At 64.1% G+C, this 114,470-nt stretch carries 105 protein-coding genes and 1 tRNA gene (2 of these 106 cut by a window edge); 52 read left to right on the forward strand and 54 right to left on the reverse strand.

Going from position 1 to position 114,470, the window contains the following annotated elements:
- Positions 1-19, forward strand: partial view of a fatty acid desaturase gene (locus NHH73_07700; protein ID USX28153.1) — the end only. 1,184 nt of this gene lie to the left of the window's left edge; only the last 19 of its 1,203 coding nucleotides appear in the window; its start codon lies beyond the left edge, outside the window; its stop codon occupies positions 17-19.
- 253 nt (positions 20-272) lie between these two features.
- Here the strand turns inward: NHH73_07700 and rpmG are convergent, their stop codons facing one another.
- From rpmG to radC, 3 genes are all read right to left on the reverse strand, one after another.
- Positions 273-440, reverse strand: a complete 168-nt coding sequence (rpmG, locus tag NHH73_07705) for a 50S ribosomal protein L33 (GenBank protein USX28154.1) — start codon at positions 438-440, stop codon at positions 273-275.
- Positions 441-452: 12 nt separating this feature from the next.
- A complete protein-coding gene (gene rpmB, locus NHH73_07710) occupies positions 453-689 on the reverse strand; it encodes a 50S ribosomal protein L28 (GenBank protein USX28155.1) in 237 nt (78 codons plus the stop codon).
- 182 nt (positions 690-871) lie between these two features.
- The gene (gene radC / locus NHH73_07715; GenBank protein USX28156.1) at positions 872-1,546 is read right to left on the reverse strand and encodes a DNA repair protein RadC; all 675 of its coding nucleotides are present in this window, start codon (positions 1,544-1,546) and stop codon (positions 872-874) included.
- Positions 1,547-1,635: 89 nt separating this feature from the next.
- On the opposite strand from radC, the gene NHH73_07720 reads away from it, so the two are divergent.
- The 6 genes from NHH73_07720 (at position 1,636) to NHH73_07745 (ending at position 7,014) form a co-directional block, all read left to right on the forward strand.
- Positions 1,636-2,088, forward strand: a complete 453-nt coding sequence (locus NHH73_07720) for an FKBP-type peptidyl-prolyl cis-trans isomerase (protein ID USX28157.1) — start codon at positions 1,636-1,638, stop codon at positions 2,086-2,088.
- A 7-nt stretch (positions 2,089-2,095) separates the two neighbouring features.
- A complete protein-coding gene (gene ispH, locus NHH73_07725; protein ID USX28158.1) occupies positions 2,096-3,058 on the forward strand; it encodes a 4-hydroxy-3-methylbut-2-enyl diphosphate reductase in 963 nt (320 codons plus the stop codon).
- A gap of 281 nt (positions 3,059-3,339) precedes the next feature.
- Positions 3,340-4,269, forward strand: a complete 930-nt coding sequence (locus NHH73_07730; GenBank protein USX28159.1) for a branched-chain amino acid ABC transporter permease — start codon at positions 3,340-3,342, stop codon at positions 4,267-4,269.
- Positions 4,270-4,281: 12 nt separating this feature from the next.
- A complete protein-coding gene (locus NHH73_07735; GenBank protein ID USX28160.1) occupies positions 4,282-5,499 on the forward strand; it encodes an ABC transporter ATP-binding protein in 1,218 nt (405 codons plus the stop codon).
- 10 nt (positions 5,500-5,509) lie between these two features.
- Positions 5,510-6,280 (forward strand): ABC transporter ATP-binding protein, encoded by a 771-nt coding sequence (locus NHH73_07740; GenBank protein ID USX28161.1) that lies wholly within the window; start codon positions 5,510-5,512, stop codon positions 6,278-6,280.
- Positions 6,280-7,014, forward strand: coding sequence for an ABC transporter ATP-binding protein (locus NHH73_07745; protein ID USX28162.1), 735 nt, complete (start codon positions 6,280-6,282; stop codon positions 7,012-7,014). The genes NHH73_07740 and NHH73_07745 overlap by 1 nt, the downstream gene beginning before the upstream one ends.
- 150 nt (positions 7,015-7,164) lie before the next feature.
- On the opposite strand, the gene NHH73_07750 is transcribed toward NHH73_07745, so the two are convergent.
- On the reverse strand, positions 7,165-7,725 hold the full coding sequence (locus NHH73_07750; protein ID USX28163.1) for a phasin family protein: 561 nt from the start codon (positions 7,723-7,725) through the stop codon (positions 7,165-7,167).
- A gap of 348 nt (positions 7,726-8,073) precedes the next feature.
- On the opposite strand from NHH73_07750, the gene NHH73_07755 reads away from it, so the two are divergent.
- The 3 genes from NHH73_07755 (at position 8,074) to pbpG (ending at position 10,933) form a co-directional block, all read left to right on the forward strand.
- Complete coding sequence (locus NHH73_07755; GenBank protein USX28164.1) at positions 8,074-9,000, forward strand: DMT family transporter; 927 nt, start codon at positions 8,074-8,076, stop codon at positions 8,998-9,000.
- Between the two features lie 9 nt (positions 9,001-9,009).
- Positions 9,010-9,711 carry a nitroreductase gene (locus NHH73_07760; protein ID USX28165.1) on the forward strand — a complete coding sequence of 234 codons (702 nt, stop codon included), beginning with the start codon at positions 9,010-9,012 and terminating at the stop codon, positions 9,709-9,711.
- Positions 9,712-9,856: 145 nt separating this feature from the next.
- A complete protein-coding gene (gene pbpG, locus NHH73_07765) occupies positions 9,857-10,933 on the forward strand; it encodes a D-alanyl-D-alanine endopeptidase (protein ID USX28166.1) in 1,077 nt (358 codons plus the stop codon).
- Here the strand turns inward: pbpG and NHH73_07770 are convergent.
- Positions 10,915-11,694, reverse strand: a complete 780-nt coding sequence (locus tag NHH73_07770) for an IclR family transcriptional regulator (protein ID USX28167.1) — start codon at positions 11,692-11,694, stop codon at positions 10,915-10,917. The two genes, pbpG and NHH73_07770, sit on opposite strands and share 19 nt — an antisense overlap.
- 104 nt (positions 11,695-11,798) lie before the next feature.
- On the opposite strand from NHH73_07770, the gene NHH73_07775 reads away from it, so the two are divergent.
- From NHH73_07775 to NHH73_07815, 9 genes are all read left to right on the forward strand, one after another.
- Positions 11,799-12,182, forward strand: a complete 384-nt coding sequence (locus NHH73_07775) for a diacylglycerol kinase (GenBank protein USX28168.1) — start codon at positions 11,799-11,801, stop codon at positions 12,180-12,182.
- Between the two features lie 164 nt (positions 12,183-12,346).
- Complete coding sequence (locus tag NHH73_07780; protein USX28169.1) at positions 12,347-13,357, forward strand: sulfate ABC transporter substrate-binding protein; 1,011 nt, start codon at positions 12,347-12,349, stop codon at positions 13,355-13,357.
- A 5-nt stretch (positions 13,358-13,362) separates the two neighbouring features.
- Positions 13,363-13,932, forward strand: a complete 570-nt coding sequence (locus NHH73_07785) for an alpha/beta hydrolase (protein USX28170.1) — start codon at positions 13,363-13,365, stop codon at positions 13,930-13,932.
- Between the two features lie 43 nt (positions 13,933-13,975).
- A complete protein-coding gene (locus NHH73_07790; protein ID USX28171.1) occupies positions 13,976-14,614 on the forward strand; it encodes a peroxiredoxin in 639 nt (212 codons plus the stop codon).
- 91 nt (positions 14,615-14,705) lie between these two features.
- Positions 14,706-15,479: a sulfite exporter TauE/SafE family protein gene (locus tag NHH73_07795; GenBank protein ID USX28172.1), complete on the forward strand. Its 774-nt coding sequence runs from the start codon at positions 14,706-14,708 to the stop codon at positions 15,477-15,479.
- Positions 15,480-15,590: 111 nt separating this feature from the next.
- Positions 15,591-16,463: a sulfate ABC transporter permease subunit CysT gene (cysT, locus tag NHH73_07800; protein ID USX28173.1), complete on the forward strand. Its 873-nt coding sequence runs from the start codon at positions 15,591-15,593 to the stop codon at positions 16,461-16,463.
- Between the two features lies 1 nt (position 16,464).
- The gene (gene cysW / locus NHH73_07805; protein USX28174.1) at positions 16,465-17,358 is read left to right on the forward strand and encodes a sulfate ABC transporter permease subunit CysW; all 894 of its coding nucleotides are present in this window, start codon (positions 16,465-16,467) and stop codon (positions 17,356-17,358) included.
- A gap of 1 nt (position 17,359) precedes the next feature.
- Positions 17,360-18,430, forward strand: coding sequence for a sulfate ABC transporter ATP-binding protein (locus NHH73_07810; protein ID USX28175.1), 1,071 nt, complete (start codon positions 17,360-17,362; stop codon positions 18,428-18,430).
- Positions 18,427-19,359 (forward strand): CysB family HTH-type transcriptional regulator, encoded by a 933-nt coding sequence (locus tag NHH73_07815; protein ID USX28176.1) that lies wholly within the window; start codon positions 18,427-18,429, stop codon positions 19,357-19,359. The genes NHH73_07810 and NHH73_07815 overlap by 4 nt, the downstream gene beginning before the upstream one ends.
- A gap of 199 nt (positions 19,360-19,558) precedes the next feature.
- Here the strand turns inward: NHH73_07815 and NHH73_07820 are convergent, their stop codons facing one another.
- From NHH73_07820 to NHH73_07845, 6 genes are all read right to left on the reverse strand, one after another.
- A complete protein-coding gene (locus NHH73_07820) occupies positions 19,559-21,916 on the reverse strand; it encodes a TonB-dependent receptor (GenBank protein ID USX28177.1) in 2,358 nt (785 codons plus the stop codon).
- A 211-nt stretch (positions 21,917-22,127) separates the two neighbouring features.
- The gene (locus NHH73_07825; protein USX28178.1) at positions 22,128-23,174 is read right to left on the reverse strand and encodes an aldo/keto reductase; all 1,047 of its coding nucleotides are present in this window, start codon (positions 23,172-23,174) and stop codon (positions 22,128-22,130) included.
- Positions 23,175-23,183: 9 nt separating this feature from the next.
- Positions 23,184-24,224 carry a quinone-dependent dihydroorotate dehydrogenase gene (locus NHH73_07830; protein USX28179.1) on the reverse strand — a complete coding sequence of 347 codons (1,041 nt, stop codon included), beginning with the start codon at positions 24,222-24,224 and terminating at the stop codon, positions 23,184-23,186.
- A gap of 43 nt (positions 24,225-24,267) precedes the next feature.
- On the reverse strand, positions 24,268-24,996 hold the full coding sequence (locus NHH73_07835; protein USX28180.1) for an arginyltransferase: 729 nt from the start codon (positions 24,994-24,996) through the stop codon (positions 24,268-24,270).
- 74 nt (positions 24,997-25,070) lie between these two features.
- The gene (gene aat, locus NHH73_07840; protein USX28181.1) at positions 25,071-25,799 is read right to left on the reverse strand and encodes a leucyl/phenylalanyl-tRNA--protein transferase; all 729 of its coding nucleotides are present in this window, start codon (positions 25,797-25,799) and stop codon (positions 25,071-25,073) included.
- Positions 25,796-26,383: an NUDIX hydrolase gene (locus NHH73_07845; GenBank protein USX28182.1), complete on the reverse strand. Its 588-nt coding sequence runs from the start codon at positions 26,381-26,383 to the stop codon at positions 25,796-25,798. Before NHH73_07845 ends, aat begins: the two co-directional genes overlap by 4 nt.
- Before the next feature lie 174 nt (positions 26,384-26,557).
- Between NHH73_07845 and NHH73_07850 the strand changes: the two genes are divergently transcribed.
- A tRNA-Met gene (locus NHH73_07850) sits at positions 26,558-26,634 on the forward strand.
- Between the two features lie 60 nt (positions 26,635-26,694).
- Here the strand turns inward: NHH73_07850 and NHH73_07855 are convergent.
- The 7 genes from NHH73_07855 to NHH73_07885 form a co-directional block, all read right to left on the reverse strand.
- A complete protein-coding gene (locus NHH73_07855) occupies positions 26,695-27,135 on the reverse strand; it encodes a DUF29 domain-containing protein (GenBank protein ID USX28183.1) in 441 nt (146 codons plus the stop codon).
- A 13-nt stretch (positions 27,136-27,148) separates the two neighbouring features.
- Positions 27,149-27,589 carry a DUF29 domain-containing protein gene (locus tag NHH73_07860; GenBank protein ID USX28184.1) on the reverse strand — a complete coding sequence of 147 codons (441 nt, stop codon included), beginning with the start codon at positions 27,587-27,589 and terminating at the stop codon, positions 27,149-27,151.
- Between the two features lie 69 nt (positions 27,590-27,658).
- Positions 27,659-28,678 (reverse strand): MerR family transcriptional regulator, encoded by a 1,020-nt coding sequence (locus NHH73_07865; protein ID USX28185.1) that lies wholly within the window; start codon positions 28,676-28,678, stop codon positions 27,659-27,661.
- Positions 28,679-28,733: 55 nt separating this feature from the next.
- Positions 28,734-29,606, reverse strand: a complete 873-nt coding sequence (gene accD, locus NHH73_07870) for an acetyl-CoA carboxylase, carboxyltransferase subunit beta (protein ID USX28186.1) — start codon at positions 29,604-29,606, stop codon at positions 28,734-28,736.
- 57 nt (positions 29,607-29,663) lie between these two features.
- Positions 29,664-30,587, reverse strand: coding sequence for a DNA-3-methyladenine glycosylase 2 (locus tag NHH73_07875; protein USX28187.1), 924 nt, complete (start codon positions 30,585-30,587; stop codon positions 29,664-29,666).
- On the reverse strand, positions 30,584-31,474 hold the full coding sequence (locus NHH73_07880) for a DMT family transporter (GenBank protein ID USX28188.1): 891 nt from the start codon (positions 31,472-31,474) through the stop codon (positions 30,584-30,586). Before NHH73_07880 ends, NHH73_07875 begins: the two co-directional genes overlap by 4 nt.
- 164 nt (positions 31,475-31,638) lie before the next feature.
- Positions 31,639-32,661 carry an XdhC family protein gene (locus NHH73_07885; protein ID USX28189.1) on the reverse strand — a complete coding sequence of 341 codons (1,023 nt, stop codon included), beginning with the start codon at positions 32,659-32,661 and terminating at the stop codon, positions 31,639-31,641.
- Positions 32,662-32,704: 43 nt separating this feature from the next.
- On the opposite strand from NHH73_07885, the gene NHH73_07890 reads away from it, so the two are divergent.
- Positions 32,705-32,842, forward strand: coding sequence for a hypothetical protein (locus tag NHH73_07890; GenBank protein ID USX28190.1), 138 nt, complete (start codon positions 32,705-32,707; stop codon positions 32,840-32,842).
- Positions 32,843-32,855: 13 nt separating this feature from the next.
- Here NHH73_07890 and NHH73_07895 read toward each other — a convergent pair whose 3' ends face one another.
- The 15 genes from NHH73_07895 to NHH73_07965 all read right to left on the reverse strand — a co-directional run bounded on the left by NHH73_07895 (position 32,856) and on the right by NHH73_07965 (position 50,063).
- Positions 32,856-33,257 carry a hypothetical protein gene (locus NHH73_07895; GenBank protein ID USX28191.1) on the reverse strand — a complete coding sequence of 134 codons (402 nt, stop codon included), beginning with the start codon at positions 33,255-33,257 and terminating at the stop codon, positions 32,856-32,858.
- Between the two features lie 5 nt (positions 33,258-33,262).
- Positions 33,263-34,360, reverse strand: coding sequence for a M48 family metalloprotease (locus NHH73_07900; protein USX28192.1), 1,098 nt, complete (start codon positions 34,358-34,360; stop codon positions 33,263-33,265).
- Positions 34,361-34,379: 19 nt separating this feature from the next.
- Positions 34,380-34,829 carry a dUTP diphosphatase gene (gene dut / locus NHH73_07905; protein USX28193.1) on the reverse strand — a complete coding sequence of 150 codons (450 nt, stop codon included), beginning with the start codon at positions 34,827-34,829 and terminating at the stop codon, positions 34,380-34,382.
- A 25-nt stretch (positions 34,830-34,854) separates the two neighbouring features.
- Positions 34,855-36,078 carry a bifunctional phosphopantothenoylcysteine decarboxylase/phosphopantothenate--cysteine ligase CoaBC gene (gene coaBC / locus NHH73_07910; protein ID USX28194.1) on the reverse strand — a complete coding sequence of 408 codons (1,224 nt, stop codon included), beginning with the start codon at positions 36,076-36,078 and terminating at the stop codon, positions 34,855-34,857.
- Between the two features lie 16 nt (positions 36,079-36,094).
- On the reverse strand, positions 36,095-36,598 hold the full coding sequence (gene lspA, locus NHH73_07915) for a signal peptidase II (protein USX28195.1): 504 nt from the start codon (positions 36,596-36,598) through the stop codon (positions 36,095-36,097).
- A gap of 65 nt (positions 36,599-36,663) precedes the next feature.
- The gene (ileS, locus tag NHH73_07920; GenBank protein ID USX28196.1) at positions 36,664-39,534 is read right to left on the reverse strand and encodes an isoleucine--tRNA ligase; all 2,871 of its coding nucleotides are present in this window, start codon (positions 39,532-39,534) and stop codon (positions 36,664-36,666) included.
- Positions 39,535-39,597: 63 nt separating this feature from the next.
- On the reverse strand, positions 39,598-40,614 hold the full coding sequence (locus NHH73_07925) for a bifunctional riboflavin kinase/FAD synthetase (protein USX28197.1): 1,017 nt from the start codon (positions 40,612-40,614) through the stop codon (positions 39,598-39,600).
- Positions 40,615-40,794: 180 nt separating this feature from the next.
- Positions 40,795-42,018: a tetratricopeptide repeat protein gene (locus NHH73_07930; protein ID USX28198.1), complete on the reverse strand. Its 1,224-nt coding sequence runs from the start codon at positions 42,016-42,018 to the stop codon at positions 40,795-40,797.
- A 72-nt stretch (positions 42,019-42,090) separates the two neighbouring features.
- Positions 42,091-42,522, reverse strand: coding sequence for a biopolymer transporter ExbD (locus tag NHH73_07935; protein USX28199.1), 432 nt, complete (start codon positions 42,520-42,522; stop codon positions 42,091-42,093).
- Positions 42,523-42,579: 57 nt separating this feature from the next.
- The gene (locus NHH73_07940; protein ID USX28200.1) at positions 42,580-43,008 is read right to left on the reverse strand and encodes a biopolymer transporter ExbD; all 429 of its coding nucleotides are present in this window, start codon (positions 43,006-43,008) and stop codon (positions 42,580-42,582) included.
- 6 nt (positions 43,009-43,014) lie between these two features.
- Positions 43,015-43,944 carry a MotA/TolQ/ExbB proton channel family protein gene (locus NHH73_07945; protein USX28201.1) on the reverse strand — a complete coding sequence of 310 codons (930 nt, stop codon included), beginning with the start codon at positions 43,942-43,944 and terminating at the stop codon, positions 43,015-43,017.
- Between the two features lie 86 nt (positions 43,945-44,030).
- Positions 44,031-44,693, reverse strand: coding sequence for an energy transducer TonB (locus NHH73_07950; protein USX28202.1), 663 nt, complete (start codon positions 44,691-44,693; stop codon positions 44,031-44,033).
- A gap of 518 nt (positions 44,694-45,211) precedes the next feature.
- Positions 45,212-46,762, reverse strand: a complete 1,551-nt coding sequence (locus NHH73_07955; GenBank protein USX28203.1) for a SpoVR family protein — start codon at positions 46,760-46,762, stop codon at positions 45,212-45,214.
- Positions 46,763-46,798: 36 nt separating this feature from the next.
- The gene (locus tag NHH73_07960) at positions 46,799-48,067 is read right to left on the reverse strand and encodes a YeaH/YhbH family protein (GenBank protein USX28204.1); all 1,269 of its coding nucleotides are present in this window, start codon (positions 48,065-48,067) and stop codon (positions 46,799-46,801) included.
- 73 nt (positions 48,068-48,140) lie between these two features.
- Positions 48,141-50,063, reverse strand: a complete 1,923-nt coding sequence (locus NHH73_07965; GenBank protein USX28205.1) for a PrkA family serine protein kinase — start codon at positions 50,061-50,063, stop codon at positions 48,141-48,143.
- 543 nt (positions 50,064-50,606) lie between these two features.
- On the opposite strand from NHH73_07965, the gene NHH73_07970 reads away from it, so the two are divergent.
- Together NHH73_07970 and NHH73_07975 are read left to right on the forward strand one after the other, a co-directional pair.
- Positions 50,607-51,620, forward strand: a complete 1,014-nt coding sequence (locus NHH73_07970) for an adenosine deaminase (protein ID USX28206.1) — start codon at positions 50,607-50,609, stop codon at positions 51,618-51,620.
- 134 nt (positions 51,621-51,754) lie between these two features.
- Positions 51,755-54,292: an FtsX-like permease family protein gene (locus NHH73_07975; GenBank protein ID USX28207.1), complete on the forward strand. Its 2,538-nt coding sequence runs from the start codon at positions 51,755-51,757 to the stop codon at positions 54,290-54,292.
- Between the two features lie 33 nt (positions 54,293-54,325).
- Here the strand turns inward: NHH73_07975 and NHH73_07980 are convergent, their stop codons facing one another.
- Together NHH73_07980 and NHH73_07985 are read right to left on the reverse strand one after the other, a co-directional pair.
- Complete coding sequence (locus NHH73_07980; protein ID USX28208.1) at positions 54,326-55,336, reverse strand: hypothetical protein; 1,011 nt, start codon at positions 55,334-55,336, stop codon at positions 54,326-54,328.
- A gap of 5 nt (positions 55,337-55,341) precedes the next feature.
- Positions 55,342-56,643 (reverse strand): HAMP domain-containing histidine kinase, encoded by a 1,302-nt coding sequence (locus tag NHH73_07985; GenBank protein USX28209.1) that lies wholly within the window; start codon positions 56,641-56,643, stop codon positions 55,342-55,344.
- 229 nt (positions 56,644-56,872) lie between these two features.
- On the opposite strand from NHH73_07985, the gene cqsA reads away from it, so the two are divergent.
- From cqsA to NHH73_08005, 4 genes are read left to right on the forward strand one after another with little or no spacing between them, the layout of a single operon-like run.
- Positions 56,873-58,066, forward strand: a complete 1,194-nt coding sequence (gene cqsA / locus NHH73_07990; GenBank protein ID USX29583.1) for a quorum-sensing autoinducer CAI-1 synthase — start codon at positions 56,873-56,875, stop codon at positions 58,064-58,066.
- 54 nt (positions 58,067-58,120) lie between these two features.
- Entirely contained in the window at positions 58,121-58,519 is a 399-nt protein-coding gene (locus tag NHH73_07995) for a group II truncated hemoglobin (protein USX28210.1), read from the forward strand.
- Between the two features lie 4 nt (positions 58,520-58,523).
- Positions 58,524-59,840: a DNA recombination protein RmuC gene (rmuC, locus tag NHH73_08000; protein USX28211.1), complete on the forward strand. Its 1,317-nt coding sequence runs from the start codon at positions 58,524-58,526 to the stop codon at positions 59,838-59,840.
- 27 nt (positions 59,841-59,867) lie between these two features.
- Positions 59,868-61,835 carry an acyl CoA:acetate/3-ketoacid CoA transferase gene (locus NHH73_08005; protein ID USX28212.1) on the forward strand — a complete coding sequence of 656 codons (1,968 nt, stop codon included), beginning with the start codon at positions 59,868-59,870 and terminating at the stop codon, positions 61,833-61,835.
- Between the two features lie 7 nt (positions 61,836-61,842).
- Here the strand turns inward: NHH73_08005 and mobA are convergent, their stop codons facing one another.
- The 3 genes from mobA to NHH73_08020 form a co-directional block, all read right to left on the reverse strand.
- Positions 61,843-63,765, reverse strand: a complete 1,923-nt coding sequence (gene mobA, locus NHH73_08010; GenBank protein USX28213.1) for a molybdenum cofactor guanylyltransferase MobA — start codon at positions 63,763-63,765, stop codon at positions 61,843-61,845.
- The gene (gene moaA, locus NHH73_08015) at positions 63,765-64,886 is read right to left on the reverse strand and encodes a GTP 3',8-cyclase MoaA (protein ID USX28214.1); all 1,122 of its coding nucleotides are present in this window, start codon (positions 64,884-64,886) and stop codon (positions 63,765-63,767) included. Before moaA ends, mobA begins: the two co-directional genes overlap by 1 nt.
- 268 nt (positions 64,887-65,154) lie before the next feature.
- Positions 65,155-68,301 (reverse strand): Rne/Rng family ribonuclease, encoded by a 3,147-nt coding sequence (locus tag NHH73_08020; protein USX28215.1) that lies wholly within the window; start codon positions 68,299-68,301, stop codon positions 65,155-65,157.
- Between the two features lie 714 nt (positions 68,302-69,015).
- On the opposite strand from NHH73_08020, the gene NHH73_08025 reads away from it, so the two are divergent.
- The 4 genes from NHH73_08025 to NHH73_08040 are packed head-to-tail and all read left to right on the forward strand — an operon-like array spanning position 69,016 to position 72,110.
- Positions 69,016-69,999, forward strand: a complete 984-nt coding sequence (locus NHH73_08025) for an RluA family pseudouridine synthase (protein USX28216.1) — start codon at positions 69,016-69,018, stop codon at positions 69,997-69,999.
- A 45-nt stretch (positions 70,000-70,044) separates the two neighbouring features.
- Entirely contained in the window at positions 70,045-70,704 is a 660-nt protein-coding gene (locus NHH73_08030; protein ID USX28217.1) for an HAD-IIIA family hydrolase, read from the forward strand.
- Positions 70,704-71,099, forward strand: coding sequence for a Rieske 2Fe-2S domain-containing protein (locus tag NHH73_08035; protein ID USX28218.1), 396 nt, complete (start codon positions 70,704-70,706; stop codon positions 71,097-71,099). Before NHH73_08030 ends, NHH73_08035 begins: the two co-directional genes overlap by 1 nt.
- Positions 71,100-71,102: 3 nt before the next feature.
- Positions 71,103-72,110 carry a S49 family peptidase gene (locus tag NHH73_08040; GenBank protein USX28219.1) on the forward strand — a complete coding sequence of 336 codons (1,008 nt, stop codon included), beginning with the start codon at positions 71,103-71,105 and terminating at the stop codon, positions 72,108-72,110.
- Positions 72,111-72,346: 236 nt separating this feature from the next.
- Here NHH73_08040 and NHH73_08045 read toward each other — a convergent pair whose 3' ends face one another.
- Entirely contained in the window at positions 72,347-72,682 is a 336-nt protein-coding gene (locus tag NHH73_08045; GenBank protein ID USX28220.1) for a hypothetical protein, read from the reverse strand.
- A 197-nt stretch (positions 72,683-72,879) separates the two neighbouring features.
- Here NHH73_08045 and NHH73_08050 point away from each other — a divergent pair, with 197 nt between their 5' ends.
- The 10 genes from NHH73_08050 to motD all read left to right on the forward strand — a co-directional run bounded on the left by NHH73_08050 (position 72,880) and on the right by motD (position 83,736).
- The gene (locus tag NHH73_08050) at positions 72,880-73,617 is read left to right on the forward strand and encodes a 16S rRNA pseudouridine(516) synthase (protein ID USX28221.1); all 738 of its coding nucleotides are present in this window, start codon (positions 72,880-72,882) and stop codon (positions 73,615-73,617) included.
- On the forward strand, positions 73,614-74,600 hold the full coding sequence (locus tag NHH73_08055) for a fumarylacetoacetate hydrolase family protein (GenBank protein ID USX28222.1): 987 nt from the start codon (positions 73,614-73,616) through the stop codon (positions 74,598-74,600). Before NHH73_08050 ends, NHH73_08055 begins: the two co-directional genes overlap by 4 nt.
- A gap of 126 nt (positions 74,601-74,726) precedes the next feature.
- Positions 74,727-75,917 carry a flagellar biosynthesis protein FlhB gene (gene flhB / locus NHH73_08060; GenBank protein USX28223.1) on the forward strand — a complete coding sequence of 397 codons (1,191 nt, stop codon included), beginning with the start codon at positions 74,727-74,729 and terminating at the stop codon, positions 75,915-75,917.
- A 5-nt stretch (positions 75,918-75,922) separates the two neighbouring features.
- The gene (gene flhA / locus NHH73_08065; protein USX29584.1) at positions 75,923-78,031 is read left to right on the forward strand and encodes a flagellar biosynthesis protein FlhA; all 2,109 of its coding nucleotides are present in this window, start codon (positions 75,923-75,925) and stop codon (positions 78,029-78,031) included.
- A gap of 68 nt (positions 78,032-78,099) precedes the next feature.
- Positions 78,100-78,948, forward strand: coding sequence for a transposase (locus NHH73_08070; protein USX28224.1), 849 nt, complete (start codon positions 78,100-78,102; stop codon positions 78,946-78,948).
- A gap of 199 nt (positions 78,949-79,147) precedes the next feature.
- Positions 79,148-80,575, forward strand: a complete 1,428-nt coding sequence (gene flhF, locus NHH73_08075) for a flagellar biosynthesis protein FlhF (protein USX28225.1) — start codon at positions 79,148-79,150, stop codon at positions 80,573-80,575.
- Positions 80,568-81,374, forward strand: a complete 807-nt coding sequence (locus tag NHH73_08080) for an antiactivator of flagellar biosynthesis FleN protein (protein ID USX28226.1) — start codon at positions 80,568-80,570, stop codon at positions 81,372-81,374. Before flhF ends, NHH73_08080 begins: the two co-directional genes overlap by 8 nt.
- Positions 81,375-81,465: 91 nt before the next feature.
- Complete coding sequence (locus NHH73_08085) at positions 81,466-82,197, forward strand: RNA polymerase sigma factor FliA (protein USX28227.1); 732 nt, start codon at positions 81,466-81,468, stop codon at positions 82,195-82,197.
- Entirely contained in the window at positions 82,179-82,925 is a 747-nt protein-coding gene (locus tag NHH73_08090; GenBank protein ID USX28228.1) for a flagellar motor protein, read from the forward strand. Before NHH73_08085 ends, NHH73_08090 begins: the two co-directional genes overlap by 19 nt.
- 1 nt (position 82,926) lies before the next feature.
- On the forward strand, positions 82,927-83,736 hold the full coding sequence (motD, locus tag NHH73_08095; protein ID USX28229.1) for a flagellar motor protein MotD: 810 nt from the start codon (positions 82,927-82,929) through the stop codon (positions 83,734-83,736).
- A gap of 123 nt (positions 83,737-83,859) precedes the next feature.
- Here the strand turns inward: motD and NHH73_08100 are convergent, their stop codons facing one another.
- The 3 genes from NHH73_08100 to flgA form a co-directional block, all read right to left on the reverse strand.
- Complete coding sequence (locus tag NHH73_08100; GenBank protein ID USX28230.1) at positions 83,860-84,330, reverse strand: flagellar protein FlgN; 471 nt, start codon at positions 84,328-84,330, stop codon at positions 83,860-83,862.
- A 7-nt stretch (positions 84,331-84,337) separates the two neighbouring features.
- Positions 84,338-84,652, reverse strand: coding sequence for a flagellar biosynthesis anti-sigma factor FlgM (gene flgM / locus NHH73_08105; protein USX28231.1), 315 nt, complete (start codon positions 84,650-84,652; stop codon positions 84,338-84,340).
- A 106-nt stretch (positions 84,653-84,758) separates the two neighbouring features.
- Complete coding sequence (gene flgA / locus NHH73_08110; protein ID USX28232.1) at positions 84,759-85,514, reverse strand: flagellar basal body P-ring formation chaperone FlgA; 756 nt, start codon at positions 85,512-85,514, stop codon at positions 84,759-84,761.
- Positions 85,515-85,687: 173 nt separating this feature from the next.
- Here flgA and flgB point away from each other — a divergent pair, with 173 nt between their 5' ends.
- The 11 genes from flgB (at position 85,688) to flgL (ending at position 96,648) form a co-directional block, all read left to right on the forward strand.
- Positions 85,688-86,113 (forward strand): flagellar basal body rod protein FlgB, encoded by a 426-nt coding sequence (gene flgB / locus NHH73_08115; protein USX28233.1) that lies wholly within the window; start codon positions 85,688-85,690, stop codon positions 86,111-86,113.
- 2 nt (positions 86,114-86,115) lie between these two features.
- Positions 86,116-86,523 carry a flagellar basal body rod protein FlgC gene (gene flgC / locus NHH73_08120; protein USX28234.1) on the forward strand — a complete coding sequence of 136 codons (408 nt, stop codon included), beginning with the start codon at positions 86,116-86,118 and terminating at the stop codon, positions 86,521-86,523.
- 18 nt (positions 86,524-86,541) lie between these two features.
- The gene (locus tag NHH73_08125) at positions 86,542-87,255 is read left to right on the forward strand and encodes a flagellar hook assembly protein FlgD (GenBank protein ID USX28235.1); all 714 of its coding nucleotides are present in this window, start codon (positions 86,542-86,544) and stop codon (positions 87,253-87,255) included.
- A gap of 23 nt (positions 87,256-87,278) precedes the next feature.
- Positions 87,279-88,835 carry a flagellar hook-basal body complex protein gene (locus tag NHH73_08130; GenBank protein ID USX28236.1) on the forward strand — a complete coding sequence of 519 codons (1,557 nt, stop codon included), beginning with the start codon at positions 87,279-87,281 and terminating at the stop codon, positions 88,833-88,835.
- Between the two features lie 27 nt (positions 88,836-88,862).
- The gene (gene flgF / locus NHH73_08135) at positions 88,863-89,603 is read left to right on the forward strand and encodes a flagellar basal-body rod protein FlgF (GenBank protein ID USX28237.1); all 741 of its coding nucleotides are present in this window, start codon (positions 88,863-88,865) and stop codon (positions 89,601-89,603) included.
- Positions 89,604-89,684: 81 nt separating this feature from the next.
- Complete coding sequence (gene flgG / locus NHH73_08140) at positions 89,685-90,467, forward strand: flagellar basal-body rod protein FlgG (protein ID USX28238.1); 783 nt, start codon at positions 89,685-89,687, stop codon at positions 90,465-90,467.
- 10 nt (positions 90,468-90,477) lie between these two features.
- Positions 90,478-91,134 carry a flagellar basal body L-ring protein FlgH gene (locus NHH73_08145; protein USX28239.1) on the forward strand — a complete coding sequence of 219 codons (657 nt, stop codon included), beginning with the start codon at positions 90,478-90,480 and terminating at the stop codon, positions 91,132-91,134.
- Between the two features lie 8 nt (positions 91,135-91,142).
- A complete protein-coding gene (locus NHH73_08150) occupies positions 91,143-92,303 on the forward strand; it encodes a flagellar basal body P-ring protein FlgI (GenBank protein ID USX28240.1) in 1,161 nt (386 codons plus the stop codon).
- Positions 92,304-92,315: 12 nt separating this feature from the next.
- Complete coding sequence (gene flgJ, locus NHH73_08155) at positions 92,316-93,311, forward strand: flagellar assembly peptidoglycan hydrolase FlgJ (protein USX28241.1); 996 nt, start codon at positions 92,316-92,318, stop codon at positions 93,309-93,311.
- A gap of 85 nt (positions 93,312-93,396) precedes the next feature.
- A complete protein-coding gene (gene flgK / locus NHH73_08160; protein ID USX28242.1) occupies positions 93,397-95,355 on the forward strand; it encodes a flagellar hook-associated protein FlgK in 1,959 nt (652 codons plus the stop codon).
- 30 nt (positions 95,356-95,385) lie between these two features.
- Positions 95,386-96,648, forward strand: a complete 1,263-nt coding sequence (gene flgL / locus NHH73_08165) for a flagellar hook-associated protein FlgL (GenBank protein USX28243.1) — start codon at positions 95,386-95,388, stop codon at positions 96,646-96,648.
- A gap of 35 nt (positions 96,649-96,683) precedes the next feature.
- Here the strand turns inward: flgL and NHH73_08170 are convergent, their stop codons facing one another.
- The 12 genes from NHH73_08170 to fliI form a co-directional block, all read right to left on the reverse strand.
- The gene (locus NHH73_08170; GenBank protein USX28244.1) at positions 96,684-98,771 is read right to left on the reverse strand and encodes a C1 family peptidase; all 2,088 of its coding nucleotides are present in this window, start codon (positions 98,769-98,771) and stop codon (positions 96,684-96,686) included.
- A gap of 134 nt (positions 98,772-98,905) precedes the next feature.
- Positions 98,906-107,356 carry an iron-regulated protein frpC gene (locus NHH73_08175; protein ID USX28245.1) on the reverse strand — a complete coding sequence of 2,817 codons (8,451 nt, stop codon included), beginning with the start codon at positions 107,354-107,356 and terminating at the stop codon, positions 98,906-98,908.
- Between the two features lie 84 nt (positions 107,357-107,440).
- Positions 107,441-108,283: a flagellar biosynthetic protein FliR gene (fliR, locus tag NHH73_08180; GenBank protein ID USX28246.1), complete on the reverse strand. Its 843-nt coding sequence runs from the start codon at positions 108,281-108,283 to the stop codon at positions 107,441-107,443.
- A gap of 47 nt (positions 108,284-108,330) precedes the next feature.
- On the reverse strand, positions 108,331-108,600 hold the full coding sequence (fliQ, locus tag NHH73_08185) for a flagellar biosynthesis protein FliQ (protein ID USX28247.1): 270 nt from the start codon (positions 108,598-108,600) through the stop codon (positions 108,331-108,333).
- Positions 108,601-108,609: 9 nt separating this feature from the next.
- On the reverse strand, positions 108,610-109,383 hold the full coding sequence (gene fliP, locus NHH73_08190; GenBank protein USX28248.1) for a flagellar type III secretion system pore protein FliP: 774 nt from the start codon (positions 109,381-109,383) through the stop codon (positions 108,610-108,612).
- Positions 109,373-110,017 (reverse strand): flagellar biosynthetic protein FliO, encoded by a 645-nt coding sequence (gene fliO / locus NHH73_08195; protein USX28249.1) that lies wholly within the window; start codon positions 110,015-110,017, stop codon positions 109,373-109,375. The genes fliP and fliO overlap by 11 nt, the downstream gene beginning before the upstream one ends.
- Positions 110,014-110,445, reverse strand: coding sequence for a flagellar motor switch protein FliN (gene fliN / locus NHH73_08200; GenBank protein USX28250.1), 432 nt, complete (start codon positions 110,443-110,445; stop codon positions 110,014-110,016). The genes fliO and fliN overlap by 4 nt, the downstream gene beginning before the upstream one ends.
- A gap of 44 nt (positions 110,446-110,489) precedes the next feature.
- A complete protein-coding gene (gene fliM / locus NHH73_08205; protein ID USX28251.1) occupies positions 110,490-111,470 on the reverse strand; it encodes a flagellar motor switch protein FliM in 981 nt (326 codons plus the stop codon).
- A gap of 28 nt (positions 111,471-111,498) precedes the next feature.
- Positions 111,499-112,014 carry a flagellar basal body-associated protein FliL gene (gene fliL, locus NHH73_08210; GenBank protein USX28252.1) on the reverse strand — a complete coding sequence of 172 codons (516 nt, stop codon included), beginning with the start codon at positions 112,012-112,014 and terminating at the stop codon, positions 111,499-111,501.
- Between the two features lie 203 nt (positions 112,015-112,217).
- Complete coding sequence (locus NHH73_08215; protein USX28253.1) at positions 112,218-113,903, reverse strand: flagellar hook-length control protein FliK; 1,686 nt, start codon at positions 113,901-113,903, stop codon at positions 112,218-112,220.
- Positions 113,904-113,948: 45 nt separating this feature from the next.
- Positions 113,949-114,389 carry a flagellar export protein FliJ gene (fliJ, locus tag NHH73_08220; GenBank protein USX28254.1) on the reverse strand — a complete coding sequence of 147 codons (441 nt, stop codon included), beginning with the start codon at positions 114,387-114,389 and terminating at the stop codon, positions 113,949-113,951.
- A gap of 36 nt (positions 114,390-114,425) precedes the next feature.
- Positions 114,426-114,470, reverse strand: partial view of a flagellar protein export ATPase FliI gene (gene fliI / locus NHH73_08225; protein ID USX28255.1) — the final stretch only. It continues 1,386 nt past the right edge of the window; 45 of the gene's 1,431 nt are visible here — the last part of the coding sequence; its start codon lies off the right edge, out of view; the stop codon is at positions 114,426-114,428.

A 114,470-nucleotide genomic window follows, 5' to 3' on the forward strand; every position in this document is an offset into this window, starting at 1 on the left:
CCTGCGCAGCTACGCATAAGCAAGCTCTGCAGAAGCGACAAAGCCCCGGACGTCAAACTCCGGGGCTTTTTTACATCCAGACTCAACATTCGGGGTCAAGTCTGGCATTCGGACACGGGCCCAACATTGGATGTACGATTTAGCCACAAAATGGCGCCGGGCCGTGTCTTACGGTTGAGAACGTGTCCGAATGTCAGACTTGACCCCCGGAGTAGGGACGTAAAAAAACCGCCGGGCTTGCGCGGGGCGGTTTTTTCGGAAGCGAAGATCGATTACTTGATCTTGGTTTCTTTGAACATGACGTGCTTGCGTGCTTTAGGATCGAACTTCATGATCTCCATTTTAGCAGGCGTGGTGCGCTTGTTCTTGGTGGTGGTGTAGAAGAAACCCGTGCCTGCGGTCGATTCCAGTTTGATTTTGTCGCGGCCAGTTTTTGCCATGGTAGCTCCTAATTAGACTTTTTCGCCACGGGCGCGCATGTCGGTCAGGACGGCATCGATGCCGACCTTGTCGATGACGCGCAGACCAGCGTTGGACAGACGCAGGGAAACCCAGCGGTTTTCAGATTCAACAAAAATACGACGGTTCTGCAGGTTAGGCAGGAAACGACGTTTGGTTTTGTTGTTTGCGTGGGAAACATTGTTGCCGACCATCGGCTTCTTCCCAGTAACTTGGCAAACACGTGCCATAACGCACTCCTTAAAAGACATTCCACAATTGGAAAAACGAGAGTATATCTAAAAAACTCAGCTTTTTCAATGACTTGTGAAAAACAATTGTGTCTTGATAATCTCAATAAATTTAACAATTGTGACTTCGTGGGGCATTTGGGCACTTCTCCTATGAAAACCTCGTGGCGCCGGTGCGAAATTCACATCTGCCCATGCTCGGCAAACGAATGCACCTGATGGCCAGCGACAACAAAGTGGTCGAGAATGCGGATGTCCACCAACCCTAGCGCCTGCACCAGCGCCCGCGTCAGCAGCAGATCGGACTCGCTAGGATCCGGCGTGCCGGAAGGGTGGTTGTGCGCGAGCATAACGCTGGCGGCATTGCGCGCCAGCGCCTCCTTCACCACCTCGCGCGGATAGACGCTGGTGTGGGTCAAGGTGCCGCGAAACAATTCCTTGCTGTCGATCAGGCGGTTTTTGACATCCAGGAACAGCACGTGGAACGATTCGAAGGGTTTGCCGCTAAATAGAAGCAGCAGATATTCCTTCACCGCGCGCGGCGATCCGAGTGCGGTGCCGCATCGCACTTCCTCCAGCATGGCCCGGCGCGCCAGCTCCATCACCGCTTGCAGCTGGGCGAACTTGGCCGGTCCCAGGCCGTGGATCGCCGAGAACTCCTTCAGGCTGGCGCCGAACAGTCGCTGCAGTGATCCAAAATGGTGCACCATGTGCTGGGCCAGTTGTACCGCGTCCTGCCCGGGCACGCCGATGCGCAGGAACACCGCCAGCAATTCCGCATCCGACAGGGCGCTCGCGCCTTCGCGGATCAGTCGCTCGCGCGGACGGCGTTCGGCCGGCCAATCATTGATCGTCATCGATATCCTCCGCAAATCATCACAGCCGGCGGGCGCGAGGGGCAAGGTGGCTTACAATATAGCCTTTGCCAGCTCACCGAACCCCAGTCATGTCTAACGCGCAACCTGTCGTCACCCAATCGGCCTATCTCACCCTGCATTATCGTCTGGCCTCCCTGGACGGTACTGATATCGTCACTACCTTCAGTGGAAATCCCGCGACCCTGATGCTGGGCCAGGGCCAGCTGGCGCCGGTGTTGGAGGAATTGCTGATCGGCCTGCCCGAAGGCACGCACAAGACGTTCGAGCTCGAACCCGGCGTCGGCTTCGGCCCGCGCAACCCGGAACTGGTGCGCGAAGTCACCCGCGCCACCCTGGACGAGAACTCGGTGCCCGGCGCCGACTACAAAGTCGGCGACCTGGTCGATTTCGCCGCGCCTGGCGGTGGCCGCTTCGCCGGCATCCTGCGCGAGCTGGGCGATGACACCTGTCTGTTCGACTTCAACCATCCGCTGGCCGGCCAGCCGCTGAAGTTCGAAGTCAATTTAATTTCCGTTCTGTGAGGCACTGATGAGCGATAAAGAACTCCTGTTGGCCCAGCCGCGCGGCTTTTGCGCCGGCGTCGACCGCGCAATCGAGATCGTCGAACGCGCGCTGCTGCAGTTCGGCGCGCCGATCTATGTGCGCCACGAAATCGTCCACAACGCCTATGTGGTGGAAGACTTGCGCAACAAGGGCGCGATCTTCATCGAAGACCTGGACGACGTCCCGGCCGGCAACACGCTGGTGTTTTCGGCCCACGGCGTCTCGAAGGCGGTGCGCGCCGAGGCGGAATCACGCGGCCTGAGCATCTTCGACGCGACTTGTCCGTTGGTGACCAAGGTGCACGTGGAAGTGGCCAAGATGCGCAAGCAGGGCTGCGAGATCATCATGATCGGCCACGACGGCCACCCGGAGGTCGAGGGCACGATGGGCCAGACCGAAGAGGGCATGTATCTGGTGGAAACCGTCGCCGACGTCGAGCGTCTGGAAGTGAAGAAGCCGGAGCACCTGGCCTATGTCTCACAGACAACGTTGTCGGTTGACGACACCGCCGAGATCATCGAGGCGCTCAAACGCAAGTTCCCGGCCATCATCGAGCCGAAAAAAGGCGACATCTGCTACGCCACCACCAACCGCCAGGAAGCCGTGAAGTTCATGGCGCCGCAGGTGGAGCTGGTGATCGTGGTCGGCAGCCCGAACAGCTCCAACTCCAACCGCCTGCGCGAAGTGGCCGAGAAGATGGGCACGCCCGCCTACATGGTCGACAACGCCACGCAGATCAATCCGGAATGGCTGGAGGGCAAGCTGCGGGTGGGCGTGACCGCCGGCGCGTCGGCCCCCGAGGTGCTGGTGCAGGCCGTCATCGACCGTCTGAAAGAGTGCGGCGTGCGCAGCGTGCGCCCGCTAGACGGCGTGCAGGAGGCGGTGACGTTCCCGCTGCCGAAGGGCCTGGACGGACAAAAAGCGGCGGTGATCGACGGCGCAGCCTGAGCCCCCAAATAGTCGCGCAAAACTTAATTCAGTACTTTCGGCGTTATTCCGCAGTTAGTTTTTCGGGAATCTCGCTATCATTGCCTCGCTCGCAAAAACTTGTCGATTCGGCCCTTAAGTGGATCAATCGACACCCAGCCAGTTCGCAGGGTTTGATGCCGCTCAGGCATGAAACTTGCATGATTATCGTGTAGTCAACCGCGGCACTACGGGGACACCTCACCCCGGGTGCCGTTTTTGTTACTTGGACCGTCTGTGCAATACAAAAGTAAAGGCTCTTAATGGATACTTTTATCCAACAAATCATAAATGGACTGGTGCTGGGCAGCATGTACGCACTGGTCGCACTTGGGTACACCATGGTGTACGGCGTACTCAACCTGATTAACTTCGCCCACGGCGACGTGCTGATGGTCGGCGCCATGACCGGCCTGACCATCCTGAAATACCTCAACGAGTACGCGCCGGACCTGCCCGGCTATGTCAAGCTGGCCATCGCCATCGGCGGCGCCATTCCGGTTTGTATCATCGTCAACGTCATCATCGAACGGGTCGCCTATCGCCGCCTGCGCAACGCGCCGCGTCTGGCGCCCCTGATCACGGCGATCGGCGTGTCGATCCTGCTGCAAACCTTTGCCATGATGATCTGGACCCGCAACCCGCTGCCGTTCCCGCAGTTGCTGTCGTCCGAGCCGGTGGTGATCGGCGGCGCGCTGATTTCGCAGACGCAGATCCTGCTGCTGGTGCTGGCCGCCCTGTCGATGACCGGCCTGGTGCTGTTGGTGGAAAAAACCAAGATGGGCCGCGCCATGCGCGCCACGGCGGAAAATCCACGGGTCGCCGGCCTGATGGGCGTCGACTCGAACAAGGTCATCGTCGCCACGTTCGCGCTCGGCGCGGCGCTGGCCGCCGTCGCCGGCGTGATGTGGGGCGCCAACTACGCCTCGATCCAGTTCGCGATGGGCTTCGTGCCGGGCCTGAAGGCTTTCTCGGCGGCGGTGCTGGGCGGCATCGGCAACATCTACGGCGCGATGATCGGCGGTATCGTGCTCGGTATTATCGAGAGCCTGGGCGCCGGCTACATCGGCGACCTGACCGGCGGCTTCCTCGGTAGCCACTACCAGGACATTTTCGCCTTCGTCGTGCTGATCCTTGTGCTGACGGTGCGTCCGTCCGGCATCATGGGCGAGCGCGTCGCCGACCGCGCGTAACAGGGGGACCTCATGGCTATTCTCAATTTCGACGTTTCCCGCAATCCGCGCAAGGCCTACGGCAGCATGGCCGTAATCTTCATCGGCTTGCTGATCTTCCCGTTCTTTGCCGCGCAGTTCGGCAACTCGTGGGTCCGCATCATCGACATGGCGCTGCTGTACATCATGCTGGCGCTCGGCCTGAACATCGTGGTCGGCTTCGCCGGCCTGCTCGATCTGGGCTACATCGCGTTCTACGCGGTGGGCGCCTACATGACCGGCCTGCTGGCCTCGCCGCAATTCGCGGCGCTGCTCGAATCGGTCATCAACCAGTACCCGGTGCTGGGCGAGTCGCTGGTGTCCATCTTCGGACCTGAGATCCAGCAAAACGGCATCCACCTGTCGGTATGGGTGATCGTGCCGCTGGCGGCCGCCACGGCCGGCCTGTTCGGCGCGCTGCTGGGCGCTCCGACCCTGAAGTTGCGCGGCGACTACCTGGCCATCGTGACCCTGGGCTTCGGCGAGATCATCCGTATCTTCATGAACAACCTGAACGAGCCGATCAACTTCACCAACGGTCCGCAGGGCATCAACCTGATCGACCCGATCCGCGTGTTCGGCGTCAATCTGGCGGGGGAGGCCGGTTCGCGCGCCAACGTCGTTATCGGCGGCTTCTCGATGCCTTCCGTGAACGCCTACTATTTCCTGTTCCTGTTCCTGTGCATCGCCATTGTGTTCGTCACGTCGCGTTTGCAGCACTCGCGCCTGGGCCGCGCCTGGGTCGCGATCCGCGAGGACGAGATCGCCGCCAAGGCGATGGGCATCAACACCCGCAACGTCAAGTTGCTGGCGTTCTCGATGGGCGCCTCGTTCGGCGGCGTCGCCGGCGCGCTGTTCGCCTCGTTCCAGGGCTTCGTGTCGCCGGAATCGTTCTCCCTGACCGAGTCGATCGCCGTGCTGGCGATGGTAGTGCTGGGCGGTATCGGCCATATTCCCGGCGTGATCATGGGCGGCGCGCTGCTGGCGGCGTTGCCGGAGGTATTGCGGCACGTCGTCGAACCGCTGCAGCAAAAGCTGTTCGGCCACATCCTGATCGAAGCCGAAGTGCTGCGCCAGTTGCTGTACGGCCTGGCCATGGTGCTGATCATGCTCAACCGTCCGGCCGGCCTGTGGCCCGCGCCCAAGCATGAAGACCGTCCCGACAGCGATTCGGATACCAAAGATCAATCGTCCGGCACCGTGGCGGCTTGAGGAAACAACTATGAGCGAACAAGTCATTCTCAACATCGCCGGCGTCAACAAGCGCTTCGGCGGCCTGCAGGCGCTGACCGATGTCGGCATCAAGATCCTGAAGGGCCAGATCTACGGCCTGATCGGTCCCAACGGCGCCGGCAAAACCACGTTCTTCAACGTCATCACCGGGCTGTATCAGCCGGACACGGGCACCTTCGAGCTGGCCGGCAAGCCGTATTCGCCGTCCGCGCCGCATGAGGTGGCCAAGGCCGGCATCGCCCGCACCTTCCAGAACATCCGCCTGTTCGGCGAGATGACCGCGCTGGAAAACGTCATGGTCGGGCGCCACGTGCGCTCGCACCAAGGCGTGTTCGGCGCCGTGTTCCGCCACAAGGCGGCGCGCGAGGAGGAGGCGAGCATCCGCAAGCGCGCGCAGGAACTGCTGGACTTCGTCGGCATCGGCCAGTTCGCCAACCGCACGTCGCGCTTCCTGTCGTACGGCGACCAGCGCCGCCTGGAAATCGCCCGCGCGCTGGCCACCGATCCGCAGTTGCTGGCGCTGGATGAACCGGCAGCCGGCATGAACGCGACCGAGAAACTGGCGCTGCGCGAGTTGCTGGTCAAGATCAAGAACGAGGGCAAGACCGTATTGCTGATCGAGCACGACGTCAAAATGATGATGGGCCTGTGCGACCGGCTGATGGTGCTGGAATACGGCAAGCCGATCGCCGAGGGTCTGCCGGCAGAAATACAGAGCAATCAGGCGGTCATCGAAGCCTATCTGGGAGGATCGCACTAATGAGCGGTAACGTAAGCGCAAACGTTCTAAAAGTGTCGGGACTGAAAGTCGCGTACGGCGGCATCAAGGCCGTCAAGGGTATCGACCTGGAAGTGAACAAGGGCGAGCTGGTGGCGCTGATCGGCGCCAACGGCGCCGGCAAGACCACGACCCTGAAAGCCATCACCGGCACCCTGCCGGCCTGCAAGGTGGAAGGCACGATCAGCTACGAGGGCGAGTCGCTGAAAGGCAGCAAGTCCTTCCATCTGGTGCAGAAGAAGCTGGCGATGGTGCCGGAAGGACGCGGCGTGTTCACCCGCATGTCGATCCAGGAAAACCTGATGATGGGCGCCTTCACCCGCAACGACAAGGCCGGCATCGAGGCCGACATCGCCAAGTGGTTCGACGTTTTCCCGCGCCTGAAGGAGCGGGCGGCGCAGATGGCCGGCACCTTGTCGGGCGGCGAGCAGCAGATGCTGGCGATGGCGCGCGCGCTGATGTCGCATCCGAATTTGTTGTTGCTGGACGAGCCGTCGATGGGGCTGTCGCCGATCATGGTCGAGAAGATTTTCGAAGTGATCCGCAATGTCTCGAAAGAGGGAATCACCATCTTGCTGGTCGAACAGAACGCCAAGCTGGCGCTGCAAGCGGCGCATCGCGGCTATGTCATGGATTCGGGCAATATCACGATGACCGGCAACGCCCGCGACATGCTGGACGATCCGCGCGTCAAAGCGGCCTATCTGGGCGAGTAAGTATTCCCATAAGCCGCCAGACCAGCGGCGGCCAAAAAAAAGCCCCGGCACGCGCCGAGGCTTTTAAGGACATCCGTCAGGAGGACACCACGGATGCCGAGGAGACCGCAGAACGGGCACGGGCGCCTTGGCGTCGGCCACTATTCCTGATTACTTGCGTGCCGGAGCGACCTTGGCGGCGGCTGCGGAGAACTGGTTCACGGCTTGGGCAACGTTGCTTTCGATCGACTCGGCAGCTTGCTTGGCGGTCTTGCTGAACTGCTCGTAGCCGGCGTTGGCGTTGCCGATGGCCGATTTGAACATGGCGACGGCGTTTTCGCTGCCGGCCGGGGCGTTCTTGGTCACTTCTTCCACCAGCGAGATGACTTTGCGGTTGGTTTCGGCGATTTGGGTTTCAGCGGCTTTGCTGAACTCGGCGCTGGTGCTCTGGGCGATGTTCGCCAGGTGACGACCGTAAGCGATGGTTTTTTCAGCGGTCGGCTGGGCCTGAGCGGATGCCAGCGAGAAGAATTCTTGCGGATCTTTGGCCGACAGCAGCTGCTTGGTGGTGATCGACGACTCTTCCAGCGACGCCTTGGCGGCGGTCAGGTTCAGGTCGACAAACTTCTCCACGCCTTCAAACGCCTTGTTGGTCAGGGCCGAGAAGATAGCGAACTGTGCTTCAAAGTTGGCTTTGGTCGCATTGGAAAATTGCTCAGGGATTGAAAACATTTAACTCTCCAGAAAAATAGTCATTAATTGGATACTGCCGTTCTACGTCGGCGAGAAACAGAATGCACGTTTCGAACCGATCAAATTGTGCAACGCAACAAAGGCGATTTTACGGCGTTGCGAAATTAAGTCAAGCGATTTTTTGTGCGTTGCATCAAGGCATGAAACATCGGTTTGAGGAAGCATTTCCCAGCTAAAACTTATTGCGGTGCACTGAAAAACATGGCGTGATTGCTTGCTCCGGAGCCCACGCCAATGCCGGAGCGCTCGCCGTGATAGACTCGGCGGGCATCGTGCCGGTGCCGTTTTCTGGTCGCCGGTTTCCTTTCAGCCAGCTAGTCAGTTTTCATGCCCGATACGCCGACCGCCTTTTCCGCTGCAAAACCACCCGCCACGCACGCGACCTTCCTGTCGCCCATGCCGTTGTTTTTTGTACTCTTATGGAGCAGCGGCTTCATCGTGGCGAAGTTCGGATTGCCGTATGCGCCGCCGCTGACCTTCCTGTTGATGCGTTTTGTCGGCGTGCTGGTGGTGCTGGTGCCGTTGGTCCTGCTGCTGCGGGCGCCTTGGCCGCGCGGCAAGATCTGGCAGGTCGCGCTGGCCGGGGTGTTGGTCCAGGCCGGTTATCTGATCGGCGTTTGGTGCGCCATCAAACTGGGCATGCCGGCCGGCTTGTCGGCGCTGATCGTCGGCATGCAACCGATCCTGACCGCCTTTGCCGCGCCGTTGATCGGCGAAAAGGTGTTGCCGCGCCAATGGCTGGGGTTGCTGTTCGGTATCGGCGGCGTCGCCTTGGTGGTGGCCGCCAAGATCAAGTTGACCGGCCTGTCGGTCGAGGCGATCGCGCTGTGCGTGCTGGCGCTGGTGTCCATCACGGTGGGCACCATGTACCAGAAACGTCATTGCCCACAGTTCGACTTGCGCACGGGCACCGTCATCCAGTTCGCCGCGTCCACTGTGGTGGTGTTGCCGCTGGCTATCATATTCGAAGGCTGGACGGCGGAGTTTGCTGCGGTGCAGTGGACGCCGCAGTTCATCGGAGCGTTGTTGTGGTCGGTTTTGGGTCTGTCGATCGGCGCCATCTTCCTGTTGTTCGCGCTGATACGGCGCAGCGACGCCACCCAGGTCACCAGCCTGATGTATCTGACGCCGCCCACCACCGCCGTCATGGCGTGGCTGATGTTCGGCGAAGTGTTTAATCTCCTCGGCGTGGCGGGCATGGCGCTGGCGGTCACCGGGGTGTTTTTCGTGGTCAGCAAGCGCAAACCCACATAGCGAGGACACATGATTACTACTCCGGAACAGCAAGCGGTGGATGCCGCGATCACGTCGCGCCGCTCGATCCGCGCCTATACGCCGCAACCCGTGGCGCGCGAGGATATTTTGCAAATCCTGCAGGTGGCGGGCAGGGCGCCGTCCGGCACCAATACCCAGCCGTGGAAGGTGTATGTGCTGGAAGGCGAGCGCAAGCAGGAGTTGTCTTCGGCGATTCTGGCCATACATAACGATCCGGAGCAAGCCAGGCTGCACACGGAGGAGTACGCGTATTACCCGAGGGAATGGGTCTCGCCGTATATCGATCGCCGCCGCAAGGTCGGCTGGGACTTATATGCGTTGCTCGGGCTCACCCGGGAGAACAAGGCCGGCATGGCGGCCCAGCATGGACGCAACTATGAATTTTTCGGCGCGCCGGTCGGGCTGATCTTTACGATCGACCGCATCATGGAACAGGGCTCCTGGCTCGACTACGGGATGTTTTTGCAGAGCGTGATGGTGGCGGCGCGCGCGCGCGGACTAGATACTTGTCCGCAAGCCGCCTTTACGCAGTATCATCGGGTCATCGGTTCTGTCCTGAACATCCCCGAAAACGAAACCGTGGTGTGCGGCATGGCGCTCGGTTACGCCGATACGACAAAAATTGAAAATTCTTTGATTACCGAGCGCATGCGCCTTGAAGAATTTGTTAAATTTGTCGTTAAGGACTAGCTTGCATAAAAGGGTAGCCAAATGCGTATTGCAGATCCGCAACCAAAGATGCTGCCAAGGATAATTTAGCTTGCGCTCCCTCACCATTTTGCTACACTGCAACAGTCGATTGTGAAATCCGGCTTTTCTTCTTTTGGGGATACGAATGTATAAACTAGCGTTAAGTGCGCTCATTTCGCTGATGTTTGCATCCGCCGGCATGACTGCCGCCCAGGCTGCGACCGCCAACACCGCCGCGCCGAAAAAAGCCGTGGTCAAAAAAGCCAAGGCCCGCCAGACCATGCGCCTCGCCGCGGTCGATTCCGGCGACCGCATGGTCAAGCGCGTGACCAAGGTCAACGGCCGCCGCAAGGTGGTCTACCAGCGCCTCATCACCGCCGCGCCGGCCATGCCGACCATGGGCGACCTGGCCGGTTTGAGTTCCACGCACGATCCGCTGGACCTCAAGTCCAACGTGGCGCTGGTGCTGGACCAGGCCAACTCGGAAGTACTGTTTGAAAAGAATTCCAACGTCGCCTTGCCGATCGCCTCGATCACCAAGATGATGACCGGCCTGGTGGTGGTGGAAGCCAACCAGGACATGGACGAGGTGCTAACCGTGACCGACGAGGACGTCGACCGCGAAAAATTCAGCAGCTCGCGCCTGCGCGTCGGCGCCCAGCTGACCCGCGCCAATATGCTGCACATCGCCCTGATGAGCTCGGAAAACCGCGCCGCGTCGGCACTCGGCCGCAACTACCCGGGTGGCAAGCCGGCGTTTGTCGAGGCGATGAACGCCAAGGCCCGCGAACTGGGCATGACCGACACCCATTATGTCGATTCCAGTGGCCTGTCGAAAATGAATGTGGCCAGCGCCCGCGACCTGGCCAAGCTGGCGATGGCGGCTTACCAGCATCCGATGCTGCGCCAGTTCTCCACCGATTCCAAAGCCATCGTCGAAGCCAACGGCCGTCCGATGCAGTTCGGCACCACCAATCATCTGGTGGCCAGCCCCGACTGGGCGATCGGCCTGCAAAAGACCGGTTTCATCAATGAAGCCGGCCGCTGCCTGCTGATGCAAGCGGTGATCGAAGGCCGTTCGGTGATCATGGTGTTTCTGGATTCCAAGGGCAAGCAGTCGCGTACCGCCGATGCCGGCCGCATGCGCACCTGGCTGCAGGCGCTCAAGCCTGCCGCGCTGACCACCAACAGCAGCTCGCCGGTTTATTCGACCGGCATGTAACCGAGTGTGGCGGAGATCTGGTTGGCGGTTGTGACCAGATCTTCCAGCCAGTCTTCCTGCAGACGGTCGGCCGGCGCCGAGATCGACAGCCCGGCAATCAGCTTGCCGCTGTCGTCGTGGATCCCGGCGGCCATGCAACGCACCCCCAGTTCCAATTCCTCGTTATCGCGCGCGTAGCCGCGCGACTTCACCAGGCCGAGTTCGCGCTCGAGCTTGGACAAATCCGTGATCGAATTCTTGTTGTGCCCGGCCAGTCCGGTGCGCGTGGCGTAGGCGCGGATGGCTTTGGGCTCGTCCACCGACAGGAACAGCTTGCCGGTCGAGGTCAGGTGCAGCGGACCGCGTCCGCCGATTGCGCGCACCACCTGCATGCCCGAGCGTTCCGAGAAGGCGCGGTCGATGTAGACGATCTCGTCGCCCTGGCGCACCGACAGGTTGATGGTCTGCTGGGTCTTCTTGTGCAATGCACGCATGAAATCCAGCGCCGCCTCGCGCACCGACAGCCGGCTCTTGACCACGTTGCCCAGTTCCAGCAGGCGCATGCCGAGGCGATAGGTCCCCGGTTCGATGCGGTCGACAAAGCGCGTGAGCACCATGTCGTTGAGGATGCGGTGCGCGGTGGAAGGGTGGAGCCCGGAAACCTTGGACAATTCCTTCAGGCTCACGGGATCGGGGTATTTGGCGAGAGCGTCTAATAACGCCACCATGCGTTCGATCACCTGGATAGTGGTCTTTTGCTCAGGAACGGTTTCGATTTTCATGATGTGGTTGGTGCGGTGCAGTATTCGGTATCTACGTTATACCATAATGTGAAAAAAATGGGAATTGATGCATAATGCGTCATCTTTATCTCGTCTTATCGTTCATGGAACCTGTCAGCGAATTCAAAAGCAAAAGCGGCCTGAAACGGATCTTCTCCGCCTTTTTCTACTCGATCGACGGCTTGAAGGCCGCCTGGAAGCACGAGCATGCGTTCCGCCAGGAACTGGGACTGTTTGTCGCCGGCACCCTGGTCGCGCTGGTGCTCAAGGTGTCGGCGTTCGAGAAGCTGGTGCTGATCGCGGTGCTGGTCCTGGTGCTGATCGTCGAATTGATTAACTCGGCGATCGAGGCGGTGGTTGACCGGATTTCGCTCGAACGCCACCCGCTGTCGAAAAACGCCAAGGACTTCGGCAGCGCGGCCGTGCTGCTGGCCTGCCTGCTGGCTACGGCGACGTGGGCCGTGGTGCTGTTCAATCGCTTTTACTAGTCCGCCATGCATGCGTTATCGGCGCCTCCATGGCGGATTACGGCTGCGCCTAATCCGCCCTACAATTTCTTTATTTGATTTCTGTATATGGAACTGATAAAAGCTTAGTTCTCATTTATAAGGGACGGCATTACTCTTTGGTCTAACATAACTAGGGGAATCAAATGCTGTCCAAAAAAATCATCGCCGCAGCCATTTTTGCCGCTACGGCCGCAACCTCCGCGTCGTTTGCCCTCGCCGCTGAAATTTCCCTGCTCAACGTGTCCTACGACCCGACGCGCGAGCTGTACCAGGACGTCAACGCCGCCTTCGCCAAGGACTGGAAAGCCAAGACCGGCGATACCGTCAAGATCAAGCAATCGCACGGCGGTTCCGGCAAGCAGGGCCGCGCCGTCATCGACGGCCTGGAAGCGGACGTGGTCTCGCTGGCCCTGGCCTATGACATCGACGCCATCGCCGAACGCAAGATCCTGGCGCCGGACTGGCAGAAGAAACTGCCGCACAACAGCACCCCGTACACCTCGACCATCGTGTTCCTGGTCCGCAAGGGCAACCCGAAAGGCATCAAGGACTGGAACGATCTGGTCAAGCCTGGCGTGGCCGTCATCACCCCGAATCCGAAAACCTCCGGCGGCGCCCGCTGGAACCACCTGGCCGCTTACGGCTACGCGCTGCGCCAGCCGGGCGGCACCGAAGTGAGCGCCAAGGAATTCCTCGGCAAACTGTACAAGAACGTGCCGGTGCTCGATTCCGGCGCGCGCGGCGCCACCACCACTTTCGTCGAGCGCGGCATCGGCGACGTGCTGATCGCCTGGGAAAACGAAGCGCTGCTTGCCATCAAGGAACTGGGACCGAGCAAGTTCGACATCGTCGCGCCATCGGTGTCGATCCTGGCCGAGCCGCCGGTGGCCGTGGTCGACAAGGTGGTCGACAAGCGCGGCACCCGCAAGGTGGCCGAGGCTTACCTGAACTTCCTCTACACCGACGCCGCTCAGGAAATCATCGCCAAGAACTACTACCGTCCGGCTGTCGAGAAAGAGGCGAAGAAGTACGCCGCGCAGTTCCCGGCCGTCAAACTGTTCACGATCGCCGACATTTCCGGCGACTGGGCCAAGGCGCAGAAGACGCACTTCGCCGACGGCGGCGTGTTCGACCAGATCTACCAGCCGAAGTAAGCGACATGTCCGGCCTTGCCATCGCGGATTTTCGTGTCCTGGTTGCGCCGGGCTTGCATAACAGCGGACCGGATCACTGGCAAAGCCGCTGGCAGCGCCTGTTTCCCCACTTCGAGCGGGTCGAGCAGGACGATTGGGAGGCGCCTGATCTGGCGCGCTGGTCGGCCCGGGTCGACCGGGTGCGCCAGGCGGGCAAGGGCGATGCGCGCCCGCTGCTGATCGTCGCGCACAGTTTCGGCAGCCTGGCGAGCGTGCACAGCGTGGCGCGCGACCCGTCCGGCGTGGCCGGCCTGCTGCTGGTGGCGCCGGCCGATCCGGACAAGTTCAACGTCGCCGACCAGTTGCCGAAGCAGGCGCTGCCGGTGCCATCGATCGTGATCGGCAGCACCGACGATCCGTGGATGGCGGCGCCGCGCGCGGCCTCGTGGGCCGAACGCTGGCACAGCCAATTCATCAACGGCGGGGCGCTGGGACATATCAACGCCGAGTCCGGCCTGGGCGATTGGCCCGAAGGACTGGAAATCTTGTATTTTTTAATAGATCAGGTGCAGAATAGGGCCCTCGCGGCGCATTGATCGCCGGTGCCAACTCAACCTGTAACAACTCCTGGAGACCACCATGACATTACGACTCGGCGATACCGCCCCCGATTTTGAACAAGACTCCTCCATCGGCAAGCTGAAGTTCCACGAGTGGGCGGGCGATTCCTGGGTGGTGCTGTTCTCGCACCCGGCCGACTTCACGCCCGTCTGCACCACCGAGCTGGGCCTGACGGCCAAGCTGAAACCGGAATTCGACAAGCGCAACGTCAAGGCGATCGCGCTGTCGGTCGACCCGGCCGAATCGCACAAGGGCTGGATCGCCGACATCGAATCGACCCAGGACACCGTGGTCGGCTTCCCGATCATCGCCGACGAGGACCGCAAGGTCGCCGCCCTGTACGACATGATCCACCCGAACGCGTCGACCACGGCCACCGTGCGCACCCTGTTCGTCATCGATCCGAGCAAAAAAGTCCGCCTGAGCCTGACCTATCCGATGAGCACCGGCCGCAACTTCGACGAAGTGCTGCGCGTCATCGACGCCCTGCAACTGACCGACGCCTACACCGTGGCCACTCCCGGCAACTGGAAAGATGGCGACGACGTCATCATCCCGCTGACCGTGCAGGACCCGGAAGTGCTGAAGCAAAAGTATCCGAAAGGCTTCACCGCCGCTAAACCTTACCTGCGCGTCACGCCACAGCCGAACAAGTGATCGAAATAAAAAGCGCATAAGCAAATAAGGATTGCGTTGTTTGGATATTTCCCTAGAGTAGGTACCCTGCGGCCTACTCTTGGGGAATTGTATGGATGTATCGTTTGTCATTTCAGGTTTCGCGGTGGGGCTGTTGGTGGGCATGACCGGTGTCGGCGGCGGCTCGCTGATGACGCCTCTGCTGACCTTGCTGTTCGGCGTTTCGCCGGCGGTCGCCGTCGGCACCGACCTGGCCTTCGCCTCGCTGACCAAGAGCGTCGGCACCTTCACCCACCGTTTGCGCGGCACCGTCCAATGGGACATCGTGCGGCGCCTGTGCGTCGGCGCCCTGCCGGCCGCAGTGCTCGCCAGCGTCGGCCTTAAATACTTCGGCACCCTCAGCCCGGAGCTGGGCCAGATCATCCGTTATTCCATCGCCGGCTCCGTCATGCTGACCGTCTGCGCGCTGCTGTTCCGCCGCAAAATGCTGGCATGGATCAACGCGCATCCGCACCGCCAGTTGCAGGGGGGCAGGTTGACCGCCGCCACCATTTTTGCCGGCGCCGTGCTCGGCACTCTGGTCACCATCTCGTCGATCGGCGCCGGCGCCGTCGGCGCGACCGTGCTGGTGATGCTGTATCCCAAGCTGACCCCGGCCGAAGTGGCCGGCACCGACATCGCCTATGCGGTGCCGCTGACGGCCATCGCCGCCGTCGGCCACTGGTGGCTGGGCTCGATCAACTGGATGCTGTTGCTGACTCTGCTGGTGGGGTCGGTGCCGGGCATCACCATCGGTTCCTACTTCGCCAAATCGGTGCCGGAGCGGCTGCTGCGCGGCCTGCTGGCTTTCATTCTGGTAGCGGTGGCCGCCAAACTCATAATGTGAGTAGCTATATAGCCTATTCGTCTAACTTAATGAAAAATGCTTCGTTTGTAATATGAAGCACAGATGAGATTATGCAGCCCTTATAGAAGAATTTGTAATAAGGGAGCATTCATGTCAGCAGTTCTTGCAGCGCCCGCCACGGCCCCCGTGGCCGCCAGGGGCGCGCCATTCCGCGTGATGCCGGGTTTCCGGCTATCGCTGGGATTCACGATTTTCTATCTCACGCTGATCGTGCTGATTCCATTGTCGGCGGTCTTCCTCAAGACCTTCACGATGACGTGGGAAGGCTTCTGGGCCGCCGTCACCTCCGACCGCGTGATGGCCTCGTACCGGCTGACCTTTGGCGCTTCGCTGATCGGCGCATTTATTAATGTGATTTTCGGCGGCATCGTTGCCTGGGTGCTGGTGCGCTACGAGTTTCCCGGCAAGCGCATCATCGACGCGCTGGTCGACCTGCCGTTCGCGTTGCCGACGGCCGTCGCCGGCATCACCCTGACGGCGCTGTATTCGGCCAACGGCTGGTTCGGCCAGTTCATCGAGGGCGTGCTCGGCATTAAAGTAGCGTTCACGCCGCTTGGCGTGGTCGTCGCGCTGACCTTCATCGGCTTGCCGTTCGTGGTGCGGACGGTGCAGCCGGTGCTCGAGGATGCCGAGCGCGAACTGGAAGAGGCTGCCGCCAGCCTGGGCGCCAACGCCTTCCAAACCTTTACACGCGTGGTGTTCCCGACCATTATGCCGTCGCTTATGACCGGCTTCGCGCTGGCTTTCGCCCGCGCCACCGGCGAATTCGGCTCGGTGATTTTCATCGCCGGCAACATGCCGATGATTTCCGAGATCACGCCGCTGTTCATCATCACCAAACTCGAGCAATACGACTACGCCGGCGCCACCGCGATCGCGGTGGTGATGCTGGTGGTGTCGTTCATCATGCTGTTGACCATCAACCTGTTGCAAGCTTGGGCTCGCGGAAAGTCGGGTAAATAATATGAGCGGACTGCCTACCGTCCCGGTGCGTCGCGGCGAACTGCCGTCGGCGCCGAAAACCCTCGAACCTTTGTGGGTGCGCGGCGTGCTGATCGCCATCGCGCTGACCTTCCTGACCGTGTTCCTGTTCGTGCCGCTGGTGGCCGTGTTCGCCGAAGCCTTCCGCAAGGGCTGGGAAGCCTACGTGGCGGCCATCATCGAGGAAGACGCGATCTCCGCCATCAAGCTGACCCTGATCACTGCCGTCATCGCCGTGCCGCTGAACCTGGTGTTCGGGGTGGCCGCTTCGTGGTGTATCGCCAAGTTCGAGTTCCGGGGCAAGAGCTTTTTGCTGACCCTGATCGACCTGCCGTTCTCGGTGTCGCCGGTGATCTCCGGCCTGATCTACGTGCTGCTGTTCGGCGCGCAAGGCTGGATGGGGCCGTGGCTGCAGGAGCATGACATCAAGATCCTGTTCGCCGTGCCCGGCATCGTGCTGGCGACCATCTTCGTCACCTTCCCGTTCGTGGCGCGCGAGCTGATCCCGCTGATGCAGGCGCAAGGCAGCGAAGAAGAAGAGGCCGCCATCGTGCTCGGCGCTTCGGGATGGGACACCTTCCGCCGCGTGACCTTGCCAAACATTAAGTGGGGCCTGCTGTACGGCGTGATCCTGTGCAACGCCCGCGCGATGGGCGAGTTCGGCGCGGTGTCGGTGGTGTCCGGCCACATCCGTGGCGAAACCAACACCGTGCCGCTGCAGGTCGAGATTCTGTACAACGAATACAACTTCGCCGCCGCCTTTGCCGTGGCGTCCCTGCTGGCCTTGCTGGCGCTGGTGACGCTGGCCCTGAAATCCTTTATCTCTTGGCGCTTGAACGAATCGATCGCCGATGACGCACGTTCCAAGGAGCACTGACATGACGATCGAAGTTAAAAACATCAACAAGCGGTTCGGCGATTTCGTCGCCCTCAACAATGTCTCGCTGGACTTCCCTGCGGGCGAGCTGACCGCGCTGCTGGGACCGTCCGGCTGCGGCAAGACGACCCTGCTGCGCATCATCGCCGGCCTCGAGCATCCGGACTCCGGCCAGGTGCTGCTCGATTCCAACGACGCCTCGCACCGCCATGTGCGCGAGCGCCAGGTCGGCTTCGTGTTCCAGCACTACGCGCTGTTCAAGCATATGACCGTGTTCGAGAACGTCGCCTTCGGCCTGCGCGTGAAACCGCGCGCCGAGCGGCCTTCCGAAGACCAGATCCGCCGCAAGGTCAAGGAATTGCTGGAACTGGTGCAGCTCGATTGGCTGGCCGACCGCTATCCGCCGCAACTGTCGGGCGGTCAGCGCCAGCGTATTGCGCTGGCGCGCGCGCTGGCGGTCGAGCCGCGCGTGCTGCTGCTGGACGAGCCGTTCGGCGCGCTCGACGCCAAGGTCCGTAAGGAATTGCGCCGCTGGCTGCGTCGCCTGCACGACGACCTGCATGTGACGTCGATCTTCGTCACCCACGACCAGGAGGAGGCGCTGGAAGTGGCCGACCAGGTGGTGCTGATGAACAAGGGTAATGTCGAGCAGATCGGCGCGCCGGACCAGGTCTACAACCATCCGGCCTCGCCGTTCGTGTACGGCTTCCTGGGCAACGTCAACATGTTCCACGGCCGCGTGCAGGATGGCGTGCTGGCCAGTGGCGGCGCGACCTTCCAGGTGCCGGGCCAACCGGACGCCGACGGCAAGGGCACGGCCTATGTTCGTCCGCACGACCTGGACATCGAACGCTACACGCCGGGCGCCGAAGGCATCGTCGTCAAGCTGCGCCGCGCGCACGCGATCGGTCCGCTGGCGCAGCTGGACCTGGAGCGCGACGATACGTCCGAGCTGATCGAGGCGGTAATGTCGAACGAGCGTTTCAGCCATCTGCAATTGAAAGAGGGCGAGACGTTGGTGGTGCGTCCCAAGCGCCTGCATGTGTTTGTCGACGCTGGAGCTTCCATATGAATTTTCAACAACTGCGGTCGATCCGCGAAGCCGCCCGGCGCGGCTACAACCTGACCGAAGTGGCGAATGCCTTGTTCACCTCGCAGCCCGGCGTGAGCCGCCAGATCCGCGAGCTGGAAGACGAACTGGGCGTCGTGATTTTCGAACGTAACGGTAAGCGCCTGACCGGCATGACGGAGCCGGGCAAGGGCATCCTCAAGATCATCGACCGCCTGCTGATCGAGGCGGAGAACTTGCAGCAGGCCAGCCTGGAATACACCGGCCAGCAAAGCGGCACGCTCAGCGTCGCCGCCACGCACACGCAGGCGCGCTATGCGCTGCCGAAAGTGGTGCAGAGTTTCCGCACCGCCTATCCGGACGTGCGCATCGCCTTGCAGCAGAGCGCGCCGGAGCATATCGCCGAGTGGATTTTGTCGGGCAAGACCGATATCGGCATCGCCACCGAGGGCTTGTCGCAGTTCCCGGACCTGGTGTCCTTCCCGTGCTACCGCTGGAGCCACTTGATCGTCGTGCCGGACGGCCATCCGTTGCTGGGCCGCTCGCCGATCAAGCTGGAGGATCTGGCTGAGTTCCCGCTGATTACCTACGACGTCGGGTTCACCGGACGCGGGCATATCGACGCGGCGTTCTCGCAGGCCGGCGTCAAGCCCGATATCGTCTTGACGGCGATGGATTCGGACGTCATCAAGCAATATGTCGCGCTCGGTCTGGGCGTGGGCATCGTCGCCTCGATGGCGTTCGACCACGGCCGCGACAAGGGCATGCGCGCGGTCGAGGCGTCGCATCTGTTCGCGCCGAACACGACGCGGCTGGCGGTGCGCAAGGGCGCATATCTGCGCTCGTACGCCTACCACTTCATCCAGCAATTCGCGCCGGATCTGACGCGCGAGGAAATCGATGCCGCGTTAAACGGCGGCGACATCGCCTGACAAAAAAATGGCCGCTGAAAAAGCGGCCATTTTTTTGTCTGGTCAAATCCCATGTGAAAAATCCTGAATCACGTAGGGCGGATTAGCGCAGCGTAATCCGCCAATGCGTGCTCCGACGGCAGCTCATCGATGGTGGATTACGGCGTTCCGCCTAATCCCCCCTACGTGTCTCCGTGGATATCATCGGCTTAGGGCGCGATCACCAGCTGTAACCTGCCTTGGCGTAGTAGTAGCGGCCGTTGAAGCCGTTCGGCGCCCAGCCGCTGTACAGGTTGATGCCGTTGAGGTTGAGGTTGGCCACCGACGTGATGGTGTCCGGATACTTGTCGGTCACGTTGTCGACGCCCAAGCTCAGGCGCCAGTTCTTGCTCAGCTTGACGCTGGCCGACAGGTCCAGCACCCATTGCGGATCGTATACCTGATCCTGCGCCGGATTGTTTTGCGGCACGGTGAAGCTGCCGTAGCGCGTCACCACGCCGCGCGCGTTCCAGGCGCCCAAGGTGTAGTCGGTCGCCAGGCTGAACTTGTCCTTCGGCGAGCCGACCGTCAGGCGATTGACGGTCTGGCGGTCGATCAGGGTCAGGCCGTTGGCGGTCAGGATGGCCGGGTTGTCGTTGACGTGCTGTACCGAATTCTTGTTGCGGTTGTACGCCAACGTGAAGTCGTAGCGGCCGGCGCTGGCCAGATCCCAACGGTAGGTGCTGACCACGTCGACGCCTGTGGTGCGGGTATCGATGGCGTTGGTGAAGTAGCGCGCCGCGCCGACCAGCAGTCCCTGGTTGGCCAGCGTGTTGCGCAAGGCCGGCGACAAGGTCATGCTGGTCGACAGCGCGATGCGGTCGTCGATGTCGATGCGGTAGGCGTCGACGCTGGCGCTCCAGTTGCGGGTCGGCTGCACTTGCAGGCCGACGCTGTAGTTGCGGGCTTTCTCGGCCTTCAGCTGCTGCGCGCCGAGCGCATCGGCGGCGGCGCTGCCGACCGCGAAGGTGCCGGTCTCGATCGGGGTGTTGACGTTGTTGATGATCGAGAAATTAGTCGTCGTGATGGTGTAGAACTGCTGCGCCAGCGACGGCGCGCGGAAGCCGGACGAAGCCGTCGCGCGCAGCGACACCTGCGGATTGAACGCGTAGCGGGTCGAGCCCTTGACCGAGGTGGTGTTGCCGAAGTCGCTGTAGCGCTCGTGGCGCACGGCCGCCGACGCCGACAATTGCCTGGTGATGTCGGCCTCGAAGTTCGCGTAGATCGACTTGTTGTTGCGGCTGTTCTTGCCGGCGTTGACCGGGCGGAAGCCGGAGAAACCCTGCGCGCCGCTGCGGTAGTAGGAGGCCGCATCGCCGGCGCCGATCTCGTATTGTTCGTGGCGGGCCTCGACGCCCAAGGCGACCGTCAGCGGACCGCTGAAGGCGGCCACCGGGAATTCCTTGGCGATGTCGAAGTTGAACAGCCCTTGCGTGTTCTGCAGCTTGCCGGCGTAGAAATGCGTCGGGCTGTCGTCGATCAGGTCGAAGTTGATGGTGTTGTCGAGGTCGAGCTCAAACTTGTTCCTGCCGTAGTTCAGGCTGGCGTCCCAACGCCAGCCTGACAGTTCACCGCGCAGGCCGGTCACCAGCGACTGGTCGGTCGAGGTGCTGTCCTGCAGCGGCAAAAAGCCGTCCGGATAGAGCTTGCGCGACGAGGACGGCGCGCGCCAGGTGGCCGCCGCCGACGTCTTGCGCTCGCCGTAGCTGGCGAAGGCGTACCAGTCGATGTCGTCGGTCACGCGGTACTGGCTATTGGCGAAGATCGTCCGCGGCTTGCTGTCGGGGTCGCCGTAACGCTGGTTGACCTTGCCGATCTGGGAGCCGGCGACCGGGCGCGTATCGACGCCGGCGCGGTTGGTCGGATCGCGGTCGGCCGCCTCGATGGCCACGCGCACCCAGCCCTGGTCGCCGAGACTGAAGCCGGCCGAGCCGCGCACGGTTTTCTGTTTGCCGTCGCCTTCCTTGTGCTCGCCGTAGCCAACTTCGACATCGCCGCCGGCCGCGCCTTTTTTGAGGATGATGTTGATGACGCCGGCGATCGCGTCGGAGCCATACTGGGCCGCCGCGCCGTCGCGCAGCACCTCGATGCGTTCGATCGCCGCCAGCGGGATCGCGTTCAGGTCGACCGGCGCCGAGCCGCGGCCTTGCGTGCCGTTGACGTTGACCACGGCCGAGGTGTAGCGGCGCTTGCCGTTGACCAGCACCAGGGTCTGGTCGGGCGACAGGCCGCGCAACTGGGCCGGGCGCACGGCATCGCTGGTGTCGGCGCCGGACGGGCGCGGGAAGTTCATCGACGGCACCAGACGGCCGAGCACGGTGGCCAGTTCGGTCGAGCCGCTGGCCTGCAGCTCGCGCGCGCTGATGATGTCGACGGGCGATTCGGAATCGATGGTGCGGCGGTTCTTGGCGTAGGTGCCAGTGACGACCACCGACTGCAACTCGCCGTCGGCGGGCGCGTCCTGCGCGAAGGCGGGGATGACGATGGTGGCGATCAGCGTGCTCAGCAAAAGCGGTGTGGCGATGTGGCGTGAAGTCATGTGGCGGTCTCGTGTGCGAAGGTAGTGGCACAGGATAGCAGCCGCACAATTGAACACCAACGAACCATTGCGTCTAACCATATATCCAAACAACACCCCCCCCGGGGTCAGTGCCGACATTCGGACACGGGCTGATGCGGAGACGCTTTCGATGAAAGCATTCTTGCTGTCCAGTTCGTGTCCGAATGTCGGCACTGACCCCCTTGGGTTTTTATTGGCCGGGATTGGGCAGGCTGGCGTGGATGGCGTCGATTTGCGCGATGATTTCCGGCGTGAGCGTGACGTCGTAGGCGTCGATGTTTTCCTTCAGCTGCGCCAGGCTGGTCGCGCCGATGATGGTCGAGGCGACGTTCCAGCGGCCGTAGCACCAGGCCAGCGCCAGTTGCGTCGGCGTCAGGCCGTTGTCGCGCGCGAGCTCGGTGTATTGTGCGACAGCCGCCAGCACCGTCGGCCGCAGGTAGCGTGGGCTCCACGTCGGCGGGAAGATCGTCAGCCTGCCGTGCGCGTTCGGGTCGTCGTGGTACTTGCCCGTCAGCTGGCCGAAAGCGAGCGGGCTGTACGCCAGCAGTCCGACGTTCTCGCGGAAGCAGGTCTCGTCGAGGAAACTGGTCTCGTAGTGGCGCGCCGTCAGGTTGTACAGGTTCTGGATGGAGGCGATGCGCGGCAGGCCCTTCATCTCCGATTGCTTGATGAACTCGCTCACGCCCCAGCACGATTCGTTGGAGACGCCGATCGCGCCGATCTTGCCTTCCTTGATCAGCTCGGCCAGCGCGGCCAAGGTTTCCTCGACAGCCACGCACTCGCGCTCGAGCTGTGGATTGAAGACGCTGGCGCCGAAGATCGGCACGTTGCGGCTGGGCCAGTGCAATTGATATAAATCGATATGCTCGGTTTGCAGGCGTTGCAGGCTGGTGTCGACCGCCGCGCGCAGGTTGGCGGCGTCGAAGTTGAGCTTGCCGTCGCGTACCCAGTGGATGTTCGGATTCGGGCCGGCTGCCTTGGTCGCCAGCACCACCTTGTCGCGCATGCCGGATTTCTTCAGCCAGCTGCCGATGAAGCGCTCGGTGGCGCCCTGCGTTTCGGCGCGCGGCATGACCGGATACATCTCGGCGGTGTCGATGAAGTTGATGCCGCGCTCGACCGCGTAGTCGAGCTGGCTGTGGGCGTCGGCCTCGGTGTTTTGCTCGCCGAACGTCATCGTCCCCAGGCAAATCTTCGTGACCTTCAGATCGCTGGAACCAAGTTGTACCTTTTGCATACCCGCTCCTTAATGTCCGCGCACGGCCTGCGCGCAATCGTTGACCAATGCCGGGCCAGCGTAGATCAGGCCGCTGTACAACTGCACCAGTTGCGCGCCGCAGTCCATTTTGACCTTGGCGTCCGCACCGCGCATGATACCGCCAACGCCGATAATCGGCAGGGCGTCGCCCAGCTCGGCCTTGAGCAGGCGGATGACGGTGTTGGACAGCTCGAACACCGGCGCGCCCGACAGTCCGCCCGCCTCGGCGCCGTGGCGCATGCCGGCCACGGCGTCGCGGCTCAGGGTGGTGTTGGTGGCGATGACGCCGTCGATCTTGTGGCGCAGCAGCGCGTCGGCGATGTTCTTGACCTGGTCGCCGTCCATGTCCGGCGCGATTTTCAGGGCCAGCGGCACGTAGCGCTTGTGCTGGTCGGCCAGACGCGCCTGCGCATCCTTCAGCTGCGCCAGCAGGCCGTCGAGCTCGGAGCCGCCTTGCAACTGGCGCAGGTTCTTGGTGTTGGGCGAGGAAATATTGACCGTCACATAGCTGGCGTACGGATAGACTTTTTCCAGGCAGTGCAGATAGTCGTCGGCCGCGCGCTCGATCGGCGTGTCGGCGTTTTTGCCGATGTTCAGGCCCAGCACGCCGGCCTTGTCCTGGTAGAAGCGCGACGCCTGCACATTGGCGACGAAGGCGTCGACGCCGCCGTTGTTAAAGCCCATGCGGTTGATGATGGCGTGCGCGGCCGGCAGGCGGAACATGCGCGGCTTTGGGTTGCCCGCCTGGCCGCGTGGGGTGACCGTGCCAACTTCGATCGAGCCGAAGCCGAGGTCCGCCAGCGCGTCGATGAAGGCGCCGTCCTTGTCCAGCCCGGCGGCGAGGCCGACCGGATTCTTGAACGTGACACCCATCACGGTGCGCGGGTCCGCCGCCGGTTGCTTGACCAGCTTGGTCAGGCCCAGCGCGGCGGCGCGTTTAAGCGCGGGAAGGGTGAAGTGGTGCGCGGCTTCGGCGTCCATCGAGAACAGCATCGGACGGGCCAGGGAATACAGGAATTTTTCGGACATGAGGGGGCTCTGGTTGTTGGCCCCGGTATTTTATCAGCGTTTATCAGGCCTCCAACACGCTCCACACGCCCTTGATGCGCGCTTCCAGCGGTTTGAAGTTGGTTTTATAGGACATTTTCGGGCTTTCCCTGATCCAGTAGCCCAGGTAGATGTAGGGCAGGCTCAACTCGCGCGCCTGGGCGATCTGCCACAGCACGTTGAAGGTGCCGTAGGAGGCGCCCTCGACATCCGGATCGAAGAAGGTGTACACCGACGACAGGCCGTCCGACAGCACGTCGATGATGCTGACCATGCGCAAGGTGCCGCCGGGCTCGCGGAACTCGACCAAGCGCGTGTTGACGCGGCTTTGCAGCAGGAATTGCGCGTACTGGTCGCGGCTGTCCTGGTCCATGCCGCCGCCGGCGTGGCGCTTGCTCTGGTAGCGGAGGTACAGCTCGTAGTGCTCGTCGGAGAATTGCAGGGTGGCGACGCCGGCGCGCAGGTCGCCGTGCCGGGCCCAGGCGCGGCGCTGGCCCCGGTTGGGAGCAAACTGGTCGACCACCACGCGCACCGGGATGCAAGCCTGGCAGCCGTCGCAATATGGCCGGTATGTAAAGATGCCGCTGCGCCGGAAACCGTTTTTGACGAGTTCCGAGTAGACGTCGGCGTTGATCAGGTGGGAAGGCGTAGCCACCTGCGAGCGCGCCTGGCGCGCGTCCAGATAGCTGCAAGGGTAGGGCGCCGTGGTGTAAAACTGCAGCGTCGCGAAAGGCAGATCGTTCAGGTGCGTCATGCACGTCCTATCGATGGCGAGGTTCTATTCCTTATGATAGCGCTTAGTTGTGTATGGCGCTTGTCACCTTTAGCTTAACTGGCCGTAGCCAGCGGTGCAATGGGTTCCCACACGGTGATTTGCGGCAATTCAATATTGTTGCGCAGATGCGCCAGGAATTGCGCACGCGGGATCGGCGCCGCGCCCAGCGAGGCCAGGTGCCCGGTCTCTTGTTGGCAATCGATCATCTTGACGCCGTGCCGGCGCAGGAAGCCCACCAGATAGGCCAGCGCGATCTTGGAACCGTCGGTCACGCGGGCGAACATCGATTCGCCGTAGAACATGCGGCCGATCGAGACGCCGTAGGCGCCACCGACCAGCTCGCCGTCCAGCCACACTTCGGCCGAATGCGCGTAGCCGAGCTTGTGCAGGCCGGTGTAGCCGTCGATGATGTCCTCCGAGATCCACGTGCCGGGGCCGTCCCGGCGCGGCGCGGCGCAGGCCCGCATGACGTCCTCGAACGCGCTGTCGAAGCGCACCTGCCAGCGGCCGCCGGCCGCCATCTCGCGTTCGACCTTGCGCAGCGTCTTCTTCAGGCTGTCGGAGATGCGGAAGCGCTCGGTCATCAGCACCATCCGTGGATCGGTGCTCCACCAAAGAATGGGCTGGCCTTCCGAGAACCACGGGAAGATGCCGTGGCGGTAAGCCATCAGCAAGCGTTGCGGCGACAGGTCGGCGCCGGCGGCCAGCAAGCCGGGCGCCTCCGACGTCAGCGCCTGCGAGACGTCGGGGAACGGCGTGTCGCGTTCGAGCCAGGGGATCACGTCGGTTCCGCGTCCGAGCGCATCGCGCGGGTGATGTCCTGGGCGTGGAAGCCGTAGCCGGCGCTGCCGTCTTCGCGCATGCGCGCGCGGTCGGCGAAGAACAGTTCCAGCGTCGTGCGGATGGTGGGGAAGGCCAGGTCGTCCCACGGAATCTCCGCCTCGCTGAACATTTGCACGTCCAGGCTTTCCTCGCCGGGCGCGAAGTCGAGGTCGAGCAGCGTGGCCAGGTAGAACATATGGACCTGGTGCACGCGCGAGACGTTCAACAGTGAAAACAGTTTACCCAGTTCGACATTGGCGCCGGCTTCCTCCTGCGTCTCGCGCATCGCCGCCTCGGCCGTGGTTTCATCGTTTTCCATGAAGCCGGCGGGCAGGGTCCAGTAGCCGTAGCGCGGTTCGATCGCGCGCTTGCACAGCAGGACTTTCAACTCGCCATCGCGTTCCCACACGGGGATCGTGCCCAGTACCATTTTCGGGTTTTGATAATGGATGGTGGAGCAGCTTTCGCAAACGTAGCGGGGACGGTTGTCGCCGGCTGGGATCAGCAGGCTGACGGGGGAGGCGCATTCGGAACAGAATTTCATAGGGGAAGGTGCTCAGGGGAGGATATTTTTGTTCATATTGGTTACTTTACACCGATTGCGCCGCGCACGGCATTGGCTACGGCGGCTGGGGAATGCATTTATTCGGACTATCGCGCGCGATTTCAGGATTAACATTGCCTAAGTTGCCGAACTGCCCTATAATGATTGCACAGACGCGGGGTGGAGCAGTCTGGCAGCTCGTCGGGCTCATAACCCGAAGGTCACAGGTTCAAATCCTGTCCCCGCAACCAAATTCGAAAGCCGTTGATCCTTTTACAGGGGTCAGCGGCTTTTACTATTGGATGGCGGCTTTATGGCAGGTAGTCGGGATCGAGCAGTTGTTCCTTGGTGAACGGCATCTTGGAAGGCAAGGCCGCTTTGGGCAGATGCGTTTCGTCCGCTGCGCGTGCCGCGGCGTGGTCGTAAGCCATCGCGATGTACGAGTCGAGTAGTGGCTTCATGCTAGGCATTGCTTTTAGCAATTTTGCGATGCGGTAGCGCTGTTCGCGTATCGTGCCAAGCCAGCTACCTGATATCTGCACGGGTTGAAGCTCGCATTTTAAAAGATGTGTGATCAGTCTCTCGATGCGGTGTTCGAGTTCATGTTTTTCAGCGCGCGCCATGCTCTCAAGCTCCTCGATGATGTTTTCCAGGTCGAGCCGGTCGAACTGTTTGGCGCGCAGCATTTCTATCTGGGCGCTGGTCCAGACGAGAAAGTCGGCTTCGTGGTCGGTGTTGATATGATCGTCCATGTTGCACCTTCGCTTACGGTAGATAGTCGGGATCGAGCAACTGCTCCATAGAGAACGGCATCGTCGCGGGAAAGGCCGACGTTGGTAGGTGTGTTTCGTCTGCGGCGAGCGCGACCGCCCGTGCATAGCTTTGCGTCGCGCAATTGTTCAGTAGCGGCTGCAGGCTGGGTATTTCGGCGATCAGGTCAGCAATGCTATAGCGCTGTTCTCTTATCGAACGAAGCCAACTGCCAGAAATGTGGTCAGGCTGCACCTTCCACTTCAGTAGGTGCATCGTTAATTGCACGATGCGATGTTTGAACTCGCGCCTTTCCTTGCCTGCCATGCTCTCGAGCTCCTCGATCAAATGTTCAAGGTCCAGTCGGTCGAATTGCTTGGCGCGCAGTAGCTCGGCCTGGCTTTGCAGCCAGACGAGAAAGTCCGTGTCGTAATCGGTTTTGATGTGATCGTCCATGGGGCACCTCCGCAAGCGTAATGCGGTCGTCGGTGCTTCACTTTACGCCCGCTCAAAGGGGCGGGCAAGTCACTCCGGCGGCAACGTGGCGCAGGATGCGCGGATGAAATCGAGCATCGCGGGCGTGACCCAGGTGCCGATGAGTAACCGCGGCTCGTGCGTGTGGGCGTGGCGTATTTTTTCCAGCGTCGCCGGGTTGTCGCCGATGCGGGCGCTGAACAAGGTCATCCATTCGCGGGCCAGTGCTTGCGATGCCGCATCGGCGGGATCGGCGCCGGCTTCGAGCTGCCGGTGGACCGCTGCGATCAGCGCCATCCACTGCGCGCCATGCTGGCTGGCGCCGACGCGCATGCGTGCCAGTTCGTCCTCGTCGAGGTAGTCGGCGTACAGCGCCAGTTTATGTTCTCCGAACGCTTCGATCACGTACTGCTTCAGCTGCGGCGTGATCCCCGTGTGCAGTTGCGCGGCCGGCTCCATCTCCATCATGACGGTGATGCGGCGCGCGAAGTCGGGGTTGGCGGCGGTGTCGCGCTCGAGCATCTGCATCCAGCGCTCGGCCAGCTGGCGCGGCTCGGCGCCGGCTGGCGGCGCGCCTTTCCCCATCACGTCCCGTATCTGCGCGACCAGCGCGGCCCAGCCGCTGTTGCGGCGCGCGTCCTGCTGCCAGAAGGGCAAGCGGTGCAATTCGTCCTTGGTGAAGTATTTGTCGTAGAGGTTCATCAGCTCCAGCGTGGACAGCCAGTCGGCCAGTTCCGGCTCGCCGCCGCCAGCCATCTGCCGGTGCATGTGCGAGAGCTGCTCGCGCAGCGCGCTCGCTTGCGCGATTTGCTGGTCGAGCGTGGCGATCTGCTGCGCGACGACGTCGGCGAACGGCGCGTCGGGACTGGCGAGGAAGGTGCCGATGTCCGCCAGCGACATGCCGAAGCGGCGCAGCGCCTGGATCTTGTGCAGGCGGGCGACGTCGGCCCGGTTGTAGAGGCGATAGCCGGAGTCGGTGTGGGCGGATGGCTTGAGCAGGCCGATGCTGTCGTAGTGGTGCAGCGCGCGTATCGTCAGCCCGGAGCGCGTGGCCAGTTCGCCGATTTTCATTACGGCGTGATTGCGATGTTCGTTCATGCGCGATAGTGTACGCCGACCGGGCGGTTCAAGCCACCGCGTCCTTCGGCAGCTTGAGCAGCAAGGCCAGGAGCGACGCCAGTTCGGCGCGCATGTCGCGGCGGTCGACGATCATGTCGATGGCGCCGCGTTCGAGCAGGAATTCCGACCGCTGGTAGCCCTCCGGAAGCGTCACGCCCAAGGTGCTTTTGATGACGCGCGCGCCGGTGAAGGCGATCAGCGCCTTCGGCTCGGCGATCACCAGATCGCCCAGGAAGCAGAACGAGGCCGATATGCCGCCCGAGGTGGGGTCGGTCAGCACCGAGACGAAAGGCAGTCCTTTTTCCGCCAGCTTGGCCAGCATGGCGGTGGTTTTCGCCATCTGCATCAGCGACAGCAGGCCTTCCTGCATGCGCGCGCCGCCGCTGGCGGTGATGCAGATGAACGGCACATGCTGGTCGATGGCGGCCTGCACGCCGCGCACGAAACGTTCGCCGACCACCGATCCCATCGAGCCGCCCATGAAGTCGAATTCAAAGCACGCCACCACCACCGGCATCGACAGAATCGCGCCGCCGATGACGATGATCGCGTCGGTCTCGCCGGGGGCTTCCATCGCCGCTTGCAGGCGCGCCGGATAGCTTTTGCTGCCTTTGAACTTGAGCGGATCGACGGACAGCACTTCCTGGCCGATCTCGTGCCGGCCGCCTGCATCGAGCAGGGCGTCGAGACGGGCGCGCGCGCGGATGCGCAGGTGGTGGCTGCATTTCGGGCAGACGTGCAGATTGGCTTCGAGGTCGGCGCGGTACAGCACCGCCTCGCATTCCGGACACTTGATCCACAGTCCGGCCGGTATCGACTGGCGCGGTTCGGCGCCGTTGCGGTTGAAGCGGGGCGGCAGCAGTTTTTCGATCCAGCTCATGGCATCCTTGATAGTGTCGGAGATGCCGGAATCGTAAAGCCTGACGTTACGTCAGGCTCAAGCGGAATCTTTGTCGTCGCTGTCGCCGCGCGGGTGCAGGCTGGCCCACAAGTGGGCGGCGGCCATCGTGCGGTGGGGCGCGTAGCGGGCCAGGATTTGTTCGGTGCGCGGCATGTCGGGCTTCGTGTCTTCGCCCAGCAGCTGTTGCAGCGCCGCGCGGATGGCGACGTCGCCGTGCAGCGAGCAGTCGGCGTAGCCGTAGCCGCGCAGCAGGCCGTAATTCACCGTCCACGGGCCGATGCCTTTGACGGCCAGCAGCGCCGCCGAGATCTGTTCGATGCTGTTGGCCGGCGTGACGTCCAGTTGCAGTTCGCCGCTGGCCACCAGGTTCGCCAGCCGCAGCAAGGTCTCCGCCTTGGCGCGCGAGAATTTGCGGCTGGTCAGATCGTCGATGCCCAGTTTTACCGCGTCGGCCGCCTCCGGGTAGCACCACAAGCCGCTGCTATGCTGACGGCCGGCCTGCAGGATGAAGGTGCGGCGCAGCGAGATGGCGAACGACAGGTTGATCTGCTGGCCGATGATGGCCCAGGTCAGCGCTTCGAACACGGTGGCCGATTGCACGATGCGCAGTCCCGGCTGCGCCAAGGTCAAGGGGCCGAACATGGCGTCCTTGGCGGCGAAGGCGCAAAACGCTTCGGGATCGATGCGCAACCCGAGGATGCTGAGCGCCGCTTCGCGCACGCGCTGTTGCGCGGCTTTGGCCAGCTTGCCGTCGGCGTGCACGGTGCAGCTGGCGCTGGTGGGCGCCAGCGCGTTATCAAACACCACTGCGAGCACCACCGGCACGCCGTCCAGCATCACGCCTTTGCGCAGGTGCGTGTCGCCGACTTCCTCGGCCACGCTTTCTGTGTCGCGGCTGTGGAAGGCCAGGATGTCGTGCAGGCGGTAGTCGGCCGGCAGGTCGAGTGTGAAGCGTTTCATACGGTCTTGGTTTTGCGCAGCGCCCCGAAGTTGGGACGGAAGCCGGTGACCAGCGCCGTGCCGGCGATGACGATGGCGGCGCCGACGATGGTGTACCAGCCGATCGTCTCGCCGAGGAACAGCGTGCCCCACAAAATGCCGAACAAGGGGCTGAGGAAGGTCACCGTCAGCGCCGACGCTGGGCCGACATCCTGAATCAGCCGGAAGTAGATCAGGTAGGCGATGCCGCTGCACAGTACACCCAGCGCGACCACGGCGCCCATGATGCCGATGGTCGGCTCGCCCGGTGCCGGGAAGAACGGCACAATCGGCAGCACTAGCAGCGTCGAGGCCCACATGGAGCCGTGCGCGTTGGACAGCGGCTCGACATCCTTGACCGATTTGGCGTAGTTGCTGGCGATGCCGTAGTTGAAGGAGGCGAACAGCACGGCGGCGATCGCGAGGCCGGCGCCGGGTTTGGTGCTGACATGGTCGAAGCCGACCAGCAGCGCGACGCCGCACGCGCCCAGCAGAAGGCCGAGCATGACTTTGCCGCCGACCATTCGGCGCGTGAGAATGGCGGCGATCAGGGTGCCCCACAGCGGCGTGGTGGCGTTCAGCACGGCCAGTAGTGAGGCGGACAGCGTACGCGCGGCGAAGGCGAACATCAGGAACGGCAGCGCGGAGTTGAACAGGCCGAGGATAAGGTAGTGCTTCCAGTGCTTGCGCAGGTTGAGCGGCTTTTTCAGCACGACCGCGATCACGGCCAGGAAGAGGGAGGCGAACAGCACGCGGTATTCGATCAGGACGGCGGCGCCCAGCACCGGCGCGGCGATCCGCATGAACAGGAAGGAGCCGCCCCAGATGGCGGCCAGGAATATCAAGCGGAGGAGGTTGGCGGTGCTCATGGAATTTTCAGATGATTGTTCTGGTGGCGATTACGATTTTCGTAGGGCGGATTAGCGCGTAGCGCGTAATCCGCCATGAGCCGCCGATCACGCATGCACGGCGGATTACGCTACGCTAATCCGCCCTACGTGTTTCCGTCTTTCCGCTTCTTGCTTTCGAACTTTTACACCGCGCCGTTATCGACCGCGCAGACGGTGTCGCCGGGCGCCACCGGCGAGGCGGCGTGCGGAATCAGCATCGTCGTCGGCACGCCGTTTTTGATTGCCGTCAGCTCGGCCAGAATCGAGATGGCGATCTCCGACGGCGTTTTGCTGCCGATGTACAGGCCGATCGGCCCATGCAGGCGCGCCAGCTGCTCCGGCGTCAGGTCGAATTCGAGCAGCCGTTCGCGGCGCTTGCTGTTGTTCAGGCGCGAGCCGATCGCGCCGACGTAGAACGCGTCCGACTTCAACGCCTCCATCAGCGCCAGGTCGTCCAGCTTGGGATCGTGCGTCAGCGCCACCACGGCGCTGCGGTGGTCCAGCTTCATCGACAGCACGATATCGTCCGGCATGTCGTGCACCAGCTGCACGCCGTCGACCTGCCAGCCGGCGCGGTATTCCTCGCGCGGGTCGCAGACGATGACGTGGTAGTCCATCGCGGTGGCGATTTGCGCCAGGAAGCGCGAGAGTTGTCCGGCGCCGATGATCAGCAGACGCCAGCGCGGTCCGTGCAGGGTGACCATGGCGCGCTCGCTCACCTGCATCTGCGCGCCAGGCGCCGCCTGCGACAGCTCGACGTCGCCGGTCTGCAGATCGAGGCGGCGCTGCACCAGTTCATGCCGTTCCAGCCGCTCCAGCAGTTCTGCCACCCGGCTGCGCTCCGCCAGCGGCTCGATCGACAGTTCGATGGTGCCGCCGCAGGGCAGGCCGAAACGGTGCGCCTCGTCGGCGGTGATGCCGTAGCTGACGATTTCGGGCAAGGTGCGGCTCATGCCTTCGTCGCGCACGCGCGCGATCAGGTCATCCTCGATGCAGCCGCCCGAGACGGAGCCGATCACCGTCCCATCTTCGCAGATGGCCAGCGTGGCGCCGACCGGGCGGGGACTCGAGCCCCAGGTCTTGATGACGGTGATAAGTTCGCAGCGGCGCCCGGAGGCGATCCACGCGGCGCTGGTTTTGAGTACTTCGAGATCGATGCTGTCCATGGATGGAATATACTACGGCTATCCAAAGCTTGCAGGAACTGCCATGACCGACCACAAGGAAGACGACGGCTCACCCAAATTCGGCCGGCTGCTGATCGTGCTGATTATCGCCGTGGTGTTCTGCGGCGCCCTGACCTGGCTGATGGGCACCGTATTCCCGGATTTCCCGAACATCCGCTAAGGCATGCGCGAAGTCAGCGCTTGCACACCTTCGCCAACGCCTTTTCGAACGGGCTGCCCGGCGTCACTTCCTCCGGGCTGAATTTTTCGTAGATATAGTTCTCGACCGGTTCGCCCCTGCCCATCGTCTCGGGATAGAACACTTGCGACAGCATCACCGCCGTGCGGTCCTCGCAGGAATACAGGTGCTGCGCCTTGACCGAGCGGTAAGGCTTGCCCTCGGGCGTCTGCTGCGCCCTGGTATAGGAGTGCAGCGACCACACCTTGCGCGTCTTGTCCTTTTTGACCACCTTGGTGCTATCGATGTAGAAGACGTTGCCCGGCCCCGAGCTGACTTTGCGCCATTGCGCCGCCTGGGCCAGGCCCGATACGGCCATCGACATCAGCAGGACCGCCGCCAGTGCCGGTTTTTTCATGTGGGTCACGGCACCAGCGGCTTCTTGGCCGCCTGCTTGCCCTTGATATCGGCGACGGTTTTGTCGATCGCGGACAGGCGGTAGTTGATGCCGGGGTGGTTGGCGGTGTACCCGTTCAGCACCGAGGCAGGATACTGGCTGGCCAGCCGCTGCCAGAAGGCGCGCGCCTGCGCCGTGCTGTATCCGGCCCGCGCCACCATGTACAGCGACAGCGAATCGGCCGCCGCGTCCAGCTCCTGCGGCATCGGCTTGATGCCGGCACTGCCGATCAGCATCGACAGGTCCGGCCGCACCGCGACCAGATTGTCGATGATGCTGCCGACCGTGTAGGCGGAGCGCGTCTTGGCGGCGTGGCCCAGCACATTGTGGGCGATGTCCTTGGCCAGCACATAGGCGATGGCTTCGTCGGTCTGCGCGAAGTTGACCATGCCGCGTGTGATCATCACGCGCTGGCCGTCCGAGTAGGCGTTGATATTGTCCGAGTTGCCGATGTCGATCTTGAAGGCGCAGGCGCGCGTGACCGGCACCTTGAGCGCCTGGTTGCTGCCATTGCGTTCGACGATCAGGTTGAGCGACTGGTTGTTGGCCACCAGCGGACCCAGTACGCCGGCCGCCTCGGTCTCGGCGTGTTGGCCGGTGGGCAGGCTTTTACCTTCGGCCGCCAGCAGCACGTCGCCCTTGCGCAGGCCCACGCGCGCGGCGCCGCTGCCGGCCAGCACGCTGGCTACTTCCAGCCGGTCGCCGTAGTTCAGCACCGACTGCGCGGCGTCGACGAATTCGCCGGAATACGAGTATTTGTTCTTGGCGGTGAAGCCGAGCAGGTTGCGCGCCTGGTTGCGGCACAGGTCCGCATTGTTGATCAACAGCGGGCCGGCGATGCGGTACAGGCGGTCCTGCAGCGCGACCATCTGTCCCAGCGCCTGGCGCGCGGCCGCCATCTTGGCGGTGACCACCGGCGCGCCTTCGTCGACGGTGCGGGCGACCACCGGACCCGGTTCCGGTTCGGCGGTCCTGGAGTTGAAGGTCGAACAGGCCGACAGCAGCATGGCCGCCGCCAGCAGGGATATAGTGGCGAATTTCTTCGAATTGTGTTGCTGGACCATCCCTAGTCTCCGTGTTTTTTTAGTGTTTTCCGGTGCTTCCAAAACCGCCGGCACCGCGTTCGCTGGTGTCGAATTCTTCGACGACGTTGAAGCCGACTTGCAGGACCGGAACGATGATCAATTGCGCCAGGCGCTCCATCGGGTTCAGGGTGAAGGCGCTGTTGCCCCGGTTCCATGTCGAGATCATCAACTGGCCTTGGTAATCGGAATCGATCAAGCCTACCAGATTCCCCAATACGATGCCGTTCTTGTGGCCCATGCCGCTGCGCGGCAGGATCATGGCGGCGTAGCCCGGATCGGCGACGTGGATCGCCAGGCCGGTCGGAATCAGCACCGTCTGGCCGGCTTCGATGGTGATCGGCGCGTCGATGCAGGCGCGCAGATCGAGGCCGGCCGAACCCGGTGTGGCGTAGGCCGGCAGCTGGTCCTTCATGCGCGGGTCGAGGATTTTGACGTCGATGTTTTTCATGCGTTTGCGTGTGCTCTTATTCAGACTATTTTGCGAACAGCGAGTGCTGCGAGATGCGTTTGGAGATTTCGGAAATCAGCTGGCGCGCCAGGGTCAGTTTGTCGGCGCGCGGCAGGATGGTGTGGCCGTTTTCGTCGAACAGGATAATGGTGTTGTCGTCCTGGCCGAAGGTGTGGTGGCCGATGTTCCCGACCAGCAGGGGTATGCCTTTTTTCTCGCGTTTGTCGGCGCCGAACTGGATCAGGTTTTCCGATTCGGCGGCGAAGCCGACGCAGTACGGATGCCCGGCCAGCGAGGTGCGCGCGGCAACGGTGGCCAGGATGTCCGGATTCTGCTCGAACTTCAGGTCCGGCACCGAGCCGTCCGGATTCTTCTTCAGTTTCTGTTCGCTGGAATTGGACACGCGCCAGTCGGCGACGGCCGCCACGGCGATGAAGATATGCTGGTGGTCGACGTTGGCCAGCACCGCGTCGTGCATCTGCACCGCGCTTTGCACGTTGATGCGCTGCACGCCGAACGGCGCCGGCAGCGCCGTCGGGCCGGACACCAGCACCACTTCGGCGCCGGCTTCGCGCGCCGCGCGCGCCACCGCGTAGCCCATTTTTCCGGACGACAGATTGGTGATGCCGCGCACCGGATCGATCGGCTCGAAGGTCGGGCCGGCGGTGATCAGGATGCGCTTTCCGGCCAGGACTTTCGGCTGGAACGACGCGATCAATTCCTCCAGCAGCTGCGCCGGTTCCAGCATGCGGCCCATGCCCACTTCGCCGCACGCCTGGTCGCCGGCGGCGGGGCCGAAGATGACGATGCCGTCGTCCTCCAGCTGGCGGACGTTTCGCTGGGTGGCGGGGTTTTGCCACATTTCGACGTTCATCGCCGGCGCCACCAGCAGCGGCACGCGGCGCGGGCGCGCCAGGCACATGGTCGACAGCAGGTCGTCGCAGACGCCGTGCGCCAGCTTAACCATAAAGTCGGCCGAGCAGGGCGCGATCAGGATCGCGTCGGCGTCGCGGGTGACGTCGATGTGGGCCATGTTGTTGTCGACGCGCGGGTCCCACTGGCTGCTGAACACCTTGTTGCCCGACAGGGCCTGCATGGTGACGGCGGTGATGAAGTGGGTGGCGGCGTCGGTCATCACCACCTGCACCGAGGCGCCGGCCTTGGTCAACGCGCGGCACAGTTCCGCCGCCTTGTAGCAAGCCACGCCGCCGGACAGGCCGAGGACGATTTTTTTACCGGTCAATTCCATGATGCCGCTCTCCCGCTTATTTGTTCACGCGCCGCAGCTCGTCGAGGATGAACAGCGCGGCGCCGATGCAGATGGCCGCGTCGGCGATGTTAAACGCCGGGAAGTGGCCCCAGCCGGCCAGGTGGAAGTCGAGGAAGTCGACCACGTGGCCGTACAGCAGGCGGTCGATGACGTTGCCGACCGCGCCGCCGAGCACCAGCGACAGCGCCCACGAGAACATGCGTTGGCCACCGTGTTTTTTCAACAGGTAGATGATGTAGGCGGCGGCGGCGATGCCGATGCCGGTGAAGAAATAGCGCTGCCAGCCGCCGGCGCTGTGCAGGAAGCTGAACGCCGCGCCCTTGTTATAGGCCAGCACCAGATTGAAGAACGAGGTGATGAATTTTTCCTCGCCCAGCTGGAAGGTGCGGGTGATGGTGATCTTCGACAGCTGGTCGATCAGCACGATGATGAAAGCGATACCGAGCCAAGGGATCAAACTGGAGGACGACTTGGTCGGGAAGATTTTTTTAGTGGCCATAAAATATCAGAGAGGTTCGTGGCGACGGCGCCGCCGATTTCTTGTGAAAATCGGCGGCCCCAATATTAAGCGAACTTGCGTTTTTCGCCCGCACCAAACAGATTGCTGTGGCAACGGCCGCAGAGCGTCGGATGGTCCGCGTGCGCGCCGACGTCGGCGCGGTAGTGCCAGCAGCGTTCGCACTTCTCGGCCGTGGAGGCGGCCACTTCGACCGCTTCATCGGCTTCGGCTGCCACTTCGACGGCTTGCGCCAACGACGTGATGAAGACGAATTTGAGGTCGTCCTCCAGGCTGGCCAGCAGCTTGTACTTGTCGCCGGCGGCCTTGATGGTCAGCTCCGCCTGCAGCGACGAGCCGATCGCGCCCGAGGTGCGCAGGTCTTCGAGCTGCTTGGTCACGTCGGTGCGCACCGCGCGCAGGGTGTTGTACTTGGCCAGCAGCGCGTCGGCGTCGGCCGGTGCCGGCAGCTGCCACCAGGTTTGCGTGAAGATGGTTTCGTCGCTGGCCTTGAACGCTTCCTCGCCGGCGAAAATGGCCCATGCCTCTTCGGCGGTGAACGACAGCGCCGGCGCCATCACGCGCAGCAGGCTTTGCGTGATGTGCCACAGCGCCGTCTGCGCCGAGCGGCGCGCGTGCGAGCCGACGGCCGACGTGTACAGGCGGTCCTTGAGGATGTCGAGGTAGAAGCCGCCCAGGTCCTCGGAGCAGTAGTTCTGCAGCTTGGAGTAAACCGGCTGGAACTCGTACTGTTCGTAGTGGGCTTCCATCTCCTTTTGCAGCGCGGCCATGTTGGCGATCGCGTAGCGGTCGATTTCCAGCAGCTCGGCCACCGGCACGGCGTCGCGCGCGTGGTCGAAGTCCGAGATGTTCGCCAGCAGGAAGCGCAGCGTGTTGCGGATGCGGCGATAGGCTTCGGTCACGCGCTTGAGGATCTCGTCGGAGATCGACAGCTCGCCGGTGTAGTCGGTCGAGGCGATCCACAGGCGCAGGATGTCGGCGCCGAGCGTGTCGGAGATTTTCTGCGGCGCCAGCGTGTTCCCCAGCGACTTGGACATTTTCTTGCCCTCGCCGTCGACGGTGAAGCCGTGCGTCAAGAGGGCTTTGTACGGCGGCGCCCCGTTCAGCATCGACGATGTCAGCAGCGACGAGTGGAACCAGCCGCGGTGCTGGTCCGAACCTTCCAGATACAGGTCGGCGGGGAAGGCCGACTGCTCCTTGTGCGAGCCGCGCAGCACGGTCTGGTGGGTGGTGCCGGAATCGAACCAGACGTCGAGCGTGTCCTTGTTCTTGGCGTAGGCGGCCGCTTCGTCGCCGATCAGGTCTTTCAGGTCGAGCGCCAGCCAGGCGTCGATGCCGCCTTTTTCTATCAGCTGCGCCACTTGTTCGAGCAGCTCGGGCGTGCGCGGATGCAGCGCGCCGGTTTCCTTGTGCACCACGAAGGCCATCGGCACGCCCCACTGGCGTTGGCGCGACAGGGTCCAGTCGGGACGGTTGGCGATCATGCCGTGCAGGCGCGCCTGGCCCCAGTCCGGGAAGAACTTGGTCTCGGCGATGCCTTTGAGCGCGGTTTCGCGCAGCGAGGCGCCGCCGTCGTTCGGCTTGATGTCCATGCCGGCGAACCATTGCGAGGTGGCGCGGTAGATGATGGGCGACTTGTGGCGCCAGCAGTGCATGTAGCTGTGGTCGAACATCTTGACCTCGAACAGCGCGCCGGCCTCGCGCAGCGCGTTGCAGATCGGCTTGGACGCTTCCCAGATGGTCATGCCGCCGAACAGTGGCAGGGTCGAGACGAATTTACCGTCGCCCATGACCGGCGTCAGGATCTGGTCGTCCTTCATGCCGTGCGCCTTGCAGGAAATGAAGTCGTCCAGGCCATAAGCGGGCGCGGAATGGACCACGCCGGTGCCGCTCTCGGTGGTCACATAGTCGGCCAAATACATCGGCGAGAGGCGGTTGTAGAAGGTGTCGGCCCCGTGCAGCGGATGCAGGAAGCTGATGCCGGCCAGGTCCTCGCCCTTGCAGGTGGCGATGGTGACGCCTTCGAGCTTGAAGCGCGCCAGCGACGATTCGACCAGGTCCTGCGCCAGGATCAGCAGCAGCGGCTGGCCGTCGCGCGCGGTTTGCACCAGCGCGTAGGTGACCTCCGGATTGACGTTGAGCGCCTGGTTGGACGGGATGGTCCACGGCGTGGTGGTCCAGATGACGATATAGCCTTCGTGGGTGGGCAGCTGGACCAGGTCAAAGGCGCTGGCGAGCTTGTCGAACTCGGCGAACTTGAAGCCGACATCGATGGCCGGGTCGCGCTTGTCCTGGTATTCCACCTCGGCCTCGGCCAGGGCGGACTGGCAATCGAAGCACCAGTTGACCGGCTTCAGGCCGCGGTAGACGTAGCCCTTGTCGAGCATCTTGCCGAGGGCGCGCAGTTCGTCGGCCTCGTTCGAGAAGTTCATCGTCAGGTAGGGATTGTTCCACTCACCCAATACGCCCAGGCGGATGAAGTCCTTGCGCTGGCGGTCGACCTGTTCCAGCGCGTAGGCGCGGGCCTTGGTCAGCACATCGGCGGTCGGCAGGTTTTTGCCGTACAGTTTTTCGATCTGGATTTCGATCGGCATGCCGTGGCAATCCCAGCCCGGCACGTAGGGCGCGTCGAAACCGGCCAGCGAGCGCGATTTGACCACCATGTCCTTGAGGATCTTGTTGACGGCGTGGCCGAGGTGGATGTCGCCGTTGGCGTACGGCGGACCATCATGCAGGATGAATTTCGGACGGCCGGCGGCGGCCTTGCGCACGCGCTCGTAGATCTTCTTATCCTGCCATTGCTGCACCCAGCCCGGTTCGCGCTTGGCCATGTCGCCGCGCATCGGGAACGGGGTTTCGGTCATGTTGACCGGGTATTTGCTTTCAGGCTTCTTCGGGGCTTTGCTTTTATCGGACATGTTTTTTCTTCAGTGATGTATGCGGGAATTCTGTGTAGCCGGCGCGCGTAGCTGGTCGCGCGTTCAAATTCGGTCGGTGGCGTTGGTCGCGCTAATGAGGCCGCCCGTGGCGGCGGCCGTGGCGCCGGTCCTGGTACCGTCGCGCTGCGCGAAGTACGCGCGGGCGATGTCGGCGTCGCGGTGGATGGCGGCGGTCAGGGTCGGCAGGTCGACGTATTTTTCCTCGTCGCGGATCTTTTGCAGGAATTCGACGCGCACCTGCTTGCCGTAGCAGCCCTGGTTGAAGTCGAACACGTGCACTTCCAGCAATACGCGGCCGCTGTCGTCGACGGTCGGGCGCACGCCCAGGCTGGCGACGGCGGCCAGCGGGTGCTCGGCCAGGCCGTGCACCTGGACGATGAAGATGCCCGACAGCGCGGGCCGGTGCGGCACGCGCAGGTTCAGCGTGGGGAAGCCCAGGGTGCGGCCCAATTTCTGGCCGTGGATGACGTGGCCGGAGATGGCGTACGGATGGCCCAGCAGCGCCTCTGCGTGGCCGAAGTCGCCTTCTGCGAGCGCCGCGCGCACGGCCGACGACGAGATGCGCGTGGTGCCGTTCATCACCGTCGGCAGGGTCTCGACATGGAAACCGTATTGCTTACCCGCCTCCAGCAGCATTTGCACGTTGCCGGCGCGGCGCGCGCCGTAACAAAAGTCGTCGCCGACCATCAGCCATTTGACGTGCAAGCCCTCGACCAGCACCTTTTCGGTGAATTCCTCCGGCGTGAGGGCGGCGAACGGCGCCGAGAAGTGCTCGACGATGACGCGGTCGATGCCGTTGTCGGACAGCGATTGCAGCTTGTCGCGCAGGTTGGCGATGCGCGGCGGCGCCTTGGACGGATCGCCGGCCTTGTTGGCGAAAAATTCGCGCGGATGCGGTTCGAAGGTCATCACCGCCGCTTCCAGGCCGAGGCCGGTGGCGGCGGCGCGCACGCGGGCCAGCAATGCCTGGTGGCCGAGGTGGACACCGTCAAAGTTGCCGATCGTAAGCGCGCACGGCGCGCGCGCCGCTGCGTTGGGGAGACCTCGAAATACCTTCATGGGAATCTGGGGAAACTGTCGCTAAATGGAGGATTATACGGTTTGTTTCGGGGATGCACATCCGCAAAGGGTATGGGCGGGGCGGGAAGGAGGCTTTTTGCCCGATTTTGGGCCATTGAAATGGAAAAAAGCGCCGCCTGCCGGAGCAGACAGCGCTTTCAGGAACCCAACGCAGCCGGATTACGCGGCTTTGTTCAGGCCCAGGGTCCAGTAGCGGGCCAGGTCGGCGGTGCCGTCCGTGCCTTTGACCGATTTCAGCGTCGCCACGGCGGCCGATTTCTTGCCGGCGACCGATTGCGCGATACCGTAGTGCAGCTTGATCGCTTCCGGATTGCGGCCGGTGCCCAACTTGACGGCTTGGTCCATCAGCGCCAGGCCCTTGTCGGCCTTGCCGGCGGAAACCAGCGCGTAGCCCATGTTGGCCAGCGCGTCGGCGTCCTTGTTCTTGACGGCTTCGGCTTCTTCGGCGGCTTGCTTGGCGTCGAAGTCGGCCTGGGTCTTGGCGGCCAGGTCTTTCAGACGCTGGTGGCGGGCGGCGTCGGAACCGGTGCCCAGCGCGCCTTTTTTGTAGCCTTCGTTGATGATCTTGATCGCTTCGGCAGGGTTACCCGCTTGCAGCGCCAATTGGCTCATTTCCATGTATTCCGACGGCTTGGTCAGCAGGCCGTTGGCCAGGCGCAGGCGCAGCACGTCCAGCGACAGGGTCGGCGAGAAGCCAGGCTTGGCTTGCACGCGTTGCAGCAGGTCGGCCCAGGTCTGTGGCTTCGGATAGCTGGCGGCCATGCGTTCCAGGGTCTGCACGTAGCCGGCCTTGTCGTTTTGCTTGAGCTGGATGTTGGCCAGCATGCCCAGCTGGGCTTCGTTCAGGTTCTTGCTCGCTTGCAGTTCCTTGGCGGCCTCGGGGTACTTGCCGCTGATGTAGTAGGTCTGGATCAGCAGTTCGTGCATGGCGCCGTCGTTCGGATTGTCCTTGAGCGCGCGCTGGATCCAGGTGATCGCTTTCGGATAGTCCTTGATGCGGTAGTAGATACCGGCCAGGGCCTGGGTGAATTTCGGTTGTTCGGCGGCCGACAGCTTGCCCGAGTTGATCACGCTCTCAAAGGCGCGCGCGGCGGTGTCGTAGTCGCCGGCGGAGGCGGCGGCCGAGGCGCGGGTGCGTTCGATCAGATAGGTTTCGTTGGCGCTCTTGTTGCCGACGGAGTCGGTTTCCTTCAGTTTTGCTACTGCTTCTTTGTTCTTTCCTGCCGCAGCCAGTTTCTGTGCTTCCTGCAATGGTTTGCCGATTTCAGCGCGCACCGCTTCGGCAGCGTAGGCGACCGACGAAAAACCTGCAATAGGAGCTGCTGCTGTAAAACCAATAGCGGCCATTACCAGGCCGAGATGAGCGAGACGAAACTTGGTCATGGGTAAGTTTTCTTTCTTCAAAATGCGAAATAGGCAGGAATGGTCCTGCCTATCGTTGAACATAGAACAAATTTATTGGAACTGTTCGTTACCGACCAGGCCAATTTTAGTGACGCCGAGACGTTGGGCTGCAGCCATGACACCGGCGACGGCCTTGTACTCGACCAGCTTGTTCGGACGCAGATGCACTTCCGGCTGATCGGCCTGGGCCGCGACCTCGGTCAGTTTCGCTTCGAGGGAGGCGCGGTCGGGAACGACGTTGTTATCCCACAGAATCGTACCGTCGAAGTCAACGTCGATCGTGATGACCACTGGGTCCTTGGTCGGTGGCGGCGGGGTGCCGACCGGCATGTTCAAGTTGACCGAGTGGTTGGCCTTCGGAATCGTAATGATCATCATGATAATGAGCACCAACATCACGTCGATGAGGGGCGTCATATTCATTTCCATCATTGGTTCCGGATCCGCGCCGGCGGACGCTGGAGAGCCGACATTCATACTCATGATGTTTCCTTTTAAGAAGGGCAGGCCGTGTTCCGGCCTGCGGTGCGCTAACGGGGATTAACCCTTATCAGGCGGTTCGGTGATGAAGCCGACCTTCTGGATACCAGCGCGCTGGGTCGTGAAAATAACGCGGCCGATCGATTCGTAGCGTGTTTCTTGGTCGCCACGAACGTGTACTTCCGGCTGCGGCAATTTCACCGCTTCCACCTTCAGATTGTCGAACAGCTCATTGGCGTCGCGCATCTTCTTCTGGTTCCAGTAGATGTCGCCATCCTTGCTCACAACGATGTTGACATCTTCCGGCTTAGTCTGAATGACCTGGTTGGTTTCTTCTGGCAGCTTGATCTTGATCAGCTTCAGAACAACCGGGCTCGTGATCAGGAAGATAATCAGCAGAACCAACATGATGTCCACGAGGGGCGTCGTGTTGATTTCCGACATGACTTGATCTTCGTCTCCGCTATCGGAGCCTACGGACATCGACATGATTAATTATCCAATCTTTTTAGCGCCAGCCAGACGGCCGGCTTCGCTGGTGGACATGGCGCCCGAGATCAGTACCGAGTGTACGTCGGCCGAGAACGAACGGACATCTTCCATCGCAGCTTTGTTACGACGCACCAGCCAGTTGTAACCCAGAACGGCTGGAACGGCGACGAACAGACCGAAGGCGGTCATGATCAGCGCTTCACCGACCGGACCTGCAACCTTGTCGATCGATGCGTTACCCGACATGCCGATGGCGATCAGCGCATTGTAAATACCCCAAACGGTACCGAACAGACCGATGAACGGCGAGGTCGAACCAACGGTTGCCAGGAACGACAGGCCGTCTTGCAGACGCGATTGCACTTTGTCGACAGCGCGCTGGATCGACATCGTCACCCAGGTCGACAGGTCGATTTGTTCCAGCAGGGCGCCGTCGTGGTGCACGGTGGCCTTGGTGCCGGTCTCGGCGATGAAGCGGAATGGCGAGCCTTCTTTCAGGGCAGCCGAACCAGCAGCGATCGACGATGCTTTCCAGAATTTAGCCGAGGTTTCTTTCGACTGTTTGAAGATCTTGGCCTGGTCGATCAGCTTGGTGATGATGATGTACCACGAACCCATCGACATGATCGACAGGATGATCAGGGTGCCGCGCGAAACGAAACCTGCATCCCACACTGCCTTGAAGCCGTATGGATTTTCCACTTCTTCATGGCCGCCGGCGGCTTTTGCTGGAGCTGCGTCTGCTGCTGGCGCAGCAGCGGCATCGGCTGCCGGTGCTGGTGCTGCTGCCGCATCCGCTGGAGCGGCTGCTGGAGCCGAAGCTGCCGAGGCTGGCGCGTCAGCGAAAGCTGGGGCGCTTACCAGGGCGGTGGCTGCGGTCACGGAAAACAGCACAGCGGCCAGTACAGCGGACAAACGGGTATTCTTAAACATGCTTCCTCCAAATTGATAAAATAATCAGATCGCTGAATGTATGACAACGAAACTTACTAAGTGAGACGTCACAGCTGTCTCGGTTTTTACTCCAGCGTCCAGACGTATTGCATCTGCATCCACGCTTCCGTCGGTTTCCCGTCGGTCAGACCCGGTTTGAAACGGCATTTGCTGATGCCGTTGACCGCAGCCTTGTCCAGATCCCTAAAGCCACTCGACTTGACGACTTTGGAGTCGGCAACGCGGCCATCGGCAGCAATCAGGAACGACAACGTCACCGTTCCCGTTTCTTCGTTACGCAGCGACGACTTCGGCCATTCCGGCTTGGCGCAAGTGCTGAAGTCGGCGACCGCGGCAACGTTGACAGCCTTGGCCGGACCAGGGGTTGGCGGCGCTGTTGGTGCTGGCGGCGCTTTCTGGATCTCGGTCGTTGGCGGCTTCACGTTGGTCGCGTTGGCGATCACGTTCTGCTGCGGCGGCGGCTGCTGCACGTTCACCTCGACTGGCGGGATGAATGGTGGCGGGGGAGCCTTCATCTCTGGCGGAGGTGGCGGTGGTGGGAGTTCCTTGGGTGGAGGAGGTGCTACTTCCTCGATGATCTTTGTCTCCACTGGGGCGACCATCTTTGCCACCAGGCGGGTTCCCAGGCCCGTTATGATTCCATAAGCAACCAGGACGTGCAACAAAACGACAATGGTAATGCCTGTAAAGTTCTTCCCGGTGCTTTTCTCGTTGTGCGTGAAATTCATGCCTGCTTTCTCCAATACCAACTCTTTTTGTTGCTACTAAACCCCAAAATGGCGACATAAAACAACAGCCGCATCCGGGACGTCGGCGAATTATACATACGAATTCTTGATTTTACATAGAATTTTCATCCCTAAAACCGGTTAAATTTCATAGGGTTTTCCTATGTGATAGCGCTCACTTTGCACCAAATTGGTTCGCCGGGCAAGCGTGCACGGCGCAGAAATGGGGCATGGCGGGCTACCACGTTACTTAGTTTTCCCTTAAGCCCATTCACGGAATATTATCAGCGTAATTTTACTACCAACAGTTGATAATTTGGCCGTGAATGTTTCGTTCATGAAATTATTGCGGGAGGTAATTTATCAAAAAGCGCGAAAACCTGTTGACTTCCCGCCCGCGTCATGCATTCACCAAAAAAAACCGGGGCCAGAGCACCGCCCCTGACCCCGACGTAGACCTTGCAAGAGCCGTGCCTGACACCGCACCGCCGCCCGCGAGAGCACTATATATATGTTGGTCAACTTCCCCGGGCACGTTTCTCCCGTTTGACCTCCATCGTGCTGACCACTTCGCCGTTCGGCGCCACCGTTTCCAGGTGGACGTCGAAGCCCCACAGGCGGGCCACATGCTTGAGCACCTCGCCGGCCTGCTGGTTCAATGGACGGCGCTGGAACTGCGTGTGGCGCAAGGTGAGGGCCCGGTCGTCGCGGGTGTTCACGGACCAGACCTGGATGTTGGGCTCACGATTGCCAAGATTATATTGTTCTGCAAGTTGCTGGCGCACGTAACGATAGCCGAGGTCGTCATGGATGGCGGAGATCGCCAGCTTCTCGTTGTTATCGTCGTCGAGCACGGCAAAGAAGTGGAACTCGCGTATCAGTTTGGGCGACAGGTACTGGGCGATGAAGCTCTCGTCCTTGAAGTTGCGCATCGCGAAGTCGAGGGTCTTGCGCCAGTCGCTGCCGGCGATGTCGGGGAACCATTCGCGGTCCTCGGCGGTCGGGTTCTCGCAGATGCGGCGGATGTCGGTCATCATCGCGAAGCCGAGCGCGTACGGGTTGATGCCGCTGTAATAGGGGCTGTTCACGGGCGGCTGGTAGACCACGTTGGTATGGCTTTTGAGGAACTCCATCATGAAGCCGTCGCCGATCACGCCCTCGTCGTACAACTGGTTGAGGATGGTGTAGTGCCAGAACGTGGCCCAGCCCTCGTTCATCACCTGGGTCTGGCGCTGCGGGTAGAAGTACTGGCTGATCTTGCGCACGATGCGCACCATTTCGCGCTGCCACGGCTCCAGCAATGGCGCGTACTTCTCGATGAAGTACAGCAGGTTTTCCTCGGGCTCGGGCGGGAAGCGCGGCGCGGCCTTTTCGGCCTCTTCCTCCTCGCGGCGCGGCAGGGTGCGCCACAGGTCGTTGATCTGCGATTGCACGTAGGCCTCGCGTTCCTTCTGCCGCGCCCGTTCTTCCATCATCGACAGCTTGGCCGGGCGCTTGTAGCGGTCGACGCCGTAGTTCTGGATCGCGTGGCAGGAGTCGAGCAGCAGTTCGACCGCGTCGATGCCGTGGCGCTGCTCGCACTCGGCGATGTAGTTCTTCGCGAACACCATGTAGTCGACGATGGCTTCGGCATCGGTCCAGGTGCGGAACAGGTAATTGCCCTTGAAGAAGGAGTTGTGGCCGTAGGCCGCGTGCGCGATCACCAGCGCCTGCATGGTCAGGCTGTTCTCCTCCATTAAATAGGCGATGCAGGGATCTGAGTTGATGACGATCTCGTACGCCAGGCCCATCTGGCCGCGCTTGTAGCCTTTCTCGGTCGACAGGAAATGCTTGCCGAACGACCAGTGGTTGTACGACACCGGCATGCCGACCGACGTGTAGGCGTCCATCATCTGCTCGGCGGTGATGATTTCAAGCTGGTTCGGATAGGTGTCGAGGCCGAAGTTCTCGGCGACCCGGCGGATTTCCTGGTGGGCTTGCTCGATCAGTTCGAACGTCCATTCGGACTGCTCGGGCAGGGCGCGCGGATGGCGCGGCTTGGGGGAGGGAGGGTGCGTCATGTCGTTCATGGGGCGCTCGCTAGGTGGGCGGCCGGGCGCGGCCGCCTATTTCGGCTGTTTCTTGAACAGTTCGCGGAACACCGGATAAATATCGGCCGGCGTGACTATTTTCTGCATGGCGAAGTTGGCGTGGTGGTCCGGGACCTGTGAATATTGCTCCCACAGGTTTTGCGGCGGGCCGTCGGTGATTTCGACATAGGTGTAGTACTGCACCTTGGGCATGATGGTGTTGATCAGCATCTGGCGGCACAGCACCGAGTCGTTGTCCCAGTTGTCGCCGTCCGAGGCCTGCGCCACGTAGCTGTTCCAGCTGCCGGCGCCGTAGCGTTCCTCGATGATCTTGTCGAGCAGGTGCAGCGCCGACGACACCACCGTGCCGCCTGACTCGCGCGAGTGGAAGAATTCCTCCTCGTCCACTTCGGCCGCGGCCGTGTGGTGGCGAATGAAGACCACCTCGATCTTGTCGTAGACGCGCTTGAGGAACAGGTACAACAGGATGAAGAAGCGCTTGGCCGTGTCCTTGCGGGTCTCGTCCATCGAACCGGAGACGTCCATGATGCAGAACATCACCGCCTGCGTCATCGGCTTGGGCACCTTGATGCGGTTGCTGTAGCGCAGGTCGAACGGATCGATGAAGGGGATGGCCAGCAGCCGCGTGTGCAGGTGGTGAATCAGTTTCTTGAGTTCGACCACGTGCGGGGCGTCGAGCGGCTCGCCGTCGAGCAGCAGTTGTTCGAGCTCGGCCTCGGCTTCCTCGAGCCGCTTGCGCGAGTTGCCGCCGACGGCGATGCGCCGGCCCAGCGCGCCGCGCAACGAGCGCAGCACGTGGATGTTGGACGGCGTGCCCGACATGTTGTAGCCGGCGCGCTGGTTCTTGAATTCGGTCGTCGCGGTCAGCTGCGTCTTGACCATGTGCGGCAGTTCCAGGTCCTCGAAGAAATAGTTCATGAACTCTTCGCGCGACAGCTCGAAGATGAAGTCATCTTCGGTCATCTGGTCGCTATTGCCCGCCTTGCCGCGGCCGGACCCGCCGCCGCCCTTGGGCCGGTTGATGAGGTCGCCCTTGAGGTATTCCTGGTTGCCCGGGTTGATGGTTTCCCACACGCCGCCATGGGCGTGTCCGAAGGATGGCTCGCCCACGTCCTTGACGGGGATCGAGACTTTTTCGCCGTTTTCAATATCGGTGATGGAGCGGCCCTTGATGGCCCGTCCCACCGCGTCCTTGATCTGCGACTTGTAGCGCCGCAAGAAGCGCTCGCGGTTGACCGCGGATTTGTTCTTGCCCTGCAAACGTCGATCGATGAGGTAAGTCAAAAGAAGCCTCCTGCTGCGATGGGTCGGCGCCGCGCCGGCCGCCGCCGTGGCGGCGCGGCTGCGGCAATACTGCTTAAGAGGACTTCCTAACGCGCAAATACCATTCGCACAGCAAGCGGACCTGTTTGGCCGTATAGCCTTTTTCCACCATGCGCGCGACAAAGTCGGCGTGCTTGTTGGCGTCCTCGGCGCTGGCCTTGGCGTTAAAGGAAATCACCGGCAGCAGTTCCTCCGTATTGGAGAACATCTTCTTCTCGATCACCGTGCGGAATTTCTCATAACTGGTCCAAGCGGGATTCTTGCCGCCATTATTGGCGCGCGCCCGCAGGCCGAAGTTGACGATCTCGTTGCGGAAATCCTTCGGGTTGGAAATTCCGGCCGGCTTCTCGATCTTCTCCAGCTCGTTGTTGAGCGACTCGCGGTCGAAACTTTCGCCGGTGTCCGGATCGCGGTATTCCTGGTCCTGGATCCAGAAGTCGGCGAACGTGACGTAGCGGTCGAAGATGTTCTGGCCGTACTCGGAATAGCTTTCGAGATACGCGGTCTGGATTTCCTTGCCGATGAACTCGACATACTTCTGCGCCAGGTGCTCTTTAATGTACGAGAAGTATTTCTGCTCGGTCTCGGGCGGGAACTGCTCGCGCTCGACCTGCTGCTCCAGCACATATAAGAGGTGGACCGGATTGGCCGCCACTTCGGTGTTGTCGAAGTTGAAGACCTTCGACAGGATCTTGAACGCGAAGCGCGTCGACAGCCCGTTCATGCCCTCGTCGACGCCGGCGTAGTCGACGTACTCGTGCATGGACTTGGCCTTCGGATCGGTGTCCTTGAGGTTTTCGCCATCGTAGACCAGCATCTTGCTGAAGATACTCGAGTTCTCCGGGTCCTTCAGGCGCGACAGGATCGCGAACTGCGCCATCATCTTCAGGGTGCCGGGCGCGCACGGGGCCTGGTACAGCGACGAGTTGGCCACGAGCTTGTCGTAGATCTTGATCTCGTCGGTCACGCGCAGGCAGTACGGCACTTTGACGATGTAGATACGGTCGAGGAAAGCTTCGTTGTTGCGGTTGTTGCGGAAGGTTTTCCATTCCGACTCGTTCGAGTGGGCCAGGATGATGCCGTCGAACGGGATGGCGCCAAAGCCCTCGGTGCCCTTGTAGTTGCCTTCCTGCGTGGCCGTCAACAGCGGGTGCAAGACCTTGATCGGCGCCTTGAACATCTCGACGAATTCCATCAAGCCCTGGTTGGCCAGGCACAGGCCGCCCGAGTAGCTGTAGGCGTCCGGATCGTCCTGCGAGTAATCCTCGAGCTTGCGGATGTCGACCTTGCCGACCAGCGAGGAGATGTCCTGGTTGTTCTCGTCGCCCGGCTCGGTTTTGGAAATGGCGACCTGTTTCAGCACCGAAGGGTAGCGCTTGACCACGCGGAACTGGTTGATGTCGCCGTTGAATTCGTGCAGGCGCTTGACGGCCCACGGACTGGGGATGTTGCGCAGGTAGCGGCGCGGGATGCCGAAGTCTTCTTCGAGGATGGCGCCGTCCTCCTGTTCGTTGAACAGGCCCAGCGGCGATTCGTTGACGGGCGAACCTTTGAGGCAATAAAAAGGCACGTGTTCCATCAGCGACTTGAGCTTTTCGGCAATCGACGATTTGCCGCCGCCAACCGGACCCAGCAGATACAGGATCTGCTTGCGTTCCTCGAGGCCTTGCGCGGCATGGCGGAAGTAGGAGACCACTTGCTCGATCACTTCCTCGGTGCCGTAGAACTCGCGGAACGCCGGATAGATCTTGATGACCTTGTTGGCAAAGATGCGGGACAGCCGGGTATCGTTGCGGGTGTCGACCAGGGTTGGTTCGCCGATGGCGGCCAACATGCGCTCGGGGGCGCTCGCGTAAGTGAGTCGATCTTTTTTGCAGAGTTCGAGATATTCCTTCATGGACATCTCTTCTTCCTTGGTCCGTTCGTACCGTGCTGCGTAGTTGTCAAAAATGGTCATTTGGGTGTCCTTTAATGTAAGCCTACTAGTCACGGGTCACCGGCAGTTGCGGCTGCCCTGGCCCTAAATTGTGTGTTTCCTTTCGATCTTATTTTTCTTGTGTCCAGCTTCCCTTGATGGCACGGATTGCCCGTGTCCTTGAGCTGGCTTTATTGCCGCTGGCTGCATGCCGGTGGACGGCTTTTATGTGTTGGTCGTAATGCTTCTTACGTCTATGAAATTTATTATTGCTCTATTGCTGCAGGAAGTCAAAAGATATGTCGTAATATCGTTAATACTCTTTCGTAACTTGATGATTTTAAAGAATATTATGGCGAGATTTTCGAGATTTCCCGTGAGTCTTATGGCATTTTTTTAGCTCGTTTTTACCACACTAATGCCACAGTATCATGCCTGTGCGCGCCGTGCTGATCGCGCCTCATAATAGATAAATTTTGCCGCAAGTCGGCGCCCGCTGTCGCACCGCGCGAACGGCCGCGATGAGCCCGAAGCCGGGATAAGATAAGATGTTCAGCTAACGTCACCCGTATCAGGAAAAAGAACATGTTGAACCCACAATTGCGCGCCGTCCTCGAGGGCATGCCGAAGGCCGAACTGCACATCCACATCGAAGGCTCGCTGGAGCCGGAGCTGATCTTCGCGCTGGCGCGGCGCAACAATGTCAGCCTGCCATACGCGTCGGTCGAGGACTTGCGCGCCGCCTATGCCTTCACCGATCTGCAATCGTTCCTCGATATTTACTACGCGGGCGCCAGCGTGCTGTTGCAGGAGCAGGACTTCTACGACATGACGGCCGCCTATCTGCAGCGCGCCGAAGCCGACAATGTGCGCCACACCGAGATCTTCTTCGATCCGCAGACGCACACCGCGCGCGGCGTGCCGATCAAGACCGTCATCGATGGCATCCACCGCGCCTGCCAGGACAGCCCGGTCAGCGCCACCCTGATCCTGAGCTTCCTGCGCCACCTGTCGGAGGAGGACGCCTTCGCCACCCTGGAAGAGGCGCTGCCGTACCGCGACAAATACATGGGCATCGGCCTCGACTCATCCGAGCTCGGCAATCCGCCGGAGAAATTCGCCCGCGTGTTCGCGCGCTGCAAGGAACTCGGTTTCCGGCTGGTTGCCCATGCCGGCGAGGAAGGTCCGCCGGCGTACATCGAAACGGCGCTCGACGTGCTCAAGGTCGAGCGCATCGACCATGGCGTGCGCTGCCTCGACGACGCCGCGCTGACGCAGCGCCTGGCGCGCGAGCAGATCGCGCTGACGGTGTGTCCGTTGTCGAACGTGAAGCTGTGCGTGTTCCAGCACATGGGCCAGCACAACCTGCTCGAACTGCTCGACGCCGGCATCGTGGCGACCGTCAACTCCGACGATCCGGCCTATTTCGGCGGCTATATGAACGACAACTTCATCGCCACCTTCGAAGCCTTGCCGCTGGGCCTGTCGCACGCGCAGCGGCTGGCGCGCAACGGCTTTGCCGCCGCCTTCCTGCCGCCGGCCGAGAAACAGAAGTTCCTGGACGAAGTGGATGCCTACTTCGCCGCAGCAGCTGTATAAGTACCGTAGGGCGGATTAGCGCGCAGCGCGTAATCCGCCATGAGCCGCCGACGGCGCTTGGCGGATGACGCTGCGCTAATCCGCCCTGCGTGACCCTGCGTATTCTTGCCGGCCCGGTTAAAAATGGAGATGTAATGTTCAAGCTTGCTCTGAAAATGACGGCGCGCGACTGGCGCGCCGGCCAGTTGCGCTTCCTGCTGATCGCGCTGACGGTGGCGGTGGCGGCGTTGTCGGCCACCGGTTTCTTCGTCGACCGCCTGCGTAGCGGCCTCGACCGTGATGCGCACCAGTTGCTCGGCGCCGACGTCGTCATCAGCGCCGACAACCCGGTGTTTCCGGCGTGGCGCGCCGAGGCGCTGCGGCGCGGCTTGGTCGTGACCGACACCGTGGTCTTCCCCAGCATGGCGCAGGCGGGCGAGGGCGAACAGTCGACCTCGATGCTGGCCTCGCTCAAGGCGGTCGGCCCCGGCTATCCACTGCGCGGCAAGCTGAAACTGACCACCGATCCGGCCCAGGCCGATCAAAGCTACGGTACCCCGGCCGCCGGCATTCCGGCACCGGGCACCGTGTGGATCGACGCCGGCCTGCTGGGCAGCCTGAACACCAAGGTTGGCGACAACCTTAAACTGGGCGACAAGACCTTCAGGATCGCCCAGTTGATCGCCTCCGAGCCGGATCGCGGCGCCAACTTCCTGGCCTTCGCGCCGCGCGTGATGCTGGCGTTGCAGGACCTGCAGGCGACCGACCTGATCCAGCCCGGCTCGCGCGTGACCTACCGCTTGTTGCTGGCGGCGCCGTCCACGCTGGCCAACGGCCCGGCCGTCGCCGCGTCCTTCCAGAAATGGCTCGACGACAAGATCAAGGCCGACAACATCAAGGGCGTGCGGGTCGAATCGCTGGAAAACGGCCGTCCGGAAATGCGCAACACCCTGGACCGCGCCGACCGCTTCCTGTCGCTGGTGGGCCTGCTGTCGGCGATGCTGGCCGCCGTGGCGGTGGCGATGGCCGCGCGCCGCTTCATGCAGCGCCATCTGGACGCCTGCGCCATGCTGCGCTGCCTGGGCCTGACGCAGAACCAGGTGACGTCGATGTATTTGTATGAATTCCTGATGGTCGGCCTGGTCGGCAGCGCCATCGGCGTGGCGGTCGGCTTCGGCGCGCACTATGTGCTGCTGGAAGTGCTGGGCAAGCTGGTGTCGGCCGATTTGCCGGGGCCGACGATCTATCCGGCGCTGCAAGGCCTGGCCATCGGCATGATTCTGCTGGCCGCGTTCGCGCTGCCGCCGATCCTGCAATTGCGCAAGGTGCCGCACAACCGCGTGATCCGCCGCGAGCAGGACGCGCCGCAGGTGGCGGCGCTGGCCACCTACGGCCTGGGCATGGGCGGCTTCGGCTTGCTGCTGCTGTGGCAGGCGGGCGACGCGCAATTGGCGGCGTACACGGCGGCCGGCTTCCTGGGCGCCTTCGTCGTGTTCGGCCTGGTGGCCTGGCTGGGGTTGAAGGCGCTCAAGCCGCTGCGCGGCGCGATCGACCATCAGAGCTGGCGCTTCGCCATCACCTCGCTGCAACGCCGTCCCGGCGCAACCATCGTGCAGGTGGTGTCCTTGGCGCTGGGCATGATGGCGTTGCTGGTGCTGACCGTGGTGCGCGAGGATTTGATGTCGGCCTGGCGCAACGCCACGCCGCCGGACGCGCCGAACCGTTTCATTATCAATATCCAGCCGGAACAGCGCGAGCAGGTCGCCAAGCGCCTGGAGGCGGCCGGCGTCAGCTACGCGCCGCAGTATCCGATGATACGCGGCCGCCTGACGGCGGTGAACGGCCAGCCGATCACGGCCGAGACCTATACCGAAGACCGCGCGCGCGGCTTGGCCGACCGCGAGTTCAATCTGTCGACGATGGCGCAGATGCAGGCGGAAAACAAGATCAGTGCCGGCAAGTGGTTTAGCGATACGCCGGGCTCGGCCGAGGCGTCGGTGGAGGAGGGCATCGCCAAGACCCTGCGCTGGAAGCTGGGCGACAAGTTGCGCTTCGACATAGCCGGGGCGCCGGTGGACGTCACCATCACCAGCCTGCGCAAGCTGGAGTGGGGCTCGATGCGGGTCAATTTCTTCGTGATTATCAATCCGGCGGCGATGCGGGAAGTGTCGCAGAGCTGGATCACGGCGTTCCACCTGCCGCCGCCGCAAGGCGGAGTGATGAACGCGTTGACGCGCGATTTCCCGAATTTGACGATTGTCGATGTCGGCGGCTTGTTGCGCCAGGTGCAGTCGGTGCTGGACCAGGTGGTGACGGCGATCGAATTCCTGTTCATCTTCACCCTGGCCTCGGGCTTGCTGGTGCTGTACGCGGCGCTGATGGGATCGCAGGATGAGCGCACCCGGGAGTCCGGCTTGTTGCGGGCGCTGGGGGCGACGCGCAAGCAGTTGTCGCAGGCGCAGTTGATCGAGTTCTCGCTGGTGGGCGCGCTGTCGGGTGTTCTGGCGGCGACGGGCGCGGCTGCGATGGGGTGGGCTTTGGCGACGTATCAGTTCAAGTTCGCCTGGGTGTTCAGTCCGTCGGTGTGGCTGGTCGGGCTGGTGGCCGGCGCGGTGTGCGCCATCGCCGGCGGCTGGCTGGGCTTGCGCACTGTGTTGCGCCAGCCGCCGTTGCAGACCTTGCGCGAGGCGTAATCCGCCATCGATGCGCCGTCGGCGGCCAATGAATCAGGCGGCCACGCTTTCCTGCGCCGCGTGCTCCTTCAAAAATTGCGCATACGCATATGGCAGCTTGTCGAAATAATGCGCCGGCAGGTCGAACAGCGCCCAATAATATGTCTCGCGCCCCTGGCACAGCTGCGGCGCCGCGCAGTAGCGGTGCCAGCTGTCGCCAACTTCGCGCGAGTACATCCCATCCCCCTCCGCATCCGAAAAGAACGGCAACACCCGCCGTGCCAATAATGCGTCGAGCAACGACGGCGGCGCGTCGCTGTCGCGGGCGATCTCGTACTGCGCGTACATGCCTTGCTCGGTCTCGATCATCATCAGCTTGGCCTTGCCGTGCTTGTCGAGGAACAGGATACCGGTCGGATTCGGAAAAATGTAGTGCTCGACAAAGCCCATCGACGCCATCAGATGCTGCACCAGGCCCGCCAGCACCGGGTCGCCGAGGAAATGGTAGTTATGCAGCAGCACCAGCTCGCGCAGGGTTTCCGACTTGTCGTCGAAATAGCTGCGCTGCAGCGCGGCGATCTCCACTTCCAGGATGTCGAGCGCGTGGTCGTCGCTCTTTTTGATGTAGCGGTCGATCAGGCCGCGGTTGAAGGCGCTGACGGCGATCTTTTCATCGGCCGTACCGGTAAACAAAATCTTCTTGCACGGCAGGTGGCTGACCGCCTCGCAAAACTCCAGCCCGTTCATTTGCGGCATCGAATAGTCGATCACCAGCACCGACGGCGTGGCGAAGCGCCGGCGCTGCTCGCCGATGCGGTAGATGCGCTCGAGGTCGAGCGCGACGTTGCACTGGTCGCCGGTGAGGTTTTGCATGTCGAAGTTCACCTGCAGCAGCACGCCGTCGTGCGCTTCGCTTTGGCGCAGCCATTGCAGCGCGACCGAGGTGTCGTGGAAGGTTTTGCTCGCCAGCATGGGATCGAGCTGGAACGACAGGCTTTTGAGGAAAGAGTCGCTGTCGTCGACGAGCACGGTCAGCGTGGGATGGGAATAGACGGGCAGATGCATTGAATTCACCTTGGAGTGGGCAGCTGCTGGGGGAACTCCAGCACGAAGATGGCGTACGCGCTCTCGCGCGACACGCAGCGTATGGTGGCGTTCCACGCTTCCATGATTTCCTGGCACAGCGCGAGGCCTATCCCCGCGCCGTTGTGCGGCGGGTAGGAGTAGAAGCGGCGGAAAATCAGCGCCATCTGCGGCGCCGGGATGCCGCAGCCGGTATCGATGAACAGCAGGCGCGGCGGCTCGTGGGCGCCGTCGACGACGATGCGCACGCGGCCCTTGCCGGCGCGCTGCACCGCCTTGAGGGCGTTGCGCAGCAGATTGAGCAGGATCACCACCGACAGCTCGGCCTGGCCGGAGAAGCGGAAGTTGTGGCGCACCTCCAGGCTGACCATTTTTTGCTGGCCCGTGCTGGAGAACGGATAGCGCTTGAGCACCGCCTCGACCACCGTTTCCATCGACACCGTTTCGACCGGCCGCAGGTTTTGCCGCACCGCCGTGGCGCTGAGCAGGAACAGGTCGATCATGTGGTTCATGTGCCGCACCTCGAACTGGATGCGCGCCAGCGCGTCGATCGTGCCGAGCCGGTCCTCGGCCACCCGGCCGTTGATGTCCGAGAACAACCTGAGCAGGCCGCGCACGTTGGCGTCCACGCTGGTCAGCGGCGTGCGCAGCTCGTGGGCGACGGTGGCCAGCCCCGCCCCCAGGCCGGCGAGTTTTTCCTGCGCCAGCACATTGCGGCTGATCTTGGCCGCCGACAGCACGGCAATGGTGAACCAATGCACCGGCAACTGCTGCAACACCGGCTTGCTGAGCAGGATGGCGGTTTCACCGAGCGCGACGACGGCGGCGCACGCCAGCGCCGTGCCGATCAAATAGGCCCGCAGCGCCAAGCCGGTATCGAAATGGAACAGCACGACCAGACCGATCAGCAACGACTCGCCCCAGACGCCCGAGGCCTGGTTCATCACGAACATGAACGTGAAGAAGAACGGAAAGATGTAGCTCAGCGCGACCAGCAGGTACAGGTCGAGCATGCGGCGGGTGAACTGGCGCGCGAACAGGCCCAGCGCGCACAACAGGATGCCGACCATGCGCAGCGGCAGGCTTTCATATTGTTGCGGGAAAAAATGCTGCCAGATCACGTAGTACAGCGGCATGCCCACCGTGCCGATGCAGGCGAGCAGCAGCACGCGCACGGTCGCGTGGTCCTCACGGCCATGATAAAGCAGCAGCGACTGGACCACTCCGTGTTGCCAACGTTTCCAGCGTGCTTGCAGGGGATGCTTCATGGCCAATGTGACGTGGTTCAAGCTTGCATCATCGCCTGAAATTGAACCGGGCTCGGCCATATCAAATCACAAGTTGATTTGTATCAATCTCTCTCTCTTTATTTCTTGCAAGGTGCGACATGAGATTCACAAATAGCAACCTTTCAATTTTTGAGGAGATAATAAAATGTCCAAAGCGATTGCTGATACCTGCATCCGTGGCAACGCCACCGCGCTGTCCCATGGCCTGTCCATCTCCGCCGAGCAGGCGATGCCGGATTACGTCAATGCCCGCATGGACGAGCATTACGTCATCCGCATCGCGCAGTTGCTGGGCGGCGAGCATCCGCACGCGTGGCAGCCGACGCCGCGCGGCGCCGTGTTCTTGGCCGGCAACGATTACTTGTGCCTGGGCGGCGAGCCGGCGCTGGTGGGGGCGCAGATCGCGGCGCTGCGCGACAGCGGGGGCGACATGCTGATGTCGGCCGTGTATTTGCAGGAGGGCAGCGCCCAGCATCGGCTCGAGCGCAAGTTCGCCGCGCTGATGGGGGCGCAGGACGGCATCCTGGCCCAATCGGGCTGGGCCGCCAATGTCGGCCTGGTGCAAACGCTGGCCGCGCCCGGCATCCCGGTGTACCTGGACATGCAGGCCCACGCGTCGCTGTGGGAGGGCGTGCAGTCGGCCGGGGCGACGCCGGTGTCGTTCCTGCACAATGACATGCAGCATCTGCGCAAGCAACTGGCGCGCCATGGACGCGGGCTGATCGCCGTCGACGCGCTCTACAGCACCAATGGCAGCCTGGCGCCGCTGCGGGCGCTGGTGGCCATCGCGGAGGAGTACGGCTGCCTGCTGATCGTCGACGAATCGCATTCGCTGGGCACGCACGGGCCGCGCGGCGCCGGGCTGGTGGCGGCGCAAGGACTAAGCGAGCGCGTCCATTTCCGCACGGCGTCGCTGGCGAAGGCCTTCGCCGGGCGGGCCGGCTTCATCACCTGTTCGAGCAAGTTCAAAGGGTACTTCCTGTCGGAGTCGCGACCGGCCATTTTCAGCTCCTGTCTGCTGGGCCATGAACTGGCGTGGTTCGACGCCGCCATCGACTTTGTCGCCGCCGCCGACGACCGCCGCGCCTCCCTGCACGCGAGCTCGCTGGAATTGCGCGAGGATTTGAGCGCGCTCGGCTACAACGTCAGTGAGGGCAGCGAGCAGATCATCGCGCTGGAACCGGGGCCGGAGCCGAAGACGCTGGCGCTGCGCAAGCTGCTCGAGACGCACGGCATCTACGGCGCCATGTTCTGCGCGCCGGCCACGGCCAAGAACCGCTCGCTGGTGCGGCTGACCCTCAATTCGGGGCTGGACCGTTCGCAGCTGGCGCGCATCGTCCAGGCGTGCGAGGACATCCGCCCGCAGGTCGATCTGGAGAGCTGGTCGTCGACGCGGCGCCTGAACCGGCTGGCGCTGGTGTAGGGCGGTGTGACGATTGTGTCGGTGCCTCGCGCGCACGGCGCGCTGTGCGCTATCATGACGGCTATGACCGAACCACAAACCCTTTATGAAGTGATCGGCGGCGAATCGCGCGTGCGCGAGATGGTCGACCGTTTTTATGACCTGATGGAACTCGAGCCCGAGTTCGCGCTGCTGCGCGCGGCCCATCCGCCGACCCTGGACAACGCGCGCGAGCGCCTGTTCATGTTTCTGAGCGGCTGGATGGGCGGGCCGGACCTGTACATCGAAGCGCACGGCCATCCGCGCCTGCGGATGCGGCATATGCCGTTCGCCATCGGCACCAGGGAGCGCGACCAGTGGCTGCGCGCGATGGCGTGGGCGATGGAGGACGTCGGCATCGACGAGGCGCTGCGGGTGCGGCTGATGGAGTCGTTCTACCAGACCGCCGACTGGATGCGCAACAAGCCGGATTGATACGATGACCCAGACCGAATTTTTTGTCCTGCTGGCGGCGCTGGCCATGGTTTTGGTGATGCAGGTGGTGGTGCTGTTGCGCGGGCGCGCCGGCGGCGCCGGGGCCGACGCCGGCCTGGCCGAACGCATCGAACGCGTCGAGCGCGAGGTGCGCATGCAGCTGCAAACGACGGCGCAAACCACGCACGCCGCCACCGTTCAGCAGTTCGAGGACATGCGCCGTCAATTGCAGGCGCAAGGACTGGTCGGACGCGAAGAGCAGAGCCGGGGCCTGAAGCAGTTCGCCGACAGCATGAACCAGGCGCTGGCCCGCCTGACCGAGTCGAACGCCGCGCGCATGCAGGAGGTGCGCGCGACGCTGGAGGCCAAGATCAGGGATCTGCAGGCGGACAACGGCGCGCGGCTCGAGGAGATGCGCAAGACCGTCGACGAGAAGCTGCACGCGACCCTGGAGACGCGCTTGACCGCCTCGTTCCAGCAGGTGTCCGAGCGGCTCGAACGCGTGCACCAGGGCCTGGGCGAGATGCAGCAGCTGGCGCTGGGCGTCGGCGATTTGAAGCGGGTGCTGACCAACGTCAAAACCCGTGGCACCTGGGGTGAGGTGCAGCTGGAGATGCTGCTTGAGCAGGTACTGACGCCGGAGCAGTATGGGAAGAACGTCGAGACCATCGCCGGCAGCGGCGCGCGCGTCGAATTCGCGCTCAAGCTGCCGGGCCAGGTGGAGGGTGGGGCGCCGGTGTGGATGCCGATCGACGCCAAGTTCCCCAAGGAGCAGTACGAGCGCTTGCTGGAAGCCGCCGACCGCGCCGACGCCGAGGGCGTGGCGCTGGCCGGGCGCGAGCTGGAACGGGCGGTGCGCGGCGAGGCCAGGACGATCTCGGAAAAATACGTGTCGCCGCCGCACACCACCGATTTCGCCATCCTGTTCCTGCCGACCGAGGGGCTGTACGCGGAAGTGATGCGCCGTCCCGGCCTGGCCGATGAATTGCAGCGGCTGCACCGCATCAGCATCGCCGGGCCGTCGACCTTGTCGGCGCTGCTCAACAGCCTGCAGATGGGTTTCCGCACGCTGGCGCTGGAGAAGCGCTCGTCGGAAGTGTGGCAGGTGCTCGGCGCCGTCAAGACGGAGTTCGCCAAGTTCGGCGACGTGCTGGCCGCGACCAAGCTGACCTTGGAGCGCGCCGCCAAGAACATCGAATCGGCGGAGACCCGCAGCCGCCAGATGGCGCGCAAGCTCAAGACGGTGGAGGCTCTGCCGAGCGAGGCGGCGCAGTTGCTGCTGGGGCCTGAACTGGATAAAACAGATCTTGAGACCGACTAAAAAGCGGGATTAAAAACGGAGCCGATCATGCCAGGGCGTAGCCTTGATTTTTCCACCGTCGGCATGCCGGCCGTCCAGCGCAACAAGATCGTCAGCGCGGCCGACGCGGTCAGCCTGATACGCGACGGCGACACCATCGCCACCGGCGGCTTTGTCGGTGTCGGTTTCGCCGAGAATATCGCGGTGGCGCTGGAGCGGCGCTTTCTGGCGCCGGCCTCCGACGGCGGCGGCCATCCGCGCGACCTGACCCTGGTCTACGCGGCCGGGCAGGGCGACGGCAAGGATCGCGGCCTCAATCACCTGGCGCACGAGGGGATGCTCAAACGGGTCGTCGGCGGCCACTGGAGCCTGGTGCCCAAGCTGCAGCAGCTGGCCATCGGCGGCAAGATCGAAGCGTACAACCTCCCGCAAGGCGTCATCAGCCAGCTGTTTCGCGACACCGCCGCCGGCAAGCCGGGATTGCTCACGCACGTCGGCCTCGGGACGTTTGTCGATCCGCGCCATGGCGGCGGCAAGATCAACGACCGCACCACCGAGGAGCTGGTGGAAGTGGCGACCATGGGCGGCAACGAATACCTGTTCTACAAGGCGCAGCCGGTGCACGTGGGGATCATCCGCGGCACGACGGCCGACGCCAACGGCAACGTCACCATGGAGCGCGAGGCGCTGACCCTGGAGGCGCTGGCCATCGCGATGGCGGCGCACAACTCGGGCGGCATCGTCATCGTGCAGGTCGAGCGGATCGCCGAGCGTGGCACGCTCAATCCGCGCCAGGTCAAGATCCCCGGCATCCTGGTCGACTGCGTGGTGGTGGCCGAAAAGCCCGAGTACCACATGCAGACCTTCGCCGAGCCCTACAACCCGGCTTTCGCCGGCGAGCTGCGCGTGGCCTTGTCGGCGATGGCGCCGATGCCGCTGTCTGAGCGCAAGATCATCGCGCGCCGCGCCCTGATGGAACTGCGGCCGAACAACGTCGTCAATCTCGGCATCGGCATGCCCGAGGGCGTGGCCAATGTCGCGGCGGAGGAGAAGCTGCTCGACCTGGTCACCCTGACGGCCGAACCGGGCGTGATCGGCGGCCTGCCCGCCGGCGGCTTGAACTTCGGCGCTGCCACCAACGCGGACGCCATCATCGACCAGCCCTACCAGTTCGATTTCTACGATGGCGGCGGACTCGATGTGGCCATCCTCGGCCTGGCGCAGGCCGACCGGCACGGCAACCTGAACGTGAGCAAATTCGGCAGCAAGCTGGCCGGCGCCGGAGGCTTCATCAACATCAGCCAGAACGCGCGCAAGGTGGTGTTTGTCGGCACCTTCACCGCCGACAAGGGGCGCACGCGCAAATTCGTCGAGGAAGTCGAGCATCGCACCTACAGCGGCGAGTATGCCGCGCGGCGCGGGCAGGAAGCCTTGTTCGTCACCGAGCGTTGCGTGTTCAAACTGGTGATCGACGGCGGCATGTCTGGACTGGAGTTGATCGAGATCGCGCCCGGCGTCGATCTGGAGCGAGACATTCTGGCGCAGATGGATTTCAAGCCTTCGATCGGCGCGGAGCTCAAGTTGATGGACGCGCGTATTTTCGGGCCGCTGCCGATGAATTGGCGGGTCGATTTCCTCGCGCGGCCGCTGGAGCAGCGGCTGGTGTACGACGCGCAGCAGCAGCTGTTCTTTGTGAACTTCGAAGGTTTCGAGGTGGGCGACGCGGCGACCATCGAGCGCATTTGCGAGTTGGTGTCGGAGCGCCTGGCGCCGTTGGGGCGCAAGGTGCCGGCGGTGATCAACTACGACAATTTCTCAATCGCGCCGGACTTGATGGACCAGTATGTGGAGGCGGTCAACCAGCTGGCGGAGCGCTATTACAGCAAGGTGACGCGCTATGCGCACAGCACCTTCATGCGCGCCAGTTTGGGGCGGGCGTTCCGCCGCATCGAGAAGGACGCTGCGTTGTTCGCCAATTCGGCCGAGGCGTTGTTGCGGTTAAGGCAGGACGAGTAGTCCGTCGCTAAATCAAGCCATCGAACAGGATGACATCGACCGTGTCACCGACTGCGACATTGGCCTGCTCGTGCCGCAACACGACGATGCAATTCGCCTCCGTCATCGAACTGAGGATGCCCGAACCTTGCGCTCCCGTGAGCCGCACCTGCGCGCCGCCATCGGCGCCGGTGGTGACGATACCGCGCTGGTATTCGGTGCGGCCGGGACGCTTGCGGATCGCCTCCGTGGCCCGCGCCCGCATCGTTTGCGGCATCGCCCGCGCCTCGTCCACGCCCATCATGCGCAGCAACGCCGGCCGCGCGAACATATAAAACGACACCATCACCGCCACCGGATTGCCCGGCAATCCGAACAGCCAGGCGGCACCATCGCCGGTCCGCACCTCGCCGAAGGCCAGCGGGCGGCCAGGCCGCATCGCCAGCTTCCAGAAGGCGACGTCGCCGAGCAGCGCCATGATGTCGCGCGTGTAGTCGGCCGCGCCCTCGGACACGCCGCCCGAGGTGATGATGGCGTCCGCATCCCGGCACGCCGACCGCAGCGCCGTTTGCAGCGCCGCCGGATCGTCGCGCACGATGCCAAGGTCGACCACCTCGCAGCCCAGGCGCGCGAGCATGCCGAACAAGGTGTAGCGGTTGCTGTCGTAGACGCAGCCGGTATCGAGCGCGTCGCCCAGCGAGCGCAGTTCGTCGCCGGTGGAGAAGAACGCCACGCGCAGGCGGCGCCGCACCGTCACTTCGGCGATGCCGAGCGACGCCACCAGACCCAGGTCTGCCGGACGCAGGATTTTTTCCTGCGCCAGCGCGACGCCGCCGGCGTTCAAATCCTCGCCGGCGAAGCGGCGATTGGCGCCGGCGCGGATCGTGCCGTGCGCGATGGTGACGCTCGATTCGCCGATCGCCGCCGCCAGTTCCTGCGGCAGCACGCTGTCGCAACCGGGCGGCATCGCCGCGCCGGTCATGATGCGGACGCATTCGCCGGGCGCCGCCGTTTGGTCGAACGGGCGGCCGGCGTAGGCCGCGCCGATGACCTTCAAGGTGACAGGGCCGGCGCCGGCGTCGAGCGGCAGGTCGGCGCCGCGCAGCGCGTAGCCGTCCATCGCCGAATTGTCGTAGGCGGGCACGTTGATCGGCGAGATGATGTCTTCGGCGAGCACGCGGTCCAGCGCGGAGCACAAGGCGACTTTTTCGCTCGCGGCGACCGCCGTTATGCGCTGCGCGATCCGGCGCCGCGCCTCGTCGACGGGCAGGGCGTCGGGGTCGCCCGCCACGCCCGCCGGGGATGCGGCGGGGGCGGTGGGCGCTGGTTCGGGCTCATGCCGCTTCAACTCTTCCAGTGTATTGATGTTACGGAAGGCGGAGGCGTCGTCGAACATCACCTCGGCCACGCGCAGCGACTTGTGCCAGCCTTCCACGCGGCGCGCGCCGGTGTCGAGGTAGGCCTCCAGCTGCGGCAGCAGGCTGGCCTTGAGCAGGCTGAATACGGGATGCGGCTGGCGATACGGGGCGCCGCCATCCTGTTCGTCCGTTTCCATGGTTACCGCGACGGCCAGGTCGGCGTCCTCCGTTTCCAGCGCGGCGTACAGGCGCGCGGCCAGGTCGTCCGGCAGGAAGGGCGAGTCGCACGGCGCCGTCAAGAGCAGTTCGGTGGCGCAGTAATGCAGACCCGCCTGCAGGCCGGCCAGCGGGCCTTCGAAGCCGCTCATCCGATCGGGCATGACGACCGTATCGGCGCCGGCGGCGGCCTGGTATTGCGGCAGATTGCGGTTGGCGTTGATGGCGACGGTGTCGACCTGCGGCGCCAGGCGTTGCAGCACGTGGGCGATCATGGTCGTGCCACGGAACGGTTGCAAGCCCTTGTCCACGCGGCCCATGCGGGTGCCGCGTCCTCCCGCGAGTATCAGCCCGGTGATCTTGCTCTTCACAGACACTACCCTCCGATGTAAGACATTTCGACCTTGTTGGCGCTGCGCGGCAGGCCGTCGGTGTTGTTGGTGCGTAGTTCGGAATAGCGGTCGCCGCGGGCGCGCCACAGGTGCGCCAGCACGGTGCTGATTTCCTCGTCGCTGCGGCCCTCGCGCAGCAGCGCGCGCAGATCGTGGCCGCTGGTGGCGAACAGGCAGGTATAGAGCTTGCCCTCGGTCGACAGGCGCGCGCGCGAACAGTCCGCGCAGAACGCTTGCGTGACGCTGGAGATCAGGCCGATCTCGCCGACGCCGTGGCCGTCGTTGCCCACATAGCGCCAGCGCGCGGCCGTTTCGCCCGCATAGTTGGCGGCGACCGGTTCGAGCGCCATTTCGGCCTGGATGCGGCGCACCACTTCGGCCGACGGGATCACCTCGTCCATTTTCCAGCCGTTGGAGGCGCCGACGTCCATGTATTCGATGAAGCGCAGGATGAACGGCGTATTCCTGAAGTGGCGCGCCATCGGCAGGATCTGGTCGTCGTTCATACCGCCCTTGACCACCATGTTGATCTTGATCGGGCCCAGGCCCACCTGGTGCGCCATGTCTATGCCCTTGAGCACATCGTCGACCGAGAAGTCGACATCGTTCATGCGCTGGAAGGTGGCGTTGTCGAGCGCGTCGAGCGACACGGTCACGCGCTGCAGGCCGGCGTCCTTGAGCGACTGCGCCTTGCGCGCCAACAGCGAGGCGTTGGTGGTCAAGGTCAGGTCGAGTGGCTTGCCGTGGATGGTTTTGAGTTCGGCGAGCATGCCGATCAGGCGCTCGAGGTTCTTGCGCAGCAGCGGCTCGCCACCGGTCAGGCGGATTTTCTCGACGCCGTGGGCGATGAAGGTTTTGGCCAGCCGCGTGATCTCCTCGAACGACAGCAGGGACGTGTGCGGCAGGTACTGGTAATCGTTGTCGAACACCGCCTTCGGCATGCAATAGACGCAGCGGAAGTTACAACGGTCGGTCACGGAGATGCGCAAGTCGTGCAGCGGCCGGGCCAACTGATCGCTCAGCAGGCCGGTCGGCGCTTCCAGGATCGCGGGGATGGCGGGCGCGCTGCGGCGCTGCTCGGCCATCATGATGATTTTTTCTGCCATGACTCTACAATATTGCTGTTAAGGAAATTTGCTGACCGCCGAAGGAGCTACGATAGCACGACGGCGCCGCCCGGGTTGAGCGGTGATATCAAACAACTCCGGGGTCAGGTCCACCAATGCTACACGGGCTGGGCTGTATCGGCGGCTGGCTGGCGCTTATTCCGCCTCTACAGCCGGGTTCGTGTAGAAATGGTGGACCTGACCCCGGATGAAAAAAGGGAAGCGCGCGGCTTCCCTTTTTTGTTCGCTACCTGATCGGGCTAACGGATCAGCGGCGGGTGTCGACTTGAACCAGCGGTTCGTCGGCTTGCGGTGGCAGTGGCTTGCGTTCGCGTGGAACGCGTACCGGGGCCGCTACCTTGGCGGCGGCTTCCTGCGCCGCGCGCAGCTTGGCCGGATCGGTGGCTGCCAGCGTCAGGCCGGCAGAGCCGAGCACTGCTTGCAGGTCGATTGGCGCTGCTGGAGCGGCCGGGGCTGCCACAGGGGCGGGCGCTGGGGCTGGCGTTGGCGCCGGTGCTGCCACAGGTGCCGGTGCCGGAGCTGGCGCAGGAGCTGCAGGGACTGCTTCCGCAACCACGGGCGCTTCGACCGGCGCGGACACGGCGGCGTCGACCTTGGCTGCCGCTGGCGCTTCAACTGGCGCGACCTCGGCTGCCACTGGCGCGGCAGCTTCGGCAACTGCCGGGGCTGGCGTTGGCTCGGCGGCCGGGGCTGCGAAGGCGTCCTCGGTTTGAACCGGCGTTGCCGCTTCGGCAGGCGCTTGGGCTTGCATCACCACGGTGCCGTCGAGCGAGGCGGCGATCGGCTCGGCAACTGGTGCCGATTCGATCACTGGAGCCGGGGCAGGGGCAGGGGTTGGCGCTGGAGCAGCAACCGCCTCAACCACCGGCGCCGGCTCGGCCGCTTCGACTTGAGCAACCACATGCTCGGTGGTGAAGGATGCCTCCACCGGCGCCAGCGGGACGTCGATGGCGCTTTCCACGACAGTCATCTCGGCTTCCGGAGCGACGCTCAAGCCCGGCGCTTTGTGCTCGCCGTGCTCGCCGGCCGCTTCGGTTTCCTGGCCGTCGACACCTTCGACGCCTTCGCCACCTTCGCGGTCGCGGCGATTGCGGTTACGACCGCCACGGCGGCGGCGGCGGCGCGGCTCTTCGCCGTCGGCCGTCACGTCGTTCTCATCGCCCTCGGGACCGGCGTTCGGCGCTGTCTTCAGGATGCTGGTGGCGGCGTCGGCACCGGTCAGCGGACCGGTCGATGCCAGACCCGCATTCAATGCCAGCTCTTCCACTTTGGCTTCGACCGGGGCCTTGTCGGCGCGCGGTTCGCGTGGTGGACGCGGGGTGCGCTCGGCACGCTCAGGACGCTCGGCGCGCTCTGGACGCTCTGGACGTTCGGCGCGCTCGCGCGGCGCCTGGCCGTCGGCAGCGATGCCGGCGCCGGCGTTTTCACGCGGCTCGCGCGGTTCGCGCGGCGGACGTGGTGGGCGGGCTGGGCGGCCGGTGGCGTCGACCGGCTTGGCGTCGTCCGCTGCCGGACGGGCCGCGCCTGGTTCGCGCTCTTCGCGCTCGCCACGGGCGCCTTTGCCGTTACGGCTGCGGCCGCGCGGGCCACGGGCGTTGCGGTCGCCACGGTCCGGCGACGGCGCCTTGACAACGATGGTCGGCTGCTGCGGCTGGGCGACCGGGGCCGGTTTCGGGCTCAGGAAGCTGAACAGCTTGGCGAAGAAGCCTTGCTCGGCCGGCGCCGGCACGGGGGCGGGAGCCGGCGTGATGACGGTTTCGGCCGGCTTGCGCTCGACCAGCGGGGCCGGCTGGTCAGGGGTGATGGTCTTGACCATGGCTTCCTGGCGCGGCTTGGCTTCTTCCTTCTGGCGCTTGCTGTAGGCCATGTCTGTTTCGGCGGTCTCGGCCAGGGTATAGCTGGCCTGGCTGTCTTCCAGACGCGGATCGTCGTGCTTGATGCGCTCGAGCTTGTAGTGCGGCGTGTCCAGATGCTTGTTCGGGATCAGGATCACGGCGATGCGGTGGCGGTTTTCGATCTTCAGCACTTCGCCGCGTTTTTCGTTGAGCAGGAAGGCCGCGACGTCCACGGGCACCTGCACGTGGATGGTGGCCGAGTTTTCCTTCATCGCCTCTTCCTGGATGATGCGCAGGACTTGCAGGGCCGACGATTCGGTGTCGCGGATGTGGCCGGTGCCGGAGCAGCGCGGGCACGTCACGTGCGAGCCTTCCGACAGCGACGGACGCAGGCGCTGACGCGACAGTTCCATCAGGCCGAAGCGGGAAATCTTGCCCATCTGAACGCGGGCGCGGTCGTGGTGCAGCGCGTCCTTCAGGCGTTGTTCGACTTCGCGCTGGTTCTTGGCCACTTCCATGTCGATGAAGTCGATGACGATCAGGCCGCCCAGGTCGCGCAGGCGCAGCTGGCGGGCCACTTCTTCGGCCGCTTCGCAGTTGGTGTTGAAGGCGGTGGTTTCGATGTCCGAGCCGCGCGTGGCGCGGGCCGAGTTGACGTCGACCGAAACCAACGCTTCGGTGTGGTCGATGACGATGGCGCCGCCCGATGGCAGCGGCACGGTGCGCGAGTACGCCGTTTCAATCTGGTGTTCGATCTGGAAACGCGAGAACAGCGGCACGTCGTCGCTGTAGCGTTTTACACGGTGCACCATGTCGGGCATCACGTGGCTCATGAACTGGTGCGCTTGTTCGTAGATATCGTCGGTATCGATCAGGATCTCGCCGATATCTGGCTGGAAGTAGTCGCGGATGGCGCGGATCACCAGCGACGATTCCTGGTAGATCAGGAACGCGCCGGAGGCCGACTTGCCGGCGCCTTCGATCGCGCGCCACAGTTGCATCAGGTAGTTCAAGTCCCACTGCAGCTCGTCGACATTGCGGCCGATGCCGGCGGTGCGGGCGATGACCGACATGCCTGGCGGCAGGTCCAGCTTGTCCATGGTTTCGCGCAATTCCTGGCGCTCTTCACCTTCGACACGGCGGGAAACACCACCACCGCGCGGATTGTTCGGCATCAAGACCAGATAGCGGCCGGCCAGCGAGACGAAGGAGGTCAGGGCGGCGCCCTTGTTGCCGCGCTCTTCCTTTTCGACCTGGACCATGATTTCCTGGCCTTCGCGCAGCGCTTCCTTGACGGAGGCGGTACGGACGTCGACGCCTTCACGGAAATAAGTGCGGGCTACTTCTTTGAAAGGGAGGAAACCGTGGCGATCTTCGCCGTAACTGACGAAGCACGCTTCCAGCGATGGCTCGATGCGGGTGATCACGCCTTTGTAGATGTTGGACTTGCGCTGTTCGCGTCCGGCGGTTTCGATGTCGATATCGATCAGTTTCTGACCGTCGACAATCGCTACGCGCAGCTCTTCTTGCTGCGTAGCATTAAACAACATGCGTTTCATTTTTATTAACTCCGCGACCCGTAGGCCATCTCTATGCCGTTCGCCCTGAAGCGAAACGGCGAGGTACAGGGATATACGCGAGAATTAAGACGATTGCGGTGGGTATGCCCATCCTGTGCGGCGCAGCGACGCGGGCGGTGAGCCAGCGTTGCGGCCGCAACTGGGCGCTGAGAGGTCGATCGACATGCCGAGTGCCCGCATCACCTGCAACTCTTCCATGCGGCCCGTAGGGGAGGCAGAGAAATGCAGGCGGTGAGCAGCGTCGTTGAAAGCCAAATCCTGACCAGGCTTACGTACTACAAGTATTACAACTTCGATTTACAACTTCGCGAAGTTGCAATGTAACCAGGCTGGTTTTAGCCTTCCGTCGCTTGCAGCAAAGCATGGGGTCTGGCGAAAACGGCAAGCGTTATCAACTTCATCAACCGGCCAGCCTGACTCGAAGCCAGGCTGGCCGGACTTTATCCTTACAATCCAATCATTTTAATTCTGCATCCATGCCGGCATCCGATTACAACAACGGTGCAACCTTGATTCCCGCATGGGTGGTGCGTATACATATTTTCCTCTGAATTTGCAATTTGGCGAGGCCAGTGGAGACGCCCCTGTGTAAAATGTGCTTTTATTCTTACACTTGCCGCAGTTAGAACCGCAGCGAAACAATTATATATTCAAAATGAAGGACTTAGAGAGATTTCTGGGAAGACAGAGCAAATGAAGATGCAAAATGATGTTGTTCCCCCTTCAACACCGCTGCCGCTGCAAGCACAATTCGTCACCATCACTGAAGAAGAAGCCGGTCAACGCATCGATAACTACTTGTTGCGTATTTGCAAAGGCGTCCCGAAAAGCCACGTTTATCGCATCCTGCGCTCGGGCGAAGTGCGCGTCAACAAGGGTCGTATCGACCAGTTGTACCGTCTGGTGCAGGGCGACGTGGTGCGGATTCCGCCGGTGCGCATCGCGGAAAAAGCCGACACCACGCATGTGCCGGCGGCCGAATTCAAGGTGATTTTCGAAGACAGCCACTTATTAGTGATCGACAAGCCGGCCGGCGTGGCCGTCCATGGTGGCTCGGGCGTGTCGTTCGGCGTCATCGAACAGTTGCGCGCTTCGCGTCCGGACGCCAAGTTCCTTGAACTGGTGCACCGGCTTGACCGCGACACGTCCGGTCTGCTGTTGTTGGCGAAGAAACGTTCGGCGCTGACCAACCTGCACGAGCAGATGCGCGACGGCCATACCGACAAGCGCTACCTGACCATGGTCGCCGGCGATTGGAAAAACGCGCGCCAGCACGTCAAGCTGCCGCTGCACAAATACACCACGGCCGACGGCGAGCGCCGCGTGGCGGTGCAGGCCGACGGCTTGCCCTCGCACACCGTCTTCTCGCTGCTGAAGAAATTCAAGGATTTCGCCCTGCTGGAAGCCGAGCTGAAGACCGGACGCACGCACCAGATCCGCGTTCACCTGTCATCGTCCGGCTTCGCCATCCTTGGCGACGACAAATACGGCGATTTCGCCCTGAACCGGGTGCTGCTCAAGGCCGACGCCACGCGCGGCGCGCTCAAGCGCATGTTCCTTCACGCCCATCAAATTACGTTCACCCACCCTGATTCCGGAAAAATCATGACGTTGAACGCGCCATTGGCCGCCGAATGTGAACGATTCTTGGTAAGCTTGGGAAAACCTCTTAACTAATCGCAAATATTCTAAGGAGCCGGCCGCTGTCAGCGGCCGGAACACATGGCAAGAAAGCAATTTGATCTGATCGTCTTCGATTGGGATGGGACCTTGATGGATTCCACCTCAACGATCGTGAAGTGCATACAGGCGGCGGCGCGCGACCTGTCCCTGCCGATCCCGCGCGACGACGTGGCCGCCCACGTCATCGGCCTCGGCCTGCACGAAGCGATGCAGGCGGTGCTGCCGGAAATCGACCCCTCGTACTATCCGCGCATGGTGGAGCGTTACCGCTACCACTTCCTGTCGCGCGACCATGAGCTGGTGCTGTTCCCCGGCGTGCAGGATATGCTGGTGGAACTGTCGCAGAACGGCTATTTCCTGGCCGTGGCCACCGGTAAAAGCCGGGTCGGCTTGAACCGGGCGATGAACGACGTTAAGCTGTTGTCGATGTTCGACGCCACCCGTTGTGCCGACGAAACGTTCTCCAAGCCGCATCCGGCCATGTTGCAAGAACTGACGCGGGAGTTGGGCCAGGATATGCGCCGTACCGTGATGATCGGCGATACTACGCACGATTTGCTGATGGCAAACAATGCCGGGGCGTCCGGCATCGCGGTGCAGTACGGCGCCCATCCGGTCGATCAGCTGGCGGCATGCAATCCGCTGTATTCGGCGGCGACCGTGGCCGAACTGCATCAATGGTTGAGCGAGCACGCTTGATGAGTGAAGAAATACTGGTTTGCGCGTCGGACGACGTGCTGGAGGGCGGCAAGGGCGTGCGCTTCGGCGTCACCGCCGGCGGCGCCGACGGTACCGGCTTCGTGGTCCGCTACGGCGGCAAACCTTATGCCTACCTGAATCGCTGCGCCCACGTGCCGATCGAGCTCGATTGGGCGGAAGGCGAGTTTTTCGAGTCCAGCGGCCTGTATCTGATGTGTGCCACCCACGGCGCGATTTATGTGCCGGAGAGCGGCTTGTGCGCCGGCGGTCCCTGCCGGGGCGGACGCCTGCGGCCGATCGGCGTGGTCGAACACGACCAGCGGATCTTCTGGCAACCCGACGACTACGTGCGCCCGCTTGTCCCCAAAACGCCTGAAAACCTTCTACCAAAGTAATCCATGAGCGACAACATCGACAGCCACCACCTCCCACCGACGCCGGCGCAGCCGGTCACCCCGAGCGTACCCGCGTCCAACTGGGAGCGCGAGGTACTGGAAAAACTGGTGTTCGCCACGTTGAAAGAGCAAAAGTCGGCGCGCCGCTGGGGTATTTTCTTCAAGTTCGCCACCTTGCTGGTGATCGTCGTCGCGCTGGGCACTTACTTCGATTTCAGCTGGACCGGCTCGGAGGAAACGCTGGGCCGCCACACCGCGCTGATCGAAATCGAAGGCGCCATCGAATCGGAAGGCAGCGGCGCCGCCTCGGTGGTGATCCCGGCGCTGAACAAGGCGTTTTCCGACTCCGGTTCGGTCGCCGTCGTCATGCACATCAACAGCCCCGGCGGCAGTCCGGTCCAGGCCGGGATGATCGTCGACGAGATGACCCGCCTGCGCAAGGGCTATCCCGGCAAGCCGCTGTACGTGGTGGTCGATGAAATTTGCGCCTCCGGCTGCTATTACATCGCCGCCGGCGCCGACCGCATTTACGTCAACAAGGCCAGCATCGTCGGCTCCATCGGCGTGCTGATGGACGGTTTCGGCTTCACCGGCTTCATGGACAAGGTCGGCGTCGAGCGCCGGCTGCTGACGGCCGGCGAGAACAAGGGGTTCATGGACCCGTTCACGCCGCTGACGGAAAAGCATAAACAGTACGCGCAGGCGATGCTCGACGAGATCCACCAGCAGTTCATCCAGGTGGTGCGCAACGGCCGCGGCAAGCGGCTCAAGGAAAGCCCTGAAATGTTCTCCGGCCTGTTCTGGACCGGCGCCAAGTCGATCGACATGGGCCTGGCCGACGCCCTGGGCACGGTCGACAGCGTCGCGCGCGATGTCATCCGCGCCGAGGACATCGTCGACTACACCCAGCATGAAGGCCTGCCCGAGCGCGTGCTGAAGAAATTCGGCGCGGCGATGGGTGCCGGCGCGATGAAATCGGCGGTCGGTACCGTGACGCCGAGCCTGCGCTGACGCCTTGGCGTCCATGGACCGATTTCTGGCGAGGCGATAAACATTAATAATCCCGTCTTATTTCGGCTTGCATATCCGACTTGGTGGACTATAGTTAGGGGGTAGTTCTTTCCAAGGGAGGCCGATATAAACAGTTTATCTCGTTGTCAGCAGATCTTGATTCAGTGTGATTGAACTACTTGAACCGCATCATGGATGCGGATTTGAGAGAATTTCGATTCCTCGTCAGAGTCCCTTCAGGGGACTGAAAACAGCGGCGCAATGCCGCTGTTTTCTATTGGGCGCAGCGTCGCGGGGTCGGTATCGGTATGCGGGTCGGCCGCCGGCCCGCCGTCGCGCAGCGCGTGGCCGGCCTGTTCCCGCGGCTGATCTTCCTGATGGCCTTCCGGCCAGGCTTGCGCGAAACCGCCGGCCTCGAGCCAGGCGAGAAAATCGGCCTGGCGCTGCGCATGCCAGCGCCTCTGGACGCCCGCCACCACTAGGGGAGGGGTGCAATGGCGGCAGCGCGCCAGCAGTAGTTTGGTTCGATGCATGGCGGCCTGCTCCTGTGCCGCCGGGTTGAGGTTGGTCATGTTGTCGTCCTGCTGAGTATTTCCTAGTCCACTAGGCGGATTCCTAATGAGTTTTTGAGTCTACCGATTCAATCCGCAGGGTACTTGATGTGGATCAATAAAACAGGGTGTCCAGGACAGCCCTGTCGCGCGGACGCTACCTTTCCGCTACCTTCCCGGTTCTTCACGCTCCTTGGCGCATCCTGTAGAATCCGGCCATGAGTAAATTATCCCTGGACCGTATCCTGCAATCGCAGGGTTATGGCACGCGCAAGTACTGCCGCTCCCTCATCGAGGATGGCGAAGTGAGCATCAACGGCGTCGTGCACGACAACTATAAAGCCGGCATCGAGACCGATGGCCTGGTGTTGACCATCTTCGATGAGGAGTGGGTTTATCGCGAGCATCTGTACATCGCCCTGCACAAACCGGCCAATTTCGAGTGTTCGCGCAAGCCCAGCCACCATCCCGGCGTGCTGACCCTGCTGCCCGAGCAGTTCACGTGGCGCGACGTGCAGCCGGTCGGCCGGCTCGACCACGACACCACCGGCATGCTGCTGATGTCGGACGATGGCCCCTTTATCCATGCACAATCGTCGCCGAAGCGGCATGTGCCGAAGATTTACCAGGCCACCACGCAAGCGCCGGTTACCGATGAGCTGGTCGCGCAATTGCTGGCGGGCGTGCAATTGCACGACGAGCCGGCCCCGCTGGCGGCCCAGACCTGCGTACGCCGCGGCGAGCATCTGCTGGAGATCGTGCTCGAACAGGGTAAATATCACCAGGTCAAGCGCATGCTGGCCGCCGCCGGCAACCATTGCAGCGCGCTGCACCGTTCGGCCATCGGCGGCCTGACCCTGGAATCGCTCGGGATCGCCGAGGGCGAGTGGTGTTATCTGAGCGCCGAACAGCTGGCGTTGCTGGCGCCGTCGCCGGCGGCATCCGCCACGCCATGAAGCTGGCCACCCTGAAGGACGGCACCCGCGACGGCCAGCTGGCCGTCGTCTCGCGCGACCTCAAGACGGCGCAACTGGCCGACGGCGTGGCGCGCAGCCTGCAGCGCGCGCTCGACGACTGGACCTTCATCGCCCCGCAACTGGAGGCGATCTACCAGGATCTGAACCAGGGCCGCGCGCGCCGCGCCTTCGATTTCGAGCCGGCCAACTGCATGGCGCCGCTGCCGCGCGCATTCCAGTGGGCCGACGGCTCGGCCTACGTCAACCATGTCGAGCTGGTGCGCAAGGCGCGCGGCGCCGCGATGCCCGATTCTTTCTGGGATGAGCCGCTGATGTATCAGGGCGGCAGCGACGACCTGCTGGGGCCGACCGATGACATCGAACTGTTCCACGAGCAGTGGGGCATCGATTTCGAAGCGGAAGTGGCCGTGATCACCGACGATGTGCCCATGGGCGCGACGCCGGACCAGGCGCAACAGCGCATCCGGCTGCTGATGCTGGCCAACGACGTGTCGTTGCGCAACCTGATCCCGGAAGAACTGGCCAAGGGGTTTGGCTTTTTGCAAAGCAAGGCGGCCACCAGTTTCTCGCCGGTGGCGGTGACCCCGGACGAGCTCGATGACGCCTGGAAGGGCGGCAAGGTGCATTTGCCGCTGCGCTCGACGTGGAATGGCAAGCTGGTCGGCCAGCCACATGCCGGCGTCGACATGGTGTTCAACTTCCCGAAACTGATCGCCCACCTGGCGGCGACGCGCAACGTGCGGGCCGGGTCCATCGTCGGCTCGGGCACGGTGTCCAACAAGGACGCCAAACGGGGCTACTCCTGCATCGCCGAGCAGCGCGCGCTGGAAATGATCGCCGGCGGCGCGCCGCTCACGCCGTTCATGGCCTTCGGCGATACCATCCGCATCGAGATGCTCGACGGCGACGGCAAGTCGGTGTTCGGCGCCATCGACCAGAAGGTCGTGCAAAAGGCAAGCTAGCCAAACTGATAATTGCCGTGCGGAATCAGTGAGCAAGCACTGAAATACCGCCGTATTCGACCGATGGTCTTGCCCTGCCGCACTCGATAATGGCAACATCGAAATGAAACACGCGCCAGGCCGACCATGTCAGAAGATAGCGACGCAGAAAAGACCGAACCCGCGTCAGCGAAGCGCCTCGAGCAGGCGCGCGAGGAAGGCGACGTTCCCCGATCGCGGGAAGTGGCCACGTTTACCGTGTTGATGTCCGCCGGTGCCGGCCTGTGGCTGACCGGCGACGGCCTGATACGACAACTCAATTCCGCCCTGGTGTCCGGACTGACCTTGAACCAGGAGCAAATCTTCAATGCCGATGTGCTGATCAACCGCATCCTGGTCGACGTGGTGCGGGTGATGGTCGCCTGCCTGCCGCTGGCCGTCGCCGTGATGGTCGTTGCGCTGGCGTCGCCGCTGCTGGTGGGCGGCTGGCTGTTCAGCGGCAAAGCCTTCATGCCCAAGTTCAGCAAGCTCAATCCCATCACCGGCATCGGCAATATGTTCTCCAAGAACGCCTTGGTCGAACTGTTCAAGGCCATCGCCAAGGCGCTGGTGGTGGGCGTGGTCGCGTACATGGTGGTGATGAAGCAAAAGGACGCGGTGATCGGCCTGGCGGTCGAGCCGCTCAAGCTGGGCACCGTCCACTTGATCAATATGCTCGGCAGCAGTTTCCTGTTCATCGTCGGCGCGCTCGGCCTGATCGCCGCCATCGACGGCCCGTACCAGATGTGGCACTACGCTAACAAGCTGAAGATGACGCGCCAGGAAATGATCCAGGAGTCGAAGGAATCCGACGGCAATCCGCAAATCAAGGGCAAGATCCGCCAGCTGCAGCGCGAGATGGCCAAGCGCCGCATGATGGCCGACGTGCCCACCGCCGACGTGGTGGTGACCAACCCGACCCACTACGCGGTGGCGCTCAAGTACAGCGACGGCATGCGCGGCGCGCCGAAGGTGGTGGCCAAGGGCACCGACGAGGTGGCCGCCAAGATCCGCGAGATCGCCAGGGACAGCAAGGTCACCTTGCTGGAGGCGCCGGCGCTGGCGCGCGCGCTGTACCAGCACACCGAGATCGGCGATGAGATTCCCGAGCAGCTGTACGCGGCCGTGGCCGAGGTGCTGGCCTATGTCTTCCAGCTGCGGCTGTTCAGCAAGGGCGGCAGCAACCGTCCGGACGTGCCGAAGACCCTGGACGTGCCGCCGGAGCTCGATCCGCTGAACCCGGCCTTTATCCCCAGGCACGGCAAGAAACCAGATTCGCATAACGGAGCTTCCGCATGAACGCAATGAGCAACATCAAACTGCCGCCATGGCTGCAGGGCATCGCCAACAGCAAGAACAAGTCGAGCCTGGCCGCGCCCATCCTGATCATCATGCTGCTGGGGATGATGGTGCTGCCGCTGCCGGCGTTCGTGCTTGACATCTTCTTCAGCTTCAACATCGCGCTGGCGGTGATCGTGCTGCTGACCAGCCTGTACACCGTCAAGCCGCTCGACTTCATGGCCTTTCCGACCATCCTGCTGGTGTCGACCATGTTGCGCCTGTCGCTGAACGTGGCCTCGACCCGCGTGGTGCTGACCGAGGGCCACACCGGCGCCGACGCCGCCGGCAAGGTGATCGAAGCCTTCGGCCACTTCCTGATCGGCGGTAACTACACCGTCGGCCTGGTGGTGTTTATCATTTTGACCATCATTAACTTCACCGTGGTGACCAAGGGCGCCGGCCGTATCGCCGAAGTGGGCGCCCGTTTCGCGCTGGACGCGATGCCGGGCAAGCAAATGGCGATCGACGCCGACCTCAACGCCGGCCTGATCGGCGAGGCCGACGCCCGCAAGCGCCGCAGCGAAGTGGCGCAGGAAGCCGAGTTTTACGGCGCGATGGACGGCGCCAGCAAATACGTGCGCGGCGACGCCATCGCCGGCATCATGGTCACGGTCATCAACGTCGTCGGCGGTTTGCTGGTCGGCGTGATCCAGCACGACCTGCCGTTCGGCGAGGCGATCAAGGTGTACACGCTGCTGGCCATCGGTGACGGCCTGGTGGCGCAGATTCCGTCGCTGATCATTTCGGTGGCGGCCGGTATCGTGGTCTCGCGCGTGGCCAGCGACGAGGACATCGGCACGCAGATGGTGGGGCAGTTGTTCGCCAAGCCGCAGGTGCTCTACATTACCGCCGCCATCATCGGTGGCATGGGGATGATTCCGGGCATGCCCAACCTGGTGTTCCTGATGCTGGCAGGCGTGCTGGGCGGTTCGGCCTACGTGATGACCAAGCGCGCCAAGGCCGGCGGCGCCGCCGCCGCCGGGGCCGCCGCGGCCGAGGCCGCCGAGCCGGCCGCCGCGCCCGAGCAGGAGGAGGCCAGCTGGCAGGACATCATGCCGGTCGACACCCTGGGCCTGGAAGTGGGCTACCGCCTGATTCCGCTGGTCGACAAGACCCAGGGCGGCGAGCTGCTCAAGCGTATCAAGGGCATCCGCAAGAAGTTCGCGCAGGAGGTCGGTTTCCTGGCGCCGCCGGTGCACATCCGCGACAACCTGGAGCTCAAGCCGTCGGCCTACCGCATCACGCTCAAGGGCGTGGAGGTCGGCGCCGGCGAGGCCTTCAACGGCCAGTTCCTGGCGATCAATCCGGGCATGGCCAGCGGCACCCTGCAGGGCCTGGTGACCACCGATCCGGCCTTCGGCCTGCCGGCCACCTGGATCGACGCCGGCCAGCGCGACCAGGCCCAGGGCATGGGCTACACGGTGGTCGACGCCGGCACCGTGGTGGCCACCCACCTGAACCATTTGATCACGACCCACGCGTCCGAACTGCTGGGCCGCGCCGAGGTGCAGTCGCTGCTCGACCACCTGGGCAAGGAAGCGCCGAAGCTGGTGGAGGATCTGGTGCCGAAGATGGTGTCGCTGTCGACCCTGCAGAAGGTGCTGCAGAACCTGTTGATGGAAGGCGTACACATCCGTGACATGCGCTCGGTGATCGAGACCCTGGCCGAGCACGCCGTGCACACGCAGGACCCGAACGACCTGACGGCGCTGGTGCGCATCTCGCTGGGCCGGGCCATCGTGCAGCAGCTGTTCCCTGGCGCGTCCGAGCTGTCGGTGATGACCCTGGATAACCGTCTGGAACGCTTGCTGATGCAGGCGCTGGCGGCCAGCGGACCGGACGGCGCCGGCATCGAGCCGGGCCTGGCCGACACCATCGCCCAGCAGGCCCAGCAGGCGGCGCAGCAGCAGGAGGCGCTGGGCCTGACGCCGGTGCTGCTGGTGCCGGGTCCGCTGCGGGCGTTGCTGTCGCGCTTCCTGCGCCGCGCCTTGCCGCAGTTGAAGGTGCTGTCGCATGCGGAGATTCCGGAGACCAAAACCATCCGCGTGACGGCGCTGGTGGGGCAGCAGTAATCCGGGGATACCCGCGCGGGATTGATCCCGTCGCGGTCGCGTCGTTGCGGGCGGCCTAGACTGGCCGCATGGATGATGATTTCGACACGCCCTGGAAGGAAGTGGTCACGCACCACTTTCCCGACTTCATGGCCTTCTATTTTCCGCAGGCGCACGCCGCGATCGACTGGTCGCGGCCGCACGAATTCCTCGATCAGGAATTTGCCGCGCTGAGCCGCGGTGCCGAGCTCGGCAAGCGGATACTCGACAAGCTGGTGCGGGTCAGTCTGCACGACGGGCGCGAGCAATGGGTGCTGGTGCATCTGGAAGGGCAGGGGCGGCATGACAAGGATTTCGCCGAGCGTATATTCGTCTACAACTATCGCGTCTACGACCGTTATCGACAGCCCGTGGCCAGCCTGGCGTTGCTCACCGATGCCAGCAAATACTGGCGGCCCTGCGCCTTTTCCTACTATCAGCGAAACTGGGATCGCCAGCGTATCATTAACCTGTATCGCGTGATCGACTGGATCATGTCGTTGCCGAAGGAACTGGATGCCCGACTGCATGAGGGTATCGTGCAATGGGAAAGGAGGAATGCCATGACTTATCTGTCTTCGATAGAACGTATGAGTATGGAACGCGGCATGAAAAAAGGGGAGGAGCTGGGGTGGCGGAAAGGGCTGGAGGAAGGGCGGCAAGCGGGCTGGAAAGAAGGACAACAAAAAGGGTGGCAAGAAGGACGGCAAGAAGGACGGCAAGAAGGACGGCGCGAGGCGCTGCTGGAAATGTTGACGATTTTGCTAACCGAGCGTTTCGGTAAGCTCGACGCGATGAGCAGCGCTATTCTCACAGTGGCCGATGTCGACCAGCTCACGGCGTGGAGCAAAAACGTCCTCGGCGCCCGCAGCTTGTCCGAGGTGTTTGCTGATAAATAGGCAATCCCCGGCCCCGAGGTGAAATGCGGCCCATTTCCGCCCTTGTTCAGCGGATCGTTTCCTAAGTGCATCGTCAATAATGGCACTGTCCGAGTAGAAAAGCGTCTCGTCCGGAAGGCGCGCTACTCAAGCTACAGGAGTCGATGATGGCCAAACCTACCTCGCAAGCGCGCGTCACCCAGTCCCTGGGGAGCCAGCCATGAACGTCAAAAAATTCAGCGCGCCGACGTCGCGCGAGGCGCTGCGCAAGGTGCGCGAATCGCTCGGCCCGGATGCCGTGATCCTGTCGAACCGCCAGTCCGACGGCGGCGTCGAAATCCTCGCGCTGGCCAACGACGACGCCGCGTCGCTGTCGTCGCCGGCGCCGCATTCGCCGATGGCCGAGCCGGTGCCATCGCTGGACCTGGGCCTGGGCCTTGGATTGCCGGCGGGCCGCGTCGAACAGCGCATGGAGCCGCGCTTCGACAACCGCGCCGCCGAGATGCCGGCCGAGCCGGTGCGCCGCGTGGTCGCCTCGCCATCGTCGTACGCCAGCAAGACCGCTGCCGCAACGCACGCCGCCGCGCCGTCGGCGCCGGCCCAGCCCCGCGCGCCGTCGATCGACGTCGACCAGATCACCGCCATGGTGGCATCGGCCGTCGCCAGCGCCAAGCAGAACGCCGCCGCCGAGATGCAAGTGATGATGGGCGAGATCCGCGCCATGCGCGGCATGATGGAAACCCAGTTGGCCGAAATCGCCTGGGGCAGCACGCAAGCGCGCGAACCGCAGAAGGCGGCCGTGCTGCGCGAGATGCTGGCCGCCGGTTTCTCGGCCAGCCTGGCGCGCTATTTGATCGAAAAACTGCCGGCCGACCGCGACGCCGCCGACAGCATGCGCTGGATCAAAACCGTCCTGACCCGCAACCTGTCGGCCATGGCCAACGAGGACGCGCTGATCGACCAGGGCGGCGTGTTCGCGCTGGTCGGCCCCACCGGCGTGGGCAAGACCACCAGCACCGCCAAACTGGCCGCGCGCTGCGTGATGCGCCACGGCCCGGACAAGCTGGCCCTGATCACCACGGACGCCTATCGTATCGGCGCGCACGAACAGCTGCGCATCTACGGCAAGATCCTCGGCGTGATGGTGCACTCGGTGAAGGACGAAGCCGACCTGCGCATCGCCCTCAAGGAACTGCGCAACAAGCACACGGTGTTGATCGACACCGTCGGCGTGAGCCAGCGCGACCAGATGGTGACCGAACAGGTCTCGATGCTGCAAGGCGCCGGCTCGGACGTCAAGCGCCTGCTGTGCCTTAACGCCACCGCAACCCAGGAGACGCTCAACGAAGTGGTGCGCGCCTACCAGGGCAGCGGCCTGGCCGGCTGCATCATGACCAAACTCGATGAGGCGGCGGCGATCGGCAACGTGCTCGATGTCGTCATCCGCCAGAAGCTCAACCTGTTCTACGTCTCGAACGGCCAGCGCGTGCCGGAAGACCTGCACCTGGCCGATCCGGCCTACCTGATCGACCGCGCTTTCAAGTTGAAACGCGACGCCGTCAACACCCAATACCTGGATGCCGAGCTGCCGATGCTGATGTCGAACGCCACCAACGACCAGTCGATGCGCGAGGTGCACCTTGGCTAATTTCGATTTCGACCAGGCGGAGGGGCTGCGCCGCATGCTGGCGGGGCCCAAGCCCCGCATCGTCACCTTCCTGTCGGCCACGCCGCAGGACGACAAGGGCGCCATGCTGGTCAACCTGGGCGCCTCGCTGGCGCGCGCCGGCAACGATGTGTTGATCATGGACGCCTGCGCCAGCGCGCACGGCGTGGCCACGCGCCTCGGCGTCGACGGCGGCGCCAGTTTGCTCAATGTGGCGCGCCAGGAGTGCGCGATCAACCAGGTGGTCCACCAGGTGCCGCAGGGTTTCGCTGTGGCGTCGATGACACGCGGCGCCCTGCGCAGCGGTCCGGATGAAACGCGCCGCCTGGCCAAGGCTTTCGATGTGCTGGTCAAGCAGACCGGCATCGTCATCGTCGACGGTGAATTCGACGGCGAGGCTTTCCCGGTGCCGGTCATGGCCAGTTCCGAGATCGTGGTGCAGGTGTCGAACAGCGCCACTTCGATCAAGGCCGCCTACAGCATGATCAAGCGCCTGAACCAGGAACTGGGCCGCCGCCCGTTCGGAATTCTGGTCACCGGGGCTTCCGAATCGGAAGCAAAAGTGGTATACGATAATATGGCGCAAGCGGCAAGCCGCTACCTGGCCGTGAACCTGGTCTCCATGGGATCGGTGCCGGCCGATGAATATCTGCAGCGCGCCGCGCGCCTCGGTCGCGCGGTGGTCGACGCGTTTCCGCTGGCCGGCGCCTCGGTCGCGTTCCGCCAACTGGCGGGGCGCTTCGCGCTGGCCGGTTCGCCTTCGGTCGCCCGTTCACTGTGAGCGGAGGGGAGCGGAAGGAAGCGGCATGGCGAAGATCTTGGCGCATAGCTAACTATCAATGAACTATCAATAAGAATATAAACATCAGGCTATGTACACGGTCAAAGGGAAAGCGGACAAGAATTCTTTGCTGACGGAGCATATGCCGTTGGTCAAGCGCCTTGCCCATCACATGAAGGCGAAACTGCCGCCCAGCGTCGAAGTCGACGATCTGGTGCAAGCCGGGATGATCGGCCTGCTCGACGCCATCAGCCGCTATGAGGAAACCCATGGCGCCCAGTTCGAGACCTATGCCGTGTTGCGCATCCGCGGCGCCATGCTCGACGAGCTGCGCAACAGCGACTGGCTGCCGCGCTCGATGCGCCAGAACATGCGCAAGATCGAAACGGCGATGAGCACCCTGCAGCAGCGCCTGGGCCATCCGCCGACCGAGTCGGAGGTGGCCAAGATGCTCAAGCTGTCGCTGGCCGACTACCAGGAGATGCTGTCCGACGGCGGCGGCCACCAGCTGGTGTACTACGAGGATTTCCACGACGACGACGGCAACGACAGCTTCCTCGACCGCTATTGCTCGGATGAGGAGAGCGACCCGCTGCGATCGCTGCTCGACGGCGACTTCCGCCAGGCGGTGATCGACGCCATCGACGCGCTGCCGCCGCGCGAAAAAATGCTGATGGGGCTGTACTATGAAGAGGAGCTCAACTTGAAAGAAATCGGCGCCGTGATGGGCGTATCGGAATCGCGCGTATCGCAATTGCATACGCAGGCTGTCGCGCGCCTGCGCGCCTCGCTCAGGGAGAAGTCGTGGACTGGGCCAGTGTAATCGGGGTGCTGCTGGCGCTGGCCGGCATCGTCGTCGGCCAGACGCTCGAAGGCGGCAAGGTCTCGTCGCTGCTGCAGCCGGCCGCCTTCGCCATCGTCGTCATCGGCACCTTCGGCGCGGTGCTGCTGCAGACCAAATTCCGCACCTTCGTGCGCGGCGTCAAAATGCTGCGGCTGGTGTTCGCGCCGCCCAAGGACACGCGCGCCGCGCTGGCGCGCGACATCAACGCCTGGAACCTGGCCGCGCGCCGCGACGGCCTGCTGTCGCTGGAGCGCTACATGCTCGCCTCCAAGGACAAGTTCAACACCAAGGGCCTGCGCCTGATCGTCGACGGCATCAATCCCGACAAGCTGCGCCACCTGCTCGACACCGAGATCACCGCCTACGAAACCGAGGAGCGCCAGGCGGTGCGGATCTGGGAGTCGGCCGCCGGCTACTCGCCGACGATCGGCATCCTGGGAGCGGTCCTGGGGCTGATCCACGTGATGGAAAACCTGACCGATCCGAGCAAGCTCGGCGCCGGCATCGCGGTCGCCTTTGTGTCGACGATTTATGGCGTCGGGCTGGCCAACCTGTTCTTCTACCCGGTCGCCAACAAGCTCAAAGCGATCGTCACGCAGGCCGTGCACCAGCAGGAAATCGCCGCCGCCGTGTTCTACGACATCGCCACCGGCGACCACTCGCGCGTCATCGACGAGCGCATCGCCACCTTGCTGCGGGAGCACTGACATGCAGTACCAGTACCGGAGAGCGAGAAGGAAGTTCGACGAGGAAGTGGAGAACCACGAGCGCTGGCTGATTTCCTACTCCGACTTCATCACCTTGCTGTTCGCGTTTTTCGTCGTGATGTACGCCATCTCCTCGGTCAACATCGGCAAGTACAAGGTGTTTTCCGACGCCTTGGGCGACGCTTTCGGCGGCGCCGGTTCGGCCGAACCGATCAACACCCAGGTGCAAAACCTGCCCATCCCCAATCCGGGCCTGAAGCGCCGCACCGAAATGCTGCGCAAGGAAAAAGAGCAGATGACCAAGCTGGCGCAGGACCTGTTGTCCACCCTGGCGCCGCTGGTCAAGGAGGGCAAGGTGCGGGTGACGCAGAACAGCCGCGGCGTCAGCGTCGAGATCAACGCCAGCGTGCTGTTCGATCCGGCCGATTCGCGGTTGACGCCCGATTCGGTCGAAGCGTTGCGCGCGGTCGCCGCGCTGCTCAAGGACGACAGCCACAACGTGCAGGTCGAGGGCCACACCGACAATCTGCCGATCAGCACTTCGCTGTATCCATCGAATTGGGAACTGTCGGCGGTGCGCGCCAGCAGCGTGGTGCGCCTGTTCATCGACTCGGGCGTGGCGCCGACGCGGCTCACGGCGGTCGGCTTCAGTTCCAACGTGCCGGTGGCGCCCAACGACAACCCGATCGGCCGCGCGCGCAACCGCCGCGTCGCGGTCACCATCCTGTCCGGCATCCCCGACACGGTCACCGAACTGCCAACGACGCCGGCGCCTGCGCCGACAGCGCCAGCCACGACCCCGGCCCAATAATCAAAAACACGCTAGACCACGTAGGGCGGATTAGCGAAGCGTAATCCGCCATGCCCGCGTCGACGCAACGCATGCAGCGCCACTAAAGGCGCCCCGCAAGCAAATACTAAGAAGAGGAAATGATCAGCCGGCCAAAAAGCCCCGGCTACGCGGAATCGTGCTCGACATCCCGCTGGCGCTGTAGAAGTTATTCGCGCCGGACGATAGCGGCTGCAACGCCTGCAACGCGCCTTGGGTATGGCCCATCTGCTTATTGATCAGCATGCCGTTGATGCGGTTCAATTCCTTGGCCTCGCGCGTATGCTCGAGCAGCAGTTTCCACGACTGGGCGATGTGGTCGTCGGCGCTGGCGGCGATCCACGCCTCCATACCCGATTCCTGGGCCGGAAAGCCCGCCTTGCCCAAGGCGCGGTGGCGCTGGGCCGACAACAAGGTCATCTGCGCGATGAGCGCGGTTTTTTTCGCCGTAACGGCCGGCAGGCCGTCGATTTCCGCCGTCACCAGCAATTGCTGCTCCTGTTTGAGCAGCTCCAGCAGCGTAGCCATGATCTGCTCTTCTTCGCGCAGATTGTTGAGCGGGGTGACGGTTGACATGACGATCCTAACGTTTTCTTGAGTGCAGCAGATCCTTGACTGTATCCAGCAAGCCATCCGCTACTTTTTCCGAGTTGACCTGGAACTGGCCATCGGCGATGGCCAGCTTGATGCGCTCGACTTTTTTGGTGTCGAACACGCCGCTGCTGCCGCCGGCCGCGCTGGCCGCCATGGCCTGGCCCTGCGGCGACAGGCGCACACTTTCCGAGTTGGTGGCGGTCGGCGCCGGCGCGGCCTTGTCTGCGCCGCGCGAGGCGGGCGCGGAAGGCGCGTTCGACGCCGGCAAGCCGGTCGTGTTCTTTAATGTATCGTTGATTTTCACAGCATCATCCTTCTCTGGGTGGGGCCTAAAGCCCCGGGATCTGAGTATTTAACGGCGCTGGGCTGGAAAACTTTAGCCTCGCGTGTCATCAGAACCCTGCGTTCGATCAAAACGCCACCTCCACCAGTCCGCCTGCCTTGGCGATCCCGGTGATTTGTTGCCCACCGGAAGTTTTTACCTGTACCACCTGGCCGTCGCCCGCCGTGCCCATGGCGCGCGCCTCGGCCGAGACGCTGAAACCGGAACCGCTCGACACCAGCCGCACCAGTTGTCCGGATTGCACCACCGGCTTGGTGCGCAGGGTGTCGATCCGCATCGGCGTGCCCGGCGGCAAGGAGCTATTGCTGCTGCGGCCGACCACCTGGCTGATGTCGGTGGCTATCCCCGCCGGCAACATTGTCAAATCGCCCTTGAGCATCACCAACTGGCCCGCCTCGATGGCCTGGCCTTGGGCCAGCGGCGCGGCGCTGGCGACGTACTCGCCGATCACCGTCACGCTGGCCTGAATATATACCGTCCAGGCCGACGGTGTCGCACAGCGCACGCCGACGGTGGTCTTGCCCCAAGCGCGCGCGCCGGGCATGAAGAAGGCTTGCGGATCGGGGCAGGGTGCCAGGCTCATGCGTGGATCGATGGCGCCGACGGCGACCGTCACCTGGCCGGGCAGGCCGCCCGTCTGCACCTGCAGGAACTCTTCCACGGTGCGCTTGAGCGCGGCGCGGTCGTGATAGGCGGCCTGGCGCGGCTGTGGCTGTGCCGGCTGCGCTGGCGGGATTTGCGCGCTCGATGGCGTCGCCGATAACAGGGCGATGGCGCCCGCTGCGGCGAGCTGGATGGCGGTGTGGGTCAGGCTTGATGTCATGGCGTAGGTTTCCCCTTCAATGTTGCCATCATAGTCTGGCGGGCCCGACTTGAAACCTTGAATAGCGCGGAAAAGCGGGTGCTTCTCTGTCGATGGTTCACTGGAGCAACTCCGTATGATGAATCCTGTCATAACAAGTTCGTCCACTGTTTGGGCGGTATCCGGAGGTTGTCATGCTTGGTAAACTCGACGATTACATGCGCTTTAACGAAGCCGCGCTGAGCCTGCGCTCGCAGCGGCAGACGGTGTTGGCGTCCAACATCGCCAACGCCGATACGCCCAATTACAAGGCCCGCGACGTCGACTTCGGCAGCGCGCTCAAGGCCGCGCTCGACAAGGCCAGCCCGAGCGCCAACGCCACGCTCAAGACCACGGCCGCCAAGCATTTCCCCAACCCCCAGCAAACCGGTGGAACACTGGGCGACGGCACGCCGCTGTTGTACCGCGGCGTGGTGCAGGGCGCCGTCGACGGCAACACGGTCGACATGGACGTCGAGCGCAACCAGTTCGCCGACAACGCCATCCGTTACGAGGCCGGCGTCACCATGATCAACGCCCAGATCAAAGGGATGATGGCGGCGATCCAGTCAGGGAACTAATCATGTCACTCTTTAAAATCTTCGATGTTTCCGGTTCGGCCATGAGCGCCCAGGCGCAGCGCCTCAACGTGGTCGCCTCCAACCTGGCCAACGCCGACAGCGCCACCAGCGCCAGCGGCGAGGCCTACCGCGCCCGCCAGGTGGTGTTCGAGGCCACGCCGACGGCCAATGGCGATTCGACCGGCGTGCGCGTGCGCAAGGTGGTCGAGGACCAGTCGCCGATGAAGCAAATGTACGACCCCAAGCATCCGATGGCCGACGACAAGGGCTACGTCACCATGCCCAACGTCAACGTGGTCGACGAGATGGTCAACATGCTGTCGGCGTCGCGTTCGTACCAGACCAACGTCGAGACGATGAACGCGGCCAAGTCGCTGCTGGCGAAAACGCTGACCATCGGTCAGAACTAATATCAAGAGAGTCCAACCATGGCCACCACCAGCGGCATCATCGACACGCCCAAGGCGTCGACGTACAACACCACCAGCAGCGCCACCAGCAACAGCGCGACGACGAGCAACGACATCGGCGCCGACCAGGACAAGTTCATGAAGCTGCTGATCACGCAGCTAAAGAACCAGGACCCGCTCAACCCGATGGACAACGCCGCCATGACCAGCCAGCTGGCCCAGCTGTCGACGGTGACCGGCATCAACAAGGTCAACGCCACGCTCGAATCGCTGCGCACCGACCAGGCCAGCGCCCAGTCGATGAACGCGGTCAGCCTGATCGGCAAGGGCGTGCTGGTGGCGGGCAAGGGCATCGAGCTGAGCACGAGCACCGACGCGGCCGGCGTCAAGACCAGCAGCAGCGTGTTCGGCGTCGACCTGGCCTCGCCGGCCGAAACCGTCGACATCAGCATCATGGACAAGACCGGCAAGGTGGTGCGCAACATGTCGATGAAAAACGCCGACGTCGGCACCTACCCGATCACCTGGGACGGCACCATGGACGACAAGACGGCGGCGCCGGCTGGCAGCTACACCTTCAGCGTCAAGGCCGTCAGCACCGGCAAGACGCTCACCGATGCCACCCAATTGCAGCTGGCGGCGGTCGCCAGCGTGTCGACCGGCGCCGGCGGCGTCAAATTGAATACCTCGCTCGGCCATTTCACGATGGCTGAAATCAAGGAAGTTTTGTAAGTCTCACACCATAGGGGAATACCATGTTCCAACAAGGACTGAGCGGCCTGAACGCCGCATCCAAATCGCTGGACGTCATCGGCAACAACATCGCCAATGCCAGCACGGTCGGGTTCAAGGGTTCGCAAGCCCAGTTTGCGGACCTGTACGCCAACTCGCTCAACGGCGTCTCCGGCAACAATCCGGGTATCGGTGTGACGACCTCCAAGATCGCCCAGCAATTCACCCAGGGTAATATCGAAACCAGCAACAACCCGTTGGACGTGTCGATCAACGGCGGCGGCTTCTTCCGCCTGGTGGTCAACGGCGCGGTGCAATACTCGCGCAACGGCCAGTTCCACGAAGATAACAGCCACACCTTGGTCAACGCCCAGGGCGCGCAGCTGACCGGCTACCTGTCGAACACGGCCGGCGTGATCCAGCTCGGCGCCCCGGTGCCGCTGACCCTGGACAAGTCCGACCTGACGCCGGTGCAGACCACCAAGGCCAATTTCCAGATGAACCTGAGCTCGGCCGAGAAAGTGCCGAAGACGAACCCGTTCAACGCGAACGACCCGAACTCGTATAACAAGCAGACCGTGCTCAACGTCTACGACAGCCTGGGCACCTCGCATATCATGACCACGTATTACGTCAAGACCGACGCCAATACCTGGGACGTGTACGCATCGGCCGATAACAAGGAAGTGGTGTCCGCCGGCGTGGTCGCGTCGATCAACAACGAAGACAGCGTGGTCGCGGCGCGTAGCGCCTACAACGAGGCGGTGAAGGCCACGCCGCCCGACCCGGCGGTCATCAGCCAGGCAGCCTTCGTCTACGCGCAAGCCGCCCACGACGTGATGGCCGCGTCCGCGGTTACGCCGCCGGCCAACGCATCGCCGGAACAATTGCTGGCTTTGGATAACGCGCTTGCCGCGCTCGACCCGACCAACAGCAGCACGATTGTCGACATGACGCCGGACGAGATCGCCGCCAAGCTGGCCGCAGCCGTCACCGTCCCAGCCGTCAAGGCCGGTACGCTGGTGTTCGACCGCAACGGCGCGCTCAGCCCGGGCGCCATGGCCGCGTTGCCGACGCCGCAAACCCTGCCGTTCTCGATCAGCCTGCCGATCTTCCCGGATACCGGCGCGCAGCAGCCGATGACCGTGTTGACCACCTTCGACAAGACCACCCAGTACGGCAGCGTGACCAACGATCTGGGTTCGACCCAGGACGGCTACTCGGCCGGCTCGTGGCAGCGCTACGCGATCGACGAAAACGGCGTGATCCTGGGGCAGTACAGCAACGGCAAATCGCGCGCCATGGGCCAGATCGCGATGGCCAACTTCGCCAGCGTCGACGGTTTGACTCCGCTGGGCAACAACACCTGGGCGGAAAGCTCGAACTCGGGTCCTCCGCAAGTGGGCGTGCCCAACGCCGGCTCGATGGGTTCGCTGCGCGCCAGCTCGGTGGAAACCTCTAACGTCGACCTGACGGCCGAACTGGTCAACATGATCACTGCCCAGCGCGTCTACCAGGCCAACGCGCAGACGATCAAGACCCAGGACGGCATCATGCAGACCCTGGTGAACCTGAGGTAATAAGCTGCGTTAATGAAGGAGTAAACCATGGACCGTCTGATCTACACCGCGATGACCGGGGCGCGGCACGTGCTGGAGCAACAAGCTACCACGTCCAACAATCTGGCCAACGTCAACACCACCGGCTTTCGCGCGCAGCTCGACAGCTTCCGCGCCGTGCCGGTGGTGTCGGAGGGCTTGCAAACGCGCGCCTTCGTGGTCGATTCGACGGTCGGCGCCGACATGCGCGCCGGACCGATCCAGACCACCGGCCGGCCGCTCGACATCGCCATCCGCGACCAGGGCTGGATCGCCGTGCAGTCGCCGGACGGCTCCGAAGCGTACACCCGCAACGGTAGCCTGAAGGTCAGCGAAAACGGCCTGCTGCAAACGGCCAGCGGCCAGACCTTGATCGGCGATGGCGGCCCGATCGCCATCCCGCCGGACGTGACGGTGATGATCGCCGGCGACGGCACCGTCAGCACCGTCTCGACCGACTACCAGCCGGGCCCGTCCAACACCCTGGGCCGCATCAAGCTGGTCAATCCGGACCCCAAGGGCCTGGTGCGCGGCAACGACGGCCTGTTCCGCCAGAAGGATGGCACGCCGGCGCAGAACGATCCGCTGGTGCGCGTGGTCGACGGCGCGGTCGAGGGTAGCAACGTCAATCCGGTCGATTCCATGGTCAATATGATCAGTCTGGCAAGGCAGTTCGAGATGCAAATGAGCCTGTTGAAGAACGCCGAGAATAACGCCGCAAAAGCCACCCAGATCCTCGCTTTGGGTTGATCGCCTCTCCCGCATAATGGTGGTGTGGGATGAGTAGCTGTCGCTTCTGGCCGCTCCCATCCATGCTACGGGAGAAGGAAAATGATACGTTCACTTTGGATCGCCAAGACGGGCATGGAAGCGCAGCAGACCGCGCTCGACGTCACATCCAACAATCTGGCCAACGTCAGCACCAACGGGTTTAAAAAGTCGCGCGCCGTCTTTGAAGACCTGCTGTACCAGAACATCCGCCAGCCCGGCGGCCAATCGTCGCAACAAACCAATCTTCCGTCCGGCATGCAGCTCGGTACCGGTGTGCGTCCCGTCGCGATCGAGCGCGTCCACACCCAGGGCAATCCGCAGTCGACCGGCAACGACAAGGACCTGATGGTCAACGGCAACGGCTTCTTCAACGTGCTGCTGCCCGACGGCACCACCGCCTACACCCGCGACGGCTCCTTCCAGCGCGACAACAACGGCCAGATGGTCACCTCCAGCGGCTTCGTGCTGCAGCCGGCCATCACCATCCCGATCACCGCGCAAAGCATCACCGTCGGCCGCGACGGCACCGTCTCGGTGACGTTGCCGGGCCAGATCGCGCCGCAGCAGATCGGCAGCATCCAGTTGTCGACCTTTATCAACCCGACCGGGCTGGAGTCGAAGGGTGAGAACCTGTACGTCGAGACCGGCGCGTCGGGCAATCCGCAGACCAACACCCCGGGCACCAACGGCACCGGCGTGATCCTGCAGGGCTTTGTCGAAACGTCCAACGTCAACGTGGTCGAGGAGATGGTCAACATGATCCAGAACCAGCGCGCCTACGAAATCAATTCCAAGGCCATCACCACGTCCGACCAGATGCTCGCCAAGCTGGCGCAGCTGTAAGGGGAGCATCATGAAACACGCCACCGCCATCATCTTCTCCGCCGCCGCCCTGAGCGGCTGCATGACGACGCCGACGTCGATCGTCAACACGCCGATGTCGGCCCGTCCGCTCAACGCCGAGCAGCTGGCCGCCAAGCCGAACAACGGCGCCATTTACCAGGGCTCGGCCTTCCGGCCGATCTTCGAGGACCGCCGCGCGCGCCAGGTCGGCGACGTGCTGACCCTGGTCATCACCGAACGCACCACCGCCAACAAGGCCGGCACCAGCTCGGGCAACAAATCGGGCAATGTCAGCGTGGCGCTGCCCAAGCCGCTGCAATCGACCTTCGGCAACCCGCTGGCGGTAACCAACGAAAGCAAGTATTCCGACGGCGACAACCAGACCGCCAGCAACGCCTTCACCGGCACCATGGGCGTGACGGTGGTCGAGGTGCTCTCCAACGGCAACCTGATCGTGGCCGGCGAGAAGCAGGTGGCGATGAACAAGGGCGTCGAATTCATCCGCTTCTCCGGCATGATCAATCCCGACAATATCGCCACCGGCAACACCGTGGCCTCGACCGCCGTGGCCGACGCCAAGGTCGAATACCGCACCAGCAGCCAGGTCGACCGCGCGGAAATGGCCTCGATGGCCTCACGCTTCTTCCAAAGCCTGCTGCCGTTCTGAGGCCGATGATGAAAACTCCCGTCCCGATCCAGGTCCCGCGCCGCCTCGCCAAAGTGTGCAAGCTGGTGGCGATCGTCCTCGCGTTTACCTTGCTCGCCTCGCTGGTGCAGAACGCCAACGCCGAGCGCCTGCGCGACCTGGCCAGCATCGCCGGCGTGCGCCAGAATCAGCTGATCGGCTACGGCATTGTCGTCGGCCTCGACGGCAGCGGCGACCAGACCACGCAGACCCCGTTTACCGTGCAAAGCGTGGTGTCGATGCTGCAGCAACTGGGCGTGAACCTGCCGCAGGGCACCCAATTGCAATTGAAGAACGTCGCCGCCGTCATGGTCACCGCCTCGCTGCCGCCGTTCGCGCAGCCGGGCCAGACGCTCGACATCACCGTGTCGTCGATGGGCAACGCCAAGAGCCTGCGCGGCGGCACCTTGCTGATGACGCCGCTCAAGGGCGCCGACGGCCAGGTCTACGGCATGGCGCAGGGTAACGTGCTGGTCGGCGGCGTCGGCGTCGCCGCCGGTGGCGCCGGCGGCAGCTCGCTGACGGTCAACCATCTTAGCGTGGGCAAGATCTCGGCCGGCGCGACAGTCGAGCGCGCCGTCGCCTCCAACCTGGGCGAGGGCAACCAGATCAAGCTGGAACTGAACACCGCCGACTTCGCCACCGCCAGCCGCGTGGTCGAAGCCATCAACGACAAATACGGCGCCGGCATCGCCTATGCGCTCGACAGCCGCGTGATCCGCGTGCAGTCGCCCAGCAGCAGCGACCAGCGCGTGACGTTCATCGGCACCTTGCAGGACATGCAAGTCAATCCGGCCGAGCAGCCCGCCAAGGTCATCATGAACGCGCGCACCGGCTCGGTGGTGATGAACCGCGCCGTGACGCTGGAAACGTGCGCCATTTCCCATGGCAATATGTCAGTCTCGGTGACAGCCGATCCGCAGGTGAGCCAGCCCAATGCGCTGGCCGGCGGCCGCACCGTCGTCACACCCAACCAGACCGTCGATATCAAGAAGGATAGCGGCAAGGTCATGATGGTCAAGGGCGGCGCCTCGCTGGCCGAGGTGGTCAAGGCGCTCAACGCCATCGGCGCCACGCCGCAGGACCTGCTGTCGATCCTGCAGGCCATGAAAGCGGCCGGCTCGTTGCGCGCCGAGCTCGAAATTATCTAAGCGGAGTTCGCCATGACCAGTCCCAAGACCTCCAACGACCTCAGCAATAAGTTCGCCCTCGACATCAAGGACATGGGCGGCCTGCGCCAGTCGGCCAAGGCCGGCGGCGCCGAGTCGCTGAAAACCGCCTCCACCCAGTTCGAGGCGATGTTCGTCAACATGATGATGAAGAGCATGCGCGACGCCTCGCCGCAGGACGGCATGATGAACAGCGAGCAGACCAAGATGTTCACCACCATGCTCGACCAGCAGACCAGCCAGAACATCGCCAAGAAGGGCATCGGCCTGTCCGACGTACTGATCCGCCAGTTGACCAAGACCGCCGATGCGCAAGCCCAGGCGCTGGCGGCCGGCGGCGCCGCCGACGGCGCCAGCGGCGCCAACGCCGGCAGTTTCAGCGGCGTGGCCAGCCTGATGGACGCCAAGCTGCAGAAAGCCATCGCGGCGGCCGGCGGCGCCGGCGCCGCCAATGTCGTCCCCAAGGCGGGGTCGGTCGACGACAACAGCGCCGTGCCGGCCACGGTGATCGGCAACCGCGGTTCGCAGGCGCCGCACGTGCGTAGCTTCCAGGAAAAACTGTCGTCGCACGCCGAGGAGGCGAGCCTCGCCACCGGCATCCCGGCCAAGTTCATGCTGGGCCAGGCGGCGCTCGAGAGCGGCTGGGGCAAGCGCGAGATCAAGGGCCGCGACGGCACCAACAGCCACAACCTGTTCGGCATCAAGGCCGGCGGCGACTGGAAGGGCAAGACGGTCGACGCCACCACCACCGAATACGTCAACGGCAAGCCGCAGACCCGGGTCGAGAAATTCCGCGCCTACGACAGCTACGCCGACAGCTTCAAGGATTACGCGAAATTGTTGTCGAACAATCCACGCTACGAGAAGGTGCTCGCCAGCGCCGGCGACGCCAGCAGCTTCGCCCAGGGCTTGCAGAAGGCCGGCTACGCCACCGACCCGCAGTATGCGGCCAAATTGACCAGCATCATCAAGCGCTCGCTGGCCGGCTGACCGTTGACGGCCTGGCGCGCTCAAGCGGTTGATTCAAGTTTTTTGGCGCGCCGCCGTTAACAATAACAACATAGAGTAAAACATCATGAGTCTTCTCAGCATCGGCAAAAGCGGTCTGTTGGCAGCGCAGGTGGGGCTGGCGACCACCGGCAACAACATCACCAACGCTGGCGTGCCTGGTTACAGCCGCCAGGTGGCGATCCAGGTCGACACGCCGACGCAGGACAAGGGCTTCGGCTTCGTCGGCACCGGCACCGAGGTGGCGGCCGTGCGCCGCTACTACGACAATTTCCTCGCCACCCAGCTGCGCAACGCCGAGTCGAATCAAGCCTCGCTCGATGTGTACAACAAGCAGATCAGCCAGATCGACAACCTGCTGGCCGATCCGACCGCCGGCCTGTCGCCGGCGATGCAGGACTTCTTCAACGGCGTCCAGGACGCCACGTCCAATCCGGCCTCGGCCGCGTCGCGCCAGGCCATGCTGTCGAGCGCCGAGTCGCTGGCGGCGCGTTTCCAGGGCATGAGCGCGCGCCTGACGGAGATCGCCTCGGGCGTCAACGGCCAGATCGTCTCGAACGTCGGCGAGATCAATTCCTACGCCCGCCAGATCGCCGAACTCAACAACACCATTGCGGGGCTGACCACCGACGGCAAGGCGCCCAACGACTTGCTGGACCACCGCGACGCGCTGCTGACCGAACTGAACAAGCTGGTCAAGACCAGCGTCATCCCGGGCGACAACAATTCGCTGACCGTGCAGATGGGCACCGGCCAGCCGCTGGTGGTGGGCAACAAGGCCTTCACCCTGGGCACCTCGACCTCGCCGACCGACGTCTCGCGCGTCACGGTCGGCTACCTGGCCGACAACGGCGGCTTCAGCGCGCTGCCGGACCGGGTGCTGACCGGCGGCCAGCTGGGCGGCCTGCTGGAGTTCCGCAACGGCGCCATGGACCGCGCGCAAAATTCGCTGGGCCAGGTGGCGGCCGCCATCGCCGTCACCTTCAACGCCCAGCACGAGCTGGGCCAGGACCAGAACGGCGCCCTCGGCACCGCCTTCTTCGGCCCGATCAACGCCTATGTCGGCACCAATAACAACAACCTGCCGACCAGCACCGCCGAGGTCAGCGCCGTGGTGAAGGACGCCAGCGCCTTGACCGCGAGCGACTACAGCGTCGACTTCGACGGCACCAACTTCAGCGTCAAGCGCCTGAGCGACGGCCAGGTCACGCAGATCAACCCGTTCCCGCAGACCGAGCCGCAGGTGATCGACGGCGTCGCCTACACCATCACCGGCACGCCGGCCGCCAACGACAACTTCCTCGTGCGCCCGACCTACAACGCGGCCAAGGATTTCGATGTCCTGATCGAGGACCGCACCAAGATCGCGCTGGCCGCGCCGATCTCGACCTCCGCGCCGACCACCAACGCCGGCAACGCCAAGATCACGGCCGGCACCGTCGACGCCAACTATCTGACGCCGGGCAACGCGCTGACAGCGCCGGTGACCTTGACCTTCGACAAGGCCACCGGTTCGTTGTCGGGCTTCCCGGCCGGGCAGGACGTGACGGTAACCGTCAACGGCGTGGCCACGGTGTATCCGGCCGGCACGCCGACCATTCCGTATACGGACGGCGCGGCGATCAGCTTCGGCGGCGTCAGCCTGGCCATCAGCGGCACGCCGGCCGACCTCGACAAGTTCACGGTCGGCCCCAACACCAGCGGCGTGGGCGACAGCCGCAACGGCGCCTTGCTGGCGGCGCTGCAGACCAAGAACACGATGGACAACGGCAACGCCAACTTCCAGACCACCTATGCGCAGATGGTCAACTATGTCGGCAACAAGGCGCGCGAGGCGCAGATCGGCGGCGCCGCCGCCGATGCCGCCGTGGCCCAGGCCACCAACGCCCAGCAAAGCGTGTCCGGCGTGAATCTGGATGAGGAGGCGGCGAATCTGTTACGCTACCAGCAGGCCTATCAGGCGTCGGGCAAGGTGATGCAGGTGGCCAGCCAGTTGTTCGATACGCTTTTGAGTTTGGGTAATTGAGCTAGTGAATAATATTAACGAGGTGGCATCATGATCATGCGCATCAGTTCCAAGACCATCTACGACGTCGGCGTCGGGCAAATCAGCTCGCTGCAGGCGGGGCTCGCGCGCACCCAGTCGCAGTTGTCCACCGGGCGCAAGAACCTGACCGCCGCCGACGATCCGATCGCCACCGCGCGCGCGCTGGAAGTGACGCAGTCGCAGGGCATCAACACCCAGCTGGTGACCAACCGCGCCAACGCCAAGAGCATGCTGTCGCTGGAAACGGTGGCGCTGCACAGCTCGGGCACGATCATGCAGGACATCAAGACCTTGCTGGTCAACTCCGGCAACGGCAGCATGACGCAAAAAGACCGCGAATCGCTGGCGGTCGAGCTGGAGGGCCGGTTGCAGGATCTGCTGGGCCAGGCCAACAGCTCGGACGGCGTCGGCGGCTTCGTGTTCGCCGGCTACAAGTCGACCACCTTGCCATTCACGCAAACGGCCACCGGCGCGGCCTACCAGGGCGACCAGGGGCAGCGCTCGCTGCAGGTGGGCTCGACGCGCACCTTGCCGATCAGCGATTCGGGCGCGTCCGTCTACGAGAACAACGCCACCGGCAACGGCACCTTCGTCACCGGCGCGGCGGCCGGCAACCTGGACCGCGGCGGCAGCGGCATCATCAGCGGCGGTTCGGTCAAGGACGCCACCCAGTTGACGGGCAACCGCTACCAGATCGATTTCCAGGTGGTGCCGGCCTCGCCGGGCGTGCCCAAGGTGACCACCTACACCGTCACCGACCTGACCTTGAACCAGCCGGTGCCGGCCACGCCGGTGCCGGCGGTGCCGCAGCCGTATGTCAGCGGCCAGAACATCACCTTTGACGGCTTGCAATTCGATATCAAGGGCGATCCGGCCGATCTCGACAGCTTTAGCGTCGAGCCCAGCACCAAGCAGTCGGTGTTCACCACCGTCACCGACATCATCGCCGCCTTGCGCGCGCCCGGCGACGGCCCGGCCGGCCAGGCCAGCCTGACCAACAAGCTCAACCAGGCGCACCTGAACGTCGACAACGCCTACGACAATATGCTGTCGATCGAGTCGGCGGTCGGCTCGCGCCTCAAGGAGCTCGATTACCTCGACAGCTCGGGCGACGACCTGAACCTGCAATACGCGACCACCTTGTCCGGCCTGCAGGACGTCGACGTGGTCAAGGCGATCTCGCTGTTCACGCAGCAGCAGACCAACCTGGACGCGGCGCAGAAGTCGTTCAAGACCCTGGCTGGCTTGTCGCTGTTTAACTACATCAGTTAGTCGCGTCATCTAGCCATACTACCTGGCCATATTACCTAGTCATACCCCAGGTCCGCGACCGGCACCGCCAGCGGCGCGGCCGGAGAGCGGCCCAGCACCCGGTTGATGGTGCGGCCGAGCACGCGGATATCGTTGTCGAAGCCGCCGTGGCTGGCCTGCTCGGTGCGCGTCGCCGAGACCCGGATGCGGTCGCTCGTCACTTCGCACGCGGCGGCGCCGTCGGCCTGCCGCGGCAGCGCCGCCACCCACGCGCGCCACGCCTTCACTTGCGGCCAGTCGGCCGGTTTCCACAGATCGTCGTCGCGCTGGTTGGCACCCGGGTATAACAGGCGCTGCAGGCCCGCCAGCGGCGTCTTGCGCAGGTTTTCAAAGCCCCGGCTCACCAGGTACAGCAAGGACTTGCCGTACGGCCCGACCGTGTCGGCGCGCTCGCTGACGTCCGACAGCAGGTGCAGCCAGAAGCGGTCGGCGGCGATGAACCGGTCGGCCACCCGGGCCTGGTAGTGGCGCGCCGCGAAGTCGAGCGAACAGGCCGGCGCGTACAGCGTGACCGACGCGATCGGCAGGCCGGCGGCCTGGCACAGGTCCAGCAGGTGGCCGTGCACGAAGGCGCCGGCCGAATGGCCGACCAGATGCAATTCCAGCCCGGGGTGGGCGGCGCGCAGCCGCAGCAGCGCGGCGGCCAGCAGGTGCAGCGCGCCGCCGGCCAGCGCGGCCTCGGCGGCGTTGGCCTTCATCTCGTTCCACGACCACTTGATGTTGTGGGCGGCCGCCTCCAGCAGCTTGTCGCGGGCCTCGGCCACCAGGCCGCCGGCCAGGCCACGAACCTGGGCCTGGCCGGGTACGATGCCGAGCGCGTCGTCCAGCGCGCCGGCCAAGGTGTCGAGGATGCCGGTGCGCCAGGTGTAGAACAGCGGATAGACGCCGTTGGCCAGGAAGTAGGGGCCCATGACGCGGATGCGCCGGAGCGCGTCTTCCTCCTTGTTGAGGCCGCCGTGGGCGTAGATCACGACTTTCTTCCCGGCGGCGCCGGCGCCGCGCAGCCAGCGGTCGATGTTCTCCAGCGCCACCCGCTCGACCAGGTCCTCGGCGCGGCCGATGTCGGGACGGCCGATGCGCACCGCGCCGTTGTTGCCGGCCACCAGCGCGTGTTCGTAGGCGGCCTCGGTGGTCCACGGGGTGGCCGCCGCCGGGGCCGCAGCCGTGCGTGGATGGAGGTCGCCCGACACCAGCGAGTGGCCGATGCGCCGCGCGCGCGACGGCGGCAGCGCCTGTTCCGCCTGCGGCACGCCCAGCGCGGCGACCCAGGCGTCGGTGCCGTTGGCGAGCCAGTCCGGATAGCCCAGCACCGCAAAGCCGCCCGCGCCCCAGTCCGTGCCCCAGGAATTCTGCACCACAAAGCCGCGCTCGTTGTAGCCGACCAGCGCGAAGGCATGGCCGCCGGTCGCTTCGGCGCCCTCGCGCCAGGCGATGCCGGGCAGGGCGTCGTGGCCCCGGTCCGACGCTTGCGGGGCGCTGGCGTCGAGCGCCCAGCCGTCGTGCACGGCGGCCGACACATAGATGGCGCCGATCTCGTGGATGGCCGCCTGCATATCGGTCAGCGAGGCGCTGTCGACCCGGTAATAGGTGCCCAGCGGCCGCGCCAGCGCGTCGCGCGCCCAGTCGGCGGCGGGGCGGTAGGCCCTTGTACCGTCGGCGTGCACGCTACGGGTCCACAGCGCGCCGGCGCAGCTGCCATGCTTGTTCCACCCCTTCATGGCGCCACGGCAGCTCGAGCCGTCGTAATCCTCGCCCGGCCATTCGTCGTAGAAGCGCGCCAGGTCGTACAGCATGTGCGGGCTGACCCCCGCGACCTCCTTTTTGTTTTTAGCGCTGGTCCACAGCAGGAAATTGACGGTGGCCGCCAGGCCGTAGCCGGTGCAGGCGCCGTGCTTTTTCTGGTCCAGCACCAGGCCTTGCCTGATATACGCCGGCAGCAGCTTGCGCAGTGCCGTGTCGGCGGGCCAGCGCGGCGGCAGCGCGGCGATCGGCGGCGCGTAGGGACGGTCGCGCAGGTCGAGCCGGTCCGGGCGCGCGTCCAGCTGGACGGTTTTGGCGCCGATCTTGAGTTTTCGCGTGGGCATGCTGGATCGACCGGTAGAGGTATCGACGCTAGTCTACGAAGGAAACGACATTGTGTAAATTGCAAAGCACAAACGGACGGCGCAAAAAAAAAAACGGCAAGCATGGCGCTTGCCGTTTTCGTCGACCGCGCCGCTTACTTGGCGGCCAGCATGCCCGTCGGCGCCTGCTTGCGGAACCACTCGTCGGTGTGGGCCGTGGCGCCGCCGCTCAAGCCGGTGCCGGCGTGGTATTGCCGCATCTGCTCGCCCAGGGCGGCGACGTTGCCGCCCAGCGTACCTGACGTGGCCGCCACGCCGGCCGAGGCCGCCGTGAGGGCCGGCACGGTCAACCGGGCGCCCGTGGTGTCCGGCGTGGCTTGCGCCTGCGCGTAACCGCCCAGCGCCTGCGCCAGCGCGCTGACCTGGGCGCCCACCGGCGTGCCCGGCCGGGTCGAATGGTCGGCCCGGAACCAGACGTCCGCCACCTGGTGGACACCGCCGTCGGTGGTGGTGTAGCTGGAGCGCAGCCCGATCCAGTTGCCGTTGTCGAGCTCGCTGGTCTTGGTGGCGCCGACGTTCAGGCCGGCAATGCCCAGCGCGTCCAGGGTCAGCAACTCGCCGCCCTGGCTGACGCCGTCCGCGTTGGCGTCGACCCACACGCGCAGGGCGCCGAATTGCGCGTCCTGTGCGTCGACCACGCCGTCGCCGTTGGCGTCGAGCTCGGCGAGCGCGGCGAAGCCGTCGCGGGCCTTGCCGGCGCCGGCGCCGGTGCTGGAGCTGCTGGTGCTGGTTCCGAACAGCTCGCCGCCATCGTTGATGGTGCCGTCATGGTTGCGGTCCAGCGCGAGCAGGCCGTCGCCCTGGCCGACCCAGCCGGTGGCGACCCGTTCGCCGTCGGCGTGCAGGTCGAAGCGCACGCCGGCCTCCAGCGCCAGGGTGCGCACGCCGTTGCCGTCGAGGTCGAGGATCAGCGGACTGGTCAGCAACGCCGCGCGCTGCTCGTCGCTCAGCGCGGCGAGCTGGTCGGCGCTGAACGCGCCGGCCTGCGCCATCGTGAAGGCCGACAGCTCGGCCATCGTCAGCGCGGCGAGCTGGTCGGACGTGAGCGCGGCGATTTGCACCGCCTTGAGCGAGCGCACCTGCGCCGTGGTGAACGCGGCGACCTGGTTGGCGCTGAGGTTGACGATGGTGGCGGCCGACAGCGCGGCCACCTGCGCCGTCCGCAGCGCCACGATGTCGTTGGCGTCGAGCATCTGGATCTGGTCCGAGTTCAAGGCGTTGAACACCGCCGCGTTCAGCGCCACGACTTGCGGCGCGTCCAGGTTGGCGATCTGGGCGGTGGTCATGCCCAGCGCCTGCGCCGCGCCCAGCGCGGCCAATTGGTTGGTGCGCAGGTTGCCGATCATCTCGGCGCCCAGGCCGGCGATCTGCGCCGACGTGAAGCCGGTCATCTGGCCGGCGGTGAAGGTGTTGAGCGAAGTGAGCGAGCCGAGCTGGCTGGTCGTCAGGCCGCGGATCTTGGTCACGTCCAGCCCGGCCAGGGTGCGCGTCGTCAGCGCCGTGAACTGCTCGATCGTGAGCGCGCCCAGCTGGTTGGTTTTGAGCGAACTCAGTTGCGCCGAGTTCAGGCCGGCGACGGCGGCCAGGTTCAGCGCGCCGATTTGAAGCGTGCTTAGGGCCACCAGATTCAGGCCCGGCAGTTGCCGGGTGCTCAGCGCGCCGAGCTGGCCGGCGTTCAGTTGCGCCACCTGGGCCACGCTCAGGCCGTTGAGCTGCGCCGAGCGCAAGGTAGCGAAGTGGTCGCCGTCGATGGCGCCGACCTGCTGCGTGGTCAGTGCCGCCACCTGGCCGCCGTTGAGCGCGCCCAGGGTGCGCAGGCTGTTGATCTGGCCGGTCGACAGCGCGCCGATGTCGGCCACACTGATGGCCTCGATCTGCGAGGTGTTCAGGGTGGCGACCTGCTCCAGGGTGAGCGCGGCGATCTGCGGCTTGGTCAAGGCGTCGACCTGGGCGTCGCTGAGCGCGCCGATGTCTTCGAGCTCGATGCTGGCGATCTGGCCGGAGCTGAGGCCCGCCAGCGCCGCCAGGTTGATGGCGCGCACCTGGGCCGTGCTCAGCGCGGCCAGCTGGCCGGTGGTGATGCCGCGCATCTGCGCCAGCGTCAGCGCGGCGACCTGGGCGGCGCGCAATGTGGCGAGCTGGTCCATACCCAGCGCGGCCAGCTGGCCGGTGGTCAGCGCGGCCACTTGGGTGGTATTGAAGGCCGACAGGCTGGTCAGGCCGGCCAGCTGCGCGTTCGATACCGCCTTCATTTGGGCCGCCGTCAGCGCCGCCAGTTCGGCGGTCGACAGCGTGCCGAACTGGTCGACGCTCAGCTGCGAAATCTGCAAGGTCGACAGGGCCGAGAACTGGCCCGGGCGCAGGCCCGACAGGTCTTCGATCTCCATCGCGGCGATCTGCGCGCTGGACAGGCCGCGCAGCGCGGAAGTGCCGAGCGCGCGCCACTGGTTCAGCGACAGCGCCTGGATCTGGTGGGTGGTCAGCGCCTGCACCTGGCGGCTGGTGAGCGCGCCCACCTGGCGGCTGGTCAGCGCGCCGAGCTGGGTGTCGCTGAGCGCCTGGATGCGGTCGGTGCCCAGCGCGGCCACCTGCGCCGTGCTGAACGAGCCGAGCAGGTCGAGCAGCACGAACTGCGCAGGGGTGAGGTAGTCCAGCTGGGTCTCGCTGAGCGCGGCCACCTGGATCGCCGTCAGCGCCAGCAACTGGTCGCTGGTCATGTTGCCGATCGCGGCCGAGGTCAGCGCGCGGATCTGGGCGGTCTTGAGCGCGGCCAGGTCGCCCGGCTCGAGCGCGACGAACTGGTCGGCGCTGAGCGTGGCAATCGCGCGCGTCGACAGCGCCGCCGCCTGCGCCGCGCTCAGGGCGACGATCTGGTCGACGCTCAGCGCGCGCACCTGGTTGGCCGTCAGCGCGCCGAGCGCGCCGGTGGTGATGGCGCCGATCTGTTCGAGGCCGAGGGCGACGATCTGATCGGTCGTGAGCGACATCAATTGCGTCGAGCGCAGCGCGGCGATGTCGCCCAGCTCGATCGCGGCGATCTGTTCGGCCGTGAGCGCGGCCAGCGCGCGCGTGCTCAGCGCCAGCAGCTCGGCGGTGGTCAGCGCGACGATCTGGTCGGTGGTCAGCTGCGCCGCCTGGCTGGTGCTCAGCGCGGCGATTTGCGCGGTGCGCAGGCTGGCGATCTGGTCGGGCAGCAGCGCTTGCAGCTGGTCGCCGGTCAGCGCCCGCACCTGGGCGGTGGTCAGCGCGCGCAGATTGGTGAGCGCGCGCAACTGGTCGGCGCTCAGCGCGGCCACCTGCTGCGCCGTGAGGCTGGCCACGCCCTGGCTCGACAGCGCGCCGACCTGCTCGGCCGTCAACGCCAGCAGCTGGTCGGTGGAGAGCGCCTGGAGCTGGGCCGTCTTCAGGCCCGGGATGTCGGCCGCCTCGATGGCGGCGATCTGCGCCAGGGTCAGCGCCCGCAGCACGGGCAGGCTCAGCGCGCCGACCTGGGCCGCGCTCAGCGCGACCAGTTGGGCGTCGCTGAACACGGCGATCTGCGCGGTCTGCAGCGCGCCGATCTGGCGCGAGTTCAGCACTTCGATGTCGGACGCGGTCAGCGCGGCGATGCGCGCCGTCGACATGGCGGCGATCTGCGCGGTCGTGTAGTCGCCCAGGTTGCCCAGCGCGGAGGCCTGGTCGGGCGTCATCGCTTCGAGCTGGGTCTGCGAGAAGGCGGCGATGTCGGCGCTGCTGAGGGCGTGCAACTGGTCCAGGGTCAGCGCGACGACCTGGTCGGTCGTGAGCGAGCGCAGCTGCGCGCTGGTGAAGGCGGCCAGGTCCTCCACCTCGATCTGGGCGATCAGGGCCGGGTCCAGGCGCGACAGCAGGGCGGTGGCGATGGCGCGGATCTGCCCGGTCGACAAACCGATCAGCTGGGCGGCGGTCAGGCCGCCGGCCTGGTTCTTGGTGAGCGCGGCCAGCTGGCGCGTGCCCAGGGTGGCGAAGCGGTCGGCCGACATCGCGCCGAGCTGGTCGGTGCTGAGGGCGGCGATCTGCACGCTCGTCAGCGGCTTCAGGCTCGACAGCGCGGCCAGCTGGCCGGACGTCAGGTAGCCGATCTGGCGTGTGGTCAGCGCCGAGATTTCGCTGCTGGTGAGGGCGTTGTACTGGTCGGCCGAGAGCGCCGCCAATTGGTCGCTGCCCAGCACCACAAGCTGGCTGGTCTTGAGCGCGGCCAGGTCGTCGCCGGCCAGCGCGGCGATCTGGCCGGTGGTCAGCGCCGCGATGGCCGCGTTCGACAAGGCCCGGACTTGCGCGGTGGTCAGCGCCGGGATCTGGTCGGTGGTGAAGAACTGGATCTGGCCGGTGGTGAACGCGGCGATCTGGGCGGTGCGCAGCGCGGCGAACTGCTCCGGCGTGAGCGCGAGGATCTGGTCGCTCGACAGGCCGGCGATCTGGCGCGTGCTCAGGCTGGCCAGGCTGCCCAGCGCGGCGAACTGCGCCTGGGTCAGCACGGCGATCTGGCGCGGGGTGAGCGCGCCGATCTCCTGGCTGGTCATGCTCGACAGCTGGGCCAGGGTCAGCGCCGATACCTGGTCGGTCGTCAGCGAGGCGACCTGGTCGGTCCGCAGCACGGCGATGTCGGCCAGTTCGATCGCGGCGATCTGCTCGGTCGTCAACGCCACCAGCGCGGCCGTGGCCAGACCGCGCACCTGGCGCGTCTCGAGCGCGACGATCTGGTTGGTGCTCAGCGCCTGCAACTGGGCGCTGGCCAGCGCGTTGAGCTGGCGCGTGTTCAAGGTGGCGATCTGGCCCAGCCCCAGGCTGTCGATCTGGGTGCTGCTCAGGGCCCGGATCTGCAAGGTGGTCAGCGGCGCCAGCGACGCCAGGCTGCCCAGCTGGGCGGTCGACAGCGCGGCCACCTGGGCGCTCGTCAGGCTGGCCATGGTGCGCGTGCTCAGCGCGGCGAACTGGGCGGCGGTGAGCGCGGCCAGCTGGTCGCTGGTGAGGGTGACGATCTGGTGGGTGCCGAGCGCGGCGACATCGACCGCCTCGATCGCGGCCACCTGGTCGGTCGACAGCGCGGCCAGGGTGGCGGCGTTGAGGCTGCGCACCTGCGCCGTGCTCAGCGCGACAATCTGGTCGGTTGTCAAGGCGCCCACCTGGATGCTGGTCAGGCCGGCGATCTGGTTGGTGCGCAAGGTGGCGATCTTGTCCAGCGCCAGGCTGGCGATCTGGTCGGTGGTCAGGGCGCCGATCTGGCGGCTGGTCAGCGGCGCCAGGTCGGCGAAGCCGGCCACCTGCCCGGTGGTGAGGGCGGCGATCTGGCGCGTGGTCAGCGCGGCGATCTGCTGCGTCGTCAACGTGGCGAACTGGGCGTTGGTCAGCCGGCCCAGCTGGTCGGTGGTCAGCGCGGCGATTTGCCGCGTCGACAGCGCCAGCACGTCGGCCAGCTCGATGGCCGGCACCTGGTCGGAGGTCAGCGCGGCGATCTGTTCCGAGCCCAGCGCGCGGATTTGCGCGGTGCTCAGCGCGACCACGGCGTTGGTGCTCAGCGCGCCGATCTGGTCGGTGGTGAGGGCGGCGATCTGGCGCGTCGTCAGGCTGGCCAGGATGCCCAGCGACAGCGAGGCGATCTGGTTGGTGGTGAGCGCGGCGATGGCGGCGGTCGAGAAGCTTGCCAGCGACGACAGCGCGCCCAGCTGGTCGCTGGTGAGGGCGGCCTTCTGCTCGGCCGTCAGCGCGGCGATCTCCTGCGTGGTCAGCACGGTGATCTGGTTGGTGGTCAACGACGCCACTTGGTCGGTCGACAGCGCGGCCACTTGCCGCGTCGACAGGCTGGCCAGCACAGTGTTGCTGAGCGCGACGATCTGGTCGGTGGTCAACAGGCCGATGTTGGCGGTCGACACGCCGCGCACCTGGGCGGTGGCCAGGCCGGCGATCTGGTCGGTGGTGAGCGCGATCAGCTGGTCGCTGTTGAGGGCGGCGATCTGGTTCGAGCGCAGCGTGTGCAGGTCGGCCAGGTTCAGGTGCGACAGCTGGTCGGTGCTGAACGCGCCCAGTTGGCGCGTCGTCAGCGCGGCCAGGGTGGCCAGCGCGTCGATCTGGTCGTCGTCCAGGCTGGCGATCTGGTCGGCCGTCAGCGCGGCCAGCTCGGCCGTGGTGAGCGCGCGCAGCTGGCGGCTGCCCAGTGCGTCGAGCTGGTCGCTGCCGAGGGCGGCGACCTGGCGCGTGCTCAGCGCGACGATCTCGTCGAGGCGCAGCGCGGCGATGCGGTCCGTGCCGAGCGCGGCGATGCGGTCGGTGCCCAGCGCGCGCACTTGCGCCGTGGTCATCGTGCGCACCTGGTCGCTGGTCATGGCGGCGGCCTGCTCGACGCTGAGCGCGGCGATCTGCGAGGTTTGCAGCGAGGCGAAGTCGGCCGTGCTGAGCTGGGCGATCTGGTCGGTCGTCAAGGACGTCATCTGGCGCGAGGTCAGCGGCGTGAGCGCGCTGAGGGCGGCGATCTGGTCGCTGTTGAGCACGGCCAGTTGCTCGGCGGTGAGCGAGCGGATGCCCGCCGTGCCCAGCGCGGTCAGTTGCGCGGTGGTCAGCGCGACGATCTGGTCGGTGGTCAGGCGCGCCACCTGCGCCGTGCGCAGCGCGCGGAAGTCGCGCGTTTCGATGGCGGCGATGGCGTCGGTGCCGAGCGCGGCGATGGCCTCGGTGCCCAGCGCGGCCAGTTGCGCGCTGTTGAGCGCGACGATCTGGTCGGTGGTGAGCGCGGCGGCCTGGCCGCCATCGAGGGCGGCGAGCTGGCGGGTGGCCAGCGCGCCGAGGTCCCGGGTCGTGATGCTGGCGATCTGGTCGGACGTGAGCGCGCGCACCTGGCGCGTGGCCAGCGCGCCGATGAAGCGCAGCGCGTCGATCTGGTCGGTCGACAGCGCGGCGATCTGGTCGGTCGACAGGGCGACGGTGCCGGCGGTGTCGAGCGCGGCGACCTGGGCGGTGCCCAGCGCGGCGATCTGGTCGCTGGTGAGCCGGTTGACCTGGCTGGTGTCGAGGCCGGCGATGTCGCGCGTTTCGATGGCGGCGATCTGGTCGGTGGAGAGGGTGGCCAGGGTGGCCGCGCCCAGGCCGCGCAGCTGCGCCGCGCTCAGCGCGACGATCTGGTCGGTCGTCAGCGACTGCGCCTGGTCCGCCGACAGCGCGCGCAGCTGGCCGCTGGTGAGCGTGCCGAGGTTGCGCGTGGTCAGCGACGCCAGCTGCCCGGTGGTGACGCCGGTGATCTGCGCGCTCGACAGCATGTCCAGGCTCGACAGCGCATTGACCTGGTCGCTGGTGAGCACGCCGATCTGGTCGGTGTCGAGGGCGGCGACGGCGGCGCTGGCCAACGCGCCGAACTGGTCGGAGCTGAGGGCGACGATCTGGTCGGTCGACAGGCGGGCCACCTGCGCCGATTGCAGCGCGGCGATGTCGCGCGTTTCGATCTGGCCGATCTGGGCGCTGGTGAGCGCATTGAGCATGGCGGTCGACAGGCCGCGGTACTGGGCAACCGTCAGGTCGACGATCTGGGCCGCCGTCAGCGCCTGCGCCTGCTCGGCGGTCAGCGCCGCCAGCTGGGTGCTGGTCAGGTTGACCAGGTCGCGCGTTTCCAGCGAAACGATCTGGTCGGTGGTGAGCGCCGCCATCTGCAAGGTGCCCAGCGGCGCCAGGCTCTTGAGCGCGGCGATCTGGTCGGTGCTGAGCGCGGCCAGCTGATCGGGCAGCAGCGCGGCCAGGTTGGCGCTGCTGAGCGCGACCATCTGGTCGGTGGTCAAGGCCGCCAATTGTTCGTTGTTGAGGGCACGGATCTGGCCGCTGGTCATCCGCGCCAGGTCGCGCGTCTCGAGCGCGGCCACCTGGCCGGTGGTCAGCTGGGCGACCATCGCGGTGGTCAGCGACACCACCTGGGCGGTGCCCAGGCCGGCGATCTGGTCGGTCGTGACCAGCGCCAGTTGCTCGGCCGTCAGCGCGTTGATCTGCTGGGTGGTCAGGTGCGCCATGGCGGCCGTCGCCAGCGAGGTCAACTGATCGGCGCCCAGCGCCTGGATCGCGCCCGTGCTCAGCGCCACCAGCTGGCGCGTGGCCAGCGCGTTGAGTTGGTCGGTGGTCAGCGAGGCGACCTGGTTCGAGCCCAAAGTGGCGATCTGCAGGGTTTGCAGCGCGCGCAGGTCGTCGGTCTCGAGCGCGGCCACCTGCAGGTGGTTGAGGACGTTGAGCTGGCGGCTGCCGAGGGCGGTCATTTCGCGCGTGCTCAGTGCAACCAACTGGTCGGTGCTCAGCAGGGCGATCTGGAGCGTGGTCAGCGCGGCCACCTGCGGCAGCGACAGCGCCGGCACCTGGTCGGTGGTCAGCCCGGCCAGGCCGTCTGCGCTCAGGAAGCCCAGCTGGCGGGTGCCGATGGCGCGCAATTGCGCCGTGCTCAGCACGGAAAACTGGTCGGAACTGAAGGCGGCCAAGTCTTCGGTCGACAGGCTGGCGATCATGGTCGTCGACATGCTGGCGATCGCGTCTGTGGTAAAGCCTGTGATAATCGAAGTCATTGCTGGGTCTCCCGGGGAGTTTCCATGATACGCACTAAATTTCCATATGGAAACCAAATACTGACGAAAGGCGATTGAACCTCGCTATGGCGCCGGGCCCGGTTGTCGATCCGGCAAGCTTGCCGGGGCGACGGGAGGGGGCCGCTGGGACCAGGTGCGCGGCATCAGCCGCGCCCGTTCAATGCCATCCAAAAACAGGTTTTGTACCGGCGTCGCCAAGTACGGCAGTGTCATGGCGACCACCAGCAAACCCACACCTAAGGTGATCGGAAAACCGATCCCGAACAAATTCAACGCCGGCGCCGCGCGCGTCAGGATCCCCAGCGCGACGTTGGTGATCAACAACGCCGCCACGATCGGCAGCGACAGCTGCACCCCGGTGCTGAAGATCCGTCCGCCCCAATCGGCCAGCTGCTTGAAGCCGCCGCTGTAGATCGGCGTGGCCGACACCGGCAGCGACGAAAAACTCTCCACCAGCGCCGACAGCAGCACCAGGTGGGCGTTGACCGACAGGAAACCGAGGGTCGCCACCAGCGCCAGGAACTGGCTGATCGCCGACGAGCGCCCCTGCGTGTTCGGATCGAAGAACGTCGCGAAGCCCAGGCCCATCGTCAGGCTGGAGATTTCCCCCGCCATTTCCACGGCGGCGAAGATGATGCGGATGCTGAAACCCATCGCCAGCCCGATCAGCATCTCCTGCGCCAGGATCAGCAGCCCGGCCAGCGACATCGGATCGGTCGCCGGCAGCGCCGGCACGGCCGGCGCCACGATCGCCGCCAGCATCACCCCCAGCATCACCTTGACGCTGGCCGGCACCGCCTTGTTGCCGAACAGCGGGGCGGCCGCCAGCAGGCCGAGGATGCGCGTGAGCGGCCACAGCAATCCTGCGATCCACATGTTGATATCGGCACTGGCGATGGTAATCATGAGGGTCTGTTACCCGCAGTTACATTTCTTTTCGGAACTAATAGCATTTAGCCAACAAGGTTGGGAATGCCGCCGAATACCTCGCGCATATAGTCGAGCATGACCGACAACATCCACGGGCCGGCCACGACCAGCGCGACAAAGATGCCGACCAGCTTGGGGATGAACGACAGGGTGGCCTCGTTGATTTGCGTGGCGGCCTGGAAGATGCTGACGACCAGGCCGATGATCAGCGCCACCAGCAACATCGGCGCGGCGATCATCAGGGTGACCTCCATCGCGTGGCGGCCCAGGGTCATGACGCTTTCGGGTGTCATCGCGGCCTCCTAGTAGAAACTTTGCGCCAGCGAGCCGAGCAGCAACTGCCAGCCGTCGACCAGCACGAACAGCATCAGCTTGAACGGCAGCGAGATGACCGCCGGCGACATCATCATCATCCCCATCGACATCAGCACCGACGCCACCACCATGTCGATGATCAGGAAGGGGATGAAGATGGCGAAGCCGATCTGGAACGCGGTCTTCAGTTCGCTGGTGACGAACGCCGGCACCAGGATGCGCAGCGGCACGTCCTCCGGCCCCTGCAGCGCCGGACTGCGCGAGAGCTTGACGAACAGCGCCAGATCGGCCTGGCGCGTCTGTTTCATCATGAACGCCTTGAGCGGCGCGGCGCCCTTGTCCATCGCGTCGGTCATCGTGATCTTGTTTTCCTGCAGCGGCAGGTAGGCTTCGTTGTAGATCTTGTCGAAGGTCGGCCCCATCACGAACAGGGTCAGGAACAGCGCCAGGCCGACCATCACCTGGTTCGGCGGCGCCGACTGCGTGCCCAGCGCCTGGCGCAGCAGCGACAGCACGATGATGATGCGGGTGAAACAAGTCATCAACAACAACGCCGCCGGGATGAACGACAGCGCCGTCATCAACAGCATGGTTTGCAGCGGCAAGGTGTAGTTGGTGCCGCCGCCTGGGGCCGGCGTCGCGTTCAGCGCCGGGATGCCGATGTTCGATTGGGCCGCCGCCAGCAGCGGCAGCGCCAGCGCGCCCACCAGCAGCAGCGATTTGAGCGCGGCGGCCTTGTTACCCTGCAATTTATTTCGCATTGCGCTTGTCGATCGTTTGTTTGAACCATTCGGCGAAGTTGGCCGTCTGCAGGGTGGCCGGCACCGCCGCTTCGCTGTTTTCCTGGCGCGGCATGGTCGCCAGCGCGTTCATGCGGCCCGGCGAGGCGCCGACGACGATCCATTGATCGCCCACCTCGACCACCAGGATGCGCTCGCGCGTGCCCAGGCTTAGCGAGCCGACCAGCTTGACTGTGCCGCCGGCGCCGCCCAGGTTCCTGGGGCCGAAGCGCTTGAGGAACCAGGCGCCGCCCACCAGCAACGCCAGCACGAACAGCAGCGCGAAGGTGGTTTGCATCAGGCTGCCGGCGCCCGGGGCCGCCGGTGGCGGCGTCGGGATCGTCATCGCCAGCGGGCCGGGGCGGGCGGCCGGCGGAGTGGCCGATGGCGCCGTCGCGGCCGGGGCGGTGGTGGTGGTGTCGGTGGCGCCAGGGGCGGCTTCGGCGGCGGCCGGGACGGCCGGCGTCACCGTGGCCGCCGGGGTTGCCGGGACTGTGGCCGGCGCGGAAGTCGTCGCCGCCTTGTCGGCGGCGGGCGCGGCGGCGGTCTGCGCCATCGCGGGCGCGGCGGCCAGGGCCGCCGCGAGGATCAGGGAGAGGATCGGTCCGTGCTTCATTTATTCAGTTTTCGGATGCGTTCGGATGGCGTGATGATGTCGGTCAGGCGGATACCGAACTTGTCGTTGACCACCACCACCTCGCCCTGGGCGATCAGGCAGCCGTTGACCAGCACGTCCATCGGCTCGCCGGCCATGCCGTCGAGCTCGACCACCGAGCCCTGCGCCAGTTGCAGCAGGTTCTTGATGGCGATCTTGGTGCGGCCCAGTTCGACCGTCAGCTGGACCGGGATGTCGAGGATGAAATCGATGTCGTTGTGGGTCTCGGTCTTGCTCGGCGTGCCGGAGAAGTCCTTGAAGACGGCCGCGCTGGCGGCCTGCTGCGCTTGCTGCGCCTGCAGCGCTTCCGCCTCCGCCTGGGCTTGCTCGGCGATCGCGGCGCCCCAAGGGTCGTCCATGCTTTGATCGTCGTCTTGATTATCCGACATGTTTCTCTCCTGTGTTGCGGTTACCGGCGGCCAACGCCGCGGTCTTATTTAAGGTTTTCTGCGTTGGAGAGCAATTTCTCGACCTTCAACGCGTATTGTCCGTTCATCACGCCGTAGCTGCAGTCCATCACCGGCACGCCGTCGACGGTGGCCGAGATCATTTCCGGGATCGTCAGCGGAATGATGTCGCCCACCCGCATGTTGAGGATCTCGTCGAAATTGACCTTGGCCGTGCCCAGCGAGGCGACCACCTCGACCTCGGCGATCTGGATTTGCTGCGTCATCAGGCGGATCCAGCGCTTGTCGACTTCCAGCGCCTCGCCCTGCAGGCTGGAGGTGAGCGAATCGCGGATCGGCTCGATCATCGAATACGGCATGCAGAAGTGGATCTGGCCGGAAACCGATCCCAGCTCCACCGTGAAGGTCGACGCCACCACCACCTCGTTCGGGGTCGCGATGTTGGCGAACTGGGTGTTCATCTCCGAGCGGATGTACTCGAACTCGACCGGATAAACCGGCTCCCAAGATTTGGTATACGCCTCGAACACGATATCGAGGATGCGCAGGATGATGCGCTGCTCGGTCTGCGTGAAGTCGCGGCCCTCGACGCGGGTGTGGAAGCGGCCGTCGCCGCCGAACAGGTTGTCCACCAGCAGGAACACCAGGCCCGGATCGAACACCATCAGCGCCGTGCCGCGCAGCGGCTTCATGTGCACCAGGTTCAGATTGGTCGGCACCACCAGATTGCGGATGAATTCGCTGTACTTGGAGACCCGCACCGAGCCGACCGAGACCTCGGCGCTGCGGCGCAGGAAGTTGAACAGGCCCACGCGCAGCAGGCGCGCGAAACGCTCGTTGATAATCTCCAGGGTCGGCATCCGGCCACGGACGATGCGTTCCTGCGTAGCCAGGTTGTAGGTCCGTACGCCGGCGACGTCCTCTTGCTGCTGGGCGTCGTCCTGGTCGCCGTTGACGCCCTTCAGAAGGGCATCGACTTCTTCCTGGGAGAGAAAATTATCGGCCATGGTGGATTACTTACCTGTCAACTGCTGCTTACTGGATGATAAACGACGTGAACAGCACATCGATGATGTCCTGCTTGTCGCCGCGGTGTTCGAACGGTTCCGACAACTGCTCGGTGATTTCCTTCGACAGCTGGACCTTGCCCTCGGGCGTGTTGATGTCGGCGGCTTTTTTGCTCGACAACAGCAGCAGCACGCGGTTGCGCACCTTGGCCATATTCTTTTTGACGTTGTCCGCCTCTTCCAGGCTCGATACTTCCAACGTGAACGCCAGCTGCAGGTACTGGTCGCTGACGCCCGATTCGCCCGGTTGCAGGTTGACGGTAAATGGCTCGACCGGAATGTACTCGGACGGCCCGGCCTTCTTGGCCGATTTTTTCTTGACCGGCTTGTCTTCTTCCTCGTGCGCGTCTTCCTTGCCGTGCATGAAGAACCAGGCCGCGCCACCGCCGGCGGCGGCCAGCAACAGCACCACCGCGACGATGATGATGATCAGTTTTTTGCTGCCGCCGCCCGCGGGCGCTTCGACTTTCTGATCGGCTTTCACTTTTGGATTCGCTTTCAAAATTCCTGCCCTTGCCCGGATGGTGCACTGTATTGTGCGAGTGGATCACTTCGCCATTATGTCATTATCGGTTGTGACTGCGCGGTTGGAAATGCCGAAAAGAACCATGATCCAGTGGCTGCTTGACGCTTCCATAGTTGAACCGACAACAAAACCGGGAGGGCCGCGCCGCCGCCCGCCGCCGCTTACGCGAAGGTGTCGACAGCGCCTGCCGGCACGCGACGCGCCGGAGCGCTTGCGCGGCCGGCATTGCCGCCATCGTCGACGTCGCCGCGACCGGCCCGGCCGCTGCCGCCGGCGCGTGCGCCGCGCTGGCTGCCGTTATCGTTCTGCATAGAAGCGGCTTGCTGGTTGAAACCGTTGTTCTGGTCCGACATTCCTGCCGATACCGTCGCGCTGCCGAGCTGGATGCCGGCCTCGCTCATCATTTCGCGCAGCTTCGGCAGCGCCTGTTCGAGCGCCTGGCGCACCTCCGGCTGGGCCGAGCTGAAGGCGGCGGTGGCCTGGTCCTTGTTCACGCTCAGTACGACTTGCAGCGGGCCGAGGTCCGGCGGATTCAATTCCATGGTGGCGCTTTGTTCGCCACCGGCGGCCATGAAGATCACTTTCTGGCCCAGTTGCTGGTCCCACGCCTGGGTGCCGACGCGGCTGGTGAGCTTGTCCGTCGGTGCGGCCACGGCCGCCTTGGCGGTTTCCAGCGCGGCTTGCGCGGTCGGCGCGACGGCGGCGGCGCTGTCCTTGAGCGCCGGCAGAGTTTCGGTACCGGCGGCAGCGGCGGCATTGGCGCCGGCGCGCGGCGCGGCGGCGGCCAGGGCGGCATCGGACTGATGCTGCTGGGCCTGCTGTGACCGGGTCAGTTGTTGCTGGAAGTCTGCGGTCGGCGCAGCCTTGCCGCTGGTGGCTGCGTCGGTGTCGGCGGTGATCGCGGTCGTGTCTTTCAACACGCCGTTAGCGCCTGCCTTGTCGTCCAGGCTGGCCGCACCCGGTGCGTTGGTGGTGGCGGTCATTTTGGACAAGGCGCTGGACGGTACCGGGGTCAGTTTGCCGGCGGCGTTGGCGGCATCGGCGGCGGTCTTGGCCCCCGCTGCGGCTGCGGCGGCATCGGCCACGGCCTGCGCCGTGGCGCCCGCGTTGGTCAACGCGGCCTTGAAGTCGGCGGCGGCATCGGCGCCGGCGCCGGCCTTGGCGGCCAGCAGCGCGGGGTCGTCGAGCGCGGCGGCGTCGGCGGCTTTGGTCGGGTCGGCGGCGCCCGCCAACGCGTCGGCGTCGGCGCCGATGGCGGCATCGCCGGCTTTGGCGGCGGCCAGTTCGGCAGCCAGCGCGGCCGCTTCGGCGGCGAGCGCGGCAGTGCTGGCGGCGGTGTTGCCGCCGATCGCGGCCGAGGCATCGGTGGCGGTGCTGGCGGCCGGGGCGGGCGGTTGATTGAACGCCGCCACCAGGGCCAGCATATCGGCCACCGGATCGGCCGATTTGGCGGCCTGGGCGTCGCTGGTCGCGCTGTCGCTGGCGCCATCGGTGCCGCTGTCGCCGGCGCTGGTCTTGGTTGAAGCGGTCGTTGCGGCTGCCGTTGCGGCGTCGGCGCGCGATGCCGGCTGCGCGGCCTTGTCCGCCGCGTCGGCTTGCTGGTTTTGTGGTTGCGCCGGTTTGGCCGGCGCGGTTTGTTTCGGCGCCGATGGGCGCGACGCCGGCGCCGGGCGGTCCGGCGTCTTGGCGATCATGTTGCCATTGTTGGCCTGGCGTTGATCCATCTCGCGCGACAGCGCCTGCTTGAAGGCGTTGTTGTCGCCACCCGCGCCCAGGTTCAGATTGGCCTTCGGTGCCGAGACCGCATTGGCGTTCAGCGTCGGAAGTTGGAGATTGGAGGTTTGCATGATCGCGCCGTGTCGGTAGGGTTCAACTAGGTTGGTAACTGTGTGTTAGCGCTTGTAATAAGCCTGTCGCGCCGCGTGTTCGTCCATCTGCTTCTGGTCGCGCTTGTTTTCCAGCTTGAGCGCCTCGGCGTCCGCCCGCTCGTTCAGGGTCGAGTAGGACATGCGCTTGCGCTCGGCGGTCTGCCAAGCGGCTTTTTCCTGGTCGGCGCGATATTCGGCATGCCGTATCATTTCCAGCTGGCCCTTGACGGCCACGTCCAGCTTTTCCATGAACGCCTGGAAATTGCGGTACGCCATGGGCGTGATCCCGGCCGCCTGCGCCTCCTCGAAGCGTTTGACGTATTCGTCGCGGTAGCCGACCAGCATCTGGTGCTTTTGCGTGGCCTCGTCGACCGCTTTCAGGGACGCGCCGAGCCGCTTGGCCGCATCGTCGGTTTCCCGGCGGGCCAGGTCGATCAATGTTTCAAGTTGCGCTTTGGATGCCATAGTGAATCAATTATAGGTGGCGGCGGACCGCGTCCATCAGTCGAACAGAGAGGTAAGTTGGCCCAAACTCTCATCCATGGT

The sequence above is a fragment of the Oxalobacteraceae bacterium OTU3CINTB1 genome (assembly GCA_024123955.1).
Lineage (GTDB): Bacteria > Pseudomonadota > Gammaproteobacteria > Burkholderiales > Burkholderiaceae_D > Rugamonas.

What these genes read in the sequence shown, in the direction of transcription:
- rpmG (USX28154.1), bottom strand. Translation starts at nt 440, where the DNA reads ATGGCAAAAACTGGCCGCGACAAAATCAAACTGGAATCGACCGCAGGC.
- rpmB (USX28155.1), bottom strand. Translation starts at nt 689, where the DNA reads ATGGCACGTGTTTGCCAAGTTACTGGGAAGAAGCCGATGGTCGGCAAC.
- radC (USX28156.1), bottom strand. Translation starts at nt 1,546, where the DNA reads ATGACGATCAATGATTGGCCGGCCGAACGCCGTCCGCGCGAGCGACTG.
- NHH73_07720 (USX28157.1), top strand. Translation starts at nt 1,636, where the DNA reads ATGTCTAACGCGCAACCTGTCGTCACCCAATCGGCCTATCTCACCCTG.
- ispH (USX28158.1), top strand. Translation starts at nt 2,096, where the DNA reads ATGAGCGATAAAGAACTCCTGTTGGCCCAGCCGCGCGGCTTTTGCGCC.
- NHH73_07730 (USX28159.1), top strand. Translation starts at nt 3,340, where the DNA reads ATGGATACTTTTATCCAACAAATCATAAATGGACTGGTGCTGGGCAGC.
- NHH73_07735 (USX28160.1), top strand. Translation starts at nt 4,282, where the DNA reads ATGGCTATTCTCAATTTCGACGTTTCCCGCAATCCGCGCAAGGCCTAC.
- NHH73_07740 (USX28161.1), top strand. Translation starts at nt 5,510, where the DNA reads ATGAGCGAACAAGTCATTCTCAACATCGCCGGCGTCAACAAGCGCTTC.
- NHH73_07745 (USX28162.1), top strand. Translation starts at nt 6,280, where the DNA reads ATGAGCGGTAACGTAAGCGCAAACGTTCTAAAAGTGTCGGGACTGAAA.
- NHH73_07750 (USX28163.1), bottom strand. Translation starts at nt 7,725, where the DNA reads ATGTTTTCAATCCCTGAGCAATTTTCCAATGCGACCAAAGCCAACTTT.
- NHH73_07755 (USX28164.1), top strand. Translation starts at nt 8,074, where the DNA reads ATGCCCGATACGCCGACCGCCTTTTCCGCTGCAAAACCACCCGCCACG.
- NHH73_07760 (USX28165.1), top strand. Translation starts at nt 9,010, where the DNA reads ATGATTACTACTCCGGAACAGCAAGCGGTGGATGCCGCGATCACGTCG.
- pbpG (USX28166.1), top strand. Translation starts at nt 9,857, where the DNA reads ATGTATAAACTAGCGTTAAGTGCGCTCATTTCGCTGATGTTTGCATCC.
- NHH73_07770 (USX28167.1), bottom strand. Translation starts at nt 11,694, where the DNA reads ATGAAAATCGAAACCGTTCCTGAGCAAAAGACCACTATCCAGGTGATC.
- NHH73_07775 (USX28168.1), top strand. Translation starts at nt 11,799, where the DNA reads ATGGAACCTGTCAGCGAATTCAAAAGCAAAAGCGGCCTGAAACGGATC.
- NHH73_07780 (USX28169.1), top strand. Translation starts at nt 12,347, where the DNA reads ATGCTGTCCAAAAAAATCATCGCCGCAGCCATTTTTGCCGCTACGGCC.
- NHH73_07785 (USX28170.1), top strand. Translation starts at nt 13,363, where the DNA reads ATGTCCGGCCTTGCCATCGCGGATTTTCGTGTCCTGGTTGCGCCGGGC.
- NHH73_07790 (USX28171.1), top strand. Translation starts at nt 13,976, where the DNA reads ATGACATTACGACTCGGCGATACCGCCCCCGATTTTGAACAAGACTCC.
- NHH73_07795 (USX28172.1), top strand. Translation starts at nt 14,706, where the DNA reads ATGGATGTATCGTTTGTCATTTCAGGTTTCGCGGTGGGGCTGTTGGTG.
- cysT (USX28173.1), top strand. Translation starts at nt 15,591, where the DNA reads ATGTCAGCAGTTCTTGCAGCGCCCGCCACGGCCCCCGTGGCCGCCAGG.
- cysW (USX28174.1), top strand. Translation starts at nt 16,465, where the DNA reads ATGAGCGGACTGCCTACCGTCCCGGTGCGTCGCGGCGAACTGCCGTCG.
- NHH73_07810 (USX28175.1), top strand. Translation starts at nt 17,360, where the DNA reads ATGACGATCGAAGTTAAAAACATCAACAAGCGGTTCGGCGATTTCGTC.
- NHH73_07815 (USX28176.1), top strand. Translation starts at nt 18,427, where the DNA reads ATGAATTTTCAACAACTGCGGTCGATCCGCGAAGCCGCCCGGCGCGGC.
- NHH73_07820 (USX28177.1), bottom strand. Translation starts at nt 21,916, where the DNA reads ATGACTTCACGCCACATCGCCACACCGCTTTTGCTGAGCACGCTGATC.
- NHH73_07825 (USX28178.1), bottom strand. Translation starts at nt 23,174, where the DNA reads ATGCAAAAGGTACAACTTGGTTCCAGCGATCTGAAGGTCACGAAGATT.
- NHH73_07830 (USX28179.1), bottom strand. Translation starts at nt 24,224, where the DNA reads ATGTCCGAAAAATTCCTGTATTCCCTGGCCCGTCCGATGCTGTTCTCG.
- NHH73_07835 (USX28180.1), bottom strand. Translation starts at nt 24,996, where the DNA reads ATGACGCACCTGAACGATCTGCCTTTCGCGACGCTGCAGTTTTACACC.
- NHH73_07845 (USX28182.1), bottom strand. Translation starts at nt 26,383, where the DNA reads ATGAAATTCTGTTCCGAATGCGCCTCCCCCGTCAGCCTGCTGATCCCA.
- NHH73_07855 (USX28183.1), bottom strand. Translation starts at nt 27,135, where the DNA reads ATGGACGATCATATCAACACCGACCACGAAGCCGACTTTCTCGTCTGG.
- NHH73_07860 (USX28184.1), bottom strand. Translation starts at nt 27,589, where the DNA reads ATGGACGATCACATCAAAACCGATTACGACACGGACTTTCTCGTCTGG.
- NHH73_07865 (USX28185.1), bottom strand. Translation starts at nt 28,678, where the DNA reads ATGAAAATCGGCGAACTGGCCACGCGCTCCGGGCTGACGATACGCGCG.
- accD (USX28186.1), bottom strand. Translation starts at nt 29,606, where the DNA reads ATGAGCTGGATCGAAAAACTGCTGCCGCCCCGCTTCAACCGCAACGGC.
- NHH73_07875 (USX28187.1), bottom strand. Translation starts at nt 30,587, where the DNA reads ATGAAACGCTTCACACTCGACCTGCCGGCCGACTACCGCCTGCACGAC.
- NHH73_07880 (USX28188.1), bottom strand. Translation starts at nt 31,474, where the DNA reads ATGAGCACCGCCAACCTCCTCCGCTTGATATTCCTGGCCGCCATCTGG.
- NHH73_07885 (USX28189.1), bottom strand. Translation starts at nt 32,661, where the DNA reads ATGGACAGCATCGATCTCGAAGTACTCAAAACCAGCGCCGCGTGGATC.
- NHH73_07890 (USX28190.1), top strand. Translation starts at nt 32,705, where the DNA reads ATGACCGACCACAAGGAAGACGACGGCTCACCCAAATTCGGCCGGCTG.
- NHH73_07895 (USX28191.1), bottom strand. Translation starts at nt 33,257, where the DNA reads ATGAAAAAACCGGCACTGGCGGCGGTCCTGCTGATGTCGATGGCCGTA.
- NHH73_07900 (USX28192.1), bottom strand. Translation starts at nt 34,360, where the DNA reads ATGGTCCAGCAACACAATTCGAAGAAATTCGCCACTATATCCCTGCTG.
- dut (USX28193.1), bottom strand. Translation starts at nt 34,829, where the DNA reads ATGAAAAACATCGACGTCAAAATCCTCGACCCGCGCATGAAGGACCAG.
- coaBC (USX28194.1), bottom strand. Translation starts at nt 36,078, where the DNA reads ATGGAATTGACCGGTAAAAAAATCGTCCTCGGCCTGTCCGGCGGCGTG.
- lspA (USX28195.1), bottom strand. Translation starts at nt 36,598, where the DNA reads ATGGCCACTAAAAAAATCTTCCCGACCAAGTCGTCCTCCAGTTTGATC.
- ileS (USX28196.1), bottom strand. Translation starts at nt 39,534, where the DNA reads ATGTCCGATAAAAGCAAAGCCCCGAAGAAGCCTGAAAGCAAATACCCG.
- NHH73_07925 (USX28197.1), bottom strand. Translation starts at nt 40,614, where the DNA reads ATGAAGGTATTTCGAGGTCTCCCCAACGCAGCGGCGCGCGCGCCGTGC.
- NHH73_07930 (USX28198.1), bottom strand. Translation starts at nt 42,018, where the DNA reads ATGACCAAGTTTCGTCTCGCTCATCTCGGCCTGGTAATGGCCGCTATT.
- NHH73_07935 (USX28199.1), bottom strand. Translation starts at nt 42,522, where the DNA reads ATGAGTATGAATGTCGGCTCTCCAGCGTCCGCCGGCGCGGATCCGGAA.
- NHH73_07940 (USX28200.1), bottom strand. Translation starts at nt 43,008, where the DNA reads ATGTCGATGTCCGTAGGCTCCGATAGCGGAGACGAAGATCAAGTCATG.
- NHH73_07945 (USX28201.1), bottom strand. Translation starts at nt 43,944, where the DNA reads ATGTTTAAGAATACCCGTTTGTCCGCTGTACTGGCCGCTGTGCTGTTT.
- NHH73_07950 (USX28202.1), bottom strand. Translation starts at nt 44,693, where the DNA reads ATGAATTTCACGCACAACGAGAAAAGCACCGGGAAGAACTTTACAGGC.
- NHH73_07955 (USX28203.1), bottom strand. Translation starts at nt 46,762, where the DNA reads ATGAACGACATGACGCACCCTCCCTCCCCCAAGCCGCGCCATCCGCGC.
- NHH73_07965 (USX28205.1), bottom strand. Translation starts at nt 50,063, where the DNA reads ATGACCATTTTTGACAACTACGCAGCACGGTACGAACGGACCAAGGAA.
- NHH73_07970 (USX28206.1), top strand. Translation starts at nt 50,607, where the DNA reads ATGTTGAACCCACAATTGCGCGCCGTCCTCGAGGGCATGCCGAAGGCC.
- NHH73_07975 (USX28207.1), top strand. Translation starts at nt 51,755, where the DNA reads ATGTTCAAGCTTGCTCTGAAAATGACGGCGCGCGACTGGCGCGCCGGC.
- NHH73_07980 (USX28208.1), bottom strand. Translation starts at nt 55,336, where the DNA reads ATGCATCTGCCCGTCTATTCCCATCCCACGCTGACCGTGCTCGTCGAC.
- cqsA (USX29583.1), top strand. Translation starts at nt 56,873, where the DNA reads ATGCCGGATTACGTCAATGCCCGCATGGACGAGCATTACGTCATCCGC.
- NHH73_07995 (USX28210.1), top strand. Translation starts at nt 58,121, where the DNA reads ATGACGGCTATGACCGAACCACAAACCCTTTATGAAGTGATCGGCGGC.
- rmuC (USX28211.1), top strand. Translation starts at nt 58,524, where the DNA reads ATGACCCAGACCGAATTTTTTGTCCTGCTGGCGGCGCTGGCCATGGTT.
- NHH73_08005 (USX28212.1), top strand. Translation starts at nt 59,868, where the DNA reads ATGCCAGGGCGTAGCCTTGATTTTTCCACCGTCGGCATGCCGGCCGTC.
- moaA (USX28214.1), bottom strand. Translation starts at nt 64,886, where the DNA reads ATGGCAGAAAAAATCATCATGATGGCCGAGCAGCGCCGCAGCGCGCCC.
- NHH73_08020 (USX28215.1), bottom strand. Translation starts at nt 68,301, where the DNA reads ATGAAACGCATGTTGTTTAATGCTACGCAGCAAGAAGAGCTGCGCGTA.
- NHH73_08025 (USX28216.1), top strand. Translation starts at nt 69,016, where the DNA reads ATGAAGATGCAAAATGATGTTGTTCCCCCTTCAACACCGCTGCCGCTG.
- NHH73_08030 (USX28217.1), top strand. Translation starts at nt 70,045, where the DNA reads ATGGCAAGAAAGCAATTTGATCTGATCGTCTTCGATTGGGATGGGACC.
- NHH73_08035 (USX28218.1), top strand. Translation starts at nt 70,704, where the DNA reads ATGAGTGAAGAAATACTGGTTTGCGCGTCGGACGACGTGCTGGAGGGC.
- NHH73_08040 (USX28219.1), top strand. Translation starts at nt 71,103, where the DNA reads ATGAGCGACAACATCGACAGCCACCACCTCCCACCGACGCCGGCGCAG.
- NHH73_08045 (USX28220.1), bottom strand. Translation starts at nt 72,682, where the DNA reads ATGACCAACCTCAACCCGGCGGCACAGGAGCAGGCCGCCATGCATCGA.
- NHH73_08050 (USX28221.1), top strand. Translation starts at nt 72,880, where the DNA reads ATGAGTAAATTATCCCTGGACCGTATCCTGCAATCGCAGGGTTATGGC.
- NHH73_08055 (USX28222.1), top strand. Translation starts at nt 73,614, where the DNA reads ATGAAGCTGGCCACCCTGAAGGACGGCACCCGCGACGGCCAGCTGGCC.
- flhB (USX28223.1), top strand. Translation starts at nt 74,727, where the DNA reads ATGTCAGAAGATAGCGACGCAGAAAAGACCGAACCCGCGTCAGCGAAG.
- flhA (USX29584.1), top strand. Translation starts at nt 75,923, where the DNA reads ATGAGCAACATCAAACTGCCGCCATGGCTGCAGGGCATCGCCAACAGC.
- NHH73_08070 (USX28224.1), top strand. Translation starts at nt 78,100, where the DNA reads ATGGATGATGATTTCGACACGCCCTGGAAGGAAGTGGTCACGCACCAC.
- flhF (USX28225.1), top strand. Translation starts at nt 79,148, where the DNA reads ATGAACGTCAAAAAATTCAGCGCGCCGACGTCGCGCGAGGCGCTGCGC.
- NHH73_08085 (USX28227.1), top strand. Translation starts at nt 81,466, where the DNA reads ATGTACACGGTCAAAGGGAAAGCGGACAAGAATTCTTTGCTGACGGAG.
- motD (USX28229.1), top strand. Translation starts at nt 82,927, where the DNA reads ATGCAGTACCAGTACCGGAGAGCGAGAAGGAAGTTCGACGAGGAAGTG.
- NHH73_08100 (USX28230.1), bottom strand. Translation starts at nt 84,330, where the DNA reads ATGTCAACCGTCACCCCGCTCAACAATCTGCGCGAAGAAGAGCAGATC.
- flgA (USX28232.1), bottom strand. Translation starts at nt 85,514, where the DNA reads ATGACATCAAGCCTGACCCACACCGCCATCCAGCTCGCCGCAGCGGGC.
- flgB (USX28233.1), top strand. Translation starts at nt 85,688, where the DNA reads ATGCTTGGTAAACTCGACGATTACATGCGCTTTAACGAAGCCGCGCTG.
- flgC (USX28234.1), top strand. Translation starts at nt 86,116, where the DNA reads ATGTCACTCTTTAAAATCTTCGATGTTTCCGGTTCGGCCATGAGCGCC.
- NHH73_08125 (USX28235.1), top strand. Translation starts at nt 86,542, where the DNA reads ATGGCCACCACCAGCGGCATCATCGACACGCCCAAGGCGTCGACGTAC.
- NHH73_08130 (USX28236.1), top strand. Translation starts at nt 87,279, where the DNA reads ATGTTCCAACAAGGACTGAGCGGCCTGAACGCCGCATCCAAATCGCTG.
- flgF (USX28237.1), top strand. Translation starts at nt 88,863, where the DNA reads ATGGACCGTCTGATCTACACCGCGATGACCGGGGCGCGGCACGTGCTG.
- flgG (USX28238.1), top strand. Translation starts at nt 89,685, where the DNA reads ATGATACGTTCACTTTGGATCGCCAAGACGGGCATGGAAGCGCAGCAG.
- NHH73_08145 (USX28239.1), top strand. Translation starts at nt 90,478, where the DNA reads ATGAAACACGCCACCGCCATCATCTTCTCCGCCGCCGCCCTGAGCGGC.
- NHH73_08150 (USX28240.1), top strand. Translation starts at nt 91,143, where the DNA reads ATGAAAACTCCCGTCCCGATCCAGGTCCCGCGCCGCCTCGCCAAAGTG.
- flgJ (USX28241.1), top strand. Translation starts at nt 92,316, where the DNA reads ATGACCAGTCCCAAGACCTCCAACGACCTCAGCAATAAGTTCGCCCTC.
- flgK (USX28242.1), top strand. Translation starts at nt 93,397, where the DNA reads ATGAGTCTTCTCAGCATCGGCAAAAGCGGTCTGTTGGCAGCGCAGGTG.
- flgL (USX28243.1), top strand. Translation starts at nt 95,386, where the DNA reads ATGATCATGCGCATCAGTTCCAAGACCATCTACGACGTCGGCGTCGGG.
- NHH73_08170 (USX28244.1), bottom strand. Translation starts at nt 98,771, where the DNA reads ATGCCCACGCGAAAACTCAAGATCGGCGCCAAAACCGTCCAGCTGGAC.
- NHH73_08175 (USX28245.1), bottom strand. Translation starts at nt 107,356, where the DNA reads ATGACTTCGATTATCACAGGCTTTACCACAGACGCGATCGCCAGCATG.
- fliR (USX28246.1), bottom strand. Translation starts at nt 108,283, where the DNA reads ATGATTACCATCGCCAGTGCCGATATCAACATGTGGATCGCAGGATTG.
- fliQ (USX28247.1), bottom strand. Translation starts at nt 108,600, where the DNA reads ATGACACCCGAAAGCGTCATGACCCTGGGCCGCCACGCGATGGAGGTC.
- fliP (USX28248.1), bottom strand. Translation starts at nt 109,383, where the DNA reads ATGCGAAATAAATTGCAGGGTAACAAGGCCGCCGCGCTCAAATCGCTG.
- fliO (USX28249.1), bottom strand. Translation starts at nt 110,017, where the DNA reads ATGAAGCACGGACCGATCCTCTCCCTGATCCTCGCGGCGGCCCTGGCC.
- fliN (USX28250.1), bottom strand. Translation starts at nt 110,445, where the DNA reads ATGTCGGATAATCAAGACGACGATCAAAGCATGGACGACCCTTGGGGC.
- fliM (USX28251.1), bottom strand. Translation starts at nt 111,470, where the DNA reads ATGGCCGATAATTTTCTCTCCCAGGAAGAAGTCGATGCCCTTCTGAAG.
- NHH73_08215 (USX28253.1), bottom strand. Translation starts at nt 113,903, where the DNA reads ATGCAAACCTCCAATCTCCAACTTCCGACGCTGAACGCCAATGCGGTC.
- fliJ (USX28254.1), bottom strand. Translation starts at nt 114,389, where the DNA reads ATGGCATCCAAAGCGCAACTTGAAACATTGATCGACCTGGCCCGCCGG.